Below are 110,372 nucleotides of genomic sequence, written 5' to 3'. Positions count from 1 at the left end.
ACTCACGCACTTAGCGGCAAAATCGCCTTAGTCACCGGCGGCACCAGCGGTATCGGCCTGGCATCAGCACAGCAACTCGCCGCACAGGGCGCGCGCGTTTTTATTACCGGACGCCGTCAGGAAGCGCTGGATGATGCGGTCGCGCTTATTGGTTCTGCCGCGACCGGCATTCGCGCCGACGCCTCGCTTCTCACCGATCTGGATGCGGTCTACGCCGAGATAGCGCGCAGCGCCGGCCACCTGGATATTCTGTTCGCCAATGCAGGCGGGGGCGACATGCTGCCGCTGGGCGCGATTACGGAAGCACATTTCGACCGTATCTTCGCCACCAACGTGCGCGGCGTGCTCTTTACCGTACAAAAGGCCCTGACGCTGCTGGTAGACGGCGCCTCGGTAATTCTGACCTCATCCACGACTTCGGTGCAGGGCACCGCCGGATTCAGCGTTTACAGCGCCAGCAAGGCGGCAGTGCGCAACTTCGCCCGCTCATGGGCGCTGGACCTTAAAGAACGCGCTATCCGCGTTAACGTCGTCAGCCCAGGGCCGGTGCGTACGCCAGGCCTGGGTGAGCTGGTGGATGAAGCCAGCCGCCAGGGCTTGTTCGACGCGCTGGCAGCGCAGGTGCCGCTAGGTCGCTTGGGCGAACCCGAAGAGATTGGCAAGGTGGTCGCCTTCCTCGCCTCTGATGCAGCCAGCTTTATCAATGCGGCTGAACTCTTTGTCGACGGCGGTATGGCGCAGGTCTAAGGCTGATGCCCTGCAGGAAATTGTCTGCAGGGCCTTGCTGTAAACAGAAGTTGTACAGCCTAAGAAGCGTCCTGAAAGCACTTGACGTTTTGCTCGCTTTAACGACAATACAAAGAGTTAACTAAGTTCATGCTCATTTGAGAGCATTTTTTGCAAAAAAGTTATCGCAATTTTTTTGCATATTCTTGTACACTTTTCCAATCGATGTACAGCTTGTCAGTTTTCTTAACTGATCATCGTTTAACTCATTTTGGGGTAAAATTATGCGTCAGAGCAGCAGCCTTCTCTCTTCATCCGAAGATATCGCACGTTATTTTCGTGAAGCCAGCCTGCCTTCCCAACAGGAAACGCTGGGCCAGATCGTTGTTGAGCTTCTCCGTGCGGGCAAAAACGTCAATCGTAAAGGGATTTGCACTAAGCTGGTTAGACGACTGGAAGTAGCCTCGACGGCGGAAGAAGAGCAACACTATCAGCGCCTTATCGGCTTATTATTGGGTCGTTAATACCCGATTATCGTTACGATTTCCGTTTTAACTGGCACGACCTTAGATATAAGCAGGCATTCGCTGGCTTCGGCCAGCACCAGCTGGGTGCGCTGGTTCTTTCTGTAGTCAACCGCACCTCAATCCTGCCCCAATTGCTGGGGCGTGCAGCGGGACACAGAGCAAATGTTATGTATAAAAGTAATGAAGAAAGACTGACCGATATCGTTATCGGCGAGGCGACGCTGGAGCTGCTGTTGTCTGACAAAGCGGTCTCCAGCCGTGCTTTGATGGACGTGCTGCAGCGCATGGCGGCCGAAGAGACGGATGAAGAGCGTCAGCAGGTTATCGCTCGCGCCATTAACGAGGTGCAGCAGAACCTCACCACACAATCTACTCAGTCTCGCGTGACATTACGCGATCGCAACAACAATGAGCATCACTTTAAGGGCGATGCGATACCTGGCGATAAACGCAGGCATTGATCCTCTCTTTTCCGGTTTTCCTTTAAGGAGCACTCGATGAATATTGCCTGTTTAGGTTGGGGCTCGCTGATCTGGAAACCGGGTGATCTTCCCGTTGAAGGCGCGTGGCATCAGGATGGCCCGCGCTTTCCCATCGAGTTCTCCCGCACCAGCGACGGCGGCGAGCTGGCGACCGCGATCTGCATGAACGCTCCGCCGGTGCCGGTGCTCTGGGCCAGGCTGGCGACGCAGGATTTAGGTCAGGCCTGCCTGCGACTGCGCGAGCGCGAAGGGATCCCTGATGAACGCGTCGACGGCATCGGTATTTTTTCCCTAACGGCGCATACGCCCGGCGTACTGGCCGAGTGGGCGCGCGCGCGCGAGCTGGATGCGATCATCTGGACCGGGCTGCCGCCGAAGCTGGGCAGCGTTGAAGGGTTCGTTCCCACGCTGTCGCAGGCGATAGACTATCTGCAGCAGCTGGAAGGCAGAGAGGCAGACCACGCGCGCGCCTATATTTTGCAGGTGCCCGCGCAGATCGATACCCCTTATCGTCGCGCGATTACCGCTCACTTCGGCTGGGATCGATAACCCCTCTGGTCAGCGCATAGTCATAAAGGCGCTGACTGGCGAGATTCTTCATTTTCACCTCGCACATGATATCGAAGGCGCTAAACGACAGCGCCCAGTCGTTAAGCGTCGCATTGAAATAGTAGTCGGAGTGCGCGCGCAGTTTGGTTTTCGCTACGCCCAGGCTGCTCTGATCGGGATAGCCCTGTTCCGGTATCAATCCTTCCTGCGAGATCGAATAGTGCAGCACCGGCTGAACGCCGCGCCATGACGCCAGAATCTGGTCGATACGGCTATCGTCTGGCTGAATAAAGTCGTTCTCTTTCACCCAGTGGTGGTGAATATCCAGCACAATGGGACAGAGCGCCCTCGCCTGCAGCACCTCATCCAGCGAACAGGAAATCTCATCATTTTCCACCGTCAGCATATTGCGCGCTTCAGGCGTAAGCTGACCAAAGGCCTGCTTAAACCCCTCGAAGCCTTTCTTGCCGTTCATATGGATGTTGATTTTAAAATCCTGAAACGTTTTGCCGTAGCCCATTAGTACGGCGCAGAGCGCATGGTACTCCACATCTTCGATCGCCCGCTGCACCACGTCGGGGTTATCCGACGCCAGCACCGAATATTGCCCGGGATGGAAAGAGAGACGGATGCCATGCTGACGCGCCAGCGCGCCACAGCGCTCAAACAGCGGGTAGAGATCGGGCAAAAATTCGCGGTAGAGCGGCATCGCTTCCGGCACGGTAAAGAGCGGCAGCAGATCGCTGCCGATACGCATCATGCGCAGGGTTTCAGGCTGGGTCGCCAGCGTTTCAAGCAGGCCAGCAAGATTCGTCAGGTTCAGGCGGGCAAGGCCGGCGATCAGCGCCATCTGCTCATCGCGCGGCAATCTGAGAAAGCGGGTACGGGTTGTGCTCTTGAACGGGAAATGTTGTTTGCCATCTGCATCCAGATATTTACACGCGAAGCCTAATTTCATATTTCCCCCTGTTAAACACAAACAGTAAGTTTAACAGTTATTTGAAAACCGGCTGGATGCAAGACGCGACAATCAGGAATGCCTGCGCAGAGGGCGCAGGCATCGCGGTCAGGCACTCGCTTTTTTCGGCCTGTTGCTGCTGTAGATAAAGAAGAGCGCAATCGCCAGGCAGACCACCGCCGCCAGCCGACCTGGCGAGAAGGCGATCGCCGGATTGCCTAACCAGCCAAAATTATCGATCAGCATGCTCATGGCGAGCTGGCCGAAGATCACCGCGACGGTGGCGACGGCCGTTCCGATACGCTGCACCGCCAGCACCATAATCACGATATAGGGAACGCCGCACAGCGCGCCCAGCAGCTGCCACTTGGGCACCTCCATCAGGCTCTGCGCCTGCGGCGGCTCAAAAAAGAAGATCAGCAGCGCCGTCACCACCGCGCCCAGCGCGAAGGTAAGAAAGGCGCAGCGGAAGACGCCGACTTTGGCGCCGAGCTGGCCGTTAATCGCCGCCTGAACACTCAGCAGCGCGCCGCCAAGTACCGCTAAACAGATCATAAAAATCGTCATATTAACCTCGGGCGACCAGCGCCAGTGCGATAACAATAAACAGCAGCGCAATGATGCGCTTGCCATCGATTCTGCGATGCGGCGTGCCCAGCAGGCCGAAGTGGTCAATCACCAGGCTTTTGAATACCTGACCGGCAAGAATGCCGATCATCGTCATGGCGATGCCGATCACCGGCGTCGCCAGCGTCAGGACCACCACGTAGCCAGGGCCTAAAATCCCGCCGAGCAGCTGCCAGCCCGGCTGGGCGAAAAACGACGGGCTGTTGCGCGGGCTGAAAAAGAGCATCAGCAAAAAGGTGAGCGCCGCGCCGACGCCAAAAATGCTGAACGTCGCCCAGAGATCGCCAACCTGCTGACCCAGCGGCCCGAGCAGCCCCGCCTCTACCGACAGTCCCATCCCGCCGGCGATAACCAGTAATAGAAAACAGCATAATAGCGTCGATTAAATTAAAAAACGCTATAGTGTGGCAAACACCTTTGCAGGAAATGCATTAATGGACGGCACCGGCTCGATTGATCTGCGCGCGCTGCGCTTTTTTCTTGGCGTCTACGACGCGCAAAATTTTTCCGTGGTGGCGCGGCGCGAAGGGGTCTCCGCCTCGGTGGTGTCGCGGACGATTCTCCAGCTGGAGGATGCGCTGGGGCAGCAGCTCTTCTACCGCAATACGCGCGCGGTGATCCCGACCGAAGCGGGTCGGCTCTTTATCGACTATGCGCGCGCCATCGACAGCCAGTTTAGCGACGCGCGACAGGCCTTGCAGGCGCGCTCGCTTCAACCGTCAGGCCTGGTGCGGCTTAATGCGCCCGTCTTTTTCGGCCAGCGGCATATCGCGCCCTGGCTGGCGGGCCTGTCGGCGCGCTATCCGCTGCTGGAGATTGAGCTGACGTTGACCGACGACTATGTCGACCCCCACCGCACCGCGACCGACCTTATCTTTCGCATCGGCACGCTTACTGACTCCTCGTTTCACGAGCGGGTGCTGGGCAGTCAGCGCTACTATCTGGCCGCCGCGCCAGACTACCTCGCCAGGCATGGCGCGATCGCCAGCCCGGATGCACTGAGCGAGCATCACTGTCTGGTCTACCGCGGCTTCGTGGGGACTAACCGCTGGCTGTTCCGACGCGACGACGCGCCCTGGGTGCACTATCCGGTTAGGCCGCTGCTGTCGTCGAACAACGCCGAGACCTTGCTGACCGCCGCGCTAGGCGGTATGGGAATGGTGCTTTTTCCTGACTGGCTCACGGGCGATCATCTGCGCACGGGCAAACTGGTCAGACTGCTGGAGGAGTATGAAGCGGGGATCTCTCCTGTGCCGCAGCACATTGCCGCCATTTATCCCAATACGCGTCATCCACCGCGCAGCGTGCGTGCGGTGATCGATTATTTTGTCGAGGTGTATGGTTCGCCACTCTACTGGCAACGCGAGGCGTCAAACGAGGCTCAGAAGGCGTAGATTATTACCCGGGCCAGCGCGAGAAAACAGGGGCGGCGGCAGATAACGCGTTTTCCATCCTGTCTGGCTCTATGGCATAAAACATTCTGACTGAGACGCAATAAAAAGCCGGGTCATAGCGTAACGGCCATTTTAAGCGAAGCGGTTAAGGCTGAAAAATTAGTTTCAGCGCGCCGCCAGATTCATGGATAAAATTAAAGCGAACCGGCAGCAGGTTATGACTTTTTTTTAGAAAACAGCCTCCGGCATACTTTTTTTTATTTCTGAAAAAAACCGCTAGACAATTCCTGCGCGACCTCTGTTAATGTGTGCCTCACAAAAGCCAAGACTGGAATTATCCATGCTGACAACAATAATTTATCGCAGCCATCTGGCAGACGACGTGCCTGTAAAAACGCTGGATAATTTAGCTACACGCGCCAACAGCAAGAATGAAACCTATGACGTTACCGGCATTCTGCTGTTTGACGGCACCCATTTTTTCCAGCTTCTGGAGGGTTCCGATGCAGCGGTATGCGCCATATATGAACGCATCTGCGCAGACAAGCGTCATCATAACTTAGTGGAGTTAATGTATGACTACTCGCCGTCGCGCCGCTTCGGCAATGTCGGCATGGAGCTGTTTGACCTGCGCAAATATGACAAAGAGACGGTGCTGCAGGCGGTGCTTGATAAAGGCACCTCAAAATATCAGCTTACCTATGATGACCGCGCCCTGCAGTTTTTGCGTACCTTCGTCGAGGCGAGAGAAAAAGCCAACTATTTTGAAATCCCTTCTACTGACACGCTGCAGTTTGTCGTGGAAGAGAGGCTGGAAAAAGCCATCGCCCCGCCGGACGCCGCCGACTGCAGCTTCGCCTTTCAGCCGATTATCGATCCGCTGAAGCAGCAAATCGTCTCGCTGGAGGCGCTGATCCGCACGCCAGACGGCAGCGCGCCGACTGACTATTTTGCCCAGTACTCCGGCGACGATATTTACGCTGCGGATATTAAAGCGAAAGGCGTCGCCTTCGCGCTGGCGAAAAAGCTCGACATTCAGGGCCAGACGCTATCGGTCAATTTGCTGCCAATGTCACTGGTGGTGGTACCTAACGCTGTAGAGATTCTGCTGGAGCAGATCAAGCAGAACGGGCTGGTGCCGGAGCAGGTGGTAGTGGAGGTGACGGAAAACGAGGTGATTTCACGTCTTGATGAGTTTACCGTCGCCGTTAAGCAACTGCGTGCGGCAGGCATCAGCATTGCGCTGGATGATTTCGGCGCCGGTTTCGCCGGGCTGTCGCTGCTGTCGCGCTTCCAGCCGGACAAAATTAAAATCGACCGCAACCTCATTATCGACGTGCATAAAAGCGGGCCGAAACAGGCGATTGTGCATGCGATTCTTAAATGCTGCTCCTCGCTGGAGATCAGCGTGATCGCCGAAGGGGTTGAGAAGCCGGAAGAGTGGATGTGGCTGGAAGCCGCTGGCATCAGCAATTTCCAGGGTTATCTGTTTGCCCGCCCGCAGCTGAACGGTATTCCGGCGGTCGCCTGGCCAGATATTCAGTAAGCTGACCAGATGGGCCGCCTTTCGCGCGGCCCATCTGTTTTCACTCAGCCAGCGGCTAAATTTCGTCGTTCGGCGGAATAGCGTTTTTTCCCAGCTTCACCAGAAAACTGCCGTCGACGCGTTTAATTTTTGCGCCCCGATCGCCCCAGTACATCGCGATACCAAAAAACTCATCGGCAGAAAGCTCATAGCCGATAACCACTGATTTATGCTCCCCGCTGCTGAGCAGTTCATTCAGCTCATCCAGATTGCTGGCGATAGCGTAATCCATGTTTCCCCCCTGATGATTCACTTTAAATAGTGCGGCCAAAGTTTAACCATACGCCATCCCGGCAAATCCGCCATCTAAACCGCTTCGCCGCCGATCACCTGCCTGATGCGCTGCGCGATATAGCCCGCATGGGTTTCCAGCGCAAAATGGCCCGTATCGAGCAGCTCAACCTGCGCCTGTGGGTTATCCCGCAGATAAGCCTGCGCGCCTGGCGGAATAAAGAAGGGATCGTGTTTGCCCCAGATAACCAGCGTCGGCAGCTGTTTCTCACGGAAGAACTGCTGAAAAGCCGGGTAGCGCGTCAGGTTATTCGCGTAGTCCAGGAAGAGATCCAGCTGAATATCTTTGTTGCCGGGCCGCTCCATCAGCAGCGCATCAAGCATATAGCCTTCTGGTGCCACCAGCGTTTCGTCGCTGACGCCATGCAGGTATTGCCAGCGGGTGCCTGCCAGATTGAGCACGTTGTCATGCACGACCTGGCGATTTTCCGGCGTCGGCTGCGCCCAGTAGCGGCGAATCGGCTCCCATGCGTCGCCCAGGCCTTCCAGATAAGCATTGCCGTTTTGCGACACCAGCCGGTTACCCTGTCGGGATAAGCGAGCGCCAGCCGCAGTCCGCTCGGCGCGCCATAATCGAACACGTAAAGCGCGTAGCGTTCGAGCCGTAGTGCATCGACAAACGCGGCGAGCGTGTCGCCCAGGGCGTCGAAGCTATAGACGTAACGGCGCGCGTCCGGCACTTCGGTAAAACCAAAACCGGGCAGATCGGGCGCCACCAGATGAAAGCTGTCGCTCAATAAGGGAATCAGATCGCTAAACTGATGCGAGGAGCTGGGATAGCCGTGCAGCAGCAGCAGCGTGGGGCGTTCAGGATTGCCTGCCTCGCGGTAGAAGACGCGTACGCCGTCGGCGTCGACATAGCGGTAGTGCACTGGACAGAGCGGATTGCTGATCATTTTGACCTCTCATGTAACCGTTAAATTCGTTTTTTACAGGTTGGTTTATACCCTGGCACAGAACACAAACCTTTAAAAGTTATTTTTAGCGGTTACTTGAGTGCGCCACCGTTGCAGCAAGCAACCCTTTAACCTAATCTTTAATGGTTATCAGGAGAGCAGAATTAGATGAAAGAGAGAAACAGCGAACCCTTTCCCGCCGCGCCGCTGCAGATTGGCGATCATCTGGCGCTCGATTTTCTGAACACCGTGGCGCAGGTTGATGGCGAACCGCATGATTTTTTTCAGCGCGACGAGGATGTGGTGCGCTGGCTTGAGGCGGCGGGATGCGGGTCAGCCGGGAGGGCGCGTGAAGCGCACGCTGGCGGATTGCTCAAGGCGGCGCGTGAACTGCGCACTGTTATTCTGCAGGCGGTAAAGCAAAGAAAAAGAGAGGAAGCCTGGCAGCCGGATGCGCTCAATCGCTTCCTTCGCAGCGCCTCCAGCCACTTTGAGCTGACGCTAAACCAGGATGGCCAGCCTGAGTCTCGCCGCGTCTACGCGACGGCGACGCCAGAGCAGCAGCTTGCCCCGGTGGCGGAGCAGGCTGCCGATTTGCTGGTAAACGGCGATTTCTCGCTGGTGCGCGAGTGCGAGCATCCCGACTGCACGCTCTGGTTTTACGACCGCACCAAAGCGCATCGCCGCCGCTGGTGCAGCATGGCGCTGTGCGGCAACCGCGCCAAGGCGGCGCGCTTTCGCCGGATGACTCAGAGCTAAGACGGCTGCGCGCCAGTCGTGATTCAGGATGAGGGCGTATTCGCTTTATGCAGCGTGCTCATTGCCCGATCCAGCGCCTGCACCTCAAGCTGGCCCGGCGCAGACGCCTCGTCCAGCGTGCCGAAGGTCAGATTGCTGCCGAACACCTCGCCCGACAGGCGCGTCACCGCGCCCAGGCCGCCCATCGCCATGGTCAGCAGCGGCCTGTCGCTGCGCTGGCGCATCTGCCAGGTCACGTCGCTCAGGCGGCTGACGTCGTGCGGCGTTCTCGGCATCACCGCTATCTTCAGAAAGTCCGCGCCGTGCGCCTCCTGCCACGTCAGCCGCTGCAGCATGTCAGCGCTATCCGGCGTCGCCTGGAAGTCATGATAAGAGAGGATCACCGCGATGTGTCGGCGGTGCGCCTGCGCCACCAGCCGATCCACCGCCTGCGCGCCGATGCGCATCTCAATATCGATAACATCGGCGAAGTCTGCCTCGATCCACTGCTGATAAAGGGCGATATAGCTGGCGTCATCCGGCGACAGGCTGCCGCCTTCGTTTTTAGTGCGCAGCGTCAGCAGCAGCGGCTTGCCCTGAAGTTCACGGCGCATCTCTCGCCCGAGCTGCGCGACCCTGTCAACGTGAGTGGCGAAATCGAGCTTATCGACGCGCAGTTCGACCATTCGCACCTGCGGCGTTTGCGCCGCCTGGCGCGCCAGCTGCAGCGCACTCTCGGCATCGTCGCCCGTGGTCGAGACGATAATGGCCGGTTTGCCCTGCTGAATGGTGAGATTGCCCACTTGTAACGGCCGTACATGCGCAGATGGCGGTTCCGCAGCCGCTGCGGAAACCGACATCATCAGTAGCGCTAAAGGTGCTTTGAGCATAAAACCTCTCCCTGTCCTGAATAAAACCCAGGGTTTAAGATCTAGCTCACACTTTTATCACCATCAAGCCTCAACGCGCCGGTCACTGCATTACTGGGCACGCTGCTGCTGGGGCGCCATCAGCGATGCGCCTTTTTTATGGAACAACAGATAGGCGGCGCTGGTCACCACCAGGCTAATCACCCAGAAGATATCGGCGCCAGGGACCAAATGGGCATAGGGTCCGGTAAAGAAAGCGTTCTCGACAAACGGAATCTGCACCATCACGCCGCCGAAATAGATCAGCAGCGCGTTGGCATTCACCAGCCCATAGCGACCGCCGTCGGCGCGGAAAATCGAGGGGATGTCATCGCGCTGCTGCTTCACCACATAAAAGTCGAGCAGGTTGATGACGCTCCAGGGGAGCAGCACGCCGATCAGCGCCCAGATCAGGTTCAGGAAGAAAGAGACGAAGTTGGCCGATGCCGCCAGCGATACCAGCACGCCGCCCACCAGCACCACCGCCGAAAACAGCACGCGCACGCGCGCAGCCGGAAGCCAGGTCGGGCGGAAGGTCTGCACGGCGGTAATCAGCGAGAGCACCGAACCATAAAGGTTCATCGAGTTATGGCAGATGATATTCAGCAGGAACAGCACCATCAGCACCGGCCCGAGCCAGCCGGTCGCCTGCCGCACCGCCGCCATCGCGTCCCCTTCGCCGCCGACTACATTCACCGCCACCACGCCGAACAAAAAGGCCAGTATCGTGCCGCAGCAGGCGCCGAGCCAGGTGCAGATAAAGGGTTTGAACACCCCGATATTGGCGGGCAGATAGCGGGAATAGTCAGAGGTATAGGGTGAGAAGCTAATCTGCCACACCGCGCAGATGCAGAACGTGGCGAACCAGCCGTTGAGACTGAAGCTGCCGCGCTGCCAGAAATCCACCGGCAGCGGACGGCCAAGCATCACAATCAGCCCCACCACCAGCGCAATGCCCATCACCCAGGCGCCGACCTTGTTGATATGGTGGATAAAGCGATAGCCGACGATACCGATCAGCGTTGCCGCGACCGCGCCGAGGATGGTGGCGCTGTGGACCGATAGCGCCGGGATCACGTTATTGATCACCTTGCCGGAGAGCGTCACGTTGGAGATAAAAAAGCCGAGGTAGATCGCCGTGGTAAAGCAGATCACCAGCAGCGAGCCGTAGCGGCCGAACTGCGCGCGGCTCTGCACCATTTGCGGAATACCGACGCGCGGCCCCTGCGCCGAGGTGAGCGCCAGAAACAGCCCGCCGAACAGATGCCCGGCGATAATCGCCGAGATCGCCGAGAGGATATTAAGGTGGTAAGTCTGGGTCGAGATGGCACCGGTCACCACCGCCAGCGGCGCGATATTGGTGCAGAACCACAGCGTGAACAGGCTGCGCGCCTGGCCGTGCCGCTCGTTTTCCGGCACGTAGTCTATCGATTTATTTTCTATCACGTTGTTTTGAGACATTTTATCCTCCGCACTGGGGATTTTTATTTTGTGATGTGTAGGGTTGCGTAGCTGAACGGCGGCAAAGCCTGGCCGGAGGCCGTCGTGGCCCCGACAACAATCGGGCTTCTGAATTCATCCTTTACGTCAGACGCAGCGCCGGTATCCGTGCGGCGCGCGCCTGCGGGTCACCTCATCCGTGAGGTCTTTTCCTGGTGTGGTCACGCAGTTAACGCATGACGAAGGGATCGCCGATGGGCTCGTCGCTGGTGCGCAGCCACACCGTTTTGGTGGTGGTGAACTCCAGCGCCGCCTCCATGCCGCCTTCGCGGCCGTGGCCGGAGAGGCCGTAGCCGCCAAAGGGCGCCAGCGGCGACACCATGCGGTAGGTATTGATACAGACCACGCCGCTGCGCAGCGCCTTCGTCACGCGATGGGCGCGCGCCAAATTCTGCGTAAAGACGCCCGCGGCCAGCCCGTAGGCGGTGTCGTTAGCGAGGCGAATCGCCTCCGCCTCATCGCGAAAGCCCACCACCGACAGCACCGGACCGAACAGCTCGTTCACCAGCGTTTCGGCGCGCGGCGCGGCGGAGCAGTCAAGGATGGTCGGCGGATAGTAGAAGCCGGGCCGGTCGATAGCGTAGTGGCCGGTCAGCAGTCTCGCACCCTGCTCCAGCGAGCGGGCGACCAGCGACTGAATGCGGGTTTTCTGCTGCTGCGTGCAGAGGGGCCCAAACTGCGTCGTCATCTCCTGCGGTGCGCCGATGATGATGCGCTCGACGCGCGCCACCAGCGTCGCCAGAAAGCGCTCTTTGATGCTTTCCGCCACCAGCAGGCGCGAACCGGCGACGCAGCTCTGGCCCGACGCGGCAAAGATCGCCGCCACCTGCGCATTGGCCGCGCTCTCCAGGTCGGCGTCGTCAAAAACGATAAACGGCGACTTGCCGCCCAGCTCCAGCGTGGTTTTGCTGAGGTTCTCCGCGCTGTTGCGCACGATATGGCGCGCGGTGTCCGGACCGCCGGTGAAGGCGATATGCGCCACGTCGGGATGGGTGGTCAGCACCGTGCCGCAGCGCTCGCCGAAGCCGGTGATAACGTTGCAGACGCCCGCCGGGAAACCCGCCTCGGCAATCAGGCGAGCGAAGGCCAGCAGCGGCGTCGGCGCGCTTTCGGCCGCCTTCACCACCAGCGTACAGCCCGCCGCCAGCGCCGGGCCGATCTTCACCGCAGAGAGAAACAGCTGGCTGTTCCAGGGAACGATCGCCGCCACAACGCCTACCGGCTCACGCCGCGTCCAGGTTTCGGTATCGGCCTTGTCGATGCTGAGCACGCGCCCTTCCATCTTGTCGGCCAGCCCGGCGTAATAGCGGTAATAGTCGGCGACGTAAGCGATCTGCGCGCGGGTTTCGCGAATGATTTTGCCGGTGTCGAGCGTCTCCAGCCGCGCCAGCTCGTCAGCGTTCTGTTCGACCAGATCCGCCAGCCGCATCAGCAGCTTGCCACGCATTGATGCGGTCAGGTCGCGCCATGCCGGTGCGTTAAAGGCCTGATGCGCCGCTGCGACGGCACGGTTGACCTCTTCCGCGCGCGCTTCGGCGATGGTCGCCCACGGCTGACCGGTGGCGGGATTCAGCGAGTCGAACGTTGCGGCGCCCGACTCAAACTGGCCGTTAATAAAGAGTTTGAACGATTCCATCTCGCCACCTGTTAATGAAATTCGGGCATCACCTGGTTGATAAAGCGGGTCAGAGACGCCTTTTTACGTTCGAACGTCATGCCGCTGTCGATCCAGAGCGCAAATTCGTCATAGCCCAGCGCTTCGTAGTGCTTGAGGCGCGTAATCACCTCGTTGGCGCTGCCGATAGCCAGGTTCTTGCGCATCGCTGCCGCGGAGTAGTAGGTATTGGCGGCGATGTCGGCGTCGCTCAGTGGCTGGATCAGTCCCTGAGTGACCGGTCGTTCGTTTTTGAACCAGGCGCCAAAGTAGTTGTAGAAGCGGTTAAGCTCCTCCGCCGCCTGCTGCGCGTCCGCTTCGTCCTCCGCCACGTAGCCGTGCTGCAGCAGCATGATCTTCAGCGGCTTCTCCGGCGCGAGGCGCTGACGCGTTTCGTGGAAGCACTGCGCCAGACGCACGATCTCCTCATCGCCCTGATGCAGCGGCGTAACCTGGACGTTGCAGCCGTTGGTCACGGCGAACTCGTGGCTGTTGGGATCGCGCGCGGCGATCCAGATGGGTGGATGGGGCTGCTGTTTCGGCTTCGGCGACGAGGTAGAGAGCGGAAACTGCCAGAACTCACCGTTATGGGCATAATCCCCTTCCCACAGCTTTTTCACCGCGGGCACCAGCTCGCGCATGCGCTGGCCGGCATCCCAGGCGGTCAGGCCCGGCATCATGCGCTCATACTCGTAGCTGTAGGCGCCGCGCGCGATGCCCAGCTCCAGACGCCCGCCGGTAATGATATCGGTCATCGCCGCTTCGCCCGCCAGCCGCAGCGGATGGTTAAAGGGCGCGATCACCGTGCCGGTGCCGAGCCGCACGTTTTTGGTCCGGTTCGCCAGATCGGCCAGATTGATTAACGGGTTAGGCGCGATGGTGAAGTTCATGCCGTGATGCTCGCCGGTCCAGATGGCGTGCATATTGGCCTGATCCGCCATCTCGCACAGCGCCATCATTTCCTGGTAGAGCCTGTCCTGCGGCTCGTCGGGCGAGATGCGTTCCATATGGATAAAGAGTGACAGTTTCATAGGGTACCCCGGTACGAGTTTCAGCTGGCGAATTGTTTTATTGAACCGTTGATTTCATCGCCGTAATAGATGCTGTAATTGCCGACGCTACTCTCTCTGACGAAGCGATTCATCAGCGATTTCAGCGCCGAATCTTTGATGGAAAGCGCAGAAATTTTTTCCAGATCGAGCCATTCGCCCTGGCTGAGCACTCCAGGCGTGCTGTCGGTCGGCAGCGCGCAGAGAAAGACGATATGCTGCTTGTTGCTCTGGCGATCTTCGTAAATCGAATAGACAAAGCCGGGACTGGCGTTGACGCCCAGGTCGGCCATCAGCGCAGTCAGGGTTTCGCTGACGCTGCCGTCAGCGACAGGGCGCGAAGGCAGGCTGGCTGCGCCCGCGTTCTCCACCATGATGGCGTGGCCGTTGCATTCGATCAGCGCGCTGACTTCGACGCGCAGGCGATTGATCAGGGTTTGCGCATTCTGGTACGGCGTGAAATAGGCGCCGCGGTAGTAGCCCAGACCAGCGGTCGCCTGAGAGTCGAAGCCCTCGACCCTGCCAATCAGGAGCGCATGGTCGCCCGCATCCACCACCTGATGCAGCGCACAGTCGAACCAGGCGGAGCTGTGCTCCAGCAAGGGCGTGCCGTTGTCGCTGGCGCGCCATTCCACCAGCGCGAAGCGATCTTCTACCTTCGAGGCGAAGATATTCGACGTCTCTTTTTGCTGCTCCGCCAGGATATTCACCGCAAAGTGCGCGCACTCGGTAAAGTTGGCGAAGTTGGCCGAACGCTTGTCGATGCTGACCAGCAGCAGCGCCGGATCGAGCGACACCGAGGTAAAAGAGTTGGCGGTAAAGCCTATCGGCTGGCCCGCTTTGTCGCGGCTGGTCACCACGGTGACGCCTGTCATAAAGGCGCCGAACGCGTCGCGCAGCTGTCTGCGTTTATCTGTCTGCATGAGAAACTCCTGCCAGTGCGTTGATCTCTTTTTCCGCCGCGAGGGGTGCGGTCAGGAAGGTCATCATCTCCTGACTGACGCGTTCCGCGTCCGTCAGGCTCACCATATGCCGCGCGTTGGCGATCACCACCGCCTGTCCCTGCGGCGCTGCAGCGGCCATGGCGCGCGCCATCTGCGGATTCGAATTGGCGTCCAGCTCGCCGGTCAGCACTAACACCGGACACCGCATCTCGTCCCAGCGGTCGGCGTAGACCGCGTCGCCGCTGGCGAATGCCTGATAGGCGGCAGCATAGCCCTGCAGATTGACCTGCTGCAGCCAGCCGCCGACGCGGTCGCGCAGCGCGGTTTCACGTTCGTCGTCGCCGAACCAGCGCGCCAGCGGCGAATCCAGCTGGGCATCCCCGGCCGCCAGCTCTTTGGCACGCTGCAATACCGCCTGACGCGCCGCGTCGCTGCGGCGGTAGACGCCGCTCATCACGATGGCGTGGCTGACGCGGTCCGGATAGTCGATCGCCAGCCCGGCAGCGATCAGCGCGCCCATTGAGTGCCCTGCCACGGCGAAGCGTGACTCCGGCCGCTGGTCGAGAAACGCTGCCAGCCAGGCGACATAGTCCGGCAGCGAGACCGGTCGACTAAAGGCATCGCTCTCGCCGTGGCCCGGCATATCGACCGCAATCACGCGGAAGCGCGCGCTCAGCGCCTCAATCTGCGGGAACCAGGCCTCGGCATTCATCCCGACGCCGTGGATCAGCACCAGCGGCGCGCCTTGCCCAACTTCGAGATAGCTGACGCGCATCCCGCCGTCAGAGAGCCGCTGGGTTTTTCGCATCATGGCCTAACTCTTTCAGGTCGGAGTAACGGTTGCCGATACGGTGATGCGGACGGCCGCCCAGCGCCGCGCCCAGCGCGATAACGATCTCGTCGTAGCGCGGCGCATCGCCGATATTAAATTGCATGGTCAGGTAGTGTTCGCGGCTGCCTTCGTCGTTTTTATGCATCATCGGGATCAGCACTGGCGTGTTGGCCGGGCCGCGCGTGTTGTTAAATGCCAGATAGCTTTTGCTCTGCACCGCGCTGCGGTAGTGGTTGCCGAAGTGCAGCGTGTGGATCAGTGCGGAGGCGTGTTCCAGTTCGCCATCAAGCCCGACAACCGCGCTTTTGCCGAAGGCTTCGACGTTTTCGCCACTGCCCGCCTCTTTCAGAATCAGCCGGGTAAGCAGTTCGCCCAGCACCGGCGCGAGCTCGCGGATCTGCGGCGTCAGATCCTCAACGTAGCCCCGATCGGCCCAGGGGTTTTTCACTACGGCGGCAGCGGCGATCATCACCAGGGGTTTAGCAGCAGCCTTGCCGCCGTCGACGTACAGCGTTTCGGTGGTCACCAGCGTTTTACGAATGGCGGGATGCATAGTCCTCTCCTGAAAGTTATCAAAATGCTAAATGAATGTTTCGTGAGTGGTATAGCACTGGGAAAATTGCCATGTCAAAATATGGTATACCATCATACGAAATGGCATGCTGAGGGCTGCCGACACCGCTTTCAGCGTGTTAATCAGCTGATTTGAAACAGGATTTTAGACAGGAGTCCTGCTGCGTTATTGAACAGATCGTTACTGACACGTTCAAAATGCCAGAGCGAAAAAGCCGCGTGCATCAAGGCATTGCGCGTCGCCGACTGGCGTAACGCACTATTTTTAAGCAGAGTGCAAAAGTGTGAGGCGGGCCAGATTTAACCTGTTTATGCGCACCCGCCGCCGTAGCCTGGGCATTGCGCGCGCCGATCGTTCGGTGTTAATAGTAAGTTACCACCCGGCGCAGTCGGACCCGCGTCAGGTTAATTTATCTACTTGAATACAGAGGGATTTGATGGTTGATAACCATTCTCTGAGAATTGAAAACGCGCCAGTGACCCTGCGCGAACTGGCGCTGAAGAAAGTGCGCCAGGCGATTATCGCTGGCTATTTTAAGGCGGGCGACCGGCTGGTAGAGCGTCAGCTTACCGAGCAGCTCGGCGTCAGCCGCAGCGTGGTGCGGGAGGTGATCCGCTATCTGGAAGCGGAGGGCTTAATTGAGATCCTGCCGAAAAAAGGGCCGATCGTCGCCCTGCTGACGTGGGAGATTGCCGAGCAGATTTACAATATTCGCCTGCTGCTGGAACAGGAGGCCGCCTGGGACTGCGCGCAGCGCGCCAGCGAGGCCGATAAGGTACGGCTGCGCCAGCAGCTGCAGCAGATTGCGCAGGCATCGCGTGAGCACGACGATATCAGGCGCGTCGAGGCGTCGCAGGCGTTTTACGAAACCCTGTTCAGCGTGGCGCATCACACCATCGCCTGGGAGATTGTGCAGCGTATGAACAGCCGCATCAGCCGCCTGCGCGCGCTGACGCTCGCCTGGCCGGAGCGCGAAGTCGCGGGCTTTGAACGCATGTCGCGTATCTGTCAGGCGATTGAGCAGAACGATGCGCCGCGCGCGAAACAGGCGGTTTATGAGCATCTCACTGAAGCCGCTAGCCTGGCAAAGCAGATCCTTTCTCAACCGGAGTAAACCATGGCCGCATACTGGATTGCGCACGTCACTATTCACGATCCGACGCAGTATCAGCACTATATGGCGCTGGCCCCGGCCGCCTTTCAGGCCTACCACGCGCGCTTCCTCGCGCGCGGCGGCGAAGCGACATCGCTGGAAGGCGCCGCTTTTCAGAAGCATGTATTGATTGAGTTCGACGACTATCAGAGCGCGCTCGACTGCTATCACTCCGAGGCCTATCAGCGCGCCCGCGCCGAACGCGCCGACGTGGCGGAAGCGATGATCACCATTGTGGATGGGCTATAGCGCGCGGCAAGAAATTGCAGGCATAAAAAAACCGGTCAGCGACCGGTTTTAACCTGCATGCGGCACGAGTCAGGCGGCGACGCCTTTGGGCTGCGTAGCGACATGCCCCGCCCACAGGCTGGCGACCCATTTCACCCCTTTGGCGGTAAAGCGCGCCTGCGAAAACGCATGCTGATTTTCGCCCACGCCCGAGCGCAGCGTAAAGTAGCCCGCCTGCAAATGGTGATGCTGCGGGGTCAGCGTACCTTTATCGCGGTACATGATATTACGCTCCAGCAGGAACTGACGAAACTCTGGCTCTTTCACCTTCAGCATTTTGCACAGCTGGCGAAAACCGAGCGAGTCTGTCACCTCAACAAAGCGGTCAAAAAATTCCGCCTTTGGGGCGGAGAGCGCCAGCTGTTCTTCGGCAGCGCGGCGCTGCTCAAACTGCTCTGCCCAGGCGCGCGCCGCTTCAGCGGGGTTGGTAAAGTCGGGCAGATGCGCCACTTTTTCACGCTCCTGCCATTTGTCGAGCAGATCGGCGGTAAAGCCCGGCGACAGGCGCGCAACGGCCAGCAGCGAGTCGCGCTTGTTCAGGCAGAACTCCTGACGCATCTCTCCTTCATGCTCGTAAAGGTTGATCGTCAACGGCTGCGAAAGCCGCTGCGCGGTTTCCAGGCTTTTGATCAAACGTTTTACTTCGCCGTGGGTAATGCCGGTCAGTCGGGCGATTTCACGGCTGCTCATCAGGACAGAAGCGTTGAGAGCAGAAAGATTTTCAGTAGAGAACATCATCAGCGTCACCTCATGCAAACGTACGCAGCCGTCTGGGCTGTTGAATAAGTATACAGGATACTGTTGTTATATCCAGTATTTTTTTAAGCGTTTTACTAAGCGTTCGCCGTCTCGCCTGATTGCGCAACAGCCGCCGCGCTTGCTTTACCTGTATCTGCGGCCAGGCTTAAACCATCTCCGTCTTCCACGCCCGCCATCCCTGAAACGTCCGGGAAGTGCGCCTCCGGCGTGGAATTTCCGTGTTGCGTCATGGCGACCGGCACACTCATCAAGAAAGGATGTTGATATGAGAGCTCTGACCTATCATGGCCCGCACCGGGTTCGCGTTGAAACCGTTCCCGATCCTGTTCTGCAGGAGCCGGACGATATTATTTTGCGCGTGACGGCCACGGCGATTTGCGGCTCTGACCTGCACCTCTATCGCGGCAAGATTCCCGGTACCGAGCATGGCGAAATCTTTGGCCATGAATTTATGGGCGAAGTGGTCGAAGCGGGCTCGGCGGTGACCAGTGTCGCCGTCGGCGATCGCGTGGTGGTGCCCTTTGTCATCGCCTGCGGCGACTGCTTTTACTGCCACCGGCATCAGTATGCCGCCTGCGAAACCACCAACAGCGGCCGCGGCGCCATCCTGAACAAGAAGAACATTACGCCGCCGGCGGCGCTCTTCGGCTTCAGTAATCTTTACGGCGGCGTGCCCGGCGGTCAGGCAGAGTATGTGCGGGTGCCGAAAGCGAATGTCGGCCCGTTTAAAGTGCCGCTGACGCTGCCGGACGATAAGGTGCTGTTCCTGTCCGATATCCTGCCGACCGCCTGGCAGGCGGTGCAGAACGCCGGTCTGGATAAAGGCTCCAGCGTGGCGATTTTCGGTGCGGGTCCGGTAGGTCTGCTTAGCGCCGCCTGCGCCCGCCTGGTCGGCGCAGAAGAGATTTTTATGATCGACCATAACAATTATCGTCTGGAATTTGCCCGTCAGCGTTACGGCGTCACGCCAATTAACTTTGACGATATCGACGACCCGGCGGCATGGATTATCGAGCATACGAAAAATAACCGGGGCGTTGACGCGGTGATCGACGCTGTCGGCTTTGAAGCGAAAGGGAGCCTGACCGAGACGGTGTTAAGCAACCTTAAGCTGGAAGGCAGCAGCGGCAAGGCGCTGCGCCAGTGTATCGCCGCCGTCAGGCGCGGCGGCGTGGTCAGCGTGCCGGGCGTCTATGCCGGCTTTATTCACGGCTTCATGTTCGGCGACGCCTTCGACAAAGGGCTGACGTTCAGGATGGGACAGACCCACGTGCAGGCCTATCTGCCGCGCCTGCTGTCGCTGATTGAGCAAGGACTGCTGACGCCGGAAGAGATCGTTACCCACCATATGCCCCTTGAAGACGCCGCGCACGGCTATGAGATCTTTGAGAAGCGCAAAGATGACTGCCGTAAGGTCATTCTGGTGCCCGGCATGGCGTCGCAGCGCGCCGCCAGCTAACCCGGTTGTCCAGGCTGCCGACGGCAGCCTGGCAGCGGTTAACGCACGATACCTTCATCGCTGTCGTTGAGCTCCGACAGTGAAATTTCGCGCGACGGCGCGTTATCAAGACGGTCGCCATATTCGCCGCGCACGTCCGGCAGGCTGGTGAACTGCCCGTCGATAAATAAAAAGCTCAGGTGCCGGGCAACATCATTCAGCATCTCTTCAGGCTCATTTTCCGTGGTACCTTCCACCTCTTTGCCGTCGAGCTGCCAGCGCAGCTTACCGCCCACCAGCTCGGCCCCGCCGATATCGACCACATGGCCGTCGATATTTTCCACCAGCAGGCGAGACTGGCAGTAATAAAGCAGGTATGGCATCAGGTCACGTTTATTTTCAGACATCTTTTCTCCTGCGGCAGACAATTTCTGCTGTTAAAAATGGAAATAATAACGTAGCGCATAGATCGCCCAGTAAATGGCGTTTGCGACCAGGTAAATCCAGCATCCCCAATAGGCGACGGGCTCACGTTTGGTTCGGAGTTTGGGCAGGAAAGCCAGCAGATAACCGGCAGCAGCGATAAGCGAAACGAAATAGAAAAACTTCATCTTCCCTCCTGAAAGTCATTTATTTAATAGAAGGATAGTCAGTTTTTTGGGTAGAAGCGGAGATGGGGAGTAAATAGGTTTCAGGCTCGGTTTAAGCGCTGCGCTTAATAGCGGAATAATTTTTTCGCACTATCACTCTAAATAGGGGCTCTTACGCGCCCGTCACAGCATTGCCTGGTTTATGCATCAACTAAAACAGATCGCCAGATATAGCTATGCTTACAGCGGAGGTAACAACTATGTGTGGACGCTTTGCGCAGTATCGCAGCCGGAACGACTATTTTGACGCGCTCGGCATCGCCGACGACGAGCTGATTTACGATCCCGAGCCGATTGCACGCTACAACGTCGCGCCCGGCACCCGCGTGCTGTTGCTTAACATGCGCGACGCGCATCTGCATCTCGATCCGGTATTCTGGGGTTACGGCCCCGAGTGGTGGCATAAGCAGCCGCTGATTAACGCGCGCAGCGAGACCGCGCCTACCGGGCGCATGTTCAAGCCGCTGTGGCAGCACGGCCGTGCCGTCGTGCCTGCCGACGGCTGGTTCGAATGGAAAAAAGAGGGGAGCCGCAAGCAGCCCTTTTTTATCTACCACCCGCAGCGCGAGCCGCTCTTTTTCGCCGCCATCGGCAAGGCGCCCTACGATAAGGCGCACGGGCATGAGGGTTTCGTTATCGTCACCGCGGCCAGCAACAAAGGCATGGTAGATATTCACGACCGTCGTCCGCTGGTGCTGCGCGCCGACGCGGTCGGGGAGTGGCTCAGTGAGGAAACCTCGCCCGAACGGGCGCAAGAGATCGCCGGGCAGGCGGCGCTGCCGGAGACGGCATTTCGCTGGCACCCGGTCACGAAGAAGGTCGGTAATATCCGCAATCAGGGCGAAGAGATGATTGAGGAGAGCAGCGAAGCGGAGTAGCTGCCCCGCGTCCGCCATCAAACGATCGCAATGCAGGACGGAAAATGGCGATTGCAGTACACTTCACCTCTCCTTTTCTGCAGCAGTGAATGACAGTGAATAACGAAACGCACTCCTCAGTGAATGTTCCTCAGTCAATCCCGGCACGCAACCGCATGTTCCGGGCGTTGCTTAACCGCGACAAAACCCCTGTCGCGGTGCTTATCTCCGCCGCGCTGGTCGGCGTTATCGTTGGGCTGGTTGGCAGTACATTCGCCAGCGCGGTCCATTGGGTGCAGCAGTGGCGTCTGTCGCTGGCCGATCCGACGCTGCTCAGCGGCTGGAGGCTCTACGCACTGGTGTTTATCCTCTCCGCGTTGCTGGCGATGGTGGGTTATTTTCTCGTGCGGCGTTTTGCGCCGGAGGCCGCAGGCTCCGGCATCCCGGAAATTGAAGGCGCACTGGAAGAGCTGCGTCCCGTGCGCTGGTGGCGCGTTATCCCGGTGAAGTTTTTCGGCGGGATGGGCACGCTGGGCGCGGGCATGGTGCTGGGTCGCGAAGGGCCAACGGTGCAGCTTGGCGGCAACATTGGCCGCATGGTGCTTGATCTGCTGCGTATCCGCAGCGACGAAGCGCGCCACTCGCTGCTGGCGACCGGCGCGGCGGCCGGGCTGGCGGCCGCCTTTAACGCGCCGCTGGCGGGCATACTTTTTATTATCGAAGAGATGCGGCCGCAGTTTCGCTACAACCTGATCTCTATCAAGGCGGTCTTTACCGGCGTCATTATGGCGAGCATTGTCTTTCGCCTGCTCAACGGCGCGCATCCGGTCATCTCCGTCGGCAAACTGGCGGATGCGCCGGTAGAAACGCTGTGGCTCTACCTGGTGCTGGGGATGCTGTTCGGCATGGTGGGCGTGCTGCTCAACCGACTCATTTTTCTCTTTCAGGACGCCTTCGCACGCCTCTATGCCGGGCGGATCTGGCGCGCGGTGGCCATCGGCGGCGCGCTCGGGGGCGGCTGCGGTCTGCTGGCGCTGTGGTTCGCACCGGGCGCAGGCGGCGGGTTTGAGCTGATCCCGCTGGCGACCGGCGGCCACTATACTTTTGGCGTGCTGCTGGTGATCTTTGCGGTGCGGATGTTCACCACCCTGCTCTGCTTCAGCTCTGGCGCGCCAGGCGGTATTTTCGCGCCCATGCTGGCGCTGGGGACGGTGCTGGGCACCGCCTTCGGCGTGCTGATGGCGGACCTTTTCCCGCTCTACCATCTGCAGCCCGCCACCTTCGCCATCGCCGGCATGGGCGCACTGCTGGCCGCGTCGGTGCGTGCGCCGTTGACCGGCATCGTGCTGGTGCTGGAGATGACCGATAACTATCAGCTGATCCTGCCGATGATCGTTACCGGGCTGGGCGCGACGCTGCTGGCGCAGTTCCTTGGCGGCAAGCCGCTCTACTCTTCTATTCTGGCGCGCACCCTGGCGCGTCAGCAGCAAACGGAGAGCGGCAAAGCCTAACGCATTTTGCCGCGGAACACCCAGAACGCCCAGCTGTGATAGATCAGCGTCAGCGGCATCACGATGGCGGCGCCGATCAACACAAAGCGTTGCGTCGCCGCCGGCGCCGCGCTGCGGTGCAGATCCTGCTGCCAGGGGATCAGCCAGGGATAGAAACCGCAGGCGACGCCGGCAAACACCGCCGTAATCAGCCCCAGCGTCAGCGCCAGTTGCCAGGTCGCCCGGCCGCGCCACAGCGCCAGCAGTTGGGCAAGCCAGCAGAGGAAAATCAGCGCGGCGGCGATTTTGCCCGGCCAGCGCTGCCAGGCAGTCATCCAGATGTCTCGGTTGAGCAGCAGCACCGACAAAAACAGCACCAGTGAAAGCACCCAGCAGAGCCAGGCCAGCGCGCTGGCACGCTCCTCAACATCCCCGCCGATGCGCCAGCGGATCCAGCAGCAGCCAAGCAGGAGATAGATCACCACCAGCCCCAGCCCGCACAGCAGCGGCGTCAGAGAGAAGCCAATCTCCAGGCCTCGCTGCGGCTCTGCGCTGAAGACCACGCCTGCGCACCAGCCCTGCAGAAAGGCCGCCACTGCCGAACTGGCGCACATTAGCCTGTCCAACCAGTGGCGAAACGTCTCCTGCGCCTGCGCGCGATATTCCAGCGCCAGGCCGCGCAGAAACAGCGCCAGCACCATGGCGAAAACCGGTCCGCAGAGTGCATTGAACAAAAGGCTGTAGACCGCCGGGAAGAGTGCGAACATGCCGCCCGCCAGCAGCACCAGCCAGGTTTCGTTGGCGTCCCAGATGGGCAGGATGCTGTTCACCATCCGCCTGCGCTGCGACTCCTCGCGGAAGCAGGGAAAGAGCATACCGACGCCGAGATCGGTGCCGTCAAGCAGCACATAGATCAGCATCGACAGCAGCAGCGCCAGCGCGGCAAAATCAGCGAGCGTCATGGCGATGTCCTGATCTCTTGAGTGACAACGTCACGCTCAGGCGGCAGCGGCGCTGAGACCAGCCGCAGCAGATAGCGCAGCCCTAACGCAAAGCTCGCGCCATAAACCACCACGATGGCGGCGAGTACCGCCACGGTGGTAGAGAGCGGCAGCGCGGAGATGCTGTCAGCAGTGCGGAGCATGCCGTAGACCGTCCAGGGCTGACGGCCGATTTCTGTTACCAGCCAGCCTGAGAGCATGGCAATAAAGCCTGCCGGTGAGAGCCATACCAGCATGCGCAGCAGACGGCGCGAGGTTGACAGCCGCCCGCGCCAGTGCTGCACGTTTGCCACCAGGCTGGCGAGCAGCATCACCACGCCCAGCCCCACCATCAGACGAAAAGCGAAAAAAACCGGCGCGACCGGCGGCAGGTTTTGCGCATCAAATTCGCTGAGACTTTTGATGTGGCCGGTCAGATTATGGCGTAAATAGAGCGAGGCGATATCGGGGATCGCCACCTCCAGCCGGTTGCGCTGCGCCTGCTGATCGGGCCAGGCGAACAGCCGCAGCGGTTCACCTCGGTTTGCCGCTGGCGGGTGCCAGCTGCCTTCTATCGCCGCCAGCTTGGCAGGCTGATGCGCCAGCGTATTCTCCCCGTGCAGATCGCCGACGACGATCTGCAGCGGCACCGCCACCAGCGTGAAGCTGAGCGCGGCCGTCAGCATGCGCCGCGCAGCCTGTTCCTGAACGTTGTGCAGCAGACGGCGCGCCGCTACGCCCGCGATCATAAAGGCCACGGCGATCAGCGAGGCCAGCAGCATATGGCTAAAGCGGTAGGGAAAGCTGGGTGCCGACAGCACCATCGCCCAGCTTTCCGGCAGAAAGCGCCCGCTCTCGTCGCGGATAAAGCCGGTGGGTGTCTGTAGCCAGGAGTTGGCGGCGAGGATCCAGAAAGCGCTCAGCAGCGCGCCGAGCGTCACGAAACAGGTGACGATAAAGTGCAGGCCCGGTTTAATTTTGCCCATACCGAACAGCATGACGCCAGTCAGACCCGACTCAAGAAAAAAGGCCACCAGCACTTCATAGAACAGCAGCGGACCAATGACCCCGCCGACCTTTTGCGACAGCCCGGACCAGTGCGTGCCAAACTGGATCTCCATTATGATGCCGGACACCGCACCGATCGCCACCGTCAGCGCAAAGACCTTGAGCCAGAAGTGCAGCGCCTCGCGCGCGCCCGGCTGCTTTCCCCACAGCCAGCGCGCTTCGAACCAGAGCAAAAAAGGCGCCAGACCAAGCGTCAGCGCGGCCAGCGTAATGTGCATCCCCATGGTGAGTGCGAACTGGCCGCGCGACAGCAGCAGCACCCATTCCGCGTCACTCATTGCTCGGCTTTCCGCTGTAGCGGGTGATCGGCTTCTCCTCCTCGCGCTGCATGCCGGCGGAAAAAGCCTCCAGTGCGGCGAACAGCGGCCGCAGTCCCTGCCACAGTTTTTCGTCACTCAGCAGATGCAGCACGCCGCGCAGGCCTGGCGCGGCATGGCCCTCCTGCTGCGTAGCGTCGCTGGCGGGCTTCATTGCCATCGCCGCGTCGCGCAGCGCCAGCAGAATATGGTTGAGCCGCTCGGGCGGAATAGTGCTCAGCGTCATCAGGATTAGCGATATATTCTGCAGGGCGCTCTGCGTGCCTGGCCGGTTCAGGCCAGCCACCAGAATTTTGCCAATATCGTTATTGGCCTTGATGGCGTCATTGGCCAGCCGCAGAAAACCGTGCTCATGCAGGTTTTCCACCAGTTCATCCATCGCTTCCTGCGCGGTTTTCTCGGTGCGCGTTGGCGGCACGGTATAGGAAAGGCGTTCAGCCATTAGAATTTCTCCGGATGTTCAACGTGTTCAGGCGGCTCAACATAGCCCGCCTGCTGCCATTTCTGCTCAATGGGCAGATGATCCAGCGGCGTGCGCTGGCCGTGGCGGAAATTATGGCGTGGGATAGGGCTCGGCTGCGGCGTGCGCGCCAGTTTGGTCATGCTGACGGCAATCTCTTTATAGGCCGGGGTATTGACGTCAGGATCGTGATGCTCGCCCGTGAGGCCGTTGACGCCCGGCTTACCGTGATGAATAGGGATAAAGAGTACGTTGCCCGCTACGCGATCGGTCACCACGACCGGCACCTCTACCGTGCCGCGCCGCGATGTCAGCGTGACCCACTCGCCCTCCTGCAGGCCGCGCGCCTGCGCCAGCTGCGGCGAGATCTCCACAAACCAGTTTGGCGAGAGCGACATCATGCGGCCGCCCTGGCCGGTCTGGTTCGTGGACTGGAAATGCTCCAGCATGCGGCCGTTATCCAGCATCAGATCGTACTGCTCATCCGCCTCTTCCAGGGGCGGCTGCCATTTCAGCGGATAGAGCCGCGCCTTGCCGTCCGGAAACTTGAATTTCTCGGTATAGAGCAGCGGCGTGCTCTCGCCGTCCGGCGTCACCGGCCAGATCTGCGACTGCCAGCCCACCAGCCGCTCGTAGCTGACGCCGGCGAAGATCTCCGCAATGCCGGCCGCTTCCGCCATAATCGCGCCCGGGTTGGGGTAGTTCCAGTGGTGGCCCAGCCGTGCAGCCAGCTCGGTAAAAATCCACCAGTCGGGACGGCTGTCGCCCAGCGGCGCCATTGCGGGTGAGAAGTGCTGGATGCGCCGCTCGGTATTGACGAATGTGCCCTCTTTTTCCACGCTCGGCGCGCCGGGCAGCACCACATCGGCGAACTCGGCGGTGCGGCTCATAAAGATATCCTGCACGACCATGAAGTCGAGACGGCTGAAGGCTTCATGTACTTTGGTGGAATCCGCGTCAGAGAAAGCGGTCTCTTCGCCGGTGATATACATGGCGCGCAGTTTCCCTTCGTGCGCCTGCTGCACCATCATAAAGTTATCTGCGCCGGGCTGGTCAGAGAGCGCCTCCGGCGTCACGCCCCAGGCGCGCGCCCATTTTTCGCGTATCGCTGAATCGGAGACTTTTTCATAACCAGGATAAACGTTGCTGAGGCAGCCGAAATCACTCGCGCCCTGCACGTTGTTATGGCCGCGCATCGGATAGCCGCCGGTGCCTGGGCGCCCGTAGTTGCCGGTCACCAGCAGCAGGTTCGAAAGCGCCGTGCTGGTGTCTGCGCCGTGGCTGTGCTGGGTAATGCCCATCGCCCACAGCAGGCACACGCTGCCCGCCTGGCCGATCATCTCCGCCGCCGAGGTGAGCGCTTCCACGCTCAGGCCGGTGACCTCACTGGCGAACGCCAGGGTAAAAGGCGCCAGCGACGCGCGATACTCCTCGACCTGATTGACGCGCTCCGCCAGGAATGCCTCGTCGGCATAACCGTGATCGAACATATACTTCGCCATCGCCGAGGCCCACACCATATCGGTGCCTGGCTTGATGCGCAGGAACTGGTCGGCGCGCTCGGCCATCTCATGTTTGCGCGGATCCACCACCAGCAGCTTCTGCCCGCGATGCTTGTGGCTCTGCTTGATGTGCGAAGCAATGACCGGATGGTTCTCCGCCAGGTTGCTGCCGACGGTGATGATCAGCTCGGTTTTTTGCAGGTCGCGGATGGTGCCTGCGTCGCCGCCGTAGCCAACAGTGCGAAACAGCCCTTCGGTCGCCGGGTTCTGACAGTAGCGCGACGAGTTATCGACGTTATTGGTGCCGAAAATCAGGCGGGCGATTTTCTGCGTCAGGTAGGCCTCTTCGTTGCTGGCCTTGCTGGAGCCGATAAAGCCGATAGCGTCGCCGCCGTGCTGACGCGCCACGTCGCGCAGTCCCTGCGCCACGCGATCCAGCGCCTCGTCCCAGCTGGCGGGGCGGAAGCGGCCGTTTTCGCGGATCAGCGGCGTGGTCAACCGCTGCGGGCTGTTGACAAAGTCCCAGCCGAACTTGCCTTTTACGCAGGTGGAAATGCCGTTGGCGGGCGCATCCGCGACCGGCTGCACCTTGAGGATATGACGATCGCGCGTCCAGATCTCGAAGCTGCAGCCTACGCCGCAGTAGGTGCAGACCGTTTTGGTGCGCTTAATTTCCGCCTGACGCAGCGCATCATCGATCAGCGAGATGCCGGTGATCGGCTCCATGCCAATGCTGTTCTCCAGCGATTTGACGAAGTCAATCATCGGACGTTTCAGCCCTTCATCCATCGCCGTGAATGGCCCGGCGTCGGGCTGCATGGTCTTCTCCAGCAGCGCGTTACAGGGGCAGACCGTGACGCAGTGGCCGCAGCTGACGCAGCTCGAACCAGCGATCTGCGTGCCGCCGTCCCACAGGACGCGCGGATGCTCCTGGGTGTAGTCGATGCTCAGCGTCTCATTCACTTCGACGTTCTGACACGCCTCGACGCAGCGCCCGCAGAGAATGCACTGGTCAGGATCGTAGGTATAAAAGGGGTTGGAATGATCTTTGCTGGTGGGCTTGCGCTGGTAGGGGTAATACTGAATCGGGATATGCATATCCGCAACGGTGTTATGCAGCGTACAGTCGCCGGTGTTGTGCTCGCAAACCGTGCAGTAAAGCTCGTGGCGATTCAGGATGCGGTCCATGCCTTCCTGCTGCGCGGCGCGCGGCCACTCCCCTTCGCTGTTGATTTCCAGACCCTGGAAGGTGCGCAGCGTGCAGCCGCGCACCTTTTCGCCATTGGCTTCCACCCAGCAGACATCGCAGCTCTCCAGCGGCTGCAGCGCCGGGTGGTAACAGACATGAGGAAGTTTTTTTCCCTGCTCGGTGAGAAAGTCGATCAAGGGCTGATTAACGGCGCCGACCAGGGGCTCGCCATTATAAATAATGGTACAGGTTTTTTCTGACATTTAACGCCTCGTTCTCGACATTGCAATTAGCCTTTGCCAGCGTGCTTCTGTTTGTTATGTAAAGTTATGTTCTCAGCTTAGCGACTATTAAATTGCCTGCCATTTAGCGGCTTCACTTATTAATGTCATCCTGACTAAAATTGCAGCAATCCGCCTGCCCGAATAAAGTGAAACGCATTATTTTTCAACAAAATAAAATTTTTTCTTATCGCGATCCCAAAAAGTGTTAAATATTACTAACCGGTGCGTTTATTTTTTTTCGGCAAGTTTTCTGACGCTTTCTATACTTTTTAGTCCGGCTGGTTTCCAGCAGAGGGTAATTAAGCGGCAGAGGTAAAAAATGAAAGCATTAGTCTGGCACGGGGTGGGCAATATTCAGCTGGATAACGTTCCCGATCCGCAAATCGAACAACCCAGCGATGCGGTCATTCGTATTACCGCCTCGGCGATCTGCGGGACGGATTTGCACTTTATTCGCGGCACCTTTAGCGATATGCAGCCCGGTACTATTCTGGGTCACGAGGCGGTCGGCATCGTTGAACAGGTAGGAGACGAGGTGCGCAACTTCAGTCCGGGCGACCGCGTGGTGGTCTGCTCCACCGTCTCCTGCGGCGTCTGTCCGCCCTGTCGCGCCGGGCATACCGCGCAGTGCGACAACGCCAACCCCAACGGCCCGGAAGCGGGCACCTGCTTTTTCGGCGGTCCGAAGGCCACCGGGCCGGTGAACGGCTTGCAGGCAGAGAAAGCTCGTATTCCTTACGCCGCCAATACGCTGGTAAAAATTCCTGACGGCGTGACCGACGATCAGGCCATTTTAATCAGCGATATTTTTCCGACCGCCTGGTTCGGCGCCGAGCTGGCCGATATCACCCGCGGCGATATCGTGGTGGTGTTCGGCTGCGGGCCGGTCGGGCAGTTCGCCATCGCCAGCGCCTTGCTGATGGGCGCAGCGCGGGTCATTGCGGTAGACTGCCATGCGGATCGGCTGGCGATGGCGCGCCAGCAGGGGGCGTTCCCGGTTAACTTCGAACGCGAAGATCCGGTGGAGGCGATCAAAAATCTGACCGGCGGCACCGGCGCGGACTGCGCCATCGACGCAGTAGGCGTTGACAGCCAGCACGCTCATCACGGCCCGGCCAGCGAGGAAGCCGAAGAGAAGGCGGAGAAATTCGCTCAGGAAGTGGAGCAGGTAGCGCCGGAAACCCATCCGCAGGATGGCAACTGGGTGCCGGGCGATGCGCCGACCCAGGCGCTGGAGTGGGCGATCGCGGGCGTGAAAAAGGCGGGCCGCATCAGCATCATCGGCGTGTATCCTCCCACGGCGGAGATCTTTCCCATCGGCAAAGCGATGAACAAGAACCTGACGCTCAAAATGGGCAACTGCAACCACCATACCCATATCCCCTCTCTGCTGGAGCTGACGCGCAGCGGCGTTATCGATCCAACCAAAGTGCTGACCAAAGCCGAGCCGATTGAAGAGGTCATTAAGGCTTATGAGGCGTTTGATAAGCGTGAGCCGGGCTGGATTAAAGTAGAGCTGGAGACCTGAGCAACTGATAGCTCGTGTTTTGTAGTCAATCTCTGACAACGTCCCGTTCGGGGCGTTTTTCGTTTAACGGGCAGAGCTTATACGCGGCGCGACGGATATCTGTGTGAACAGGCATCGATACACCGCAGACGTTAGAACGGACGTGCCGGGTATCGGCTACGACGAGTTTAGCGTCAAGGCGCGCGAGGCGTTGGTAAGCCAGCATCCGCGCAGCGCCGCTTTTAACGTCAACCAGCCAGGGACAATTTCGCTGTTTACATATTAACCATAAAAACCTTATATTTAGCATAGCTTTCTGGGTGCCTGTCCTTGTTTTGCCATGAAGCCCAGAGCTAAGAGAGAGTAAACCCAGTGATTCTACAGCCAAAAGGAGAGGGCTATGTATTACAAAGAGGAAATTATCCGTTATTTGCAATCCAATAACATACTGGCCTTAAAACTCGACCATGCTTTAGCAGGCGTAGGCGATTTCGTTTCGAATCAGATAGACTCGATTGGTGCAGGCGCAAAGCGCGCGCTTTATTACAGTTCATGTTTTACTGAAGAATATCAGGAGGTTTGTAAGCAGCAAAAGAATGAAGATGTCAGATTTATCAAAGGCCTCAACCATCTTTTTCAAAACAGAGATGTCATACATGAAATCTTGATGATATATTTTGATGAAGTGCTCAGAAATAAAGAAAAAGAGCAATTAGAGCACATTAAAAATATTCTAATGACCGCTAATATTCATATTGCTGTAAACTCTCTAACCAAATCTGGATTCGTTTTAGCTACGGCTACCTGTGTTTCTATAGGGATGAATCTTAACCTTGACATGAGAGCAATAGCTGGGCGTACAGTAGGGGTCGCAGTAACTGTATCTGGATTATATGGCATTGTTCAAAAGGCGGCTGATAGCGCTGAGCGTCTTCGCATTTGCTATCCTGCATTCTATTCAACTCTCTATGCTAATGAACTTGAAATGCTTTATTTCCTGGTGGAGCCATTATTTGTTCGTGCACACGCGCTTAATGCTGAAAGAACATCAGATACAGACATTGCCAACATCATCAAAAGAATGATTGGGTAGCAAAAATGTTATTTATTAAGAAGGCTTTTTTATGGCTGTTTCAACAGCTATTATCGCTTTATGGGCCACCACTTTGCATTATCATTTTTGCAGTTATTTTTTTTCAAGTCTTTCCAGAGGGGCCTCTATGGCCTGTTGGTATATTCACTATATTAATTATTTTCATATTTGGCCGATATATAAAATGGTGATAGTTTTGTAAGATCACATCTTTATAAGGAAATACTATGTCTACTCCCGCACACCTGTGGCTTGAAGATGAAAACGGATCACCTGTTATTGGTGGTTGCACAATGCCACAGCGCTTAGGCTCTATCGAGTTAAAGTCTTTCTCTCACGGCGTAACTATTCCAGGAGATCCGAACTGGGGAAAGTTAACGAGCACCCGTATTCATAGCCCAGTCACAATAGTAAAAGAGTTTGACAGAACTACCCCGATTCTTTATCGCGCTGTATGTGAAGGGCGCCCAATGAAGAAAGCGACGATGAAAATGTATCGTATTCTGGAAGCGGGTATAGAAGTCGAATATTTCAATATCATTTTGGAAAATGTAAAAATCACTACCGTTTCACCCTACCTTGCACCTAACGCCATAAGCAGTACCCATCTGGAAACGCTGGAGATGCGCTATGAAGCTATTACATGGAAATATGTCGACGGGAATGTTATCTACCGCGACACATGGAATGAGCGCGCGATGGCCTGAAGATGATTTCTAAACCGCGCCTGCCCTCCTGGCGTGCTGCGGCGGTTGAACGCCATCCTCCTGCTGAAGTTGTCGCTATCAGCAAAGGCCTGAGCCGGTTGAGGTACCAATACAAAAAAGCAACCCTCAGGCTGCTTTTTTGCAGGGTGTTACGCAGGCTGCCCCTCCAGCCTGAACTGTTCGACCGACTGCGCCAGCAGCGAGGAGTGATCCTCCATCGCGCTGGCGGCGGCGGAAATCTCCTGCACCAGCGCGGCGTTCTGCTGCGTCACGCTGTCCATCTCGTTAACCGCCACGGAGACCTGGCTGATGCCGCGGCTCTGCTCGTCGGATGCGGTGGCGATCTCGTCGATAATCGCCTGCACCGAGGTGACCGCCTGGGTAATCTCCAGCATGGTGTCGCCCGCATGGCGCACCAGGCTAACGCCGCTGTCAACGCGCTGCGTCGACTCTTCAATCAGCGAAGCGATATCTTTTACCGCTGCGGCGCTGCGCTGCGCCAGGTTGCGCACCTCGGACGCGACGACAGCGAAACCGCGGCCCTGCTCGCCGGCGCGCGCCGCTTCCACCGCCGCGTTAAGCGCCAGGATATTGGTCTGAAACGCGATGCTGTTGATGATGGCGGTGATATCGCCAATCTTGCGCGCGCTGTCGTTGATTTGCGCCATGGTCTGCACCACCTCGCCCACCAGCGCCTCGCCTTTGCGCGCGGTCTGCGACGCGTTTTCCGTCAGCGACGTCGCCTGATGCGCATTGGCGGCGTTATGTTTCACCGTTGCCGTCAGCTGCTCCATGCTGGCGGCGGTCTCCTCCAGCGCGGCAGCCTGCTGCTCGGTGCGCGACGCCAGGTTGATATTGCCTCTGGCGATCTCCTCCGCGCCGTCGCGCACCGAGGCGCTGGTCTCTTTAATATGGCCGACCATCGCGATCAGCCGCGCCTGCATGGTATGCAGCGCATAGAACAGGCTGCTCTGATCGCCCGCCTTCAGCGGAATGCGGGTATTGAGCTGTCCATCCGCTACCGCCAGCGCAAAGGCGGCCGCATCGGCGGGTTCACCGCCGAGCGGACGCAGCACGATGCGGCTGAAGACCACGCCCAGCAGCAGGCTCACCAGCACAATACTTGCCAGCATCATCCACAGGGCATTGTGCAGTTGCTGACGCGCGGCGCTCATCACCAAGTCCAGCGGCGCGGCAACGCCCAGATACCAGACGTTGCTGCTGTTGCCGATAGCAATCGGCTGCCAGGTCATCAGCGATTTTTCGCCGAGCAGCGCATCCTCCTGCTCTGTCACCGCAGTGGTCAGGTGGCTTTTGTCGCCCTTCCACTGCTGGTTATTTTGCGCTTTATCGGGCGAAGAGACGATCTTACCGCCGCTGGAGAGCAGCATGGCGTAGCCCGCGCCCTGCCAGGGTTTGATCTCATTTACCCGCTGCTGCAGCTTCGCCAGCGAAATGTCGGAAGTCACCACGCCCCAGAGTTTGCCACGATCGATAATCGGCGTGGTAATTGAGGTCAGCAGCGTCGGCACGCCGTTATAGGCATAGCTGTAGGGTTCGGTCGGAAAATCTTTGCGGGTACGCTGCGGCACCAGATAGTAATCTCCCTGGCCGGGCGTCAGATAGGACGTCAGGGGATGCATTTTATAATTGCCTGCCTGATCGACATCGACAAACCAGGCGTAGCGCCCTTCCGGCGGCTGGCCGCTCTGCGCGGCGAACTCGGCGTCGCGTCCGTCGAAAACGTCTTTTTCCAGGATGACCGAAATGGACAGGTAATCGGGGTTGTTGCGCAGCGCATACTCAGTCAGCTTGTCGGCGACGTGGCGATCCTGCACGCCGGCATTCGGCAGCGCGATGATACTTTGTCCCAGACTCTGCGCCACATCGCGCGCGTGGTTAAGGCTTTGCGCGACTTCCAGCGCCTTGCTGCGCGCAATCTGTTGCAGGTACTCTTCCGCCAGCGTGCGCTGCGCCTGGCCCGACTGCCAGCTCAGCACGCCGATGGTGACGGCGAAGCCGGTGGCGATGGTCAACGCGCCGGTCAGCAGCATCATGGCGCGGGTACTTAATCTCTTTTTCGGAACGCGATCCGCTTTCATTATTGGTTTCCCCACTGTTCGGATACAGGCGAATAAAACAGCAGCGCTGTTAAAAACCTTATCGGCGTGGGCGATTGAAACTTAAGCAGCTGAACGTGGAAATGTGGGATGAGCGGGCAAACCCACAGGGGTTTGCCCCGGATAACAAAAGAATCAGGCGAGCTTGTTCAGGGCGTAAACCGCCAGCTGCGCCAGATACTGTGCGGTCGGGAAAAGCGCCTTATCGTCAACGCGGAATTTCGGGTGATGCAGCGCCCAGGGCCCGCCGGAGCCGACCATCATAAAGGTGCCGGGGATCTTCTGCTGATAGAAGGCGAAGTCCTCGCCAATCGGGCTGGCCTCGATGCGGCGCGCCTCGAACCCGACCTCACTCGCCTGTTCCAGCGCAAAATCGACCCACTCCGCGGTATTCACCACCGAAGGCGGGCCGGCGTGCCATAACAACTCGATTTGCGCGCCGAACGCGGCGGCGAGACCGTCCAGCAGCGCCCGGAAGCGTTGTTCGATCAACGCGCGCGCCTCGCTGCTGAAGGTACGCACCGTACCTTCCAGGTAAGCGGTATCGGGGATGACGTTCCAGGTGCTGCCGCTGTGGATCTGGGTAATCGAGACCACGGCGTTCTGATCGGACGGCACGTTGCGGCTGATCAGCGTCTGCACTGCGCTGATAATTTGTCCCACGATAATAATGGGATCGTTGCCCTCATGCGGTTTCGCCGCGTGCGCGCCCTTGGCCGCCACCTTGATTTCAAAGCGATCGACTCCCGCCGTCAGCGCGCCCTCTTTGCCGCCCACGACGCCCACCGGCAAGGTCGGATCGTTATGGATGCCAAAAATCACCGCCGCGTCGTCCAGCGCGCCGGTGGCGATCAGGTCGGGCGCGCCCAGGCCGGTCTCTTCGGCTGCCTGGAACAGGATGCGCACGCGTCCTTTCAGCGACGCCGCCTGCTGCTGCAGCAGAATGGCAGCGCCCAGCGCGGCAGAGGTGTGGAAGTCGTGACCACAGGCGTGCATCACGCCCGCGTTCTCGGAGGTGAAGTCGACGCCTGACTCCTCTTCGATCGGCAGCGCGTCGATATCGGATCGCACCACCACCAGCGGCCCCGTCCCTTCGCCCACCTCCGCCACCAGACCGGTTTTCAGCGGCAGATCGAGGATGCGGATGCCCGCCGCGGTCAGGGCCGCGCGGATTTTTTTAGTGGTTTCGAACTCCTGGTTCGACAGCTCGGGAAAACGGTGCATGTCGTGGCGAAACGCCTGGATCTGGCTGGCAAGCGCCCGATCCTGCTCGCGAATCTCTTTCATATTATCTCCTTCCAGTGCGGCGGCCTGCGGCAACGTATGCGGCGGCACGCTTAAATATTGAAATCATCATTCGTTTCGATGTTAGTCATCTGGCGCAAAAAGCGGCGCGTCACCGGGTTGTCGGAGAAACTGATCACCTGCTCCGCCGGGCCCTGCTCAACGATATGGCCATCCGCCATAAAAATGACGCGGTCGGCCACCTCTTTGGCGAACTGCATCTCGTGCGTGACGATGACCATGGTGGTTTTCTGCTGCGCCAGGCTCTTCATCACCTGCAGCACCTCGTGCACGCGCTCGGGATCGAGCGCGGAGGTCGGCTCGTCGAACAGAATGGCGCGCGGCTTCACCGCCAGCGCGCGCGCAATGCTGACGCGCTGCTGCTGACCGCCAGAAAGGGTGATCGGATACTGATGCGCCTGCGGCGCCATGCCGACCAGCTCCAGCAGCTGCATGCCGATCTCGCTGGCCTGCGCTTTCGGCATCTTCTTCACCATGATCAACCCTTCGGTGATGTTCTCCAGCGCGGTTTTATTGCGGAACAGGCTGTAGTTCTGGAACACCATGGCGGTCTGTCCACGCAGCGCATGCTCCTCTTTCGCGCTGTAGTTCGCGGTATCCAGCGCCACATCGCCAATCTGGATCACGCCGGACTCCGGCTTTTCCAGTAGATTGAGGCAGCGCAGCAGGGTCGACTTGCCGGAGCCGGACGGGCCGATAATCGCCACCACTTCGCCTTCGCCGATGGTCAGGCTGATATCGTTCAGCACCACTTTGTCGCCGAAACGTTTATTGAGCTGTTTTACACTGATCATAAGAGCCTTAGCGTTGCAGTGAGTGACTGAGTTTTTTCTCCAGCAGCGCCTGCAGGCGGGCGTAACCGATAATCACCAGCCAGTAAATCAGACCTACTACGAGGAAGGTTTCAAAGTAGCGCAGCGACTCCGCCGCGATCATTTTGCCTTCGGCGAACATCTCCGAGACGCCCAGCGCAAAGGCGACCGAGGTATCTTTGATCAGCGAGATAAAGGTGTTGCCGGTAGCGGGCAGCGCGTTGAGCAGCGCCTGCGGCAGAATGATGCGGCGATAGATCTGCGCCCGACGCATGCCAATCGAGAGCCCCGCTTCCATCTGCGTGGGATCCACCGACGCCAGACCCGCGCGGTAGATCTCCGCCATATAGGCTGAGGTCTTCAGGCTGAAGCCGATAATCGCGGCGGTGGTGGCGGACATGCCGGTCAGCGCCGGGAAGAGCTGCGGCAGGCCAAAGTAGATAATAAACAGCTGCACCAGCGACGGCATGCCGCGAAACAGCGAGATATAGAGCTCGACCAGCTTGCTCACCAGCGTGGATTTGCTGTTGCGCAGCAGCGACAGCCCCAGGCCGATCACCATAGCGCACGCCATCGACACCACCGCCAGCATCAGGGTGACCGGCAGATAGCTGAGGATTTGCGGCGAGATTTTCAGCAGGTAATTAAAATCGAAATTCATAAAAAGCCCTTAACGACGTTTGCCACCCGGCGGTGGCAAACGTTGACAAGTAAACGCCAGGTTTAGTGAGACGGCTGCGCGGTGATATCTTCGCCGAAGTATTTTTCCGAGATCGCTTTCAGGCGGCCATCTTTACGCATCGCATCGACCTCTTTGTCGAACGCGGCGCGCAGCTTGTCGCCCTTCTCATCTTTGTGGAACGGAAAGCCGACCGACTCGACCACCAGCGGCTGGCCGACAAACTTCAGCGGCAGCCCTTTCTGGTTGATCTCCGCCAGCAGAATCGGCCCGGAGTTAACGTAGCCCTGTACGCGGTTGTTGATGACATCGCTCATCGCGCCGTCGCGGCTCTCGTAGGTGCGGATGGTAACGCCGTTATCGCCGAACGCTTTTTTCAGGTTGACCAGGTGGTTAGATCCCAGCACGCCGGCGATGGTTTTGCCGCGCAGGTCGTCCAGCGTATTGATACTGGCGTTGCTTTTATTGGTGACGATCTGGCTGCCGTAATAGCTGTAAGGGGTAGAGAAGTTATATTTCGCCTGGCGTGCCGGGGTGATCGCCACCACGTTGGCCACCGTATCGAGCTTGCCCCCCTCCAGCTGGCCCATCAGGCCGCTGAAGTCAGAGGTGACCCACTCGATTTTGTAGTTCAAATCTTTAGCGATCGCTTCGGTGACCTCAACGTCAAATCCGATCAGCTTGCCATCTTTTTTGAACGCGCCGGGAAAGCTCAGGCCGGTCGCGCCGACGCGGATAGTGGAGGCATCGGACCCGCCCTGGGCCGTTTTGTCGCTGTTGTCGCAGGCGCTAAGCAGTGAGGCCGCCATAACGACGGACAGTGTGATTAACCCTTTTTTCATGGTGATCTCCCTGGTTTTTTATCTGCAGCCGCGCTTAGCGGGCGTGCGGTAAATGAAGATTTTTTTGCATGTACACGGTGATATGGCCTTTGCCGAGGTCTTTTTTGCTGACCTTCTCAAACCCCATCGCCTCATATAGCTGAATCAGCCACGGATGGCTCTCGGCAGTGCCGAGGGAATAGGCCGGTGCGCGCAGCTGATCGCGCAGCACCGCCTGCTCCAGCCAGTCGAGCATCTTCACGCCCAGCCGCTGACCGCGATAGTGCGGCGCGGTGGCGAACCAGCCGATATGCGGCAGCCCGAACGGGCCAGGCAGCGGCCCCCAGGGATAGCGCAGCGTGACCGACGCGACCAGTTCATCGTCACGGAACATGCCGTAGACGCCGTGGGTAGCGATATGGCGCTGCATCTGCGCCGCATCGGCCGTGGCGGCATCGAATTTAATGCCCAGGTCGCGCGCGGACGCGTAGGCCGCGTGCACCAGCGCGTAATAGGCCGCGGTATCCACCTCGGTCAGCTGGCGGAAGCTGTCGCTCATGCCCGCATCTCCAGCAGACCCGACGCCTGCGCGGCAGCGAGCACCTCATCCACTTTGCGCGGCGCCGAACCGAGATAGTTCACCGGATCGAGCCAGCGGTTCAGTTCGTCATCGCTGATGCTGTTGTCCATCTGCGGATGGGCGCGCAGCGTCTCTTTGAAGTCGCGCTGCTGTTCCCAGGCGTGCATGGCGCACTCGTACACCAGGTGGTGCGCGGTCTGCTTGCCCATCTTTTTACCCAGTTCGAACATCACTTTTTCCGACAGCAGCAGACCGCCCTGCATATCGAGGTTGCGACGCATGCGCGCTTCGTTCACCGTCATGCCGCGCAGAATGCCGATGGCGTTTTGCAGCTGCGCCGAGAGGTAAATGCAGATTTCCGGCAGCGCGATCCACTCGGCGCGCCAGCTCATGGCGTCGCGCTCGTGCTCGACATGCATCGATTCATAAATCAGCGCGGCGCTTTTCAGCACCGGCGCGGTCAGGCTGGCCAGCCCTTCCAGCGCGGCGGGGTTGCGCTTGTGCGGCATGGTGGTCGAGCCGATCTTGCCGGCGGAGAAGGGCTCCTCAATCTCGTTGATCTCGGTGCGCATCAGGTTGTAAAGCTCGTTGCCGATTTTGCCCAGCGTGCCGCTGATCAGCACTGCCACGGAGGCGAACTCCGAGAAGCGGTCGCGCGCCGATTGCCAGCCGATAGTCGGCGTCGCCAGCCCGAGAATATCAAGAGTGCGCTTTTCTACTTCCGGGCCTGACGGGCCGAAGGAGGCGTAGGTAGAGATGGCGCCGTTGATGTTGCCGGTCAGCGCGCGCGGTTTGATCTCGCTAAGGCGGGTCAGATGGCGCAGGAACTCATCCAGCCAGACGGCTACTTTAAAGCCAAAGGTCGTCGGGAGCGCCTGCATGCCGTGGGTGCGGCCCACCATCGGCGTATGTTGATAGCGCCTGGCAACGACCGCGAGCTCGTTCGCCAGCTGAGTCGCGTCGCGCTGAATAATGGTGAACGCGTCGCGCAGCTGCAGTACCGTTGCGGTGTCGACGATATCCTGGGTAGTGGCGCCGTAGTGGATAAACTCGCCCGCCTCGCCGCACTGTTTTTGCAGCGCAATCAGCGTCGGCATCAGAGAGTGTTTCATCTGCGCGCCCTGCTGCGCGATGTCGTCAATGTTCAGTTTCGACGGGTCGGCACGCTCGACAATGGTTTTTGCCGCCTGCGCTGGAATGACGTCAAGCTCGCCTTCTGCCTGCGCCAGCGCAACTTCAACCCGCACCTGCTGCCTGAGTCGGTTTTGCTCCGACCAGACGTCGCGCATTTCTGGTGTACCAAAATTGTTGCCAATTAAAAGAAAATCAATAATATGTGACGCCATCGCTTTGTCACTTATGTTGTTTTTACAGAGCTTTAAAATAACACCTCTAAATGGGCCTGACCGATAATGGAAAGGCATATGTTATAGCGCGAAGTTATAATGCTCTGGCAAAAGCTTTCCTCCTCACTGTGTTGTTCATCGCTCCAAAAGCGCGTCGCAACCCTTGCCAGGCAAGGAAAGTCAGTTGCGCCAGTCGCGACGATGTAAAAATTTCTCAATGCCCTTATTGCAAATTTGTTATAAAGCGCCACGCGTGTCCGATTTTTTCAGAAAAGTTGCACCACTTTTCATAACCATCTGAAAATAAAGGTTAATACTTGTTTTAACAAGAGTTACCTGGTATTACAGGAACGCTAATCACTCCTTGCTTATGCCCCAAAGCATGTTCCATGTTTGAAAGCTATGCCCCCCGCTATGCCCCATTTTAACTTATTGTTTTATCAATCAAAGTGAGCAGTAATCCCGTTAGACGATCACGATCTTGTAATTGACTTTTGCCAGTACGGTCAATCACCTCAAGCCATCGTCGCGCTCAACGATTAGCGTTGACGCAGGATTATGTACGACGAGATCACTAACAGTGAGCCGACACTCGATATAGTCCTGCGCTGGAGACTGGAAGCCCATGATCAGATTGCTCCGTTCCGGTTGAATACCTGGAATGTTCTCTCTTCACCCTCTTTTGTTGAGACATCTCTAAAGGTTGATGTGTAAATCTCAACCTGGCGGTTCGCCTCCTTAAGCGTGAAGTGCCAGCTCAGCTTCGCCAGTTCTTTGACGAAATTCACCGTAGTCACGGTATAGCGGCCCTGCTGGTTTCGTTTGATCGCGTTTCTAAGCGCAGTTTCTTTTTCGTATTCACGTAGCATGTTTCCCCCCAAAGAAAATACTGCATATAAACACAGTAAAAACTGACCAGGATTTTTTCATGTTACATCAGTTATCGAATGGGGCTTAAAGCGTAGACGTCAACTGTTTACTTGATAAGCAGTTTGCATGATATTGAAAATCGGTTAGCTGGCCGCTATCTGTCAAGGACATATCATCACTATCCGTCCTGCTGCCAGCTAACCACTCCCTTCTCCTTCTAATTGCTTAAGGATCAAGCATGGCACTACATGGGAAATTTCTTCTCAACGGCGCTGATTACGCACCGTTTAATCTATACGGTGTTGGCGTCTTTATGGCGTTTTCAGGTAATGGTATTTACCGTAATCATGGTGGATGTAGGGCAGTCCCGTTTAATGGGCCAATTCCTCCAGGTAAATACTGGATTGTTGAGCGTGGCGAAGGCGGTTTTATTTCTCGTAAAATTGCCGGCGCTAAAGATTTACTTAATAAAATTAAAGACGCCGCCCAATTCGGCCATTCGGACTGGTTTGCTTTATATCGTGACGACTTAGGAATCGACGACGGAACTTGGGTTGATGGCGTTCATCGGGGATTATTTCGACTCCATCCCGGTACCATCTCAAAAGGATGTATGACTATTGCGCATGATTCTGACTATGCAATGATAAGGAATGCGTTATTAAGAACCGCTCCAATACAAGTTCCCTGTATGCGTTCTTTAATGGCAAGAGGCTGGATTGAGGTAGTGGCCGATGCATCTACTACGTGTCCGTAATATTATTAACCGGATTGCAATGTGCATTTTAAAGTGCATCCTGTTTTTATTATTATTCTGTATATCCGCAATAGCTATTAACTCTTCCAACTTCATAAGCTATGAAACTTCCTCAAGGTTTTCTGAGTGGCTTTACGGCTATTCAAGTCAGGATAATTTTGATGACTTAATTTTCTTCTGTGATATCGGCCTATCGATATTATCCGCAATTATAATGTTTATTATCATATTGAAATTAATTAAAAAATCAGGAGTAACTAAAATGCCAATTCCTCCATACATGTGGCTTAAAGATGACGGCGGCGCAGACATTAAAGGCTCTGTAGACGTGCAGGATCGGGACGGTAGCATAGAGATTATCGGGCTAAGTCATGGGATAAATCTGCCCGTTAATAATGCTACTGGTAAAATCACTGCCACGCGGCAGCATTCGGCAATGATGATTGAAAAAGAGGTTGATAGTTCAACGCCCTGTTTATATAAGGCCGCCGCTACGGGCCAGACGTTAAAAAGCGCAGAGATAAAATTCTATCACGTAAATCATGCAGGACAGGAGGTTTGTTACTACAGCGTGCTAATGGAAAACGTTAAAGTCACTGGCGTTAATTGTAGTGTACCTAACGTTAAACTGGCGGGAAATGACAAACTGAACCATATAGAAAGCGTCAGTTTGCAATATGAAAAAATCACATGGAAAATTGTTGATGGCAACATCCAATACACTGACGCATGGAATGAAAGGCCGACTGCCTGAGAAATGAAAAAAGCCCGGCATAAGCCAGGCGCCCTGGTATCAGCCAATTAAAAAAGCTCTCAATGGAGATAGTTTGTTATTTCTATATAAAGGAGGGGGAGCGCTATCGCCCAGAAAATTAGACATGCCATGAATATAAATATCCAAACATTCCTTCGATTCATAATCATCTCCTTGATTACGGATAAAATATACCTTATCCAATACTGGCTCTAATCGTTTCTATCGATCAATTACACCTCATTGATCAGTATCATCGATCAATTGAGATAACATAATGATAATAAAAGATAAATTCCGCTATTCGCCATTATTGCCGTTTGTGGCCGTGCAATGCATCCAGTCCAGATAGGTCTTTAAAGCCGCTTCTGCGGCCTCCGGGGTAGCATTGCTGCCGTTATAGGCACAGGAGTATTGAAGCGATAATTAAGTATTACATCTCCTAACTGCAACGTATAACTACATACAACTTGCTGAGGCTCCTTCTCAAGTATTTCCTGTACAGAAGAAAACGAGAATAAAATATCGTAATATCCGAGGCCATCTGAAGCACCCATATCATCGGTTATCATCATCGGATCCGGAATAAATTTAGTAATAAAGGACATTATTCCCCCTTAAACTGGTCGCCATGCGTCAGTAGGATTATGAACGGGATACCATAATCCATCGTTGCTGGCATAAAGCAGTTACATAGCCGGTTTGCGAGTAGTGTCTGTACAAAATACAAGGCTATATGTATGAGTAGAAGGCGCTGGGAGTTCTGCATATTTAAATCTTGGTATACGTACTGCGTCAGCATAATCCTGATACTGAATGAACTTTAGTTCACCGTTAACATATATTGGTATCCAAGTCGATGCGGAAACTGAGCGAATATTATTGCTCATCAGTAGAAGATTGCCAGAATCCAGATCCATACCAAATCCGTTACCATCGTATGAACCAGAATTTATCGACCACTTCTTCGGCACAACAACATTATTAGCAATGCTATCGATGTTTGATAACTACGAATTAGCCGGAGTAAAGTAAAATGGCGAACCTGAATATATTCGCGGCGTGCTATTTGCCTCAAGAAAAACTCCGGTATAACGAGCATATTGCCCCACTTTCACATAAATAAAATTTGCTGCCAACTGTGGACTATTCGAATCTCTTTAACAGGCGTTCCGCCTTCACCATACCAGTGTGCCTCGATCGTCGCGGTGGTCGCAGCAGCCAGCTGCTTCATTTCGACAAAGAGTTCGCTTCTCCACCGCCAAAATTCGTTGCGCCAGGACGCGTAATAGCCCCGGCTGCGTTATCCCATCCAGCAGCACCTGTAAAACGCATTATCGCCGTATGGCCTAAAGTAGGCAGAACGAGACGCCCGACATAGAACCATTTATCCAGGTTGTTCGAATTTTGTAGTAAAATTGCACGCTATTTTCTGCTGGCTTAAACCACCGTTAGTCAAACGCTCAGACTCTATTGCCCGCTCTTTTTAGCCGCGGTGTTTTTATCAGCGTTGGCCGCTTTTCTTAACGCGTTTTGCCACGCCTGAGCCACCAGCACGAAGGCGGCTGTACAGGCAGGCTGCGCGTGAGTGCCTCTTCAGACATGACTGATTATCCTCTTGCACCTTTCCCGTTATTATTCGAGCTTTCCACCGGCAACGGTTGCTATTGCGCAAATGCCGACTCTGCCGCACTGATGTGATTTGGACTTCGAGGAGCGTGAATGAATATTGTTACCTTACAGGCAATGGATGAAATCAATTTAGCGATTGGACGCGCGGTTTCGTCTTTGATTTCGTCAGGAAAAGAGGTTGGAAAAGAGAGCATCCTGGAGCAACTGCGAAAATCGGAAAAAGAAGCCCTTGATGGTATGAACGCGGTCTATGCCAGCGCTATTGATCTGATTATGGGGTGAGCGCCCGTTCGCATTGACTTACCTGCTCTCAGTCATTTCATGAAATTGTGTCGAGCGGGTCAATCAGAGGCTGTCGCCTGACCCGTAACAAGCGCCCCTGCTGCAGGTAAACAGGCCGCGCCGCTTTGCCCTGCGCCCTCCCTCCATTACACTGTGCCCTTCGCGTCACACCTGGATGGATAAAAGCAATGATAATTGAAAAAGCGGATGAGCCATTTCTGCACACGTTTTTTGGCGAGCCGGTAGAGACGATCGCGCCCGGCTCCGCGCAGGCGGAATCAATACGCCAGGCGCTGCAAAGCGCGCGGGCGCAGCGAACCGTTGAAGTGGAGAGCGACTGGAAGCGCAACGCGCTGTTCCTGGCGCTGTTCGTCTTTCTCTATGCTGCGCTCGGCGCGTCGCTGACGCTGGATCTCTCGCGCACCACCGGTCATAAGAGCCTCGACTACGCACTGCAGGCGGTGCCGGTGCTGGTCGCCTTCTCCGGCTTTTTTCTGTCGCTGCTGTTTCTGTTCGTTACCCGCAGCAGCGCCCGTCGGCAGCAAAACTGGGAGCGTTCCATCGTGCTGCTGGAGAAGTATGCTGGCGGCAATCTCTATAAGCAGATCATGGATCTCGGCCCGCGCACCACGCACTACTCCTTTTCCGCGATTAACGTTGCGCTGGCGCTGTTTATCTGCGTGACCTGGGTGGTGATGTACAACTTCTTTACCTTCACCACCAGCGGCGTGATCGGCAGCGTGATCTCGCTGTTTATTACCACCATGACCTATGTGATTCTCGATATTCAGCTGCTGAAGCCGCACAGGCTGGATCATGAGGTGCCGCTTGGGCTGGAGAAAGAGGAAGAGCGGGACGATAAATAGGTGAAAGCAGCACGTCGCCCGTGCGACGTGCTGCTTTGATTGACAGGATACTCGCTTTTAACCGCCGTCAGCGGCTCGGATGATTCACCTCGATGGGACGCAGATCGAACAGCAGCACTTCAGCCTTATCGCCTTCGCTAAAGGTCAGGCTCGCCTCGTGACGCACGCGCGCCCCGTCGCCCGCATTAAACCGCACGCCGTTCACCTTCACGCTGCCGCGCGCCACATGGATATAGGCGTAGCGCGTCTCATCCAGCGGGAAGGTCTGCTGCTCATCGCCATCGAACAGACCGGCGTAAAGGCGCATATCCTGACGCACCGACAGCGCATCCTCCTCACCTTCAGGCGAAACAATCAGGCGCAGCTGACCCCGCTTTTCGCTTTCCGGCACCGAAATCTGCTGATAACCGGGCGGCGTGCCTTTCTCCGCCGGCACAATCCAGATCTGCAGAAAGTGCACGCCTTCGCTTTTCGAATGGTTGAACTCGCTGTGGGTGACGCCGCTGCCCGCACTCATCAGCTGCACGTCGCCGGGGACGATAACCGAACCGGTGCCCATGGAATCTTTGTGCTCCAGCGCCCCTTCCAGCACGTAGGAGAGGATCTCCATGTTGGAGTGCGGATGCGCGCCGAAACCGCGCGAAGCCGCCACCCGGTCGTCGTTGATGACCAGCAGATCGGAGAAGCCGCTCTGTTTCGGATCCCAGTAGTTCGCAAATGAAAAGGTGTGGCGTGAGTTCAACCAGCCGTGGTCGCCATGGCCGCGTTGCTCTGACAGTCGTTGCTCAATCATGGTCTGCTCCTGTGATGTAAGGGGGAAGCGCCTGTGCCCTTCCGATGGAACAGACAATACCGTAAACTAAAACCCTCAAAAACTGGCTGAAACAGCAATCACTGTCACAAATAAGTGGACAATATGCAGACGGAAGATCTTCGTATTTACGTTGCCGTGATCCATGCCGGCAATTTCACCGCCGCTGCGGAACAGCTGATGCTCTCCAAGCAGTACGTCAGCCGCCGTATGGCCGCGCTGGAGGCGTCGCTTGATGCGCAGCTGCTGATCCGCAACACGCGCAAGCTTTCGGTGACCGAAGCGGGCATGCTGTTCCTGACCCATGCGCAGCGCATTCTCGACGACATCCATGAAGCAGAGCAGGCGATGTCGACCCGACGCCAGGCGCTGCACGGCACCTTCCGCATCAGCATGCCGATGTCGTTCGGCATGAGCCACCTCTCGCCGCTTATCGCCCAGTTTCTGGCGCAGCATCCCGCCCTGCAGTTTCACATTGAGCTGGCGGATCGCTACGTCGATATGATCGGCGAAGGATTCGATATGGCGATTCGCATCGGCGCGCTGGCGGATTCGACCCTGATTGCGCGCCGCCTCGGCGAGCAGCGTCGTCTGATCTGCGCCAGCCCCGCTTACCTCGCGCGCGCGAGCACGCCCGCTACGCCGGACGACCTCGCTCAGCACGCCTGCCTGCGCTACGGCCGGGAAGCCCTGAGCGGCTGGGAGCTCCAGCAGGCGGGCAAAAGCAAGAGCGTGACGGTGCAGGGCCCAATGCTGAGCAATAACGGCGAGGTGCTGCGCGATGCAGCAATCGCCGGGCTGGGGCTGGTGCTGCTGCCGGGATTTATCGTCGAGCCAGCGCTAAAGCGCGGCGAACTGGTGAGCGTGCTGGAGGCGTATCAGCCCGCGCCGCTCTGCCTGAATGCGGTCTATCCGCAGCATCGCCAGCGCAGCGAGGTGAACCGCGTGCTGCTGAACTTTTTGCAGGCGCAGCTGGGAAATAAGGCGGGCTGAGCAGCCCGCCGGAGATTACAGCGCGACATAAAGGTGCAGCACGCGCACCAGCTGGGTCACGAAGCCATATTCGTTGTCGTACCAGGAGACGGTTTTCACCAGCTGCAGGTCGCCCGCTTCGCTGATTTCCGTCTGGGTCGCATCGAAAATGGAGCCGTAAGGCACGCCGATCACGTCGGTAGAGACAATCTGATCTTCCGTATATTTAAAAGATTCGTTGTTCTCGCAGGCGCGCTTCAGCGCCGCGTTGATCTCATCGACCGTGACCTTCTTGTCCAGAATCGACACCAGCTCGGTGACCGAACCGGTTTTGGTCGGCACGCGCTGCGCATGCCCTTTCAGCTTGCCGGTCAACGCTGGGATCACCAGCCCAATCGCCTTCGCCGCGCCGGTGGTGTGCGGGATAATATTTTCCGCTGCGGCGCGCGAGGCGCGGAAATCTTTGCCGCGCGGTCCATCCACCAGCGCCTGAGTGCCGGTGTAGGCGTGGATAGTGGTCATTGTGCCGACCTTGATGCCGAAATTGTCGTGCAGGGCTTTCGCCATCGGCGCCAAACAGTTGGTGGTGCAGGAGGCGACGGAGATGATGTTGTCTTCCGCGCTGATGGTGTCGTGGTTGACGTTATAGACGATGGTTTTCATCTCGCCAGCCGGCGCAGAGATCAGCACCTTGCCCGCCCCCGCATCCAGGTGCGCCCGCGCTTTTTCCGCCGAGGTGTAGAAACCGGTGCATTCGATAACCACATCAACGCCCAGCGATCCCCACGGAATGTTCTTCGCCTCTTTCTCAGCGAAAACGGTGATGCTCTTGCCGTTGACCCGCAGCGCGTTGCCATCCACGCTGACATCGCCGTGGAATGCGCCGTAGTTGGAGTCATACTTCAGCAGATAGGCGAGCATCTCGGGCGAGGTGAGATCGTTGATCGCCACCACCTCCACCGCTTCCTGCTGCTCAAGAATACGTCTTAAAACCAGACGGCCAATCCGTCCAAAACCGTTGATGCCAATCTTCTTCATAATGATCTCCCGATGCCGGTAACACGGCGTGTTGAGGGTAAATAGCGGGTGAATCTGCGCATCAAACCATTACTGCATAACAACATTGCACTGCGGTGAAGCAGGAGAGTATAGCCCGAGCAAGATTGCGGAATTTGTCAGCAAGAGGCGCGAAGAGAAAGGCGGCAGGCAGAAAAAAACCGCCGCTGGCGGTTTAATCCTTGAAGCGTTTACGTCTGAACATGGCGTTCTGTTTACTGCGGTTCACCTTTCGTCTGGCGTAGGCCATGATGGTCGTCCAGTTGGGATCGGCGGTGTTTTTCATATAGTAGCTCAAGGCATCCGCCAGCTCGCTCCAGGCTTGCACCTGCTGCTGCGCGTCGCTGGTCAGCGCGGTTTTAAGCGTATCGATCAGCCCGTCAACCTTCTTTTTCACATCCGGCAATTTTTCGCCTGTCTGGTACCCTGCTGCAATGCGTCTTAATTCAAGCGCATAACGATCGACATCGACCTCTGTTATATACAAACCTACCTCTGCTCTTTCTGGCATGGTCCATAAGCATAGCGGTTACAGCCGGTTGCGTTACGCAAAAACGGCAGAAATCTTTCTGCCGTTTTGCTGACGCGCTGCTGCAGCTTCAGATCGTACGGAATACCGCGACCATGTGACGCAGTTGCCCGGCGCGTTCAGCCAAATCGTCCGCCGAAACCGCCGACTGCTCCACCAGCACCGCATTCTGCTGGGTCACCTGATCCATCTGATTAACCGCGATATTCACCTGCGAAACGCCGCTGCTCTGCTCTGCCGACGACGCGGAGATATCACGGATCAGCTGCGAGGTCTGTTCGATGGCGCTCAGGCTCTGCTTCACTTTTTCGCCCGCGCTTTGCGCCATGTTCATCCCTTCCTGCGCCTGGCCGACCGACTGCTCAATCAGGCTTTTGATCTCCTTCGCCGCGCTGGCCGAACGCTGCGCCAGCGCGCGCACCTCCGTGGCGACCACCGCGAAGCCCTTGCCCGACTCGCCGGCACGGGCGGCTTCTACCGCGGCGTTGAGCGCCAGGATATTGGTCTGAAAGGCGATGCTGTCGATAACTGAGGTAATCTCTTCAATCTGACCGGAGCTGCCGCGGATCTTGCGCATCGATGCCATAACTGAATCCATCGCCTCGCCGCTCATCAGGGCCGCCTGGGTGGCGGAAACCGCTTTATCCGACGCGTAGCGGGTATTGTCAGCGTTCTGCTGAATAATTGAAGCCAGCTGTTCCATGCTGGCTGCCGTTTGCGCCAGCGACGCGGCCTGCTCTTCAGTGCGGGAAGAGAGATCGCCATTGCCCTGAGCTATCTCTTTGGAAGAGGTCGCGATGGTGGCCGCATGGCTTTTGATATCGGAAACCAGACGGGCAAGGTGCTGCTGCATCTTCATCAGAGCGTGCAGCAGCTCAGCCATTTCGTTGCTGCCGCCAATGTGCAGCGTCGAGGTCAGATCGCCAGCCGCCACCTGGCTGGCGAGGCGAACGGCCGCCTGCAGAGGACGCGTCACCGAACGGCTGATCAGCAGCGCCATGAGAATCGCCACCAGCGCAACCGCCAGCAGACCAGCCAGCAGCATAAATTGCGCATGGCGACGCGTATCGATCTGCTTTTGTAGCATCTGCGTCAGGCGGTCGCTGTTCTGCTCGCCGAGCGCACTGAACTGGTTGATGGCTTGGGTAAGGGTCTGGACATATTCGACCGGCGCGACGCTAGCGCTTCTGCTGACAAAAATGCGCTCGGCCAGCTGCAGGGCGTCGAGCGCCTGGCGCTCCGCCTCCTGCGCGACGGCGCTGAAATCTGCAGTCAGCGCCGGTTCAATAGCGTAGGCCTTTTGCAGGTTGCCATTAAACTGTTCCAGCGCCGTTTTCCCCGTCTCTACCTGAAAAGACATGCGGCTGTAATCGCTTTCAGAGAGGGTGCCAGAACCCAGCAGGGAAGCGCCGGCCGCCCGGATCTGCCCCAGCGTCTCGGTGAGCTGCGGCAGTCGGTTAAAAATGCTGGTGATCAGCTGATAGGTATTCAAATCGCTATCAAGCGACATGCCGTAATAGTCCAGCACGTCAAGATTGGCGCTCAGCATGATCTGGATAAGTTGCGCATGCGCGGTCAGGCTGTCGGCGAACGAGAGCGAGCCGCTGTTGATGCTGCTCTGCAGCTGCGTCCACGCCTGTGTCATCTTATCAAGACGCTGCAGCGGCTGCGCGCTGGCATCCTGCTGGCGTAGCGCCGACTGAATTGTCTCAGACAGGCTGTTGATCTCGGCCACCAGCGCCATGCGCGGCGGGTTATCAGGCTTTTTCTGCGCAATAGCGATGGCGGTTTCCGCGCGATGCCGCTGGAGCAGATTCAGCAGCTTCAGCATCTGTTTTTCCACCGGGACGCCGATCAGCTCGCGCTGCTTGGCGTCGATAAGCTGATTTCCGCTCTGAATAAAGAGCGTTGTCGGTAAAACAAACAAAATCAGGGCGAATAAGCCGAGGATAAGAAATTTAACGGGCAGGTTAATTTTATCGAGCAGGTTTTTCATCATTTCCATCCGGGTAAGTCTGACTGTGGACACGGGTAATAAGTAAAAAATAGCCGGGCTAATTTTTTAATCGGTAATCAGGCTGAACTACTAATACTTTGCGACGCCTTTTTTTAGAAACGCACGGCAAAACAAGTGGCGAAAAGGGAGTATAGATTGCTAACGGTGATTTACCACTGAATATACAGACGATATTTATTGCATGATGCAACTAAGCCAAACCAGGTAGTGACCATAAAAAACAATGGTTTATGATTTTTTTCCTGCCCACCACTTGTGCCTCATTAAGCCAGGCTGGAGGATAAGTTTTTATTAGTGTTTAAAACTAAAGTTTAACGCGCGCATGCCGATACTCCGGCGCCAGCGTTTATTTTCAGCTAAAAATGATAAAAAGAAACATCACAAAATTGTGGCCGCCGGGCTCAATTAATAAAACTTTACTTTGCCATAATATTTTTTTTTGCAGGGCGGCGTTTATGTTTTAAACATACTGCTTAGCAGAGCTGCCGTTTTTACAGAAATAAAAAGGGTGAAAACAGGTGGCGCTTTCGGCTGAAAACCTGTTTGACCTGCCGGAGCCGCTTCGCGGCAAGAAATTACGGGCTCAGTTTGCTGCGCGCGAGCCACGCCTTCCAGCGATTTTCCACAAGGTGGTAGCGATAGCCTCTGAAGCTGTCTCGTCTGAGCCAGCGCTCCTCAAAAAACGCATCGCTGCGGATCCAGCGCTCAAACAGCTGGCGTTCGGCCTCTTCGTTCATTGTCACCTCATCTTGCTTGCTGTTTCTCGCTTCGGTTATATCAAGTATAGACGACTGGCACCTCCCGCTGCGCTTATTGCACACCTGCCGCCATCGTTGTGTAGAGCACCCTGCTTTTCTCAGCGGTTTGTCTGCCAGACGCACCAGGGGTTAACGCCAACTCAGGCGCAAACCCCCGGAAAAGCGGTAATTATTCTGTGATTCCCTTCACGAAGTAACGTTTCAGAAATCCTGTACAGCCGATCGATAAGCGTACAGAAGTGCCATTCAATCTAATTATTATGAACAGATTAGACGCGCTATATTTCTCCCGACTATTAATCCTTTCCATGAATTAAATCCCGCCTCCGCTGCGCATTGTTGAAATATTGCGCTACTGATTTCATAATTTATTCGTCTCTGAAGAGTTTTCACTGGGCGGGGTGCAATATGTTTCAACGACGCGGTGGTCCAGGCAACGTTACGGAAACCCCGAAAAGAGCGCGCGGGGCGGGGCGAAAAGGGGCTCAGCCGGGCAGTGGCAACGTGACAAGCTGCCGTGAACGTGTGGTTGAAGCGGGTCGAACAGGCGGCAAAATTAGTCGTCGGCCCTCATCAGAAAAAACTGCGCAATAAATGATTGAGATCTTTTTAACCTTAGTAAAAGCGATTTTTTACTTTGCCCTCAACATTAAGAAAATTACTGATTGATGATCGACTATTAAGGGTGATTTTTTGACGCTTATTCAACGTAATCTTTTTTCCTCACCATGATACCTTTCATGTAAGCCTCTCAAATATTATCGGCGACTGAAAATAAGCGAATAAACACATCTCTGTTATCAGTTATCTTTTTTAAACTCCAGCCTCTCCTGGTACGGGCTTTTCTTTGTCTTTTGTCGTATCGTCTCGCACCGCCCAATCCAGTCGCTGCCTGCACTTTCGTGAGCGCTCTCGCAAAACACACTTTTGTTCCGCCGCCCCTCTTGTATAAAAAAATCGCAGGCGTATAAAAATACCACTTCACGAAATTTTGTAAAAAAAGAAAGTACTTCACAAATGGTTAAGGACCTCACATGTCGGAATTAAAATTCGCAACACGCCTGAACTCCTTTGCCTCTGGCGCACATCGCTACTGGCCGAATTTACAGGGCAAGCCCTCGGTGCTGCAGATGATTGCTCGTGCCGGAACCGTTAATGGCCTGACGCACCTTGACCTGAACTACCCGCAGCATATCACGCAGGACATTCCGTCGATGCGTCGGGCAATCGCTGACGCCGGGTTAGCGGTCAACGGCATGCAAATGCGCTGGGATGCGCCGCAGTTCAAAATCGGCGCCTTTACCCATCCTGACGCCGCAGTGCGCCGCGAGGCGATTGAATTAACCAAGCGCGGCATCGACGCTGGGCGCGAATTCGGCGCCAGCCTGATGACGCTGTGGATGGGGCAGGATGGTTTCGACTACTGCTTTCAGGCCGATTACAAAAAAATGTGGGAAGACGCGGTAAGCGCGGTGCGCGAAGTCGCCGACTATGCGCCGGATATCGACGTCAGCATTGAATATAAGCCTAACGAGCCGCGCGCCTTCAGCATCTTTCCTAACGTCACGACCTGTCTTCTGGCGGTAGAGGAAGCCGGAAGCCCTAATCTCGGCATTACGCTGGATTTCGCTCACGTGCTGTTCGCCAACGAGATTCCTGCCTATGCGGCTGCGATGGTCGCGCGTCGCTCTCGCCTTTTGGGACTGGATCTCAATGACGGCTGGGGCAAGCGTGACGACGGTCTGATGGCGGGCTCGGTGAATCCGCGCGCCACGCTGGAATTTCTCTGGCAGATGCAGCGTGACGGCTATCAGGGCGCCTACTATTTCGACACCTTCCCGGACGCCAGCGGACTCGATCCAGTGCGTGAAGCCGAAACCAATATCACCACGGTCACCCGTCTGCTGAAACTGTGTGAGCAGCTCAACGACAACGCCGCGCTGTTCGACGCTATCGGCCGTCAGGATGCGGTCACCTCTCAGCAGATCGTCAACGACATTATGCTCGCCAGATAACCGCTGACGCACGCTTGCACCAGGACCTCCCTACCACGAGAACGCAGGATAATAACATGAAAAAACTCTTACTCTCTGTACTCGCCTCTTCGCTGTTCTGCAGCAGCCTGTATGCCGCCGAACTGGCGCCGCTGCAGTCAGACACCGAACCCGATCGCACCGACTGGACCCAGCTCGACAGCAAATATGGCGCGCTGCCTAAAGTGGACAGTAAGCTGAAAATTGGCGGCGTGTCGAAAACCCTGACCAATGAGTACTGGCGTTCTCTCGGCGAGGGCTACCAGAACGCGGCAAAAAAATATGGCTTTACCGTCGCCTATCAGGCCGCCGCTAACGAAGACGATCAGCTTGGCCAGCTCTCTATTGCAGAAACGCTAATCTCGCAGGGGTTTAACGGTCTGCTGGTGTCGCCGCAGACCGATATCAACCTTGAGCCAGCGCTGGAAAGCGCCAACGGCAAGAATATTCCGGTAGTTAACGTTAACGACGCGGTGATGCCGAACGCGCGCTATTACGTTGGCAACGTGCAGAAAGATAACGGCGTACGCGTCGCCAAATGGTTCATTCAACACTATCCGCAGGGCGGCAAAGTGGCGGTGATCGAAGGTCAGCCTGGCGTTTATGCCGCAGGCCAGCGCACGCGCGGTTTTAAAGAGACGCTGCAGGCGAACGGTAAATTTAATATCGTCGCCAGCGTGCCTGCCAACTGGAGCCGCGAACAGGCGTTTAACGCCGCATCGACCATTTTGCAGCAGCATCCCGATCTCATCGGTTTCTATGCCAACAACGACACCATGGCGCTCGGCGTGGTAGAGGCGGTGCGCTCACTGAACAAGGCCGATCAGACCAAAATCTTTGGTACCGATGGTATCTCCGACGCCTACGCCTCAATTAAGCGCGGCGAGCTGACCGGCACGGTTGACAGCTTCCCGGTGCTGACCGGCGAGGTGGCGATGGACGTAATGCTGCGGCTTGTCAACGGGCAGAAGCTATCGCGCGTAATTTCAACGCCGCAGGCGCTGATCACCAAAGAAAACGTCGAGGCATTTTCCACCAAAGACAACGACAAGTTGCGTCAGCTGTTAACCCAGCAGTAATGCAGGCGGAGGGGATATGGAAGAGTATCGCTTAACGATGCGTGGCATCAGCAAAACCTACGGCAGCGCTGCCGCTTTACAAAATGTCGACTTTTCCGTGAAGCCGGGTGAAGTGCATGCGCTGATTGGTGAGAACGGCGCGGGCAAGTCGACGCTGCTGAATATCCTCTCCGGCGTGCGGCCGGCGGACAGTGGCGAGATCAGCGTCAATGGCGCGGCGGTGCAGATGAAAAATCCGCTCAGCGCGCGTCAGGCCGGTATCGCCATGATTCATCAGGAGCTACAGCACGTGCCGGAGCTCTCCGTGGCGCAGAATATGTTCCTCGGGCAGCCGCTAACCCGGGCGGGTGGCCTGTGGGTCGATAAGAAGTCGCAGCTGGCGCGCGCGGCGCTGCTGCTTAAACAGCTCGATCCCACTATCGATCCCGCCGCGCCGATCAAAAGCCTTAAGGTGTCTCAGCAGCAGATTGTTGAAATCGCGCGCGCGCTGCTGGATGACGCGAAAATCATCGCGATGGATGAGCCGACTTCAAGCCTGACGCCGCGTGAGTTCGATCGCCTCGCCGAGCTGATCGCCGACCTGAAAGCCATGGGCGTCTCGCTGATTTACGTCTCTCACAAGATGAATGAGATTTTTCGCGTCTGCGATCGCGCCACTATTATGCGGGACGGTCGCCAGGTTGGCGTAGTGAATATCTGCGACGAGAACGAAGAGAGCATCGTTGCGCGCATGGTTGGACGCAAAATCGAAAAGCTCGCCCACAACGCCTGGGTAACTGAGCGAGAAGTATTAAGGGTAGAGAATCTGGCGCGCGGCAGCGAAATATCGCCTGCCAGCTTTAGCGTTCGGGCTGGCGAAGTGCTGGGCATCGCCGGGCTGGTCGGCGCGGGACGCACCGAGCTGCTGAAGCTAATTGCCGGCCTCGACAAACGCAGCAGCGGTAGCGTGTTTGTCAACGGACAGCCGGTGCGCAACCACAACGTCAGCGCGGCGATCCGCGCCGGGATCGGCCTGGTGCCAGAAGATCGCAAAAAAGAGGGCATCATTAAAGCGCGTGCGGTGAAGATGAATATGGCGCTGCCTTCACTGCGCCAGTTCACCCGCGCCTGGATTGTCAGTAGGCAGAAACTGAACCAGGCGGCGCAAGAGGTAATGAGCGATCTGAAACTGCGTCCGCTTGATATAGAAAAAACCATCGGCACCCTGAGTGGCGGCAATCAGCAAAAAGTCATTATCGGTCGCTGGGTCGCGGCAGACGCCAACGTCTTTTTATTTGATGAGCCGACGCGCGGCATCGATATCGGCGCCAAATCGGAAATTTATAACCTGATTGAAAAACTGGCACAGGCTGGTAAAGCGATCGTCGTGGTGTCCTCGGAAATGACGGAAATTATCCGTATCTCAGACCGCGTGCTGGTGATGCGCGAAGGTAAAATTACGAAGGAATTGACCGACGACGCTATCACAGAAGAGAACATCGCCCGCTACGCCATTAACGATTTGGAATCCGTTTAACCTTTTCACCTGCTGAGTTAAAAAAAGGCCCTGACTATGATGACGCAAACCACCCAACGCGCGACGACGCCCGTGTCGTCGCTGTTAAAGTTTAATCTACGCGACGCAGGCACCTTAATTGGACTGCTGATAATAATTATCACCTTCTCCTTTTTGTCCCCGGTATTTTTTACCCTGCCGAACCTGCTGAATATTCTGCAGCAGTCTTCAATTAATGCCTTAATTGCACTGGGCATGACGCTGGTGATTATTTCCGGCGGTATTGATCTCTCGGTCGGGCCAACGGCGGCGCTCTCAGCGGTGCTGGGTGCCACCCTCATGATCTCAGGCGTGCCGGTGCCAATGGCGATTCTCGCTACGCTGGGCATCGGCGCGCTGTGCGGCCTGTTCAGCGGATCGCTTATCGCTTACGCGGGTCTTCAGCCTTTTATCGTCACGCTCGGCGGCCTGTCGCTGTTCCGCGCCATCGCACTGATTTACACCGGCGGCAGCCCGGTATTCGGTATCCCGCTGTCGTTTCGCAGCCTGATTAACAGCACGCTGTTCGGCATTCCTGTACCTATTGTCATCGTCGCGCTTATCGCGCTCACGCTGTGGGTAGTCATGAATAAAACGCCGCTGGGTGAATATATTCTCGCTATCGGCGGTAATGAAGAGGCAGCACGCGTTGCGGGCGTGCCGGTCAAGCGCACCAAGGTCACGGTCTACGTGATTTCCGGCGTGCTGGCATCGCTGGCCGCGCTGATTCTGATTGGGCGTCTGGGCGCAGCAGAGCCTACCATCGGCAACCTGTGGGAGCTGGACGCTATCGCGGCGGCGGCTATTGGCGGCGCTTCACTGATGGGCGGAAAAGGCAGCATTTTTGGCACGCTCATCGGCGTCATTATTCTCGGCGCGCTACGTAACGGTCTGACGCTGCTTAATATTCAGGCTTTTTATCAATTGCTTGCAACCGGTCTGATTATTATCATAGCGATGTTGATCGACAGAGCGACCCGAGGCAATTAATGAAGCTAGATCCGCGAGCCATTGGCGCTCAAATCCGGATGCGCATTCCACAGCTGACGCCGCTTGAGCGGCGCGTGGTAGAGGCGATCCTTGCACGCACGGACATTAGCGAGCGCACCTCATTGAAAGAGATTGCGCTGGAGAATAATGTTTCCGAGGCGATGGTAGTCAAGATCGCTAAAAAGCTTAACTTCTCCGGATTCCGGGATTTCAGAAGCGGTTTAATTTATTACAACGAATCTGAAGTGGCCGGTCTGCACGCGGAAATCGAACCAGACGACTCGTCGGAACAATTACTCGCGAAGGTATTCAGAACCTCTATTCAGGCGATAGAAGAGACGATGTCGATTCTGGATATTTCTGAATTCAATCGCGCGGCGGATATTATTTTTAAGGCGCGCCATATCGATTTATATGCGGTGGGCGGATCGGCGACGGTGGCGCGCGATCTCTCGCACAAGATGCTGAAGATCGGCATCAAGTCCACCGCCTATGACGACGCCCATATCATGCTGATGTCCGCAGCGGTATTGTCCGACGACGACGTTGTTATCGCTATCAGCCATTCCGGCTCCACGCGCGCCGTGAACGACCCGGTAAAACTGGCAGCGCGCAACGGCGCTAAGGTCATTGCCATCACCAACTACGCCGAGTCGCCAGTGGCGCGCAACGCGCATGTGGTGCTCAATTCAACCTCTCAGGGATCGCATCTGCTTGGGGAAAACGCTGCTTCGCGTATTGCGCAGCTTAATATTCTTGATGCCTTGTTTGTGGCAATTGCCAAAAAAGACCTCAAGCGCGCGGAGCGGAATTTAATGAAGACTCAGCATGCGGTTCAGGATCTTCGGGAATTCTAACCATGAGTAAAATTGTCGTCGTCGGCAGTCTGCATTACGACATCATGCTGGACGCGCCCCATCGCCCGGAAAAGGGCGAGACGGTTATGGGCACCGCCTGTCGCTATAAGTTCGGTGGCAAAGGCGGTAATCAGGCGCTGGCGGCCTCACGCGCTGGCGCAGAGACGCATTTTGTCGGCGCGGTAGGCGCGGACGAGTCGGGCCGGTTTCTGCTCTCCGCTCTGCAGGCGGGCGGCGTCGACATCGCCTGCGTGCAGGTGGCGGACGGCATCGCATCTGGTATGAGCGTGGCGATCAGCGATGCGGAAGGCGACTATGGCGCGGTGGTGGTGTCGGGTGCCAACCAGCATATCGCGCCGGACGCGTTGCGCAGCGAGCCGCTGTGGCGCAACGCCGCGATGCTGATCCTACAGAATGAAATCGCCGCCGAAACCAATCTTTTGGCGGCAGCGGCGGCGAAGGCGCGCGGCATTCCCGTTTGCATCAACGCGGCGCCCGCACGGCCGCTGGAACCCGCGCTGGAGGCCTGTATCGATCTGTTGGTGATCAACGCAGTAGAGGCACGCGACATGTGCGGCGTCGTGGTAGGCGATCTCGCTTCAGCAATGGTAGCCGCCGAGACGCTTGCCCGACGTTTTCGTCAGGTGGTGGTGACCGCTGGCGAACACGGCGTCGCGTTTTGCCAGCAGGGCGCGTCGGCGCTCAGCCAGCCCGCAGAAAAGATTCGGCTGATCAGCACTCATGGCGCTGGCGACTGCTTTACCGGCGTGCTCTGTCGCGCGCTGGCGGCACAGCAGAGCCTCGCTGACGCCGTGCGCATGGCGAACATGGCGGCGGCAAAGCACGTCTCGGCCAGTTAATCCGCCCAGGCGACGCAGGCCGTTACCGGCCTGCGCCCTTCTCTTCTACTCTTGCGGATCGTTGCTGAACCTCCCCACCAGCGAGGCGGCGCCGAGCGCATGGCCTTTTAGCTGCTTCACCAGCTCTTCATGCGTCAGACCCGCCTTGAGCTGTTCAGGCGGCAAATCAGTCGCGATGACAACAAAGTTATAGTGATGCATCCCGCTGCCGACCGGCGGGCATGGCCCATACCACGCGTTGGTGCCAGGCGTATTTTTGCCGCCGGTATAACCTTTGCCTTTGGTGAGATCGCCCTGGGCGAAGGCGGTGGTGGCGGCGGGGATGTTGTAGGCCACCATGTGGGTGACGCCGAGGCCTTTGGCCCCGACGGGATCGGTGACCAGCAGCGCGAAGCTTTTCGTGCCCTGCGGCGCATTCGACCAGTTCAGCGCAGGCGAGACGTTCTCGCCGGTACAGGCGGGGCTGCTTTTGTTATTGCCAGCGAAGGATTTCGATAAAAAGGCGTTATCCGTAAAATCCTGCGATTGCAGCGTAAACAGCGGGACGGCAGCGAAACTCGCCGCCGGCAGTGTTGCCAGCAGAAAGGCGCTTGCTAATCTCATGAACTCTCTCCGTTTAAGTGGCTGAACCCTCAGTATGGAAGCCACAGCGGGAACCGGCATAAAAATGAGAACAGAACATAGAGGAAAACCTGAGGGCTCTTTTCACCGCGCAGCGCTTAGCGCCAGGGTCTACGCTTAGGCATTCCCTGCTAACACGGTGATTTCAATCTGATATGTCTGCTAAGGCTGCTGCGCTTTCACGCTTTTCTCCCGCGACTCAAGGCTGGTTCCAGCACGCCTTCGCCGCGCCTACGCCGGTGCAGTCGGCGGCCTGGGAGGCCATCGCCAGCGGCCAGCATGCGCTGGTGATCGCGCCGACCGGCTCGGGTAAAACCCTCGCGGCGTTTTTGCACGCCATCGACGCGCTGTTCCGCGAGCGCGACGCGCAGGCGATGCCGGAGAAAGCCACGCGCACGCGCATTCTCTATATCTCGCCGGTTAAAGCGCTGGCGGCGGACGTGCAGCGCAATCTGCAGCTGCCGCTGGAGGGCGTTTATCAGCAGCGTCTCGCGCGCGGTGAAGAGGCGATTACGCTAACGGTGGGCATGCGCTCAGGCGATACCCCCGCGAGTGAACGGGCAAAACTTCAGCGCACGCCGCCCGATATCCTGATCACCACGCCGGAATCGCTGTTTTTGATGCTGACGTCGCGCGCCCGCGAAGCGCTGCGCGGCGTGACGACGCTGATCCTGGATGAGGTGCACGCGGTGGCGGGCGGCAAACGCGGCGCGCAGCTGGCGCTGAGCCTGGAGCGGCTGGATGCGCTGCTGCCTGAGCCGGCGCAGCGCATCGGTCTCTCAGCCACGGTGCGTCCTGTCGAGCGCATCGCGCAGTTTCTCGGCGGCGTGCAGGAAACCCTGATCGTCAACCCGCCCGCTTCGCGCGCGCTGGAGATGCGCATTGCGGTACCGGTCGAGGATATGACCGATATACCAGGACGCCCCGATAGCAGCGGCGCGCCCGACGCCAGCAGCGCGTCAGGCTCCATCTGGCCCCATATCGAACAGCGCATCCTTGAGCTGGTGCTGGCGCGCCGCGCCACCATCGTATTCGCCAACTCTCGCGGCCTGGCGGAGAAGCTGACGGCGCGGCTAAATGAACGCTACGCCGCCAGCCTCAGCGATGCCGAGGCGCTGGCGCAGCCCGCCCACGCCTGGGACTCGTTTAACGGCGGCACCGGGCAACGCAGCGACGGCGCGTCAGCCACCCTCGCCCGCTCGCATCACGGCTCGGTCTCGAAAGAGCAGCGACGAGACATCGAAGACGCCCTTAAAGCTGGCGAGCTGCGCTGCGTCGTTGCCACCTCAAGTCTGGAGCTGGGTATCGATATGGGAACGGTCGACCTGGTGATCCAGGTCGGCGCGCCGCCGTCGGTCGCCAGCGCGCTACAGCGCGTCGGCCGCGCCAGCCATCAGGTTGGGGGCACCTCCAGCGGCATCGTCTTTCCGCGCACGCGGCGCGATCTGCTCGACGCCGCCGTGATTGTGCAGTGTATGCTGAGCGGCGAACTGGAGCCGGTTGCGCCGCCGCAGAATCCGCTCGACGTGCTGGCGCAGCAGACGGTCGCCGCTGTAGCGATGGATACTCTCTCAGTGGATGCGTGGTTCGCCGTTGTGCGCCGCGCCGATCCGTTTCGCAACCTGCCGCGCAGCCTGTTTGACGCCACGCTGGATATGCTGGCGGGCAAATATCCCTCCGATGAATTCGCCCAGTTTCGTCCGCGCCTGATATGGGATCGCGACGCGAATCTGCTGACGCCTCGTCCCGGCGCGCAACACCTTGCCGTCACCAGCGGCGGCACCATTCCCGATCGAGGATCCTTCAGCGTCATGCTGCCTGAGGGCGAAGAGCAGGCGGGCTCGCGCCGGGTCGGCGAGCTGGATGAAGAGATGGTGTACGAATCGCGGGTAAACGACATTATCACGCTCGGCGCCACCTCCTGGCGCATTCAGCAGATCACCCACGATCAGGTGGTGGTGGTGCCCGCGCCCGGCCGCTCGGCGCGTCTTCCCTTCTGGCGCGGCGACGGGCTGGGGCGATCGGCGCTGCTGGGCGAAAGTATCGGCCGCTTTTTACGCAGGCTGGACTGGGAGCAGCAGTCCGGCGAGGTTAGCCAGATGCCGGGGCTCGACGCCAGCGCGCAGCACAATCTTCACGCGTTGATAGCGGAACAGCGCGAGGCGACAGGTTTGCTGCCGACCGACGCCACGCTGCTGATCGAGCGCTGCCGCGATGAGACCGGCGACTGGCGCGTTATTCTCCATTCGCCGTGGGGCCAGCGCGTGCACGCGCCCTGGGCGCTGGCGGTCGCGGCGCGCATTCGCCGCAGGATGGGCCTGGATCCCTCTGTCGTGGCGAGCGATGACGGCATTGTGGCGCGCTTTCCCGATATGGAGGGGCACGTGCCGGGCGCCGAGCTGTTTCAGTTCGACGCCGACGCCCTGCCGCGCGAAGTGGCCGACGCCATCGCGCATTCAGCGCTGTTTGCCGCGCGTTTCCGCGAATGCGCGGCCCGCGCCCTGCTGCTGCCGCGCCGAAATCCTGGCAAACGATCGCCGCTCTGGCAGCAGCGGCTGCGTGCCGGTGAGCTGCTGGCGGTAGCGCGCGACTACGCCGACTTTCCCATTCTGATCGAGACGGCGCGCGAGTGTCTGCAGGATGTGTACGACCTGCCCGCGCTGCATGCGCTGATGGTGCGCATTCAGAACGGCAGCGTACAGTTTGCCGAGGTGACCACCGAAGCGCCGTCGCCTTTTGCCGCGCCCTTGCTGTTCGGTTACGTGGCAGAGTTTATTTATGCCAGCGATGCGCCGCTGGCGGAGCGGCGCGCCTCGCTGCTGGCGCTCGACAGCGGCCTGCTGAGCGAGCTGCTTGGCCAGGCGGATATACGCGAACTGCTGGACGCCGGGGTCACGGCTCAGGTGGCAAAAGAGCTACAGCGCCTCGCCGCGCGTTACAGGGTGAGCGACAAAGAGGGGGTCGCCGACCTGCTGCGCGAGCTGGGGCCGCTGAGCGCAGCGGCGCTGGCCGCCCGCTTCGACGGCGACGCACCCGAGCACGCCATCGCTGAGCTGGTGGCGGCGCATCGCGCCATCGCCGTCACCATTGCTGGCGAACAGCGCTGGGCGGCGATTGAAGACGCCGCGCGCCTGCGCGACGCGCTGGGCGTCACGCTACCGGCAGATATTCCCGCCGCCTTTTTACAGCCAGCCGCCGATCCGCTGCGCGATTTGTTCGGCCGATATGCCCGCACCCATCCCCCCTTTACCACCGATGCGCTGGCGCGTCATTTTGGGCTGGGCCCGGCGGTGGTCAGCGAAACGCTGGAGCGCCTGCGCGCGCAGGGCAAACTGCTGAAGGGCGATTTTGGCGATCCCGCAGAAGAGCGCGCGACCGGCTGGGGCGATGGGTGGGTGGCCGAAGAGGTTTTCAGACGCCTGCGCGTTCGCTCTTTGCAGGCCGCGCGCGAGGCGACGCGCCCGGTGCCGCCAGAAGCCTGGGTATCGCTGCTGCTGGAGCGACAGGGGTTAAGCGGCGAGGCAGCGCGTTCGCCTGTCGCGCAGGGGAGTTACGAAGGGGTGAACGGCGTGGCGCGCGTGGTGGAGCAGCTTGCCGGGCTGGCGCTACCTGCGTCGATCTGGCAGTCGCAAATCCTGCCGTCGCGCGTGCACGACTATCAGCCCGCGATGCTGGACGAGCTGCTGTCGGCGGGCGAGGTTATCTGGGCAGGCGAGCGCTCGCTGGGCCACAACGACGGCCTGGTGTCGCTGCACCTGCGCGAGTTTGCGGCGGAAACGCTGCTGCCGCTGCCGCAGAACAGTGACGCGCTGCGTCTGACGCCGCTGCACGAGGCTATTCTGGGGCGGCTCGATGATGGCGGCGCATGGTTCGCGCACCAGATCGCCGCCGCGGTCGCCGCCGAACAGCCCGTCGATGAGGCGCAGATCCAGAGCGCGCTGTGGGATTTAGCGTGGGCTGGCTATGTCACATCGGATACCTGGGCGGCACTGCGCCAGCTGACCGGCATGGCGAACAGCGCGCGGTCAAAACCGACCCGTTCACTGCGCACGCGACGCGGCCGCCTCAGCCTGCCGCTGGGACGCCCCGCCACGCTCGCCCTGCCCGGCCGCTGGTCGCGCCTTTATCGTTCGGTCGCGCCGCCAGCCCAGCTGGCGCTGGCAATGGCCGAGAATATGCTGGACCGCTGGGGCGTGGTGACGCGCGGCGCGGCAATGGCGGAGCAGGTACCGGGCGGCTTTCCGACGCTGCAGCCGGTGATGCGCGGGCTGGAGGATGCCGGGCGCGTGCTGCGCGGCCGCTTCGTTGCCGGGCTAGGCGGCGCGCAGTTCGCGGAGAACGCCACCATTGAGCGCCTGCGCGTTATTGCTGAACGCGCCGCGCGCGATCCGCTGGCGGTGGCACTCTCCGCTGTCGATCCCGCCTCTCCCTTCGGCGTAACGCTGCGCTGGCCCACGCATAGCGCCGCCACGCGTCCGGTTCGCCGCAGCGGCGCGCTGGTAGTGCTCTGTCACGGTCAGCTGGCGCTCTACCTGGCGCAGGGCGGCAAAGAGCTGCTGAGCTATGGCGAAGCGAGCTGGCACGCCGCCGCAATTGCCGCGCTGGCCGTCGCGCTGCGTCGGGAGAGAGCGTCTGGCTTTACGCTGGAAACGATCGACGGCAAACCCGCAGGGCAGTCACCGCTGATCGACGCGCTGCGCCGCGCGGGCTTTTCACGCGAGCCGAAAGGGTATGGCTGGTATGGGTAAAGGGTGACAGCCACCCCGTCTCGCGCTGAGCTTACCCGCCAATCCCGGTCTACACTCTTCTGTTGTCTTGTTGTCAAACCCCAGGGAAAAAGCATGTCAAAGAAAGCACTTATCGCCGGGATCAGCGGCGTGATCGGCACCGCAACGGCGGAGCGCCTGCTGGCGGATGGCTGGGAAGTCTACGGACTGTCGCGCGGACGCACGCCGGTGCCGCAGGGCTGCCACGCACTGACCGCTGATTTAACGTCGGCGGACTCGGTAAAAGACGCGCTGAAAGATCTCCAGCCTGACGCGCTTTTCTTCAGCGTCTGGGCGCGCCAGGAAACGGAAAAAGAGAACATCCGCGTGAACGGCAGAATGGTGCGCAACGTAATCGAGGCGCTGGGCGAGCGTCTTAACGGCAGCCATGTTGCGCTGGTGACCGGCCTTAAGCACTATCTCGGCCCGTTCGACGCCTACGGCAAAGGCGCGGTGCCGATGACGCCGTTTCGTGAAGAACAGGGACGCCAGCCGGTCGATAATTTCTATTACGCGCAGGAAGATGAACTGTTCGCCGGCGCGGAGAAATATGGCTATCGCTGGAGCGTGCATCGCCCGCACACCGTGATCGGGTTTGCGCTGGGCAACGCGATGAATATGGGACAGACGCTGGCGGTCTACGCCTCGCTGTGCAAATTCCATAACCTGCCGTTTATCTTCCCCGGCTCGGCGGCGCAGTGGCACGGCGTCACCGACATGAGCAGCGCGACGCTGGTGGCCGAGCAGCTGGAATGGGCGACCCAGACGCCAGGCGCGCAAAACGAAGATTTCAACACCGTAAACGGCGATGTGTTCCGCTGGAAATGGATGTGGGGCGAGATTGCCCGTTACTTTGGCATTGAGGCGCAGCCGATGCCAGATGAAACCCAGCCGCTGGAACAGCGTATGACAGAGGCCGAGGCGCAGTGGAAAGCCGTGGCGCAGCACTACTCGCTACGCGAAGCGGATATCAACCGTCTGGTTTCCTGGTGGCACACCGATGCCGATCTGGGTCGTCCGATGGAGGTTTTCACCGATATGAGCAAGAGCCGCAAAGCGGGCTTTACCGGCTATCACTCCACGCGCGACGATCTTTTCGCGCTGTTTGATCGCCTGAAGCAGGAAAAGCTGATCCCGGCATAAGAAAAAGTCCCGCCTGCGGGCGGGACCTCTCTATTACTCTTCGTCCTGCGCCACGCGCACCACGGTTTTGCCGAAGTTTTTCCCCTCCAGCATGTCAAAAAACGCCGTAGGCGCATTCTGCAATCCGTCGATGATATGCTCGCGATAGCGAATCTCACCCTGCTCTACCCAGGGCTCCATCGCCTCCAGGAACTCGCCGTAGCGATGGCCATAGTCGTCGAAAATGATAAAGCCCTGCACGCGCAGGCGTTTCTTGAGAATGTCGCCCATCAGCAGCGACAGGCGATCCGGGCCGTCCGGCAGCCCGGTCGCGCTGTAGCCGGAGACCAGCCCGCACACCGGAATACGCGCTTTGGTATTCAGCAGCGGCAGCACCGCGTCAAACACCTTGCCGCCGACGTTTTCATAATAGATGTCGATGCCGTCCGGGCAGGCTTTTTCCAGCTGTGCCGCCAGATCGTCCTGATGATGATCCAGACAGAGATCGAACCCCAGCACCTCAACCGCATGGCGACACTTCTCTTCGCCGCCGGCGATGCCAACGACGCGACAGCCCTTCTTCTTGCCGATCTGCCCCACCGTTGCGCCCACCGGCCCGGTCGCCGCCGCCACCACCAGCGTTTCGCCAGGCTGCGGTTCGCCGATATCCAGCAGGCCCATATAGGCGGTAAAGCCCGGCATCCCCAGCACGCCCAGCGCCCAGGAAGGATTAGCGAGGTCGTTACCCAGCTTTTTCACCGCAGAGGCGGGAGTGACCGAATAGGCCTGCCAGCCGCCGCTCGACAATACCCAGTCGCCCGGCTGGAAATCGCCATGGCGCGATTCCACTACGCGGCTCACCGTGCCGCCGACCATCACGTCGCCCAGCTTCACCGGTTCGGCATAGGATTTAGCGTCGCTCATCCGGCCGCGCATATAGGGATCGAGCGACAGGTAGATGGTGCGCAGCAGCAGATCGCCCTCTTCCAGCGCGGGCAGGGGGATTTCGCCGAATTCGAAGTTCTCCTGAACCGGTTTACCGTGCGGGCGCGAGGCCAGTTTCCAGCCGTGATTTTGCGGTTTCGCCATCATTTCCTCCGTTGGTTAAAGCTTTAATGCTCCCATTGAGGCTAACAGAGGATGAGAAACTTGCCTGGCAGGAATGGCTCTGGCTGGGCTGGAAACGACTTATCTGGCGGCAAACAACCGCTAATTTGTTGATTTTCATCAATTGTGCTTCACAGGGAATGTGACGAAGTTGGCAGAAACGAGGAGCGGTTAAGCGAGAAGGTAATGGGAATTTTGTTAAGCAAGGATGTGAAAATGACACAGCGAATGATTTTGAATGAGACCGCTTTTTTTGGCGCAGGCGCCATCCGCAACCTGCCGGATGAGGTTCGACGGCGCGGCCTGACAAAGGCGCTCATCGTCACCGATAAAGCGCTGGTCGCCGCTGGCGCCGTTAAGCGCGTTACCGACCTGATGGAGGCAAATCAGCTTCCCTGGGCGCTCTACGACGAGGTGGTGCCGAACCCCACCATCGCCGTGGTGCAGCGCGGCGTTGAGGTATTTAAGCGGGCTGAGGCGGACTATCTTATCGCCATCGGCGGCGGCTCGCCGCAGGATACCAGCAAAGCGATCGGCATTATCATCAACAACCCCGAGTTCGCGGACGTGCGCAGCCTGGAGGGCTTCGCACCGACGCGTCATCCCTGCGTGACGCTGATCGCCATCCCCACTACCTCAGGCACCGCGGCGGAAGTCACTATTAACTATGTGATTACCGACGAAGAGAAACGCCGTAAATTCGTCTGCATCGATCCGCACGATATTCCAAAGGTGGCGATCATCGACGCAGAGATGATGGCCAGCATGCCGCCGGCGCTGAAAGCCGCAACCGGGATCGATGCGCTGACGCACGCCATTGAAGGCTATATTACGCGCGGCGCCTGGCAGCTGACCGATATGCTGCATCTCAACGCCATTGAGATCATCAGCCAGTCGCTGCGCGGTTCCGTGAAAGGCGATATGCAGGCGGTCGAGCAGATGGCGCTGGGTCAATATGTGGCTGGTATGGGCTTCTCCAACGTCGGGCTTGGCCTGGTGCACGGTATGGCGCACCCGCTGGGCGCGTTTTATAACGTGCCGCACGGCGTCGCCAATGCGATCCTGCTGCCTGGGGTAATGGCGTGGAATGCGGACTACACCGGCGAGAAATATCGCCATATCGCGCGCGCGATGGGGGTAAAAGGGGTGGATACGCTGCCGCTGGCGCAGGCGCGTCAGGCGGCCGTCGAAGCGGTCAAACAGCTCTGCCGCGACGTGGGCATCCCGGCTTCGCTGCGCGACGTCGGTCTGAATCCAGATGATGTGCCGGCGCTGGCCCAGGCCGCGCTGGACGATGTCTGCACCGGCGGCAATCCGCGCGAAGCCACGCTGGAAGATATCAAAACGCTCTATCTGCAAAGTTAAGCCTTTGTGCCGCCTTTCGGGGCGGCCTTCCCCTCTCTTTTTCCTGCTTCCAGCGCACCTCACAGTAATCCGCCAAATAACCCGCTTCAATTGTTTATTTAGTGACCTGTTTGCGTGGTGTTTATTCAGAGACTACAAGCGGAGCCGCGCGACTGCTATTCTAGCCGCCCTGGCATGATGATTGACGAGGGGAAAACATGAAACGTATCGCCATTGAGATGGATGAAGTCATTATCGACTTGAACCACAAATTTAGCCCTGACGCCGCCTCTTCTGAGGCTCAAACAGGTTCACTGGACGCAGCAAAACCACAACAGTCGCGCCCGGCGCTGTTTCAGGAGATTGAAGAGCTGATCGGCGAGGAGAGTTTTTACGCTGGACTGCCAGCTTTAGCGGATGCGCAGCGCGTCATTGAGCGCCTGGCACAGGAATATGAAATCTTTATCACTACGGCGGCGGTAGAGTTTCCACGCTCGCAGACGGCAAAACTGGAATGGCTGAAAGCCAATTTTCCGTTTATCAGCCCGATGAATATTATCTGCTGCAGCAGCAAGGGCATTCTCAATGCAGACTATTTGATCGACGCCAATCCACAGAACTTCGCGCAGTTTACTGGCGAAGGCATATTATTCAGCACGGCGCAAAACCAGCAGGAAACCGGTTACGATCGCGTCGAAAGCTGGCGCGACATTGAACAGCGCTTCCTCTGATTACAACAGGCTTCGCCACGCGTCTCTGCGCGTGCAGCCCTCGCGCCAGAAGGATCCGGCGCGTTTTCCCTGCCCAATTTCAGCCTGAAATCGCTGTCAACCACCCCATAGCCGCAGCCAAATCAATTTCTTTAATTTCCGCTGCTGCTTTTCACTTGATCTGGATCACGATTTTCCGCATAGTGCGCAGCAAAACCACTATAACGATGCGGAGTATTAATGAGCCTCTATCAACATATGCTGGTGTTCTATGCGGTGATGGCTTCAATCGCCACGTTAATCACCTTTTTTATCGCAAAGGATAAGCTGACGATTCGCGCGTTAAGCGCCTTTCTGGTCGGCGCCACCTGGCCAATGAGCTTTCCCGTCGCCCTGATGTTTGCCCTGTTCTGATCCTGAATGCCCTGCAAGCCGCCTGGCGGCTTCAGCCTGATTTTTCGACCTTTTCCTGCCGCCCGCTACACTTAGCAGTACGCCTCTGGTCACGCTGCTGACCAACGACGTTTGTTTGCTTACTTCATCTCATCACAAGGAGCGGATATGCGTTTTGTTGCCTTTGCCCTGTTTATTACTCTGCTTAGCGCCTGTCAGTCAGGCCCCGTGGCGCCGGAAAAGCCCGTACCTTCCGCTGAAACGCGACAGCAAACCTGCCAGCCAGGCACCACCGCCAGCCAGAACGACTGCGGACATTTTCCTGAACCAGAATTTCATTAAGCAGAGAAAGCGGATGCGGCGCTGAGCCTGTACTGAAAGATTATCTGAGAAGAGGGATATCGCGTCAGTCAGCGCAGTGACTGACGCGAGTGGTGCTTACGAGCGAGGTTTATCCGAGCTGAGTTGATTCGCTTCGCCCAGCGTTGAGCCAAGCTCTGCGCCGGTGGTCGGGTTCAGGTTGGGATCGGAGGCGGTGCGGCTGGCCATATTAGCGAGATCGGTCGCCTGATCGGACGGCAGGGTCACTGAAGCGCTACCGTCGCCGCCGTCAACGGCCGGCGCCGGATCGGCTACGAACTCGAAGTTCTCATCAGCGTTCCAGCTACCGCGCATATCACCTTCGCCCGCTGACATGTTGTAGTAGACGTTGGCATACTGCTCAATCGGCGGCAGCTTACCCGGTGGAAAATTGTTGCGAATCGAGTAGAGCGCTTTTTCAAACGAGATCTGGTGCGCGACTTCACGCGTCATCAAAAAGCCCAGCGCATCTTTTACGCCGACGTCATCGGTCATATTGATCAGACGCTCATAAAGGATTTTTGCCCGCGCTTCGGCGGCGATATTGGAGCGCAGGTCAGCGGTTACTTCGCCGATGGTATCGACATAGGCCGCCGTCCAGGGTACGCCAGCAGAGTTAGTCAGCGGCGGACCCCCGCCATAAAGCAGCGAGGTCAAATGGCTGTCGTTACCGGCACCGGTAATATTGCGATAAATCTCGCCCTCTTCCTCAGTGCCTTCCGCCAGCTGACCTTTCGCGCCCTTGTTGAGCATGCCCACCAGCGAGCCGATGATTTCCAGGTGACTCAACTCTTCCGTAGCGATATCCATCAGCATATCTTTACGGCCCGGGTCATCATCGCCCAGACCCTGGGTGAAGTAGCGACATGCCGCAGCGAGTTCGCCCTGCGGACCGCCAAACTGCTCAAGCAACAGGTTAGCCAGTCCCGGATTGGGCTTTTCAACACGGACCGTATACTGTAGTTTCTTAACGTGTCTGAACATTGCTCATTCCTTTCCAGTGGGATGATTGGCCCTCTGAGAAGAGGGCCTGGCTGTGGCGTTATTATTTTTTTGCTTCAACGCCTTCAGCTGCGTCACGCGTCATGAACTGCTGGGTCACATCCGGCAGATGCGTCAGGCACCATTCCGCCATCGCGATCTCTTGCTCACGAATTTGTTCGAAAATACGCGCGCCTTCGTGGTCGCCCACCAACTCTGCCGCCGCAATTAGCGAGGTGTAGTTGGCGATTTCAAACTGCTCAAAGACATAACCGCTGATCGCCCCTTTCACCACTTCGTCGTCGGCCAGCATGCCGCCCATGGCCTGCCCCATCGCGGAGAGTTTGCCCATCGCGTCTTTGAAGGCGGAGTTCGACGTATCGTTACGGTCGATAACGGACTGTAATAACGTCTGCTGCTGGCGCGTTTCTTCAATATGCTGCTGAATACGCGCTTTTAAATCAGGATAGTGTTCGAGACGAGACGCCATTTTTTCCAGCATGCTTTCCGCCTGCTTTTCCATAGCATGCGCATCTTTCAGCCAGGCCAGATAATTCTCTTCATGTGACATGATTCACCTCTTTGAAATGTGAGTACGGCAAATACAGATTTCATCGCATCGGATAATTAGCTGGTTTTCTCAGCAATCACATTTAGTTTTTCATCCGTGGCTTTTTCTTCCTGCAGGGTTTCGGCCAGTAATTTTGCCGCCTCGTCAAATCCCAGGCGTTTCGCCATTGCCGTCAGCGTGCCGTAGGTAGCAATTTCATAGTGTTCGACTTTCTGGGCAGCGCCAATCAGGCCTGCGTCGCGCACCGGGCCCGCTTCAACAGAGTCGATAATCTCCTGGGCCTCTTCCACTAAGCCTTCCAGCGCATGGCATTTCATACGGCGGATGCGCAGTTCTTCTGTTTTTTCAACAATTTGGTCCAGACGTTCAATTTGTCCGCGCGTCTCTTCAAGGTGCGCTTCAAACGCCGCTTTTAGCGAGGCGTCTGTTGTGGCGCGCGCCATTTTCGGCAGTGCGCGCGTAATTTGCTTTTCTGCGCTGTAGACATCAGAAAGGTCATGAATAAAGAGATCCACCAGTGTTTTAATCGCCATTACAGGTTCCTCTTATCAAATCAGATGATTGCTTTCCTGGCCAGGACGCTACAGAAATTAATAATAGTTGCTAAGCACAATTGCGCAAATTTAATAAAAGCGAAGCGCTGGAGGAAATTAGTTTGTTTATTAAGGAATAATCTTATTTCTGCTGGCCCTGCCGCTTCAGTTAAATGGCGCAGAAAAGCGCAATGCTATTTAAATAGCACATCTGAATTATCGTCTCGCTTATTTACCACGCCTGTCATCTTTCCGACAAAAATAAGTTTGTGCTTTTATTGCCGCCAGTCTGTTATCGCAGGGTGTTATATATCGCGCCCCTGGCGGGTCGGCTTTACAGCGGCGGCGGTAGCCTTTAGAGTAGCGTGCAGACACCGGGCTCTCTTCTTCCTGGTGCGTAAGCGTTAACGTCAACCAACGCACCACAGCGGCTTTGCCGCACTTTGTGATGCGGATCTTATGACCTTTCGACAGGCTTATGCGCAACGCGCTTCTCGCGTTACCCACTCTGGTTTTTTCCTGCTGGTGTTGCTGTTGACCGCCGCGAACCTGCGCGCGCCCATCACCGCCGTCGGTCCGGTGCTGGAAAACATACGGCACGCGTTCGGCCTGAGCGCCGCCGCTGCAGGCTTCTTTAATTTTATTCCGCTGATGCTGTTCGCCGCGCTGGCACCGATTGCCGCCGTGCTGGGTAATCGCTTTGGGCTGGAGCGCAGCCTCTGGGCGGCGCTGCTGCTGATAACGCTGGGATCGATGGTTCGCTGGCTGCCGCTGGAGGCGGCGCTCTGGAGCGGGACGGTGCTGCTGAGCGCCGGCATCGCCGCCGCCAACGTGCTGCTGCCGCCGCTTATCAAACGCGACTTTACACAGCACACGGCGAAATATATCGGGCTTTATGCCGCCACCATGTCGCTGACCGCCAGCCTGGCGTCAGGCATCGCCGTGCCGCTCGCCGCGCTCTCCGACGCGGACTGGCGCCTGTCGCTCGGCGTCTGGGCGGTGCCCGGCCTTGTGGCGCTGCTCGTTTGGCTGCCGCTGCTGGCACCGCGCTCAGCAGGATCGTCAGGCGCCACCTCCTATCCCGCCCCATACGGCGCTACGCCGTGGCGGTCGGCAATCGGCTGGCAGGTTTCGCTGTTTATGGCGCTGCAGTCGCTGGCGTTTTACACCCTGATCGACTGGTTTACGCCTTATGCGCAGAGTAAAGGCTACAGCCAGGCGGAAGCGGGCTGGCTGCTTTTTCTCTACCAGGCGATCGCGATTATCGCCAACCTCGGCTGTATGGTGGCGTTAAAGCGGCTGCGCGACGCGCGCCTTACGGCTTTTACCGCCTCTGCCGCCATTTTCTGCGGCGTGTTGGGGTTACTGCTGCTGCCGCGTATGGCGGCGCTGTGGTTAATCATCGCTGGGCTGGGTGCGGGGGCCTCAATGGTGCTTTGCCTGTCGCTTTTTAACCTGCGCGCGCGCGATCATCGTCAGGCGTCGCAGCTTTCCGGCATGGCGCAGTGCGTAGGCTATGCGCTGGCGGCGCTCGGCCCGCTCTTTTTCGGCATGTTACACCAGCGGAGCGGCGACTGGACGCTGCCGCTGGCCCTGCTGGCGCTGCTGAGCTTTGCGCAAATGCTGCTCGCACCGCTGGCCGGTAGCGCCAGGCAGATGAGGTGAGCGTTTACCCTTCCTCCTCTGGCGGCAGTTCATAATGCACCGCCAGCCAGAGGGTCGGTTCGTCGCTGCTGGTCCAGTTCACCCGGTGGCGCGTCCGCGCAGGCAGATTGATAAAATCGCCCGCGCGCAGCACCCGCTCTTGCGCTTCATCCTCCAGCTGCAATCCCGCTGCGCCCTGCACCACCAGTACCCACTCTCCCTGTGGCTGGCTGTACCAAAAGCCTGGCGGGCTCGCCTGGCCGGTAGAGACAATGCGCTCGATGCGCAGACCGGGTCGGCGTAATAACGCCTCAAACGTCTCTTGCTCGCCACGCTCGGCGGCTTGCGGTATAGCGTCAAACAGGCTGGTTATCATGATGTCCTCGGGGTTGCGGTGCGGCGTTCACATAATTTGCACAGGCTGCATTGATTCAGCGGCGACTCGCGTTCATTATCCGGCGCCAGACGCCTCAGAAAAGGAGATTCACGCATGACCGAACTCAGCAATACGCTACTGGAAGAGATTCTGGAGCAGGTGCGCCCCCTTACCTCGCGCGGCAGCGTCGCCAGCTATATTCCCGCGCTGGCCGAAGCGCCTGCGCACGCGCTCGGCATCGCCGTGGCTACGCCTGACGGTCAGTGCTGGCAGGCGGGCGACGCGCTGGAGCGCTTTTCGATCCAGTCCATCTCTAAAGTATTGTCGTTAACCGTCGCGCTCACCCGCTATTCCGACGATGAAATCTGGCAGCGCGTCGGCAAAGAGCCTTCCGGCCAGCCGTTTAACTCGCTGGTGCAGCTGGAGCTGGAGCACGGCAAGCCGCGCAACCCCTTTATCAACGCCGGAGCGCTGGTGATTTGCGATATGCTGGAATCGCGCCTGACCGCGCCGCGCCAGCGTATGCTGGAGGTTGTGCGCCAGCTAAGCGGCCAGCCCGATATCAACTACGATCGTCACGTCGCGCGCTCAGAGTATGAGCACTCGGCGCGCAACGCCGCCATCGCCTGGCTGATGAAGTCGTTCGGCAATTTTCATAACGACGTCAGCAAGGTTATGCAGACCTATTTCCACTACTGCTCGCTGTCGATGAACTGTGTTGAGCTGGCGCGCAGCTTCGTCTATCTGGCCAACCAGGGCAAAACGGCCGATGGCGCGCAAATCATCACGCCGCGTCAGGCGAGACAGATTAACGCGCTGATGATCACCAGCGGCATGTATGACGGCGCGGGCGAGTTCGCATGGCGCGTCGGTATGCCGGCGAAGTCGGGCGTCGGCGGCGGCATTATCGCTGTCATTCCCAATAAAATGAGCATTGCGGTCTGGTCGCCAGGTCTGGACGCCATCGGCAACTCGCTTGCAGGCACCGCCGCGCTGGAGCTGCTTAGCGATCGTCTTGGCAGCTCGGTTCTCTAGCGCATGCGAGGCGGACGTCAGGCTGTACACGTATACCCTAAGAATTTTTACAGAATTAACCCCGTTGAGAACCGTAACGCGTTAAAATAGCGCCTGACGTTTACCAGCCAGTGATGTTTTCATGACCTTTTTCACCCCGTTGCAACAGCGAATCAGCGCCTGCCTGGCTATCCTGGCGGTGCTGCTGCTGTTCGTCGCGCCCGTGGTGTCTAAGGATCTGATGGCGCGCCATAACGGCGCGATGCCCGCCACGGTGATGATGCCGCACAGTGCCGACGCCATGCCGATGATGCACCCTATGGACGACGCCATGATGCCTTCCGGCCATATGATGTCGGGCGAAGAGGGCGTCGCCTGCGGCTACTGCGAACTGCTGGTGCATGTGCCGCTGATGATCTGGGCGGCGGTTCCCCTTCTCTGGCTGATGATGCTAATCTCGCGCGCGCCGCCCTCGATGCTGCGCGCGGACCCGCCGCTGTGCCGACGCGAACGCCGCGTCTACCGGCCTCGCGCCCCGCCTTCCCGCTGCGTTTTTTAATCAGCATGCCTGCCATTCCGCCGCGTAAAGCGACGGAAGCGGGTTCGTCTTTAACTGAATAAAAATGGATGTGCTATGTCATCACTTCGGGAAACGGCGCCGCCGCGCGGCTCGTTATTCACTTTGCTGCGCCGCCTGCACTTTTACATCGGGCTGTTTATCGCGCCTTTTATTTTTATCGCGGCGCTCACCGGCACGCTGTACGTGCTGACGCCGCAGATTGAGCATGTTCTTTATGCCTCTGCGCTGACCGCCGAGCCGCAGGGAACGGCGCAGCCGCTGTCGGCACAGGTCGCCGCGGCGCGACACCATGCTGGTGAAGCGGCGCCTGTTTATGCGGTGCGCCCGGCGCCTGGCGCAGAGGAAACCACGCGCGTGCAGTTCAGCCAGAGCGACCTTGGGCCGTCAGAATCGCGCTCGGTGTTTGTCGATCCCTACACCTTGCAGGTTAAGGGTGATATGACGGTTTACGGCACCAGCGGCGTATTGCCGCTGCGCATGTGGCTGGATCAGCTGCATCGCGGCCTGCTGCTGGGCGACGTTGGCCGCCTCTACAGCGAGCTGGCCGCCTCCTGGCTGTGGGTCGCCGCGCTCGGCGGTCTGGTGCTGTGGCTCGGCACGCGCCCGCGCAGAAAGATGAAAAAGCCCGCGTCGGGCTTCGCCTTCGCCCGCCACTGGCATGTAACGCTTGGCCTGGTGCTGTCGCTGGGTCTGATCTTCTTCTCGGTCACTGGCCTCACCTGGTCGCAGTGGGCGGGCGGCAATATTGATAAAATGCGCAGCGAACTGGGCTGGATGACGCCGCAGGTGCGCACCGCCCTGGACGCCAGCGCGCCTGCCGCCAGCGCCGATCCTCATGCCGACCATCACGCTATGCCGCAGATGGACGGCATGGATATGAGCGGCATGGCGATGCCAGCGACGCCAGCCAGAGCGGTCAACGCGCCGGACGCCGACTGGGACAGCGTGCTCAACGCCGCGCGCCGCGGCGGCATCCGCGCTGCGAAACTGGAGCTGCGCCAGCCGAAAGCAGCGGGCCAGGCCTGGACGGTAAGCGAGATCGACCGCAGCTGGCCAAGCCAGGTTGACGCCGTTTCGGTAGATCCCGCCACGTTCGCCATCGTTGACCGCGTGGAATTCGCGCATTTTCCGCTGGTGGCGAAGCTGACGCGCTGGGGCGTCGACGCCCATATGGGCGTGCTCTTCGGCTGGCCAAATCAGCTGCTGCTGGCCCTGTTCGGCTTTGGCCTGTGCGCCAGCATCGTGCTCGGCTACCGCATGTGGTGGATCCGTCGCCCGGCGCTGCCCGCACAAAATCCGGCACAGACGCTTCTTGTCGCCTGGCTGGCGATGCCGCGCTACGCCCAGGCCACCTCGCTGATTGTCGCCCTGGCGCTGGGCTGGGCGCTGCCGGTCATGGGAGGCAGCCTGCTCCTGTTTGTCGCGATCGATCTGCTGCGCTGGCGAAAGGCGCAGCGCGCCGCGATGCCGCAGCCGGAGACGCCGCTTGAGCAGCAGTCGCCGCTGGGCATCGTGCGCGGCCGTTTTGCTACAAAGCAGAAAGAGATGCGTTATTTCCTGCGCAGCGTGGTGATCCTGTGGCTGATTGTCGGCACGGTGATGGGCAAAGCCATTATCAGCGGCGTTATCGAACAGTATCAGATCGCCTTTAGCGACTGGTCGCTGATGATGTACGTGACCCAGGCGTTGATGGTGCTGCTCTATACCTCAGTTTTCACCGGCCTGATGTCGATTCCCCTGTGGTATTTCTTCCTGGGCGAGAGTAGCGAAGAGGAACATAAAAACCGTTAAGAAGAAAAACATCACGACAGTTTCTGGTGATAAAGCTCGCCGCGCTTAACTGCAAACCAGAGAGCGCACTGTCGATCCAGCCTCGTGAAGGGTGAAAAGCGCCTTTACCCTGCTGAACTCACTTTCTGGCCCGCCATCAGGCGGGCTTTTTTTGTCCTGACGGGCGTCACCAGGGTCCGTTAACCTGTCACCATGTTTTCCTCATCCCTGCTAATCCGGGAGGCCATATTAGCGATGCGAGCAGCAGGCTGATAAAAATTAGGTCTAATATCGCTGGCTAAAAAACCGTGCTAAACGATGAGAATAAAAAAATTGACCTGTATCAACAGGCTTGCCCGACAATCGAACGCTGTTGATTCTCCGTTTTACCTCTACTCAGCATAATTCCTGTGTGAGTTATGCCTCGTCATAACAAGTGAAGATATTTAATCGGGATTCGATTACGCCCTACGCTTAGGGCGCTTTTTCATTTGTTCAAACAGGTAGCCAAACCCAACCGGGCATAATGTAACTATTTAAAGGGATATTTTATAATTCTGTTTTTAGCAAAGCTAAATATAGAATAACCGTCATTAATTATCGGGCAGGGCCTTCCATTCAGGCGCGCAAACCTGAAAACCCCGGCACCCACTTCGTACAAACAGGGCTTCCGTCAAAATAACTCCACCCATTATCCTCAGCGATGAGTGCGCTTCACTATGCGTAAGGCGTTTCCAGGATGTGAATAAAGGCGCTCAGCTGTCTCGTCGATGCGACCGCAGGCTTATTCAAAAAAGTTGAACACTTTCAGCAAATCCCCCTCCTTTTCATCTTTCCTTGTCGGTTTATCATCGCTGCATAAGCTCATAGCGGGAGAAGATAATGAATGTTGTGCGTGCCCATCGCGGCCAGCTCTTCGAATATGGTCCCTTTACCATTCGCCGTCTGCGCCCGGGCGAACGCTTTGGGCCGCTGGCGATTGTCGATATGACGACGCTGAAACTCGGCGCGCGCATTCCGATGCATGAGCATGTGAACGACGACATCCTCAGCTACGTCTGGCGCGGCTTGGTGCAGCATACCGACCCGCAGGGCGAACGCACGCCGCTGTCGGCGAAGCGCGTGATGGTGGTGAATGCGGGCGAGGGGCTGCGGCACGAAGAGTCCGCGCCGCTGATTGAAGCCGAAGTGCTACAGGCGTTTATCCGTCCGGCACGCGCCGGGGGCGAAGCGAAAACCCAGCTGCTGGAGCGCGCTGACGGCGTCGCCCACAACGCCTGGACCTGGCTGGCGGGACCGGAAGGCAGCGGCGCGCCGTTGACGCTGCGTCAGGCGGTGCATATTTATGACGTGCGGCTGGAGCGCGGCAACAGGCTGGAGGTGCCCGCTATTCCAGGCTTCGCGCCCTGGCTGGCAGTGCTGGATGGCGTGGTGAATCTGGAGGGGCAGCGCCTGCATAAAGGCGATGTGGCTGGGGATACCGAAGCGTTGCCAGCCGTCACCGCCGAGCGCGACGCCACCCTGATCTGCTTTCTGGTGGATGCGGATGCCACCGGCGTGATGAGCGGAACCATCAGCGGCAGTTAGAACAAGGGAAGGTGAAAACCTTCCCTTCTCTTTACCCGTGGTGACGCGCACGCTGGAGCGTATGCCGGAACTGGCGTACCTGTTCACGTGACCAGCAGCGTTCTTTGAAAGCGACGTTTTCTACCGGCTCGGGCAGCGGCACCCCGTCCAGCGATCCGCGATTGCAGTAGGCGCGCACCAGTCTCAGCGGGGAGACGCCCAGGTAGCGCGCGAATTCAGACAGGGTCATTAACTCACTTTTCATATACGTCTCCTTTTGCGAATGGTTATCTGCATCTTCCAATCGTTTCACCGCACGTTGTTTGATCTTACGCATTGAAGAAGTGATTAAGTTTTGAGCTAAGCGTAAAATTCACCTTTTATTGACTGGCGAAGCGGCAGATTTTCACCCAGGCTTGAGGCTCTCTCTTCTGCATGCGAGGCTGCGTGAAACCCTACTCCCTGCTGCTTATCTGCCTGCTTGTTCCCGGCCTGGCCGCCGCGCACAGCCTGGAAACGGGCAAAGCCCTTCCGCCCGTCTTTATCGCCAATGAGGGCGAACTGGTGATGCAGCATGAGATGCTGGGCTATCAGCGCTGGAGCAGCCAGTCGCTGACCGGCAAAGTTCGACTGGTGCTCCACGTTGCCGGACGGCTTTCAGCCAAAGAGCAAAATGCGCCGCTCATTGCCGCCATTCAGCAGGCGAACTTTCCGCGCGGCCGCTTTCAGACCACCACCATCGTCAATACGGACGACGCGATCCCCGGCAGCGCGATTTTCGTTGAGCGCAGCATTAAATCGAGCAAGCGCGACGCGCCCTGGCAGCATTTTGTTATCGACAGCAGCGGCGTGGCGCGGAACAGCTGGCAGCTGACGCCGCACGGCTCTACGGTTATTCTGCTGGACGCGCAGGGTGTGGTTCGCTTTGCGAAAGATGGGGCGCTAAGCCCGCAGGAGGTGAAGCAGGCTGTCGCTCTGCTTAATCAGATGCTTTCCGGGTCGCCTGCGCTATCTGACGCCGCACTGAGTTCGTGAATAAAAATTTTTATTTTATTGCTACTTATCTCTCTTCCCCCGTCAGAGCGGCAATTCTCGTCTACGCTTAATTGCACCGCCGCGTCAAAACAAAACAATAACGTTCAGTTTACAGCGGCATGAAAAACAACAGGCTTCGCCTTTTTAAGATGGCTTCTTCTGTGCCACTTAGTTCATTTGCAATTACGACAGGCCGACGCTCACCTGCAAGTAAGGACTGCCATCATGACCATTTTTGCTGAAAGAGATCCTACCCTCGTTTACAGCGATCCCCTGATGTTACTCGCGCATATTGAACAGCGCCTTGATCGACTGCTGCCGGTAGAAAGCGAACGCGACTGCGTGGGGCTTGCGATGCGCGAAGGGGCGCTGGCGCCGGGCAAACGCATCCGACCGGTGCTGCTGATGCTGGCCGCGCACGACCTGGGCTATCGCGACGAACTCAGCGGCCTGCTCGATTTCGCCTGCGCCGTGGAGATGGTGCATGCCGCCTCGCTAATACTCGACGATATTCCCTGCATGGACGATGCCGAACTGCGGCGCGGCCGCCCCACTATCCATCGCCAGTTTGGCGAGCCGGTGGCGATTCTGGCGGCGGTCGCCTTGCTGAGCCGCGCCTTTGGCGTTATCGCGATGGCGGACGGCATCAGCAGTCAGGCAAAAACCCAGGCGGTGGCGGAGCTTTCCCACTCCGTCGGCATTCAGGGGCTGGTGCAGGGACAATTTCTCGATCTGACCGAAGGCGGCCAGCCGCGCAGCGCCGACGCGATTCAGCTCACGAATCATTTTAAAACCAGCGCGCTGTTCAGCGCGGCGATGCAGATGGCCTCGATCGTCGCTGGCGCGCCGCTGGCGTCGCGTGAAAAACTGCACCATTTTGCGCGCGATCTCGGTCAGGCTTTCCAGCTGCTGGACGACCTCACGGACGGTCAGAGCGACACCGGAAAAGATGCCAATCAGGACGTGGGGAAATCGACGCTGGTTAATATGCTGGGCAGCAAAGTGGTAGAGAAGCGGCTGCGCGATCATCTGCGCCGCGCCGATCGCCACCTGGCTTCAGCCTGCGACAGCGGCTATGCCACCCGACATTTCGTGCAGGCCTGGTTCGATAAAAAACTCGCTATGGTCGGCTGACCGCGCGTTTCCCGTCTGAGTATATGGAGCAGCAATGAAGGACACGGACCTGACGAAACGCAAAAACGATCACCTGGACATTGTTCTGCGTACCACCACGCCTGCGTCGGGCAGCTTTGCCCGCTGGCAATTCACGCACTGCGCGCTGCCGGAGCTGCACCTGGATCAGATCGATATGCGCACGCGGCTGTTTAATCGCCCTATGCGGGCGCCTTTTCTGATCAGCTCAATGACCGGCGGCGCGGCACGCGCCCGCTCGATTAATCACCATCTCGCCGAAGCGGCGCAGGCGCTTGGCCTGGCGCTGGGCGTCGGTTCACAGCGCGTGGCGCTGGAAAGCGACAGCAATTTCGGCCTCACGCGCGACCTGCGCCGTATCGCCCCGGATATTCCGCTGCTGGCAAACCTGGGCGCCGCGCAGATCATGGGCGAGCAGGGTCGCAGGCTGGCGCAGCGCGCGGTAAGCATGATTGAGGCGGATGCGCTGATCGTCCATCTTAATCCCCTGCAGGAAGCGCTGCAGCGCGGCGGCGATCGCGACTGGCGAGGCGTGCTGCAGGCGATTGCGCAGCTGGTGACAACGCTGGAAGTGCCCGTCATCGTGAAAGAGGTCGGCGCTGGCATCTCACCCGAGGTTGCACAGCGGCTTGCCGAGGCGGGCGTCAGCATGATCGACATCGCAGGCGCAGGCGGCACCAGCTGGGCGGCGGTAGAAGGCGAGCGCGCCAGCACGCCGCAGCAGCGCGCGGTGGCGATGGCCTTCGCCGACTGGGGCATTCCCACTGATGAAGCGTTGCGCGCCGTGCGCCGCAGGCTACCCGCCATGCCGCTTATCGCCTCCGGCGGCATTCGTGACGGCATCGATGCGGCGAAAGCGCTGCGGCTGGGTGCCGACGTGGTCGGCCAGGCAGCAGCGGTGCTGAGCAGCGCCCTGCACTCCGCCGACGCGGTTGTGGCGCACTTTGAGACGCTGATTGAACAGCTGCGCGTTGCCTGCTTCTGCACCGGCAGCGCCAGTCTGCGTCAGCTGCGCCTTGCGCCGCTGACGCGCGTGGGAGAGCCAGAATGAGCCATTTCGCGGTTATTGCCCCGCCCTTTTACAGCCACGTACGCGCGCTTCAGGCGCTGGCGCAAAACTTAATTGCGCGCGGCCATCGCATTACCTTTATTCAGCAGGCGGAGGTGGCCGCGCTGCTCAGCGATGCGGCCGTCGGCTTTCACGCCGTCGGTCTGGAGACACACCCTGTCGGCACGCTCGATCGTACCCTGCAGCTGGCAGCCCATCCTGGCGGATTAGGCATTCTGCGCCTGATCCGCGATATGGCCAGCAGCACCGATATGCTGTGCCGGGAGCTGCCGGCTGCGCTGCGGGCCCTGGCGGTAGACGGCGTTATTGTCGATCAGATGGCGCCAGCGGGCGGGCTGGTGGCGGAGGCGTTGCAGTTGCCTTTCGTTTCGGTCGCCTGCGCCCTACCCGTGAACCGCGAAGCGCATTTCCCTTTGCCGGTCATGCCCTTTTTGTGGGGCACCAGCAGCGCCGCGCGCGAGCGCTTCGCCTCCAGCGAAAAAATCTACGACTGGCTGATGCGCAGCCACGACCGCGTGCTGGCGCAACATGCCGGCGCCTTTGGCCTCCCGGACCGCCATCAGCCGCATCAGTGCCTGTCGCCGCTGGCGCAAATCAGCCAGCTGCCGCACGCCCTGGACTTTCCGCGCTGCGCCCTGCCCGCGCATTTCCACGCTACCGGCCCGCTGCGCGAACCGGCGACTTCCACAGCCGCGCGGCTGTTCAGCGATGGCGACCAGCCGCGCGTTTTCGCCTCACTCGGCACCTTGCAGGGCGGCCGCTATGGGCTGTTCAAAACCCTGGCGAAAGCCTGTCGTGAACTGCAGGCGGAGTTACTGATCGCCCACTGCGGCGGCCTGAGCGATTTCCAGGCGCGAAAACTGCTGCGCGCCGGCGCCGCTCAGGTCACCGATTTTGTCGACCAGCGCGCCGCGCTGGCGCAGGCGGACGTAGCCATTACCCACGGCGGGCTGAACACGGTGCTGGACGCCGTTGCGCAAAGCACGCCGCTGCTGGTGATCCCCCTGGCATTCGACCAGCCCGGCATCGCCGCGCGGCTGGCCTACCACGGCCTGGGGAGTCGCGCGTCACGCTTCTCCACCAGCCATCAGATTGCGCGCCGCCTGCGTCGCCTGCTGGACGATCGGGCGATTAAACAGCGCATGGCGCGCCTGCAGCCCCAGCTGGAGACCTGCGGCGGCGTCGAGCGTGCGGCCGATATTACCGAGCGCGCGCTGCTGACGCGCCAGCCGGTGCGAGCGGAGAAGTGCTATGACATCGCAGTATGATCTACTGCTGCTCGGCGCTGGTCTGGCGAACGGACTGCTGGCGCTACGGCTCAAACAGCAGCAGCCTGGCCTGCGCGTGCGGGTGCTTGAAGCCAACGCTCGCGCGGGCGGCAACCACACCTGGTGCTTCCACGAAGAGGATCTCAGCGCCTCGCAGCATCAGTGGATTGCCCCGCTGGTGGCGCACCGCTGGCCGCACTACGAAGTGCGCTTTCCTCAGCTGACGCGTCAGCTCAACAGCGGCTATTTCTGCGTCACCTCCGCGCGTTTTGACGAGGTGCTGCGCGCGACGCTCGGCGACGCGCTGCGGCTCAACCAGACCATTGCCTGCAGCGGGACTGACCACGTTCAGCTCGCCAGTGGCGAAGTGCTACGCGCCCGCGCCGTGATCGACGGCCGCGGCTATCAGCCCGACGCCGCTCTGCAGATCGGCTTTCAGGCCTTTCTCGGTCAGGAGTGGACCCTGAGCCAGCCGCATCGGCTTGAGGGCCCAATTCTGATGGATGCCGCCGTCGACCAGCAGGGCGGCTATCGTTTCGTCTATACCCTGCCGCTTTCGCCGACGCGTCTGCTGATTGAGGATACTCATTATATCGACGACGCCTCGCTGGGGGCGGCGCAGGCGCGCCAGAATATATGCGACTACGCCGCTCGTCAGGGATGGCGCCTGGAGACGCTGTTGCGCGAAGAGCGCGGCGCGCTGCCGATTACCCTGGCGGGCGACTTCGAACGCTTCTGGCATCAGCGGCCGCCTAGCGTTGGCCTGCGCGCCGGGCTATTTCACCCCACCACCGGCTATTCGCTGCCGCTGGCGGTGGCGCTGGCGGATGCGCTCGCCGCGGAGGGCAATTTCTCCCCGGAAACGCTCGCGCCGCATATCCACCGCTTTGCGCAGGCGGCATGGCGGAAGCAGGGCTTCTTTCGCATGCTCAACCGCATGCTGTTTCTGGCGGCCGACGGGGATCAGCGCTGGCGCGTGATGCAGCGCTTTTACGGGCTGCCCGAGGGGCTAATCGCCCGGTTTTACGCCGGACGGCTGACGCTGGCCGACCGCGCGCGCATTCTTAGCGGCAAGCCGCCCGTTCCGGTACTGGCGGCGCTGCAGGCTATTCTCACTCACCCTTCTGGACGAAGAACATCACGATGAAGCACACCACGGTAATTGGCGCAGGATTTGGCGGACTGGCGCTGGCGATTCGCCTGCAGGCGGCGGGCGTACCTACGCGGCTGCTGGAGCAGCGCGACAAGCCGGGCGGCCGCGCTTATGTTTATCAGGACCAGGGCTTTACCTTTGATGCAGGCCCAACGGTGATTACCGATCCCTCCGCCATCGAAGAGCTGTTTGCCCTGGCGGGCAAATCAATGAGCGACTATGTCGAGCTGCTGCCGGTGGCGCCCTTCTACCGCCTCTGCTGGGAGTCGGGCGAGGTATTTAACTACGACAACGATCAGGCGCGGCTGGAAGCGGAGATCCGCAAATTTAATCCCGCCGATGTGGCGGGCTATCAGCGCTTCCTCGACTATTCGCGCGCCGTGTTCGCTGAAGGTTACCTCAAGCTCGGCACCGTGCCCTTTCTCTCGTTCCGCGATATGCTGCGCGCCGCGCCACAGCTGGCGCGTCTGCAGGCATGGCGCAGCGTCTACAGCAAGGTCGCGAGCTTTATCGAGGATGATAAGCTGCGTCAGGCGTTCTCTTTTCATTCGCTGCTGGTCGGCGGCAATCCCTTCGCCACCTCATCGATCTATACCCTGATCCATGCGCTGGAGCGCGAATGGGGCGTCTGGTTTCCGCGCGGCGGTACCGGCGCGCTGGTGCAGGGCATGCTGAAGCTGTTTCAGGATTTAGGCGGCACGCTGGAGCTGAATGCGCGCGTGAGCCATATCGAGGCGAAAGACGCCGCGATTTCCGCGGTGCATCTGGAGGATGGCCGGGTCTTTGAAACCCGCGCGGTCGCCTCCAACGCCGATGTGGTGCATACCTACAGTGACCTGCTCGGCAGCCATCCTGCCGCCGCCGCGCAGGGCAAAAAGCTGAAAGGCAAGCGCATGAGCAATTCGCTGTTCGTGCTCTATTTCGGCCTGAACCACCATCACGATCAGCTGGCGCACCACACCGTCTGCTTTGGCCCACGCTATCGCGAGCTGATTGATGAGATCTTCAACCGCGACGGGCTGGCGGAAGATTTTTCTCTCTATCTCCATGCGCCCTGCGTCACCGATCCTTCGCTGGCGCCGCCGGGCTGCGGCAGCTACTACGTGCTGGCGCCGGTGCCTCACCTCGGCACCGCCGATCTGGACTGGAATATTGAAGGGCCGCGCCTGCGCGACCGCATTTTCGCCTACCTGGAAGCGCACTATATGCCCGGCTTGCGCAGCCAACTGGTGACCCACCGCATCTTTACGCCGTTCGATTTTCGCGACGAGCTTAACGCGTATCAGGGCTCCGCCTTTTCCGTCGAGCCGATTTTGCGTCAGAGCGCCTGGTTCCGGCCGCATAACCGCGACAGCCATATTCGCAATCTCTATCTGGTCGGCGCGGGCACGCACCCTGGCGCGGGCATTCCCGGCGTGATCGGTTCCGCCAAGGCCACCGCAAGCCTGATGCTGGAGGACCTGCATGAATAATCCAACGCTGTTGCACCATGCAGTGGAGACAATGGAGGTGGGATCGAAGAGTTTCGCTACCGCCTCTAAGCTGTTTGACGCTAAAACGCGCCGCAGCGTATTGATGCTCTACGCCTGGTGCCGCCACTGTGATGACGTGATCGACGATCAGCAGCTTGGCTTTCCCGGCGACGTTCCCTCGGCGCAGACGCCTCAGCAGCGCCTGGCAAATCTGGAGTGCAAAACCCGCCAGGCCTACGCGGGCGTGCAAATGCACGAACCGGCGTTCGCTGCCTTTCAGGAGGTGGCGCTCGGCCATGATATTTCCTCCGCTTACGCCTTCGACCATCTGGAAGGGTTCGCCATGGACGTGCGCGGCGCGCGTTATGAAACGCTACAGGATACGCTGCGCTACTGCTATCACGTTGCGGGTGTGGTTGGGCTGATGATGGCGCAAATTATGGGGGTGCGCGACCAGGGGGTGCTGGATCGCGCCTGCGATCTTGGCATCGCTTTTCAGCTGACCAATATCGCGCGCGATATTGTCGAAGATGCGCGGGTTGGCCGCTGCTATTTGCCGGAGAGCTGGCTGGAAGAAGCCGGTCTCGACCGGCTCCATTTTGCCGATCGCACGCATCGAGCGGCGCTGGCGGGCCTGGCGCGGCGGCTGGTGAGCGAAGCGGAGCCCTATTACGCTTCCGCATCGGCGGGCCTGGCTGGACTGCCGCTGCGCTCCGCGTGGGCAATCGCCACGGCGAAAGAGGTCTATCGCCGTATTGGGATTAAAGTTTACGGCGCGGGCGAAACCGCCTGGGATCGCCGCCAGTCCACCAGCAAACAGGAGAAGCTCCTGCTGCTGGCGGCGGGTGCAGCCCAGGCGATCAGGTCTCGGGCGGCCGCTTCGCCGGCGCGTCCGGCCGAGCTCTGGCAGCGTCCGCGTTAGGTTGACGACCGTGGCGCTGGCGCAGCGTCGCCTGCAGTTTCGCCAGCGGCGGCGCATAGAGAAAGCCAAAGGAGACGCAGTCTTCCCGGCCGCGCACCGCATGGTGTAGTCGATGCGCCATATAAAGTCGTTTGAAGTAGCCGCGACGCGGTATGTATTTAAAAGGCCAGCGCTGATGCACCAGACCGTCATGCACGATAAAATAGAGCAGGCCATAGAGCGTCATACCTGCGCCTATCCACTGTAGCGGCCAGACGCCGCGACTGCCCAGGTAGATCAAAAGAATCGCCAGCATGGCAAACACCACGGCGTACAGGTCGTTGACCTCAAACCAGCCGCTATGCGGTTCATGATGCGACCGGTGCCAGCCCCATCCCCAGCCGTGCATAATATATTTGTGCGACAGCGCGGCGGTAATCTCCATCGCCACGACGGTCAGTAATACGATTCCAGCGTTCCACAACCACAGCATATTTTCTCCCGTCAATGCATCCTGCCAGCCAGCACAGGCTGGCTATCATCTGCTGCGGCACCCCGCAGGCGAACAGTAAGTTTAGGCTATGCTCTGTAATTAGCCGCAGGGTTTACGCTTACCCAACCATTTTTGTTGGGTGGATATTTAATCAGGTCGTGATTCAATTAAAGGCTTGTTTATGCAAGGGGATACCATCATGAGAAAAGCATTTATTTTTTTATCTCTTCTCTCTATCACAGCCACAGCGAGTGCCGCCAGTTTTGACTGCAGCAAGGCATCTCTGCCAGATGAAAAAACAATTTGCGCAGACAGAAGACTAAACGATCTCGATGTTGAAATAGCAACCAAATATAGATTCCTGGCAGGGCTATTCGGTATGGGGGCGCGCGATAGCATGAGGGATGCTCAGGCGGAGTGGCTGAAAAGCAGACAGGCATGTAAAAGCGATAAGCAATGCCTTATCAAATCGTACACAAAGAAAAATAACGACCTTAACGCGATTTACGACAACATAAATAAACCGCTGTGATCGTTCAGACAGGGCGTTTCCCTGTGGATGCTGCTGGCGAGAAAAGCGCGCCCCGAGGCGCGCCTGTTCATCAGAAGTCCGCTTTTAGCACGATGCGGTAGTGCGCCTTACCGGCGCGCAGGTGATCGAGCGCGTCATTGATTTTCGACATGGGGAAATACTCCACCGTCGGCGCAACATCCGTGCGCGACGCCAGACGAAGCAGCGAGCGCAGCTGGCCCGGCGAACCGGTAGAGGAGCCGGTGACGCCGCGGTCGCCGAGGATCAGGTTGAACGCCTGCACCTCGAACGGCTTCATCACCGCACCAACGGTATGGAAACGACCGTTGGCCGCCAGCGCCTGAAAATAGGGCTGCCAGTCAAGGTCGACCGCCACGGTGCTGATAATCAGATCAAACTGACCGGCCAGCTTGTTCAGGGCCTCAGGATCGCGACTGTTGACGACGTAATCTGCGCCCATCTGTTTAATGGTTTCAGTTTTAGCAGGCGACGAGCTGAACGCCGTGACTTCCGCACCCAGCGCGCGCAGCAGTTTGATCGCCATATGGCCAAGGCCGCCAATGCCAATCACGCCGACGCGGCTGGTCGCGGTAATGTTATGCATCAACAGCGGCTTAAAGACGGTAATACCGCCGCACAGCAGCGGACCTGCGGTCGCGGGATCAAGATTTTCTGGCAGCGGGATCACCCATTGCCAGTTAGCGCGCAGGTGGCTGGCGAAGCCGCCATGGTTGCTGATGGTGGGAACGTTGTTGTTGACGCAGTTTACCTGCTGGCCGTTGATGCAGGCGTCACAATACTCACAGCTTTTAGCTGTCCAGCCGATACCGACACGCTGCCCCAGGCTCAGGCCTTTATTTTTCGCGCTGTCACCCAGCGCGGTAACGCGGCCAATAACTTCATGACCGGCAATGAGCGGATAGGCTGAGATACCCCACTCATTGTCAATCATCGAGAGATCGGAGTGGCACACGCCACAGTAATCGACTTCAACTTCCACATCCTCTGCAGCCAGCTGGCCAGGATCGTACTCATAGGGTTGAAGCGCTTCCCCGGCCGCCATGGCCGCGTAACTTTTATATTTCATGCTTTTCCTCGCTAAGGTGTAAAGGCGCTCAAGACAGGTTGGCGCTAAAGCTGTTCGCAACGGTCACGAACTGCCCGCCGCCAAGATGGTGCAACGTGTGAAGCGCGCGGTTTTCGGCGCTGAAATGCCAGCGTCCGTCATAAAACACTCGACTGTCAGCCGCTGCCGCCACCACTTCGCCGAACAAGGTGTCGTAGTTTTGCTGCGCCTCTGTTGCCGGCAGCAGCCGACACTCCAGCCAGGCGACGCAGCTCGCCTCCAGCAGCGGCACGCCAAGCTCCGGCCCCTCAATGGCCTGGATATTATAGGTGGCGAATTTATCTTTCTCGCGCCCCGAGCTGTTGCCAACGGCACAGGTGAGATCGGCGAAAGCCGCCGCCGGCACGCAGACGCCAAAAGCGCCGCTCGACTCGATCAGCTCCCGCGACCAGGTCGCCTTATCTACCACGATCGCCAGGCGCGGCGGCGTGAACTCTACCGGCGTCGACCAGGCGGCTGCCATCACGTTGCGGCGCTGAGTTTGTGGATGCTGGCTGGTAATCAGAATGGTGGGACCGTGATTGAGCAGGCGGCTGGCGTGCTGGAGCGCCACTGGACGGAAATGCGACATAGCGGTTCCTTACTGAATTGACGCACGCTGCTTTGTACATCATAAATGGCTGTAAACGTTTTACTTTACCTTTTTCCGCCAGCGGCAGTTTACCGCTGCGTGCCGAGCCGCTTTTATAATAGATCGTGATTGAGCGGAGTGCGAAAAGCGTGGCGGGCGGCGGTCATCAGCTGGTCGGCGGTGACGGTAGGCGGCAGTCGCGTCAGCACTTTGCTCGCCTGCCAGTAGCATAACACCATCACCTCATCGGTTTCGCTTTCGGCCAGCTCTTTAAGTCGCGCGCGCAGCGTCGGCACATTAAGCGTTTGCTGCTCGTCCAGCATCTCTTCAATAGTTTTTATAATGACGTCGTGTATCGTCTTCCAGGAAAGATTAGTAAGCAAAATCAACCTCTTCTAGCGCTTTCCGGCTCCGGAACAGTGATAACTTTTACCACACAGGCGACACCTGCGCAGGCGAGATAATGTTAACATGGCATTAACTATAGCTGTATCGCTGGGCTTTCGGCGACTTTTACAGAGTGGGATTATCATTGTGGAAGCGCTTTCAAAAGATCTGCAGTTTTGGACATAAAAGCGCGCTTTGTGAGCCCGGTAAGAGCGTGTTGCGACGCTACTGTAACGTGCTGAGGCAGGGCAATTTTTTCAAAAGCAGAAAGTTGAGACCAAACAGGAGAGAGAAAATGAGCAGAGACAAATTTGCCGCTGATGCGCTGGAATGGGGTCAGGGATCACGCGTGCTGGAAATTTTTCTGGAACCAACCTGCCCTTTTTCCGTACGCGCCTTCAATAAGCTTGATGCGCTGCTGGAATATGTCGGCGAAAAAGAGATGACGCTGAAAATCCGCCTGCAGTCGCAGCCGTGGCATCTCTATTCAGGCCTGATTGTGCGCTATATTCTGGCGGCTTCGACCCTGCCTGGCGGTAAGGATGCAGCCAAAGCAGTAATGCAGGCGGTCGCCGATCATCGCGAGGAGTTTGAGTTTACCGATCACTGTCGCGGCCCCAATATGCAAACCACACCTGAAGAGATTATCGAGCGCCTGATGCGCTACAGCGGCGTAGATGCTCGCGCCCCCTTCGACCGCGCAGAGCTGCAAAACGAAATAAAGTGGCACTGCAAGTACGCGCGTCAAAATGGCGTGCACGTTTCGCCAACCTTTATGATCAACGGGCTGATTCAGCCAGATATGGGCAGTGGCGATGAAATAAGCGACTGGGCGGAGCGTCTGAGGGGATAACAATGTTTCGCCTGCGCAGTGCGCAGGCGAGGTGAATTACTGGTCGGTGTCATCATCTTCGTAAGCAGGTATTTCCGCATCATCCGGCAGCGGTTCGGTATCGGGACGTTCAGACATGGTTTAGCTCCTTCTGGCGGCAATGAAAACTGCACTATATCGCTACAACCTTCGCCTTTTCAGGCGCCCCTACCCAAAAAAGCCGGGGCTAATAAATCGCTGTTAAACCCGTTAGGTTCACCTCAGGCAAGGCCTGTTCAATCATACGCTTAGCGATACCGACTAGTTATCGAAGCTGACAATAAACTTTCGGTAACATCTGGCAATATAATAAACGTCTTAAAAAGGCGGCGATATCGATAGATTGATGTGTGCAGACGGGGAGGTTGGCAGCGAGCCAACACCAGGGCAACCGCGCTGACTTCCCCGCTGCAGCTGTTCTGATCCAGACCTGACGACGCCTCGTCAGGCTGTTCAGAACCTTAAGGGCGTTTCAGCAGAGGATCAGCTTTGTCCTTTTCCTCAACGCCTGACACGCCGCTTCTCTCAACGATGTCGTCATCAACGCCAGTGGTTCCCCTGGTGTTGAAAGCGCCTGCAGGTTTTGCCGCCGCGCTGCCCGCACCCGTCAGAGGGGCATCCTTAGCGAGATGGCTGTCTGCGCGATCGATGTCCACTTCCTGGCGACGAACGGAATCGGTGATGTTTTCAACGTGTTCGCTCTGATCTGTGCGTACCACCACTTCTTCTTTGATGTGCGCGGTTTTATTAATGACCGGCTGCTCATGCGTTTCGGCGACTTCGATTGTTTTATCTTCCCAGTCGACATTATCCGCTGCGGCCAAATCGCTGGTCGAACGGCGGAAGATGTCTGCATGCTGCTCCTGCAGTGAAATGTTTTCTGACACCTGATCGGTCACCGTATAGCGGCGGACGCGCGTGGTCCCTTCACTGACCAGACGTTTGCCGACCTCCAGGCGCTCTTCAGCCAGGCGCAGCACTTCCTCTTCGCTTTCATCACCAGTCAGCGATGTGCGAACCGGCTGTGTCAGCCCGCTGTCGGCCACGCTGTTTACGCCAGTTGTGCTCTGCGCCGTTGAAACGGTATAGCCGTCATCCTGGGCCAGGCCATTGCCAGCGGGCAGTTCGCCAGTGTCATGCGCATCCAGAATACTGTAGGCACGCGGCAGCTTCTCTTCTTCGGCACGCAACGTCAGCACGACGCTGCCTGAGTTAATCGCATCTTCATACACGCCGCTCTGCTCTTCATCCAGCGTGTTGCCGAAGAGTCGCTGCCAGAAGCCGGGATGACGGGCTTCGTGTCCTTCCGATTTCAGACGCTCGCCAGAAATCACATCAATATCATGCTCGGCAAAACCTGCCTTGATCAGGCTACGCTTAGCCCCTTCGGCCTGCGCCAGGGTACTGAACATTGTTACGATTTTTTCGTGTGCCATGATTTCCTCCTGCGTGATGATGGCTTAGGTATCGTCTTTTTTCCGGTTAATCTCGACATGCTGTTTACGTAGTGGAACGCTCTCTTCCCAGGGAACCTCTTCATGCGTTCGCCGGATATGCAGCTCCTCTTTCAAAACCAGCCTGCGGATGATTTCAACCTCTTCTTCAACAACCGGCACGATAAGGACGCCTTCCTCTTCCCTGACATCCGGCATAGACGCGATGCGCTCATTTTTTGGCACATGCGTAACCTCAACGTGTTCGCGGCGCAACAGTAGACTCACTGGCTCACTATGAGTTGAAGTCTGGCGTTTGACAGTGACATATCCATCCAGAACTTCTTCCCGCGATACGCTCAGCTTTTCTTCAGCCAGATGCAGTATTTCCTCTTCTGCATTCGGATGTTCGTCATTGTTTGAAGAAGAAGCCATATTTCACCCTTAATGAAATGCCCGGTTGAAATAAACACCCTGATATAATCGAATCAAAAGCGTTTACAACTAATGAGATTTAAGTCTGAATCAAAACCCAGCCGTTGCAAGCCAGACGGTAAAAAAAGAAAATAAAAACAAGGTCGGAACTTTATTTAAAAAACCCAGTCTGGAGCCTGCACGGAAATTACCCTTTCTGACCAAAGGCTTAACTCAAATGAGTTTATTATTTTCGCGAAAATCAAATTCAGGATAATTCCTACCTGCAAAAGGAAGAAAATTAACTACGCCAGATAGATTTTATTATTAACGCGCTGATATGCAGTGCATTTATATTTGCTCTTAATAAAAAGGCACTCAAATATGTAAAAATATGTCAGGGGAAAATAATGTCAACATCAGGAGAATAGAAGCGTAACTAAGGGCGTTAAACCCTCTTCACGACCAGATCAATTCAGTTGATATGTTTTTTTACGTCAGGGCAAAGGCTTGTGGGGAAATGTGTACGCGCTGTCGCGATGCACCGCGGCAGCGCAAGGTCATTATTTCCCTTCAAAGAAATTTTCAGGCAGCTGTCCCGGCGCGCGGTCGATCACGCTGTCGTTATCTGGTCCTTCATTTTTCATGTAGGTGACTTCGGCAAACTCAGGGATGATGACGTAGGGATAGGCAGGGCCTTCATCTCTGAAACGATGCATATCTTCGATAAATTCATTCTGATAGCAGATGGTTTTTTCAGGGTGCTGCCCTTCTCCGGCAATCCACTGGGGGAAAAAGATGGTGCCGTGCAGCAATTTGCGGTTCAAATCGAACAGCAGGCTGACGCAGGTGCCGGTCGGTTCGTGCCAGTCTACCTTAAAGATGCCGGGCGCAAACTGCACGGCATTCATCTTCTGATTGGTCACCCAACGCCCGCCGACCAGGCCCTGATGAATTCGGTAGTCACAGGTAGTTTCGTTACGTGCATACCACTCATACTTCCAGCCGTTATCGTAGGTATAGACAAAATGCGTACCGACAAACTGCGAAAGATCGCGAGATGACTCGTTAAGCGAAGCGATAGTCATGGTTAACCTCATGTATCAGTAAGGAGGGCTCCGGTCTGCTGCATAGAGCCGCATTCACTTTTGACGCCGGACATTACATTTTTGCCGGCTCACTTATTATTGATGAGGATCGCTTATTCACCACGTCAACTGCGGTGATAGATGCGCTGCGCGACAATATCAGGCATGTCCTGGCTCTCTTTTATCCGGCCTGAGGATGAGATAAAAGCGTTTTTGTCTACCGGCCTGCCAAAGCAGCATCGCAAAAAATAGCTGCTGCCTCAGGCCGGCACGGGTAAGCGCAGCCTAAACATTTCCTCAACGCGGTGCGACTTTTCGCCTCGTGCTGCCGCCTCTTGTCTTTTTACCGCACGGCTGGCCCTTGTCTGACTGACCCGAGCTCACGATAATCGCTATTTACTTTACTTTATAACGAGAGTGCAAATGAAAAAGCTTAAGCTTGTCGTGTTTATAAGCGCCGCTCTGTGTAGCGCTTCTGCCATGGCAACCGATATTCGCGTCGCCTACGCCGGTTCAATGGGCAAGGTAATGGATGAGAGCTTAGGCCCGGCGTTTGCCAAAGCGAACAACGGCAGCTATCAGGGACAGGGTCAGGGCGCCTACGGCATGGCACGACTGCTGGCGAGCAAAAAAATCACGGCCGACGTTTTTGTCTCTGTTACGCCTGGCCCAATGCAGATCCTGAAAGCAGCAGGCCTGATCGACAGTGCCGTCCCGGTCGCCAGCACCAGCATGGTGATCGCCTATAGCCCAAAAGGCGCCTATGCGCAGCAATTTGCCGCCGCCGCAAAAGCGGGCGATGCCAGCTGGCTTAAGGTGCTGGCGACGCCGGGCCTGAAATTTGGCCGCACCGATCCGGTTAACGATCCAAAAGGGCAAAATATTGTCTTCTCGCTGCTGCTGGCGGAGAAGTATTACGACAGGCCAGGCGTGGCCGACAAGATTATGGACGGCGTGCAGAACCCGGCGCAGACTCATCTGGAGGGCGGTTTGCTGGCACGGCTGGAGAGCGGCCAGGTGGACGCCGCGGCAGGTTATGAAAGCGAAGTCATCTCCGCGCATCTGCCCTATGTCGCGCTGCCGGACGAGATTAATTTGAGCAACCCGGCGCAGGCTAAAAAGTGGTATGACACCGTCAGCTTTACGATAAAGGACAGCAATGGCGAGGAGAAAACCCTGCACACCCAGCCGCTGGTCTACTACGCGGCGGTGCTGAAAAATGCGCCACACGGCGAAAAAGCAGGACAGCGCTTCGTTGATTTTATGCTGAGCAAAGCGGGTCAGGCGCTCTACCAGCAGAATGGCTACGCCGCGCCCAAAGGCAGTACGCTCTCCCTGTGATTAAGCGTCGCCCCTCGTCCGCGCTCTGGTTATCGTTGCCTGCGCTTGCTCTGCTGGCCGTGCCTTTTGCCACGCTGATCGCCCTGACGCGCTGGCACCATTTTCATCTTGCCTGGGGCGACGGCAACGCTATCGCCATCTCGACCGGTCTGGGGATGATTTCGCTGCTGCTGATCATTGTCACCGGTCTGCCTGTCGCCTGGTGGCTGTCGCAGGCGCGCGGCAAGACACGGACGGTGGTGGAGATACTGGTGCTGATCCCGTTGCTGACGCCGCCGCTGGCGATGGGCATTCTGCTAGTCAGCGCCTATGGTCCCTACGGGCCGGCTGGCTCGCTGCTGGCGCGCATGGGCGTGGAACTGGTCAACAACCCGGCCGCCTTTGTGCTGGCGCAATGGTACGGCGCGCTGCCCTGGTTTATTACGGCGGCGCGCTCAGCCTTCGCCGCGGTGCCCGTGGCTATCCTGGAGGCGGGCCGCACGCTGGGCGCGTCACCCTGGCAGCGATTCCGCCGGCTGTCGCTGCCGCTCGCCGCACCGGGCCTGGCGACAGCCGTGGCGCTCGCCTGGGTGCGCGCTATCGGCGAGTTCGGCATCGTGATGATCTTTGCCTATTTTCCGCAGGGCATTCCGGTTAAGCTCTACAATAATTTGCAGAATGACGGCGTCGACGCGGTGTATGTGCTGCTGTGGCTGCTGCTGTTGTTTACCTTACCTTTGCCGCTGGCCTGTTTTGCATTTGCGCGTTGTTACACTCGCGAAAAAGGGCCGCGGCGCACCCGATCGGGAGTGATCTGATGTCCGTTTCGCTGGAGCAGTTAACTGAGAAATACCCTAAGGCGCAGGCATGGGCGTTTGGCGACTCGGCCGAGCTGGCCGACCGTCTTGTTACGCTGGTGATCGCCGGTAAAAAGATGGCGAGCTGCGGCTCGCTGCACGCATGGCAGGATGACGCATCGAAGCCTGAGCCTGGCGGCTACAGCATTATCCTCGACGGCGCGGGGCAGCCGCGCTGCGTAATCCGCACTACCGGCCTTTTTTTGACCCGCTTTGACCGCGTGACCCCGGAGATGGCGATGCTGGAGGGCGAAGATGACCTGAGTCTGGAGAGCTGGCGCCGTGAGCATCAGCGCTTTTTCCAGAACGAAGGCACCTTTCACCCTGAGATGGAGCTGGTGTTTGAAACCTTCCAGCTGGTTGAGGTGGTGTCGTTCTGACTGCGGCTAGCTCGCATTGCGCTGGAAGTGGCTGCTCACAAACGCACGGCAGCGCGGCGAAACAGGGTCGAGAAACAGCTGTTCCGGCGCGCCCTCCTCTTCCACCCTGCCCTGATGCAGAAACACTGCCTTATTTGATACGTCACGCGCGAAGCCCATCTCGTGCGTCACAATAATCATCGTGCGCCCCTCTTCCGCCAGGCCGCGGATCACGCGCAGCACCTCGCCTACCAGTTCGGGATCGAGCGCCGAGGTCGGTTCATCGAACAGAATCGCCTTCGGCTGCTGCGCCAGCGCGCGCGCAATCGCCACGCGCTGCTGCTGGCCGCCCGACAGCTGCGATGGCCAGGCGTCGCGCTTCGCGTAGAGCCCCACCTTATGCAGCAGCGCCTCGGCCTCTTCCATCGCCTCTTTAGCGTTGCGCTTCTGTACGTGCACCGGCGCTTCGATGATGTTCTGCATCACCGTCTTGTGCGGCCAAAGATTAAAGCTCTGAAACACAAAGCCGAGCTGCATCCGCATCTGCTTAATGCGCTGGCGCTGCGCGCGACTCAGCTTTTCATCGGCGTTATCCAGCGTCACGCTGTTCTCGCCCACGGCGATCGTACCCGCCTGCGGCACTTCGAGAAAGGGAATACAGCGCAGCAGCGTGCTTTTGCCCGATCCGCTGGCGCCGATCAGCGAGATGACATCGCCGTCCTGCGCCGTGAGGCTGATGTCGTGCAGCACTTCATGTCCCGCGTAACTTTTTCTGAGGTGGCTCAGCATGATAGTGGGTTGGGTCATGAACGCGCTCCAAAGTAGTAGGGGGAGAGGCGCCGCTCCAGCAGGGAGACGCCTTTGCTCACCAGTATGCTGAGCAGCAGATAGATCGCCGCCGCGCTGAGGAAAACTTCCAGCGCGCGGAAGGTAGAGGAGACGATAGAGTCGGCAATGCCGGTCATCTCCATCAGGCTAATGGTACTGACCAGCGAAGTGGACTTGAGCATGGAGATAATTTCGTTGCCGTAGGCGGGCAGCGCCTGTCGGATGGCGACAGGTAGGGTAATGCGGGTGAAAATTTTATGCGACGACATGCCGCAGACCCTGGCCGCCTCCAGCGACTGCGGGCTGACCGCGTTGAAACCGCCGCGCAAAATTTCCGAGGTATAGGCCACGTCGTTGAGGATCAGCGCCAGCAGACCGCACCAGTAAGGATCGCGCAGCAGCGGCCAGAGCACGCTTTCACGCACCGCTGGCAAACTGCCCAGGCCGTAGTAGATCATAAAAATCTGAATCAGCAGCGGCGTGCCGCGAAACAGCCAGACGTAAAAACGGGCGAAATAGCCGCCAGCGCGCGTCTGACGCAGCAGGTTCAGCCCCAGCGCCAGCAGGCCGCCGCCCAGCAGCGACAATACCGCCAGATTAATGGTCAGCGGCAGGCCTTTCAGCAGCGCCAGCAGGGTTTCCTGCAAAAAAGGGAGGTCCATCGGCTTTCCTTAAACGTTAGCGCGCTGCTGGCCGCGCATCGCGAACTTCTCTACCGCGCGGAAGACCCAGTCGGAGCAGGTGGTGATAATCAGATAGATCACGGCGCCGACGCTGTAGAAGAAAAATGACATCTGCGTGGAGTTGGCGGCAGTGGTGATCTGATTCATGGTTTCCACCAGTCCGGTCACCGAAACCAGCGCCGACTCTTTGATCACCGACTGCCACTGATTGCCCATGCCCGGCAGCGCGGTACGCAGCGCCTGGGGCACAATCATGCGGCGGAACAGCATCAGCCGCCCCATGCCCGTGACCGTCGCCGCCTCCAGCGTGCCGCGCGGAATGGCGTAGAACGCGCCGCGAAACACCCCGCTCTGGTAGGCGCCGGAGATCAGCCCGATGGCGATCGCGCCGGCGATAAAACCGTTGATATCGAACGGCCCCTGCATGCCCAGCGCGGTCCCGACCGAAGAGAGCACCTGACGGCCGCCGAAGTAAAACAGGTAGATCACCAGCAGTTCCGGCACGCCGCGAAACAGCGTGATATAGCCCGCCGCCAGACGCCGCTGCCAGCGCGATCCGGCAATCTGCATCCAGCACAGCAGGCTGCCCAGCGCCGCGCCCAGCAGCCACGCGCAGAGTGAAACGGTTACCGTGACCGTGGCGGCGCTCAGCAGCACGCCGCCCCAGCCTTCGTCGCCGAAGCCAATGAGCTGCCAGTCGATTTGCGTCAACATCGGCTATCAGGCTTTCGGCGCGACGTCTTCGCCGAACCATTTGATGGAAAGTTTGCTCAGCGTGCCGTCTTTAATCATTGCAGCAAGCGCGTCGTCAAGCGCCGCCTTCAGCTCTGCGTTGCCTTTGCGCAGGCCGATCGCCGATCCCGCGCCCAGCACGCCGCCGCTAAATCCATAGCCGCTGCTGCTGATGGCGTCTGCATGCTTTTTCACAAAGGCGTTAAGATTGGTGCGCGACGCCATCACCGCATCTACGCGGCCGTTCATCAGATCGGCAAAGGTTTCCGGGCCAGCCTGATAGGTACGGACCGTGGCGACGTCGCCCAGATATTTTTGCAGGAAGTCCGCCTGAATGGTCGCGACCTGCACCGCGATGGTTTTGCCCTTGAAGCGGGTTTTCAGTTCATCGATCGCTTTCTGCATGCCGGTGGCGTCATCGGCCGTCACCACGCTGCCGGTGCCAGGCAGCGTCGCCAGCGGCGAGTTTTTGGCCGTCACGAAGCTGGAGACGCTGACGGTGTACTGCTGGGTAAAGTCGATCGCTTCAGCGCGCTTCGGCGTGACCGTCACCGCGTCGATAACCGCATCATATTTGCCGTCGATCAGGCCGGGGATCATGCCTGACCACTTCTGGGCGCTGATCTCATATTTGAAGCCGACGCGCTTCGCCAGCTCCGCCACGATATCGGGCTCATAACCGACGATCTTACCGTTTGGCGTGGTCTGATTAAATGGAGGATAGCTGCCTTCGGTGGCGAATTTCAGCGTGCCAAAATCTTTTGCCAGGCTGAGCGCCGGTACGGCTGCCAGACCCAGGGCGAGAGTGGCCGCGAACAGCCCTTTGCGCATCATCATAGTGATATCCTCAGTTGTTATTGTCAGAAAGCAGATCGATGGCCAGACGCACCATCGCCTGCGCGCCGGCGGCAATGCTGCGTTCATCCGGCTGATAGTCGGAGTTATGCAGATGGTCGTCGCGGCCCGGCGTGCCGGAGCCGATATGGATCTGGCAGCCCGGCGCGCGCTCGGTAAACAGGGAAAAGTCTTCCGCGCCGAAGCTGTCGCTCGGTTTCGCGACGATGGGCCTGGCGAACTGATGCGAAAGAATCTCTTCCAGCGCGTCAATCAGCCGGTCGTCATTCATTAGCGGCGGCACGCCGCGCAGATACTCCACCTCGATGCGCACGTTCATCGCCAGCGCGACGCCTGCGCAGATGCGACGAAACGCGGCTTCCATATCGGCGCGTACCTGCGGCGATTTCGTGCGGACAGTGCCCTGAAGCAGGCAGCTGTCAGGAATAATATTGTGCGTAGTGCCGCCCTGGATATGGCCAATGGTCACCACAGCGGAATGGGCAGGATCGCGCTCGCGCGAGATAAGCGTTTGCAGCTGGCCAATCAGAGAAGCCGCGGCAACAATGGGATCAACCCCCATATGGGGCCGCGCGGCGTGCGTCGACATGCCATGCACCCGCACGTCAAACTCGTCGCTTGAGGCGGTGCTGCCGCCTCGGGTCAGCGCCACGTCGCCAGCCGCCAGCTCTGGTTTGTTGTGCAGCGTGACGGCCCAGTCTACGCCTTCCGCGGCGCCATCGGCGATCATCGCCTCCGCGCCGCTTTCCGGCGTTTCTTCCGCAGGCTGGAAGATAAGCCGCACGCGGCCTTTCAGCTGCTGACGGTAGTGCGGCAGGATCGCCGCGACGCCAAGCAGCGTGGCCGTATGGAGGTCGTGTCCGCAGGCGTGCATTTTGCCTGGCAGCGTGCTGCTGAAAGAGAGACCGGTCTGCTCCTGGATGGGCAGCGCGTCCATATCCGCGCGCAGCAGCAGCGTTTTACCCGGCTGCGCGCCGACAATGTCTACCAGCACGCCGGTGCGGCCGACGCCTGTTTGGGGGGTAAGGCCCTGCGCGCGCAGCCAGCGGGCAACAATCTCCGCGGTACGCACGGTATCGAAGCCGAGTTCGGGATGCGCATGAATATCGCGCCGGATGGCGATCAGTTGCGGCTCAAGATCGGCCACTCTGGCCCTTATTTCCCTGGCCAGGCGTGCTTTTTCGTCAGTCATATTTTCCCTGCAGAATACCCTACATGCGGCGTCAGGCGCAGCGGATCGAGCCGCTGGCGATATTGTTGTGTTTGCAGGCTTTATTTATTCACAGAGAAAAGCAGAAAGCAACGCGGAGGAAATTGAAGAAAAATGTTTATAATCAGCGAATTAGGAAGCATTGCTATCAATACGCCTGAGAATGCAGCGAATAAGCAAGATTATTAATAATCTCCGATCGCTCATCACATCGCCTAATTATGTTATTGCACAAAGTAAGCTGCCGCCGATAAAAAAACGCCCTGCGAACAGGGCGTTTTCACCGGTAATCAGGCGCGGCGCCAGCGGCGCGTCAGCTGTTTTTCCAGCTCGACGACGACAAAGATCGCTGCGCCGACGATAAAGGCGATGACCCAGTATTTAAACGGCAGCGGACGCGTGCCGAACAGAGTATTCATCAGCGGCAAATAGATAATCAGCGCCTGCAGCAGCATCAGCACGCCGCTCACCAGCCAGATGCCGCGATTTTTCAGTATGCCCCTGTCGAGCGAGAAGCTGTTGGTGCTGCGGCAGTTCAGCATATAGACCCACTGCGCGGTGACCATCATCTGCAACAGCACGGTGCGGATGAATTCCGGCTCGTAGCCGCGCGTCTGCAGCCAGGCCTCAAGAACGAAGGCGCTGACGGAGATCAGCAAACCGACAAAAACCATGCGCCAGACGGCGTAACCGTCCATCACTGAGGCGCTGACGTCGCGCGGCGGACGGCGCATCACATTCGCCTCGGCCGCTTCAAATGCCAGACCGAATGAGAGCGTGGCGGAGGTCGCCATATTCATCCAGAGGATTTGAACCGGTGTCAGCGGCAGCAGGTTGCCCATCAGGATGGCGATAATAATCAGCAGCCCCTGCGCCAGGCAGGTCGGCATAATAAACAGAATGGTTTTGATCAGGTTATCGTAGACCCGCCGCCCCTCTTTCACTGCGGCGGCGATGGTAGCGAAGTTGTCATCGGCAAGGATCATATCGGCGGCCTCTTTGGTCACCTCCGTGCCTTTGATGCCCATGGCAATGCCTACGCTCGCCTGCTTCAGCGCCGGCGCGTCGTTGACGCCATCGCCGGTCATGCCGACCACTTCGCCGCTGGCGGCCAGCGCTTTCACCAGACGCAGCTTATGCTCCGGGCTGGTGCGCGCGAAGATATCATACTGCCGCGCCGCTTCAGCAAGCTCGCTGTCGCTCATATGTTCCAGATCGCGCCCGGTCAGCGCCTTATCGCTGTTGCTGATGCCCAGCATCTTGCCAATTGCCATGGCCGTTTCCTGATGATCGCCGGTGATCATCTTGACGCGGATGCCAGCCTGCTGGCAGTCGTCGATAGCCGCGACCGCTTCCGGACGCGGCGGATCCATCATACAGGCGAGGCCGAGCAGCACCATCTCCTCGCGCAGATCCGCATGATCCAGCGTGGCGATCGCGCTCGGCACGCGTTTCCACGCCGCCGCGACGGTGCGTAATCCTTCGCTGGCGTAGCGGGTAATTGCCGCCTCCCAGTAGGCGCGATCCAGCGGCTGTGCGCCATCGGCGCGCTGCTGATGCGTGCAGAGCGACAGCAGCACGTCTGGCGCGCCGGTCATCAACACCCAGGCCTCGCCGTCCGCTTCACCGCTGACCGCCATATATTTATAGAGCGAGTCGAACGGCAGCTTGCTTGTCAGCTGCGGCTGACCTGTCTTAACGCCGCCTTTCGCCGCCAGCACTTTCAGCGCACCCTCGGTGGGTCCGCCCACGATGCGCCAGCGCCCTGCCGCATCCTGCTGGATCTGGCTTTCGTTACAGATATTGATGGCGGTAAGAAAGCGCGACATGACCGGATCCTGCGCCGCGATAAGCCCGCTGTCGGGCGTTTCCGGCACGATTTCGCCCACCGGCTCATAGCTGTCGCCGCTGACGCGCCACTGGCTTTCCGCCAGCACGACCGCTTTCACCGTCATCTCGTTCATGGTGAGGGTGCCGGTTTTGTCAGAACAGATCACCGACATGGCGCCCAAAGTTTCGACCGTCGGCAGCTTGCGAATGATCGCGTTTTTGCGCGCCATCGACTGCACGCCCAGCGAAAGAATAATCGAGATAATCGCTGGCAGACCTTCAGGCACCGCCGCCACGGCCAGACTGATCACCGACAGCGCCAGCGAGGGCAGCGGAATGTCGCGCAACAGGTAGCCAAAAACAAAGAGCCCGGCCATCATCAACAGGATCGCCGCGAAAATCGCTTTGCCGAGCTTATCGATTTGCAGCAGCAGCGGCGTTTTGGCGCTTTTAATGTCGCTCATCATATCGTTGATATGGCCCAGCTCGGTGTTGCGGCCGGTAGCGATCGCCACGCCTGAGGCGGTGCCGGAACTGACGGTGGTGCCGGAGAAGGCGAGATTGAGCCGGTCGCCCAGCGATTTATCCCCTTCGAGCGCCTCACTGCGCTTCGACACGACGGTTGATTCGCCGGTCAGGATAGCTTCTTCCACGCGCAGGTTATGCACGTCGAACAGCCGTAGATCCGCCGGAATGCGATCGCCAGGCCGCAGCATCACCACGTCGCCAGGCACGAGGGTTTCGCCTGGCACCGTCATTATCTCGCCGCCGCGCACCACCACCGCTTCACTGGATAGCATATTTTGTATGCCCTTCAATGACTTCTCGGCGTTGCTCTCCTGTATAAAACCGATGAAGGCGTTGATTACCGCCACGCCGAGAATGACAAAGGTATCGACCCAGTGGCCCATGATCGCCGTAATCACCGCCGCCGCCAGCAGGATATAGATCAGCATATCGTTGAAGTGGGCCAGAAATCTCAGCCAGGCCGGCTGAGATTTCTTTTGCGGCAGCGTGTTGGGGCCATTTTTCGCCAGCCGCGCCTGCGCTTCGTCAACAGACAGCCCCTGCGGGGAGCTATCCAGTTCGGCAAAAACGGCTTCGCTTCGATGCTGATACCACGGCCGCGCTTTTAAAGCGGCATTTTGCAATGTCTTGCGGTCGTTATTCATTTCTTACTCCGTGCGGGCAACCGGCGACGGGATCGCAGTTAAATTAAACGGGCCAGCATAGTGCGACAGCTTAAATAAGCCGATACTGATTCAGGTCATATTTTTGTTGTTTTGATTCGGTAAGACTATTGCCGGAATAATTACCCTTTTGCATCAATTTCAATCTGGACAGAAGAAGCGGGAAACGTGGAGAGATCTCTAAGAATCAATGTGTTGGCATGTGTTATATTTGCTGTCGCCGCCACCAGCGCGGTGGGGTGGCTAACCTATTATGTGGTCGCTAACATCCTGTAGGCTATGTAATTTATCGCACCATGCCGACTATTTCACAGACGCAATGAATGACCGGAAAAATAACACTCTTTCTACCGTGCATTTAAGTGCGTCGGTGAAAACGATCCTCAACAAATTAAACAGCGGATAAACGATAACGTCATCACTATTATATTATGTCGTTGCCGGGCCACGCCTGCTGAAGGCCCCGGCTTATTATGCATTACTTTGCGCAAGCTTCTGTGCCGCCAGCTCTGTTGCCCGGCGTCTGACGGCGATAAAAGCCGCCATCTGCGCGCGAGCGGCCTCGACCTGCTCAGGCAAGGCGGAATGCGGCGACCCGGCATGAAACGGCGGTTCAGGATCGTACTCCATCTGCAGCTGAATCGCCTGCGCAGCAGCCTGACCCCGTATCTCCGCCACCAGCGTCAGCGCAAAATCTATCCCTGAGGTGACGCCCGCGCCGGTTAGCCGGTTGCGGTCGCGCACCACGCGCGCGTCGACCGGCTCCGCACCTAACAGCGTCAGCTGATCGCGCGAGCTCCAGTGCGAGGTTGCGCGATAGCCGCGCAATAACCCGGCGGCGCCCAGCACCAGCGATCCGGTGCATACGGAAGTGATGAACTGCGCCTGCTCCGCCTGACGGCGCAAAAAGCACAGCGTTTCGCTATCGGACATTAGCGCAACCTGGCCGGGCCCGCCCGGCACGCAAATCACATCCAGCGGCGGGCAGTCGCTAAAATCGCAGCTCGGCAGCAGCATCAAGCCACGATCCGAGCGCACCGGCTGTTTCTCTTTCCAGATCAGATGACACATCACATCCGGCGTGCGGGCGAACACCTCAAAAGGCCCCGTGAGATCAAGCTGGGTGACATCCGGGAAAAGCAGTATGCCGATATGCAGAGGCGTTTTCATGGCGGTGATCCTTTATGGGCGATGGATAAGCGCGACGCGTGCGTTACTTTGCACCTGATACGACGTTCAGCGTCGCCTCAAGCGAAGAGGGCAGCAGCTCGCCGTGTGTCTGACCAGGATAACGTATTTCATGCAGGCTGACGCCTTTATCGCGCAGCGTAGCAATCAGCGCACGATCGGCGTCGTTAAGCTGCGCGGCGTTCTTCCCTTCATGACGATCGCTGCGCCCGTCCCCTTCGATCAAATAGAGGGTTTTACCGCTCAGCGCCTGCGGCACGGCCTGTCGCGCCAGCTCAACGATGCGCTGATGGCGCCAGCCCAGCGACGGGGCCGCGCTGAAATAGTGAGTGAAAGGGGCGTTGCTATAGAGGGTATCCAGCACGAAGAGTCCGCCGTAGGAGTGGCCCCACAGCGCTCGCCGCTGCGGATCGCTTTTCGCCTGTTTCTCCGCCCAGGGCATAATCTGCTCCAGCAGCAGCGCGCGAAAGGCGTGACTTCCGCCGCCTGGATAGCGTTCATGCCGCGCATCGCCCCGCTGCCCGCCAGGCGGGGTATAGTCGAGCGCGCGCGCCTCGACGTCGAACGGCAATCGGGTGTCATACCCCACCGCCACCAGCGCCGGCGGCTGGTGTCCCGCCATCTGCTTCAGGCGATCTTCGCTGAGACGCGCCATTGCCGCGTTGCCATCCAGCAGGTAGAGCACGGGAAAGCCCGCTGTCGGCGCCGCCTGCTTCGGCACGCCAAGCCAGACTTTATAGCGGCGCAGGCCGTCGGCAGAGGTGAAGGTCTGGCTGGTAAAGCGATAAAACGCCGAGCCGCGATCGGCAACGTTGTCGCCCAGCGGCGCCATGTGCGGCCTGGCGTTCGCCTGCATCGCGGGCGTCAAACCCACGCTGAGCGCCAGCAGCGCCGTGGAGAAAATGTTCAGCGGGTGTTGCATGAAAAACCTTCCTGACCTGACGAAAAGAGTCGCCATCCTAACAAACCAACTGTGATAATGAGAAGCTTTCTCAACAAAACAGGTAATATTGGTTTATGTCTGCTTATCAGAGCCGCTAGCTAAACTCTGATTTAGCGACAGAGGGATTGCGAACCGACATCACAGATCGTTAAATTTCAGCATTCGACCACCGTTTTTTTATTTTTGATGCCGGCCGTTTGTCACGGCAAACGGGCCTATGCCTCTTTCAACCGACACCAGCAAAGCCATTAATCAGAGGTTGTTCAATGGATCGCCTTAAATACCAGATAAGGGTTGTACGCTTTTTATGTCTGTACGCCCTGTTTCGACTGAAATTATTCACATTCAGCGATATCACCTATTCGGATAGCCATGAAAATGAGGCATTAGATATTCTCACCAGACATGACAGCGAAAAAAAAGCTATCCCAAAAGTGATCTGGATGTACTGGGACAGTCCCAACCCGCCTGACCATATCATGGCCTTCCATAAAAAAATGAAGACGATCAATCAGGCGCATGAAATTATACTGCTCGACCGCAACAGCCTGAGAAAATATCTTCCTGCGCTGAATTTTGATTTTCAGGGGATTGGACTGGCGCATAAAAGCGACGTCATTCGCCTCGCCCTCCTCAAGCGCTACGGCGGGATCTGGGTCGACTGCTCGACGCTGGTTTATCAGGATTTCAGCTGGGTGCATGAACGCAGCGGCTATGACATGGTGGGCTATTACAGCGAAGCCAATACGCAGGACGCGCGTTTTCCGGTGATCGAAACCTGGTTTATGTGCGCGCCGCCTGAAAACCCTTTTGTCAGCCGCTGGCTGGAGCTGATCATGCCGTTGACCAAGATCAGCGTCGATGACTACTACAACCGCATCAAAGATCGTCCTGATTTTGAACGCATTAAACAGGGCATTCCGCGCGGCAGCTATTTAACCACTAATTACCTCTGCCAGATTGCCATGCGCGAAGCGGATAGCGTTAACCTTTATCTGAAAAAATGCGAAACCTCGGCCTTTTATTATCAGAACGTTTTTAAGTGGAATTGTCTGAAGATGTCGCTGTTTTTACTCTGTACGCGCCAGCCCACAACCCATCCGAAATTGATTAAGCTGACCAACAGCGACCGCCAGTTTTTACCGCTGGCCCGTAAGTTGCGCATTCTCGACGCAGAAAGCATTCTCGGGAAGTTAATGCTGGAACAACAGCATCCTTAATCAACAAGCGGATAAAAAAATGGAACAGCTGAAACGACATCTCAGAACGGCAAAATTTCTCCTGCTTTATGTTTTATATAAGCTGCGTCTTTTTCGCTTCCCCGATCTGGCCTATTCAGAGGCGCACGATAACGACGTAAAAGATATCGGTCGGCGAGCCGCTGCGCCGGCGCCCGCCATTCCAAAAGTGATCTGGATGTACTGGGACGACCTGACGCCGCCCGACTTTATCCAGGCGTTCTACGTCAAAATGAAGCAGATGAACCCGGACCATCAGATTCATCTGCTCAATCGCGAGTCGGTCAGGGAATTTCTGCCGTGGCTGCGCTTTGACTACGCGCAGATCGGCATGTCCCATAAAGGCGACGTGATCCGCCTCGCGCTGCTGAAAAGCTACGGCGGCATCTGGGTCGACAGCTCAACGCTGGTTTATCAGGACTTCTCCTGGGTGCATCAGCGTAGCGGCTACGATATCGTCGGCTACTACAGCGACGGCACCACGGTGGACAAGGCTTTTCCCGTGGTGGAAGCCTGGTTCCTTGCCTCGCCGCCGGGCAACGCGTTTATCGCCCGCTGGCTGGAGCTGATTATGCCGCTGACGCAGATCGGCATCGACGACTACTATGCGCAGATTACCCAGCGCAGCGATTTTGCCGAGATCCGTCAGGGCATCAACCGCGGCAGCTATATCATCATCAACTTTCTTTGCCAGATTGTGATGCGGGAGCAGCCCGGCTTTAGCTGCTATCTGAAAAAGTGCGAAAGCTCCGCCTTCTTCTATCAGGACGTATTCCAGTGGGACAGCCTGAAGATGTCGCTGTTTTTGCTCTGCGCGCGCGAGCCGGCGACGCATCCCAAACTGATTAAACTCACCAACGACGATCGCCGCTTTCTGCCGCTGGCGCGCAGGCTGAATATCCTTGAGCGCGACAGCGTAATGGGCAAGCTGCTGACGCCACAGCGCGCGTCTTGACGCCGCACGTTATTCAGGGCGTAAAACAGGCTATGCTGGTGGACGGATGACCGCCGGTCATTGTCACCACAGGGATCTGAACATGCAGTTGATTTCCGAACGGTTAGTGATGCGCCCCGTTGTCGCGCAGGACAGAGAAATGCTGATGCGTATTTATGGCGATCCCGCCACCAATGCCTTCAACCCCGCCGGGCCGCTGGAGAATCTGGACGAAGCGCAGCAGCTGCTGGATCGCTGGATTGCGCACTGGCAGCAGCACGGCTTAGGCAATATGGCGCTGATTCAGCGCGAGGCCCCCGGTGAGATTCTGGGCTTCGGTGGTTTCACCCTGCGCGAATTTGGCGGCAGACCGGTAAATAACCTGGGTTATCGCCTGGCGACCCATGCCTGGGGCCAGGGCCTGGCAACCGAGTTTACCCGCACGATGGTGCGCTATGGCTTTGAGGAGTGCGGGCTGCAGGTTATCGACGCCGCGGTGCGGCCAGACCATCTCGCCTCCCAGCGCGTGCTGGAGAAGGCGGGCTTTACGGTGAACGGGCACGTTTACGATGTGCCCGACGCGCCCGCCACTCTGACTTTTGAGATAACGCTGGCGCAGTGGCGCGACGCTCAGGGCACGCCGCAGTAGCGCAGCGCGGCGGTCATCATGGCGGCACCGATAATCACCGCGATCAGCGGCGCCTTGCGCCAGGCGAGGAAGATGGCGAAGGCGACGCCCAGCACCCGCGCCATGCCGGCAAACTGCTGGCCTTCGAACAGCGTGCTGGTCGAGGCAACTGCCAGCAGCAAAATCGTCGCCGCGTCCGACAGCATGGTTTGGGTTCGTTCGGCAATCGGCAGCCGGTTGCCGAGCTTAACGCCCGCCAGCCGTATCAGATAGGTGCCGGACGCCAGCAGCGCGATACCCGCAATTATCAGGGCCTGATGGCTCATTTACGCATCCTCCACGACAGTAATCCCAGCAGTGAAAACAGCACCGGCATGCCCGCCGGAACGAAAGGCGTCGCCAGAATCGACAGCAGCGCGCCGCCTGACGCCGGGATCAGCGTGCGGCGCTGGCGCAGTGCCGGGAATATCAGCGCGATGAGAATGGCCGGAAACACGGCGTCCAGCCCGATGGCAGAGACGTCGGGAATAAACTGGCCGATGGCGGCGCCGGTGATTACCGTCAGCGGCCAGATCAGGCCGATGCCGAGGCCACACAGCCAGAATGCGGCCCGGCGCTGCGCCAGCGTCGACTGGGAAATACCGAACACCACGCTTTCATCATTCATGATGTGGCAGCCGACCAGGCCGCGCGCGCCCTTCCCCACCAGATCCTTCACCGCGATGCCAAACGGCAGGTGGCGCGCATTGACCAGCAGACCAGCCAGCGCCGCAGTAAGCGGACTGCCGCCGCCCGCCACAATGCCGATAAAAAGAAATTCTGAGGCACCAGCCAGCACCAGCGTCGACAGCGCCACAGGCACCCAGAGCGGAAAGCCGTCAGCGCTGGCCAGCGAGCCGTAGGATAATCCGACGATGCCGTCGGCCAGACAGACCAGAATAATGGCTTTGACCACTTCCCGGTTTAGGGGAAAGCGAGACCTCTTCATCACAAATCCTTCTTATAACGAACGAATTTTCCATTATAATGAACACCGCAGGATTGTTTTACAATACGAACGATCCGTTCGGTTTAGAAAACAGGAGTGAACGTGACCCCGATCACGATTATTGCCCATAGCCTGGTGCGCGAGCGTCAGCGCGCCGGTCTTTCGCTGGCTGAAGTTGCGCGCCGCGCCGGTATCGCCAAGTCTACCCTGTCGCAGCTTGAAGCTGGCAATGGCAATCCCGGTATTGAAACGCTTTGGGCGCTGTGTGTCGCGCTGAACATTCCCTTCGCGCGCCTGATGGAGCCGGAAGAGAAACGGATGCAGATAATCCGACGCGGCGAAGGGCCGACTGTCACCGCCGAGCTGGCGGACTATCAGGCGGTGCTGCTGGCGACCTGTCCGCCCGGCGCGCGGCGCGACATCTATCTGCTGAATACGCAGCCCGGCAGCGAACGCGGCTCGCTGCCCCACTCGCCCGGTACTATCGAGCATATTATTCTCACTCAGGGCCGCGCGCTGGTAGGTCCGAAGGCATCGCCCGTTGAACTGCATCCCGGCGACTACATCTGTTACGCGGGCGATGAGGAGCACGTTTTTCGCGCGCTGGAGCCGGATACCCTGGCGGTGCTGGTCATGGAGCAGAGTTGAGCCATCACTTTTTCCTATGGCGCGCGCTGCTGCTAACAGGCGATCGCAGGTGTAGGATGGCGTTATCAAGGTCGCCAACGAGGACGTTATGCGCATTCTTCCCGCTACAGCCTGTCATATACCGGCAATACAGCACATCTATGCCTGGCATGTGCTGCACGGCAGTGCCACTTTTGAAACCGATCCCCCTGGCGTTGAGGAGATGCAGAACCGGCTTAACGCGCTGCTGGAGAAAGGCGGGATCTGGCTGGTGGCTATGGAGGAAGAGATCCTGATTGGCTACTGCTAACTTGCGCCCTATCGCCCCCGTTACGGCTATCGCTTCACGCTGGAAGATTCGATCTATCTCGACCCTGAGCATACCGGCCGTGGCGCAGGCCGCGCACTGCTGACGGAGGCTATTCGTCTCGCCGAAGCGCGCGGTTTCCGACAGATCGTCGCCGTGATTGCAGGCAACAGCAATCAGGCGTCGATTGGCCTGCACCGCGCGCTGGGCTTTCAAGCCACCGGCGTGCTGAAAGCCGTTGGCTTTAAGCACGGCAGCTGGCTGGATACCCATCTTATGCAGCGTGAGCTAGGCGAGGGCGACGCCACTTCGCCGGAATAAACGCGAGCTTAGCGCTTCTGGCAGCAGAGCAGACCGGCTGCCGCCAGAGGCTTTCACCTTGACGTCATGAAATAGCACTGATCAATCTTTTGCACTGCTTTCATCTTTTCATATTGTTATTTTCGCTAATCCCTACGGCACGGTTTTACGCCAGACGGCCGGATAAAGGCGTTAATGTCTCACACAGCCCCCCTGGAAATATCGCGCCATTTACCCCCATTCACCGCTTTATGAACCAACTGGTCCGGTATTATTTTTAAGACTCATTACCCGTTTAATCATTAGCTTAAGTAAGCGACGCCTTAACCAGCGTTTTATTAGCTAAGGAGTAAGCCAGCAAAGCCGATATACCGGCTAATCTTAGTAAACTGGAAATTTGAAATGTCGCTGAAAAAATCTTCGCTGCTCGTATTTTCACTGATGATGATTCTCTTTCTGACCAGCGTTGCGGTTAGCATCTGGCTGCTGGTGCGCAGCAATGACTCTCTTAACGCCGTGAATAAAGAGATCCGCGTGGTGCTCTCCGTTATTGACCCCATAAACCACAGCCGCACCCTGCGCGTGCGGTTAATGGAATATATGAAAGAGATTGAGGTTAATGACGGCCAGTCCGCC

At 58.3% G+C, this 110,372-nt stretch carries 110 protein-coding genes and 3 pseudogenes (1 of these 113 running past the window's edge); 56 read left to right on the top strand and 57 right to left on the bottom strand.

Annotated features, from left to right (window positions below; all coding sequences use genetic code 11):
- The 4 genes from Q9R34_RS17160 to Q9R34_RS17145 form a co-directional block, all read left to right on the top strand.
- A protein-coding gene (locus Q9R34_RS17160; RefSeq protein WP_485895269.1) for an SDR family oxidoreductase crosses the window boundary here: on the top strand, positions 1–747 show its 3' portion. It extends 3 nt beyond the left edge of the window; 747 of the gene's 750 nt are visible here — the last part of the coding sequence; its start codon lies off the left edge, out of view; its stop codon occupies positions 745–747.
- A 263-nt stretch (positions 748–1,010) separates the two neighbouring features.
- Positions 1,011–1,250 carry a regulatory protein YcgZ gene (gene ycgZ / locus Q9R34_RS17155; RefSeq protein ID WP_434123363.1) on the top strand — a complete coding sequence of 80 codons (240 nt, stop codon included), beginning with the start codon at positions 1,011–1,013 and terminating at the stop codon, positions 1,248–1,250.
- Positions 1,251–1,420: 170 nt separating this feature from the next.
- Positions 1,421–1,714 carry a hypothetical protein gene (locus Q9R34_RS17150; RefSeq protein WP_434123364.1) on the top strand — a complete coding sequence of 98 codons (294 nt, stop codon included), beginning with the start codon at positions 1,421–1,423 and terminating at the stop codon, positions 1,712–1,714.
- Between the two features lie 36 nt (positions 1,715–1,750).
- Positions 1,751–2,284 (top strand): hypothetical protein, encoded by a 534-nt coding sequence (locus tag Q9R34_RS17145; RefSeq protein WP_485895266.1) that lies wholly within the window; start codon positions 1,751–1,753, stop codon positions 2,282–2,284.
- Here the strand turns inward: Q9R34_RS17145 and Q9R34_RS17140 are convergent.
- The 3 genes from Q9R34_RS17140 to Q9R34_RS17130 all read right to left on the bottom strand — a co-directional run bounded on the left by Q9R34_RS17140 (position 2,256) and on the right by Q9R34_RS17130 (position 4,224).
- On the bottom strand, positions 2,256–3,242 hold the full coding sequence (locus tag Q9R34_RS17140; protein ID WP_485895264.1) for a UV damage endonuclease UvsE: 987 nt from the start codon (positions 3,240–3,242) through the stop codon (positions 2,256–2,258). The two genes, Q9R34_RS17145 and Q9R34_RS17140, sit on opposite strands and share 29 nt — an antisense overlap.
- A gap of 108 nt (positions 3,243–3,350) precedes the next feature.
- Positions 3,351–3,809, bottom strand: coding sequence for a DMT family transporter (locus tag Q9R34_RS17135; RefSeq protein ID WP_434123369.1), 459 nt, complete (start codon positions 3,807–3,809; stop codon positions 3,351–3,353).
- Position 3,810: 1 nt separating this feature from the next.
- Positions 3,811–4,224 (bottom strand): DMT family transporter, encoded by a 414-nt coding sequence (locus Q9R34_RS17130; RefSeq protein WP_485895302.1) that lies wholly within the window; start codon positions 4,222–4,224, stop codon positions 3,811–3,813.
- A gap of 79 nt (positions 4,225–4,303) precedes the next feature.
- Here Q9R34_RS17130 and Q9R34_RS17125 point away from each other — a divergent pair, with 79 nt between their 5' ends.
- Both Q9R34_RS17125 and Q9R34_RS17120 read left to right on the top strand, forming a co-directional pair.
- A complete protein-coding gene (locus Q9R34_RS17125; RefSeq protein WP_485895262.1) occupies positions 4,304–5,263 on the top strand; it encodes a LysR family transcriptional regulator in 960 nt (319 codons plus the stop codon).
- A gap of 340 nt (positions 5,264–5,603) precedes the next feature.
- A complete protein-coding gene (locus Q9R34_RS17120; protein WP_485895260.1) occupies positions 5,604–6,809 on the top strand; it encodes a diguanylate phosphodiesterase in 1,206 nt (401 codons plus the stop codon).
- Between the two features lie 55 nt (positions 6,810–6,864).
- Here Q9R34_RS17120 and Q9R34_RS17115 read toward each other — a convergent pair whose 3' ends face one another.
- Positions 6,865–7,080 (bottom strand): hypothetical protein, encoded by a 216-nt coding sequence (locus tag Q9R34_RS17115; protein WP_033748899.1) that lies wholly within the window; start codon positions 7,078–7,080, stop codon positions 6,865–6,867.
- A 74-nt stretch (positions 7,081–7,154) separates the two neighbouring features.
- A pseudogene (locus tag Q9R34_RS17110) lies at positions 7,155–8,035 on the bottom strand (alpha/beta fold hydrolase).
- A 168-nt stretch (positions 8,036–8,203) separates the two neighbouring features.
- Here Q9R34_RS17110 and Q9R34_RS17105 point away from each other — a divergent pair.
- Entirely contained in the window at positions 8,204–8,794 is a 591-nt protein-coding gene (locus Q9R34_RS17105) for a CGNR zinc finger domain-containing protein (RefSeq protein ID WP_485895258.1), read from the top strand.
- A gap of 23 nt (positions 8,795–8,817) precedes the next feature.
- Here Q9R34_RS17105 and aroD read toward each other — a convergent pair whose 3' ends face one another.
- The 7 genes from aroD to Q9R34_RS17070 form a co-directional block, all read right to left on the bottom strand.
- On the bottom strand, positions 8,818–9,663 hold the full coding sequence (gene aroD, locus Q9R34_RS17100) for a type I 3-dehydroquinate dehydratase (protein WP_485895256.1): 846 nt from the start codon (positions 9,661–9,663) through the stop codon (positions 8,818–8,820).
- 90 nt (positions 9,664–9,753) lie between these two features.
- Positions 9,754–11,142, bottom strand: coding sequence for a purine-cytosine permease family protein (locus tag Q9R34_RS17095; RefSeq protein ID WP_485895254.1), 1,389 nt, complete (start codon positions 11,140–11,142; stop codon positions 9,754–9,756).
- A gap of 208 nt (positions 11,143–11,350) precedes the next feature.
- Entirely contained in the window at positions 11,351–12,817 is a 1,467-nt protein-coding gene (locus Q9R34_RS17090) for an aldehyde dehydrogenase (protein ID WP_485895252.1), read from the bottom strand.
- A gap of 11 nt (positions 12,818–12,828) precedes the next feature.
- Positions 12,829–13,866 carry an LLM class flavin-dependent oxidoreductase gene (locus tag Q9R34_RS17085; protein ID WP_434123379.1) on the bottom strand — a complete coding sequence of 346 codons (1,038 nt, stop codon included), beginning with the start codon at positions 13,864–13,866 and terminating at the stop codon, positions 12,829–12,831.
- A gap of 20 nt (positions 13,867–13,886) precedes the next feature.
- Entirely contained in the window at positions 13,887–14,807 is a 921-nt protein-coding gene (locus Q9R34_RS17080) for a flavin reductase family protein (protein WP_485895250.1), read from the bottom strand.
- On the bottom strand, positions 14,794–15,639 hold the full coding sequence (locus Q9R34_RS17075; RefSeq protein WP_485895248.1) for an alpha/beta fold hydrolase: 846 nt from the start codon (positions 15,637–15,639) through the stop codon (positions 14,794–14,796). Before Q9R34_RS17075 ends, Q9R34_RS17080 begins: the two co-directional genes overlap by 14 nt.
- Positions 15,611–16,213 (bottom strand): amino acid synthesis family protein, encoded by a 603-nt coding sequence (locus Q9R34_RS17070; RefSeq protein ID WP_485895246.1) that lies wholly within the window; start codon positions 16,211–16,213, stop codon positions 15,611–15,613. Before Q9R34_RS17070 ends, Q9R34_RS17075 begins: the two co-directional genes overlap by 29 nt.
- Positions 16,214–16,670: 457 nt before the next feature.
- Here Q9R34_RS17070 and Q9R34_RS17065 point away from each other — a divergent pair, with 457 nt between their 5' ends.
- Both Q9R34_RS17065 and Q9R34_RS17060 read left to right on the top strand, forming a co-directional pair.
- Positions 16,671–17,348, top strand: coding sequence for a GntR family transcriptional regulator (locus Q9R34_RS17065; RefSeq protein WP_485895245.1), 678 nt, complete (start codon positions 16,671–16,673; stop codon positions 17,346–17,348).
- Positions 17,349–17,351: 3 nt separating this feature from the next.
- Positions 17,352–17,636, top strand: coding sequence for a DUF1330 domain-containing protein (locus Q9R34_RS17060; RefSeq protein WP_485895243.1), 285 nt, complete (start codon positions 17,352–17,354; stop codon positions 17,634–17,636).
- Positions 17,637–17,705: 69 nt separating this feature from the next.
- On the opposite strand, the gene Q9R34_RS17055 is transcribed toward Q9R34_RS17060, so the two are convergent.
- Positions 17,706–18,413: a phage antirepressor KilAC domain-containing protein gene (locus Q9R34_RS17055; protein WP_434123385.1), complete on the bottom strand. Its 708-nt coding sequence runs from the start codon at positions 18,411–18,413 to the stop codon at positions 17,706–17,708.
- A 286-nt stretch (positions 18,414–18,699) separates the two neighbouring features.
- Between Q9R34_RS17055 and Q9R34_RS17050 the strand changes: the two genes are divergently transcribed.
- Positions 18,700–19,893: a zinc-dependent alcohol dehydrogenase gene (locus Q9R34_RS17050; protein WP_485895241.1), complete on the top strand. Its 1,194-nt coding sequence runs from the start codon at positions 18,700–18,702 to the stop codon at positions 19,891–19,893.
- Between the two features lie 38 nt (positions 19,894–19,931).
- Here the strand turns inward: Q9R34_RS17050 and Q9R34_RS17045 are convergent, their stop codons facing one another.
- Both Q9R34_RS17045 and Q9R34_RS17040 read right to left on the bottom strand, forming a co-directional pair.
- Positions 19,932–20,279 carry a hypothetical protein gene (locus Q9R34_RS17045; RefSeq protein WP_485895239.1) on the bottom strand — a complete coding sequence of 116 codons (348 nt, stop codon included), beginning with the start codon at positions 20,277–20,279 and terminating at the stop codon, positions 19,932–19,934.
- A gap of 30 nt (positions 20,280–20,309) precedes the next feature.
- Positions 20,310–20,483: a hypothetical protein gene (locus Q9R34_RS17040; RefSeq protein ID WP_485895237.1), complete on the bottom strand. Its 174-nt coding sequence runs from the start codon at positions 20,481–20,483 to the stop codon at positions 20,310–20,312.
- Between the two features lie 239 nt (positions 20,484–20,722).
- Between Q9R34_RS17040 and Q9R34_RS17035 the strand changes: the two genes are divergently transcribed.
- On the top strand, positions 20,723–21,400 hold the full coding sequence (locus tag Q9R34_RS17035) for an SOS response-associated peptidase family protein (protein WP_434123388.1): 678 nt from the start codon (positions 20,723–20,725) through the stop codon (positions 21,398–21,400).
- 89 nt (positions 21,401–21,489) lie between these two features.
- Complete coding sequence (clcA, locus tag Q9R34_RS17030) at positions 21,490–22,890, top strand: H(+)/Cl(-) exchange transporter ClcA (RefSeq protein WP_485895235.1); 1,401 nt, start codon at positions 21,490–21,492, stop codon at positions 22,888–22,890.
- On the opposite strand, the gene Q9R34_RS17025 is transcribed toward clcA, so the two are convergent.
- The 4 genes from Q9R34_RS17025 to fdhF are packed head-to-tail and all read right to left on the bottom strand — an operon-like array spanning position 22,887 to position 28,648.
- Positions 22,887–23,831 (bottom strand): cytochrome d ubiquinol oxidase subunit II, encoded by a 945-nt coding sequence (locus tag Q9R34_RS17025; protein ID WP_485895233.1) that lies wholly within the window; start codon positions 23,829–23,831, stop codon positions 22,887–22,889. The two genes, clcA and Q9R34_RS17025, sit on opposite strands and share 4 nt — an antisense overlap.
- Positions 23,828–25,195, bottom strand: coding sequence for a cytochrome ubiquinol oxidase subunit I (locus Q9R34_RS17020; protein WP_485895231.1), 1,368 nt, complete (start codon positions 25,193–25,195; stop codon positions 23,828–23,830). Before Q9R34_RS17020 ends, Q9R34_RS17025 begins: the two co-directional genes overlap by 4 nt.
- Entirely contained in the window at positions 25,188–25,676 is a 489-nt protein-coding gene (locus Q9R34_RS17015; protein WP_033748956.1) for a DUF1641 domain-containing protein, read from the bottom strand. The genes Q9R34_RS17020 and Q9R34_RS17015 overlap by 8 nt, the downstream gene beginning before the upstream one ends.
- Positions 25,676–28,648: a formate dehydrogenase subunit alpha gene (gene fdhF / locus Q9R34_RS17010; RefSeq protein ID WP_485895229.1), complete on the bottom strand. Its 2,973-nt coding sequence runs from the start codon at positions 28,646–28,648 to the stop codon at positions 25,676–25,678. The genes Q9R34_RS17015 and fdhF overlap by 1 nt, the downstream gene beginning before the upstream one ends.
- Positions 28,649–28,988: 340 nt before the next feature.
- On the opposite strand from fdhF, the gene Q9R34_RS17005 reads away from it, so the two are divergent.
- From Q9R34_RS17005 to Q9R34_RS16990, 4 genes are all read left to right on the top strand, one after another.
- Complete coding sequence (locus Q9R34_RS17005) at positions 28,989–30,197, top strand: zinc-dependent alcohol dehydrogenase (protein ID WP_434123394.1); 1,209 nt, start codon at positions 28,989–28,991, stop codon at positions 30,195–30,197.
- A gap of 103 nt (positions 30,198–30,300) precedes the next feature.
- Positions 30,301–30,462: a hypothetical protein gene (locus tag Q9R34_RS17000; RefSeq protein ID WP_485895227.1), complete on the top strand. Its 162-nt coding sequence runs from the start codon at positions 30,301–30,303 to the stop codon at positions 30,460–30,462.
- A gap of 114 nt (positions 30,463–30,576) precedes the next feature.
- Positions 30,577–31,269, top strand: coding sequence for a hypothetical protein (locus tag Q9R34_RS16995; RefSeq protein ID WP_485895225.1), 693 nt, complete (start codon positions 30,577–30,579; stop codon positions 31,267–31,269).
- Between the two features lie 227 nt (positions 31,270–31,496).
- Positions 31,497–31,976 (top strand): Hcp family type VI secretion system effector, encoded by a 480-nt coding sequence (locus Q9R34_RS16990; protein ID WP_485895223.1) that lies wholly within the window; start codon positions 31,497–31,499, stop codon positions 31,974–31,976.
- A gap of 149 nt (positions 31,977–32,125) precedes the next feature.
- Here Q9R34_RS16990 and Q9R34_RS16985 read toward each other — a convergent pair whose 3' ends face one another.
- The 8 genes from Q9R34_RS16985 to Q9R34_RS16950 all read right to left on the bottom strand — a co-directional run bounded on the left by Q9R34_RS16985 (position 32,126) and on the right by Q9R34_RS16950 (position 40,508).
- Positions 32,126–34,078 carry a methyl-accepting chemotaxis protein gene (locus Q9R34_RS16985; protein WP_485895221.1) on the bottom strand — a complete coding sequence of 651 codons (1,953 nt, stop codon included), beginning with the start codon at positions 34,076–34,078 and terminating at the stop codon, positions 32,126–32,128.
- Between the two features lie 153 nt (positions 34,079–34,231).
- A complete protein-coding gene (locus tag Q9R34_RS16980) occupies positions 34,232–35,383 on the bottom strand; it encodes an amidohydrolase (protein WP_485895219.1) in 1,152 nt (383 codons plus the stop codon).
- 50 nt (positions 35,384–35,433) lie between these two features.
- Entirely contained in the window at positions 35,434–36,195 is a 762-nt protein-coding gene (locus Q9R34_RS16975) for an amino acid ABC transporter ATP-binding protein (protein WP_485895218.1), read from the bottom strand.
- Positions 36,196–36,202: 7 nt separating this feature from the next.
- A complete protein-coding gene (locus Q9R34_RS16970; RefSeq protein ID WP_033748973.1) occupies positions 36,203–36,874 on the bottom strand; it encodes an amino acid ABC transporter permease in 672 nt (223 codons plus the stop codon).
- Between the two features lie 62 nt (positions 36,875–36,936).
- Positions 36,937–37,740 (bottom strand): amino acid ABC transporter substrate-binding protein, encoded by an 804-nt coding sequence (locus Q9R34_RS16965; protein ID WP_485895300.1) that lies wholly within the window; start codon positions 37,738–37,740, stop codon positions 36,937–36,939.
- A 28-nt stretch (positions 37,741–37,768) separates the two neighbouring features.
- Positions 37,769–38,272 (bottom strand): GNAT family N-acetyltransferase, encoded by a 504-nt coding sequence (locus Q9R34_RS16960; RefSeq protein WP_485895215.1) that lies wholly within the window; start codon positions 38,270–38,272, stop codon positions 37,769–37,771.
- On the bottom strand, positions 38,269–39,639 hold the full coding sequence (purB, locus tag Q9R34_RS16955; RefSeq protein ID WP_485895213.1) for an adenylosuccinate lyase: 1,371 nt from the start codon (positions 39,637–39,639) through the stop codon (positions 38,269–38,271). The genes Q9R34_RS16960 and purB overlap by 4 nt, the downstream gene beginning before the upstream one ends.
- Positions 39,640–40,268: 629 nt before the next feature.
- A complete protein-coding gene (locus tag Q9R34_RS16950; protein WP_485895211.1) occupies positions 40,269–40,508 on the bottom strand; it encodes a DNA polymerase V in 240 nt (79 codons plus the stop codon).
- Between the two features lie 239 nt (positions 40,509–40,747).
- Between Q9R34_RS16950 and Q9R34_RS16945 the strand changes: the two genes are divergently transcribed.
- Complete coding sequence (locus tag Q9R34_RS16945; RefSeq protein ID WP_485895209.1) at positions 40,748–41,266, top strand: DUF2778 domain-containing protein; 519 nt, start codon at positions 40,748–40,750, stop codon at positions 41,264–41,266.
- Positions 41,267–41,528: 262 nt separating this feature from the next.
- On the top strand, positions 41,529–42,020 hold the full coding sequence (locus tag Q9R34_RS16940) for an Hcp family type VI secretion system effector (protein WP_485895298.1): 492 nt from the start codon (positions 41,529–41,531) through the stop codon (positions 42,018–42,020).
- 356 nt (positions 42,021–42,376) lie between these two features.
- On the opposite strand, the gene Q9R34_RS16935 is transcribed toward Q9R34_RS16940, so the two are convergent.
- On the bottom strand, positions 42,377–42,628 hold the full coding sequence (locus Q9R34_RS16935; protein ID WP_485895207.1) for a hypothetical protein: 252 nt from the start codon (positions 42,626–42,628) through the stop codon (positions 42,377–42,379).
- A gap of 1,114 nt (positions 42,629–43,742) precedes the next feature.
- Between Q9R34_RS16935 and Q9R34_RS16930 the strand changes: the two genes are divergently transcribed.
- Together Q9R34_RS16930 and Q9R34_RS16925 are read left to right on the top strand one after the other, a co-directional pair.
- A complete protein-coding gene (locus Q9R34_RS16930) occupies positions 43,743–43,934 on the top strand; it encodes a hypothetical protein (protein WP_485895205.1) in 192 nt (63 codons plus the stop codon).
- Positions 43,935–44,122: 188 nt separating this feature from the next.
- A complete protein-coding gene (locus Q9R34_RS16925; protein WP_485895203.1) occupies positions 44,123–44,800 on the top strand; it encodes a RipA family octameric membrane protein in 678 nt (225 codons plus the stop codon).
- 67 nt (positions 44,801–44,867) lie between these two features.
- Here Q9R34_RS16925 and Q9R34_RS16920 read toward each other — a convergent pair whose 3' ends face one another.
- The gene (locus Q9R34_RS16920) at positions 44,868–45,593 is read right to left on the bottom strand and encodes a pirin family protein (protein ID WP_485895201.1); all 726 of its coding nucleotides are present in this window, start codon (positions 45,591–45,593) and stop codon (positions 44,868–44,870) included.
- Positions 45,594–45,716: 123 nt separating this feature from the next.
- On the opposite strand from Q9R34_RS16920, the gene Q9R34_RS16915 reads away from it, so the two are divergent.
- Positions 45,717–46,604 (top strand): LysR family transcriptional regulator, encoded by an 888-nt coding sequence (locus Q9R34_RS16915; protein WP_485895199.1) that lies wholly within the window; start codon positions 45,717–45,719, stop codon positions 46,602–46,604.
- Between the two features lie 15 nt (positions 46,605–46,619).
- Here the strand turns inward: Q9R34_RS16915 and gap are convergent, their stop codons facing one another.
- The 4 genes from gap to Q9R34_RS16895 form a co-directional block, all read right to left on the bottom strand.
- Complete coding sequence (gap, locus tag Q9R34_RS16910; protein WP_434123413.1) at positions 46,620–47,621, bottom strand: type I glyceraldehyde-3-phosphate dehydrogenase; 1,002 nt, start codon at positions 47,619–47,621, stop codon at positions 46,620–46,622.
- Positions 47,622–47,814: 193 nt separating this feature from the next.
- Positions 47,815–48,150 (bottom strand): hypothetical protein, encoded by a 336-nt coding sequence (locus Q9R34_RS16905; protein WP_434123414.1) that lies wholly within the window; start codon positions 48,148–48,150, stop codon positions 47,815–47,817.
- Positions 48,151–48,238: 88 nt separating this feature from the next.
- On the bottom strand, positions 48,239–50,164 hold the full coding sequence (locus Q9R34_RS16900) for a methyl-accepting chemotaxis protein (RefSeq protein ID WP_485895296.1): 1,926 nt from the start codon (positions 50,162–50,164) through the stop codon (positions 48,239–48,241).
- A gap of 596 nt (positions 50,165–50,760) precedes the next feature.
- Positions 50,761–50,922 (bottom strand): hypothetical protein, encoded by a 162-nt coding sequence (locus Q9R34_RS16895; RefSeq protein ID WP_434123415.1) that lies wholly within the window; start codon positions 50,920–50,922, stop codon positions 50,761–50,763.
- 1,055 nt (positions 50,923–51,977) lie between these two features.
- Between Q9R34_RS16895 and Q9R34_RS16890 the strand changes: the two genes are divergently transcribed.
- From Q9R34_RS16890 to Q9R34_RS16865, 6 genes are read left to right on the top strand one after another with little or no spacing between them, the layout of a single operon-like run.
- Positions 51,978–52,958: a TIM barrel protein gene (locus Q9R34_RS16890; protein ID WP_485895196.1), complete on the top strand. Its 981-nt coding sequence runs from the start codon at positions 51,978–51,980 to the stop codon at positions 52,956–52,958.
- A gap of 56 nt (positions 52,959–53,014) precedes the next feature.
- Positions 53,015–54,055, top strand: a complete 1,041-nt coding sequence (locus Q9R34_RS16885; protein ID WP_286868116.1) for a sugar ABC transporter substrate-binding protein — start codon at positions 53,015–53,017, stop codon at positions 54,053–54,055.
- A gap of 16 nt (positions 54,056–54,071) precedes the next feature.
- Positions 54,072–55,571, top strand: a complete 1,500-nt coding sequence (locus Q9R34_RS16880; RefSeq protein WP_485895194.1) for a sugar ABC transporter ATP-binding protein — start codon at positions 54,072–54,074, stop codon at positions 55,569–55,571.
- Positions 55,572–55,607: 36 nt separating this feature from the next.
- Complete coding sequence (locus tag Q9R34_RS16875) at positions 55,608–56,579, top strand: ABC transporter permease (RefSeq protein ID WP_485895192.1); 972 nt, start codon at positions 55,608–55,610, stop codon at positions 56,577–56,579.
- Complete coding sequence (locus Q9R34_RS16870; protein WP_434123419.1) at positions 56,579–57,436, top strand: MurR/RpiR family transcriptional regulator; 858 nt, start codon at positions 56,579–56,581, stop codon at positions 57,434–57,436. The genes Q9R34_RS16875 and Q9R34_RS16870 overlap by 1 nt, the downstream gene beginning before the upstream one ends.
- A gap of 2 nt (positions 57,437–57,438) precedes the next feature.
- Positions 57,439–58,296 carry a PfkB family carbohydrate kinase gene (locus Q9R34_RS16865; RefSeq protein WP_485895190.1) on the top strand — a complete coding sequence of 286 codons (858 nt, stop codon included), beginning with the start codon at positions 57,439–57,441 and terminating at the stop codon, positions 58,294–58,296.
- Positions 58,297–58,341: 45 nt separating this feature from the next.
- Here the strand turns inward: Q9R34_RS16865 and Q9R34_RS16860 are convergent, their stop codons facing one another.
- A complete protein-coding gene (locus Q9R34_RS16860) occupies positions 58,342–58,899 on the bottom strand; it encodes a YbhB/YbcL family Raf kinase inhibitor-like protein (RefSeq protein ID WP_485895188.1) in 558 nt (185 codons plus the stop codon).
- Between the two features lie 173 nt (positions 58,900–59,072).
- On the opposite strand from Q9R34_RS16860, the gene Q9R34_RS16855 reads away from it, so the two are divergent.
- The gene (locus Q9R34_RS16855; RefSeq protein ID WP_485895186.1) at positions 59,073–63,665 is read left to right on the top strand and encodes an ATP-dependent helicase; all 4,593 of its coding nucleotides are present in this window, start codon (positions 59,073–59,075) and stop codon (positions 63,663–63,665) included.
- A 93-nt stretch (positions 63,666–63,758) separates the two neighbouring features.
- Positions 63,759–64,826 carry an SDR family oxidoreductase gene (locus Q9R34_RS16850; protein WP_485895184.1) on the top strand — a complete coding sequence of 356 codons (1,068 nt, stop codon included), beginning with the start codon at positions 63,759–63,761 and terminating at the stop codon, positions 64,824–64,826.
- Between the two features lie 33 nt (positions 64,827–64,859).
- On the opposite strand, the gene Q9R34_RS16845 is transcribed toward Q9R34_RS16850, so the two are convergent.
- Positions 64,860–65,894: an NADP-dependent oxidoreductase gene (locus Q9R34_RS16845; protein ID WP_485895182.1), complete on the bottom strand. Its 1,035-nt coding sequence runs from the start codon at positions 65,892–65,894 to the stop codon at positions 64,860–64,862.
- 234 nt (positions 65,895–66,128) lie between these two features.
- Here Q9R34_RS16845 and fucO point away from each other — a divergent pair, with 234 nt between their 5' ends.
- The 4 genes from fucO (at position 66,129) to Q9R34_RS16825 (ending at position 68,701) form a co-directional block, all read left to right on the top strand.
- Positions 66,129–67,277: a lactaldehyde reductase gene (gene fucO, locus Q9R34_RS16840; protein ID WP_485895180.1), complete on the top strand. Its 1,149-nt coding sequence runs from the start codon at positions 66,129–66,131 to the stop codon at positions 67,275–67,277.
- A 197-nt stretch (positions 67,278–67,474) separates the two neighbouring features.
- Positions 67,475–67,987, top strand: a complete 513-nt coding sequence (locus tag Q9R34_RS16835) for a 5' nucleotidase, NT5C type (protein ID WP_485895178.1) — start codon at positions 67,475–67,477, stop codon at positions 67,985–67,987.
- Between the two features lie 219 nt (positions 67,988–68,206).
- On the top strand, positions 68,207–68,380 hold the full coding sequence (locus Q9R34_RS16830; RefSeq protein WP_065426280.1) for a GhoT/OrtT family toxin: 174 nt from the start codon (positions 68,207–68,209) through the stop codon (positions 68,378–68,380).
- A gap of 147 nt (positions 68,381–68,527) precedes the next feature.
- Positions 68,528–68,701, top strand: coding sequence for a hypothetical protein (locus Q9R34_RS16825; protein ID WP_434123428.1), 174 nt, complete (start codon positions 68,528–68,530; stop codon positions 68,699–68,701).
- Positions 68,702–68,797: 96 nt separating this feature from the next.
- On the opposite strand, the gene Q9R34_RS16820 is transcribed toward Q9R34_RS16825, so the two are convergent.
- The 3 genes from Q9R34_RS16820 to Q9R34_RS16810 all read right to left on the bottom strand — a co-directional run bounded on the left by Q9R34_RS16820 (position 68,798) and on the right by Q9R34_RS16810 (position 70,804).
- Positions 68,798–69,703, bottom strand: coding sequence for a manganese catalase family protein (locus Q9R34_RS16820; RefSeq protein WP_485895176.1), 906 nt, complete (start codon positions 69,701–69,703; stop codon positions 68,798–68,800).
- A gap of 61 nt (positions 69,704–69,764) precedes the next feature.
- Positions 69,765–70,271, bottom strand: a complete 507-nt coding sequence (locus tag Q9R34_RS16815) for a ferritin-like domain-containing protein (protein WP_434123430.1) — start codon at positions 70,269–70,271, stop codon at positions 69,765–69,767.
- Between the two features lie 56 nt (positions 70,272–70,327).
- Positions 70,328–70,804: a YciE/YciF ferroxidase family protein gene (locus tag Q9R34_RS16810; RefSeq protein ID WP_485895174.1), complete on the bottom strand. Its 477-nt coding sequence runs from the start codon at positions 70,802–70,804 to the stop codon at positions 70,328–70,330.
- 459 nt (positions 70,805–71,263) lie between these two features.
- Between Q9R34_RS16810 and Q9R34_RS16805 the strand changes: the two genes are divergently transcribed.
- Positions 71,264–72,469, top strand: coding sequence for a CynX/NimT family MFS transporter (locus Q9R34_RS16805; RefSeq protein ID WP_485895172.1), 1,206 nt, complete (start codon positions 71,264–71,266; stop codon positions 72,467–72,469).
- Between the two features lie 4 nt (positions 72,470–72,473).
- Here the strand turns inward: Q9R34_RS16805 and Q9R34_RS16800 are convergent, their stop codons facing one another.
- Positions 72,474–72,824, bottom strand: coding sequence for a cupin domain-containing protein (locus Q9R34_RS16800; RefSeq protein WP_485895170.1), 351 nt, complete (start codon positions 72,822–72,824; stop codon positions 72,474–72,476).
- 114 nt (positions 72,825–72,938) lie between these two features.
- On the opposite strand from Q9R34_RS16800, the gene glsB reads away from it, so the two are divergent.
- The 4 genes from glsB (at position 72,939) to Q9R34_RS16780 (ending at position 77,775) form a co-directional block, all read left to right on the top strand.
- Positions 72,939–73,859, top strand: coding sequence for a glutaminase B (glsB, locus tag Q9R34_RS16795; protein WP_485895168.1), 921 nt, complete (start codon positions 72,939–72,941; stop codon positions 73,857–73,859).
- Positions 73,860–73,980: 121 nt separating this feature from the next.
- Positions 73,981–74,397, top strand: a complete 417-nt coding sequence (locus tag Q9R34_RS16790) for a DUF2946 domain-containing protein (protein WP_485895166.1) — start codon at positions 73,981–73,983, stop codon at positions 74,395–74,397.
- Between the two features lie 75 nt (positions 74,398–74,472).
- Positions 74,473–76,209, top strand: coding sequence for a DUF2534 family protein (locus Q9R34_RS16785; protein ID WP_485895164.1), 1,737 nt, complete (start codon positions 74,473–74,475; stop codon positions 76,207–76,209).
- A gap of 861 nt (positions 76,210–77,070) precedes the next feature.
- Complete coding sequence (locus Q9R34_RS16780; protein ID WP_485895162.1) at positions 77,071–77,775, top strand: pirin family protein; 705 nt, start codon at positions 77,071–77,073, stop codon at positions 77,773–77,775.
- Positions 77,776–77,806: 31 nt separating this feature from the next.
- On the opposite strand, the gene Q9R34_RS16775 is transcribed toward Q9R34_RS16780, so the two are convergent.
- Entirely contained in the window at positions 77,807–78,019 is a 213-nt protein-coding gene (locus tag Q9R34_RS16775; RefSeq protein ID WP_434123438.1) for a hypothetical protein, read from the bottom strand.
- Positions 78,020–78,201: 182 nt separating this feature from the next.
- Between Q9R34_RS16775 and Q9R34_RS16770 the strand changes: the two genes are divergently transcribed.
- The 7 genes from Q9R34_RS16770 to crtB all read left to right on the top strand — a co-directional run bounded on the left by Q9R34_RS16770 (position 78,202) and on the right by crtB (position 85,825).
- Positions 78,202–78,789, top strand: a complete 588-nt coding sequence (locus Q9R34_RS16770; protein ID WP_485895160.1) for a YtfJ family protein — start codon at positions 78,202–78,204, stop codon at positions 78,787–78,789.
- Between the two features lie 276 nt (positions 78,790–79,065).
- Entirely contained in the window at positions 79,066–79,923 is an 858-nt protein-coding gene (locus Q9R34_RS16765; protein ID WP_434123800.1) for a polyprenyl synthetase family protein, read from the top strand.
- A gap of 34 nt (positions 79,924–79,957) precedes the next feature.
- Positions 79,958–80,992, top strand: coding sequence for a type 2 isopentenyl-diphosphate Delta-isomerase (fni, locus tag Q9R34_RS16760; RefSeq protein ID WP_485895158.1), 1,035 nt, complete (start codon positions 79,958–79,960; stop codon positions 80,990–80,992).
- The gene (locus Q9R34_RS16755) at positions 80,989–82,278 is read left to right on the top strand and encodes a glycosyltransferase (protein WP_485895156.1); all 1,290 of its coding nucleotides are present in this window, start codon (positions 80,989–80,991) and stop codon (positions 82,276–82,278) included. The genes fni and Q9R34_RS16755 overlap by 4 nt, the downstream gene beginning before the upstream one ends.
- Positions 82,262–83,425, top strand: coding sequence for a lycopene beta-cyclase CrtY (gene crtY, locus Q9R34_RS16750; protein ID WP_485895154.1), 1,164 nt, complete (start codon positions 82,262–82,264; stop codon positions 83,423–83,425). Before Q9R34_RS16755 ends, crtY begins: the two co-directional genes overlap by 17 nt.
- Positions 83,422–84,903, top strand: a complete 1,482-nt coding sequence (locus Q9R34_RS16745; RefSeq protein WP_434123444.1) for a phytoene desaturase — start codon at positions 83,422–83,424, stop codon at positions 84,901–84,903. Before crtY ends, Q9R34_RS16745 begins: the two co-directional genes overlap by 4 nt.
- Complete coding sequence (crtB, locus tag Q9R34_RS16740; protein WP_485895152.1) at positions 84,896–85,825, top strand: 15-cis-phytoene synthase CrtB; 930 nt, start codon at positions 84,896–84,898, stop codon at positions 85,823–85,825. The genes Q9R34_RS16745 and crtB overlap by 8 nt, the downstream gene beginning before the upstream one ends.
- Here the strand turns inward: crtB and Q9R34_RS16735 are convergent.
- On the bottom strand, positions 85,764–86,297 hold the full coding sequence (locus Q9R34_RS16735) for a sterol desaturase family protein (RefSeq protein WP_434123446.1): 534 nt from the start codon (positions 86,295–86,297) through the stop codon (positions 85,764–85,766). The genes crtB and Q9R34_RS16735 overlap by 62 nt on opposite strands.
- Positions 86,298–86,496: 199 nt before the next feature.
- Between Q9R34_RS16735 and Q9R34_RS16730 the strand changes: the two genes are divergently transcribed.
- Positions 86,497–86,829, top strand: coding sequence for a lysozyme inhibitor LprI family protein (locus Q9R34_RS16730; protein WP_485895150.1), 333 nt, complete (start codon positions 86,497–86,499; stop codon positions 86,827–86,829).
- A gap of 70 nt (positions 86,830–86,899) precedes the next feature.
- Here the strand turns inward: Q9R34_RS16730 and ahr are convergent, their stop codons facing one another.
- From ahr to Q9R34_RS16715, 3 genes are all read right to left on the bottom strand, one after another.
- Complete coding sequence (gene ahr / locus Q9R34_RS16725; protein ID WP_434123450.1) at positions 86,900–87,916, bottom strand: NADPH-dependent aldehyde reductase Ahr; 1,017 nt, start codon at positions 87,914–87,916, stop codon at positions 86,900–86,902.
- 28 nt (positions 87,917–87,944) lie between these two features.
- Positions 87,945–88,526: a flavin reductase family protein gene (locus tag Q9R34_RS16720; protein ID WP_485895147.1), complete on the bottom strand. Its 582-nt coding sequence runs from the start codon at positions 88,524–88,526 to the stop codon at positions 87,945–87,947.
- Between the two features lie 113 nt (positions 88,527–88,639).
- Entirely contained in the window at positions 88,640–88,909 is a 270-nt protein-coding gene (locus Q9R34_RS16715; RefSeq protein WP_434123452.1) for a hypothetical protein, read from the bottom strand.
- A 299-nt stretch (positions 88,910–89,208) separates the two neighbouring features.
- Between Q9R34_RS16715 and Q9R34_RS16710 the strand changes: the two genes are divergently transcribed.
- The gene (locus tag Q9R34_RS16710) at positions 89,209–89,766 is read left to right on the top strand and encodes a DsbA family protein (RefSeq protein WP_434123453.1); all 558 of its coding nucleotides are present in this window, start codon (positions 89,209–89,211) and stop codon (positions 89,764–89,766) included.
- A 479-nt stretch (positions 89,767–90,245) separates the two neighbouring features.
- Here Q9R34_RS16710 and Q9R34_RS16705 read toward each other — a convergent pair whose 3' ends face one another.
- From Q9R34_RS16705 to Q9R34_RS16695, 3 genes are all read right to left on the bottom strand, one after another.
- Entirely contained in the window at positions 90,246–91,220 is a 975-nt protein-coding gene (locus tag Q9R34_RS16705; protein WP_485895145.1) for a YsnF/AvaK domain-containing protein, read from the bottom strand.
- A 24-nt stretch (positions 91,221–91,244) separates the two neighbouring features.
- A complete protein-coding gene (locus Q9R34_RS16700) occupies positions 91,245–91,652 on the bottom strand; it encodes a DUF2382 domain-containing protein (protein WP_485895143.1) in 408 nt (135 codons plus the stop codon).
- 542 nt (positions 91,653–92,194) lie between these two features.
- Positions 92,195–92,719: a phenolic acid decarboxylase gene (locus Q9R34_RS16695; RefSeq protein ID WP_033748190.1), complete on the bottom strand. Its 525-nt coding sequence runs from the start codon at positions 92,717–92,719 to the stop codon at positions 92,195–92,197.
- A 423-nt stretch (positions 92,720–93,142) separates the two neighbouring features.
- Here Q9R34_RS16695 and Q9R34_RS16690 point away from each other — a divergent pair, with 423 nt between their 5' ends.
- From Q9R34_RS16690 to Q9R34_RS16680, 3 genes are read left to right on the top strand one after another with little or no spacing between them, the layout of a single operon-like run.
- On the top strand, positions 93,143–94,060 hold the full coding sequence (locus Q9R34_RS16690) for an extracellular solute-binding protein (protein ID WP_485895141.1): 918 nt from the start codon (positions 93,143–93,145) through the stop codon (positions 94,058–94,060).
- Positions 94,060–94,857 carry a molybdate ABC transporter permease subunit gene (locus Q9R34_RS16685; RefSeq protein ID WP_485895294.1) on the top strand — a complete coding sequence of 266 codons (798 nt, stop codon included), beginning with the start codon at positions 94,060–94,062 and terminating at the stop codon, positions 94,855–94,857. Before Q9R34_RS16690 ends, Q9R34_RS16685 begins: the two co-directional genes overlap by 1 nt.
- Positions 94,857–95,276, top strand: a complete 420-nt coding sequence (locus tag Q9R34_RS16680) for an ASCH domain-containing protein (RefSeq protein WP_485895139.1) — start codon at positions 94,857–94,859, stop codon at positions 95,274–95,276. Before Q9R34_RS16685 ends, Q9R34_RS16680 begins: the two co-directional genes overlap by 1 nt.
- A gap of 6 nt (positions 95,277–95,282) precedes the next feature.
- On the opposite strand, the gene Q9R34_RS16675 is transcribed toward Q9R34_RS16680, so the two are convergent.
- From Q9R34_RS16675 to Q9R34_RS16640, 8 genes are all read right to left on the bottom strand, one after another.
- Entirely contained in the window at positions 95,283–96,062 is a 780-nt protein-coding gene (locus tag Q9R34_RS16675) for an ABC transporter ATP-binding protein (RefSeq protein WP_434123459.1), read from the bottom strand.
- A complete protein-coding gene (locus tag Q9R34_RS16670) occupies positions 96,059–96,745 on the bottom strand; it encodes an ABC transporter permease (RefSeq protein WP_485895137.1) in 687 nt (228 codons plus the stop codon). The genes Q9R34_RS16675 and Q9R34_RS16670 overlap by 4 nt, the downstream gene beginning before the upstream one ends.
- Before the next feature lie 9 nt (positions 96,746–96,754).
- A complete protein-coding gene (locus Q9R34_RS16665) occupies positions 96,755–97,480 on the bottom strand; it encodes an ABC transporter permease (protein WP_485895135.1) in 726 nt (241 codons plus the stop codon).
- Positions 97,481–97,486: 6 nt separating this feature from the next.
- Positions 97,487–98,335, bottom strand: coding sequence for a transporter substrate-binding domain-containing protein (locus Q9R34_RS16660; protein WP_485895133.1), 849 nt, complete (start codon positions 98,333–98,335; stop codon positions 97,487–97,489).
- 10 nt (positions 98,336–98,345) lie between these two features.
- Positions 98,346–99,545 (bottom strand): M20 metallopeptidase family protein, encoded by a 1,200-nt coding sequence (locus Q9R34_RS16655; RefSeq protein ID WP_485895132.1) that lies wholly within the window; start codon positions 99,543–99,545, stop codon positions 98,346–98,348.
- 308 nt (positions 99,546–99,853) lie between these two features.
- On the bottom strand, positions 99,854–102,565 hold the full coding sequence (locus Q9R34_RS16650) for a cation-transporting P-type ATPase (RefSeq protein WP_485895130.1): 2,712 nt from the start codon (positions 102,563–102,565) through the stop codon (positions 99,854–99,856).
- Between the two features lie 489 nt (positions 102,566–103,054).
- Positions 103,055–103,753 (bottom strand): DJ-1/PfpI family protein, encoded by a 699-nt coding sequence (locus Q9R34_RS16645; RefSeq protein WP_485895128.1) that lies wholly within the window; start codon positions 103,751–103,753, stop codon positions 103,055–103,057.
- Positions 103,754–103,796: 43 nt separating this feature from the next.
- The gene (locus Q9R34_RS16640) at positions 103,797–104,693 is read right to left on the bottom strand and encodes an alpha/beta hydrolase (protein ID WP_485895126.1); all 897 of its coding nucleotides are present in this window, start codon (positions 104,691–104,693) and stop codon (positions 103,797–103,799) included.
- Positions 104,694–104,980: 287 nt separating this feature from the next.
- Here Q9R34_RS16640 and Q9R34_RS16635 point away from each other — a divergent pair, with 287 nt between their 5' ends.
- The 3 genes from Q9R34_RS16635 (at position 104,981) to Q9R34_RS16625 (ending at position 107,535) form a co-directional block, all read left to right on the top strand.
- Positions 104,981–105,934 (top strand): glycosyltransferase family 32 protein, encoded by a 954-nt coding sequence (locus Q9R34_RS16635; RefSeq protein ID WP_485895124.1) that lies wholly within the window; start codon positions 104,981–104,983, stop codon positions 105,932–105,934.
- Between the two features lie 19 nt (positions 105,935–105,953).
- Positions 105,954–106,907 carry a glycosyltransferase family 32 protein gene (locus Q9R34_RS16630; protein WP_485895122.1) on the top strand — a complete coding sequence of 318 codons (954 nt, stop codon included), beginning with the start codon at positions 105,954–105,956 and terminating at the stop codon, positions 106,905–106,907.
- An 82-nt stretch (positions 106,908–106,989) separates the two neighbouring features.
- Complete coding sequence (locus tag Q9R34_RS16625; protein ID WP_485895120.1) at positions 106,990–107,535, top strand: GNAT family N-acetyltransferase; 546 nt, start codon at positions 106,990–106,992, stop codon at positions 107,533–107,535.
- Here Q9R34_RS16625 and Q9R34_RS16620 read toward each other — a convergent pair.
- Together Q9R34_RS16620 and Q9R34_RS16615 are read right to left on the bottom strand one after the other, a co-directional pair.
- A complete protein-coding gene (locus Q9R34_RS16620) occupies positions 107,517–107,840 on the bottom strand; it encodes an AzlD domain-containing protein (RefSeq protein WP_434123472.1) in 324 nt (107 codons plus the stop codon). The two genes, Q9R34_RS16625 and Q9R34_RS16620, sit on opposite strands and share 19 nt — an antisense overlap.
- Positions 107,837–108,502: an AzlC family ABC transporter permease gene (locus Q9R34_RS16615; RefSeq protein ID WP_485895118.1), complete on the bottom strand. Its 666-nt coding sequence runs from the start codon at positions 108,500–108,502 to the stop codon at positions 107,837–107,839. The genes Q9R34_RS16620 and Q9R34_RS16615 overlap by 4 nt, the downstream gene beginning before the upstream one ends.
- 102 nt (positions 108,503–108,604) lie before the next feature.
- Between Q9R34_RS16615 and Q9R34_RS16610 the strand changes: the two genes are divergently transcribed.
- The 3 genes and pseudogenes from Q9R34_RS16610 to Q9R34_RS16600 all read left to right on the top strand — a co-directional run.
- Positions 108,605–109,150 carry a helix-turn-helix domain-containing protein gene (locus tag Q9R34_RS16610; RefSeq protein ID WP_485895116.1) on the top strand — a complete coding sequence of 182 codons (546 nt, stop codon included), beginning with the start codon at positions 108,605–108,607 and terminating at the stop codon, positions 109,148–109,150.
- Positions 109,151–109,238: 88 nt separating this feature from the next.
- Positions 109,239–109,757 (top strand): annotated as a pseudogene (locus tag Q9R34_RS16605) (GNAT family N-acetyltransferase).
- A 381-nt stretch (positions 109,758–110,138) separates the two neighbouring features.
- Positions 110,139–110,372 (top strand): annotated as a pseudogene (locus tag Q9R34_RS16600) (methyl-accepting chemotaxis protein); the annotation flags it as partial.

This window comes from Enterobacter sp. BRE11 (genome assembly GCF_031844285.1).
Classification (GTDB): Bacteria; Pseudomonadota; Gammaproteobacteria; order Enterobacterales; family Enterobacteriaceae; genus Pantoea.
The sequence above is the reverse complement of the archived record's forward strand: the minus strand, read 5'-3'. Positions and strand labels throughout refer to the sequence as shown.

What these genes read in the sequence shown, in the direction of transcription:
- ycgZ (WP_434123363.1), top strand. Translation starts at nt 1,011, where the DNA reads ATGCGTCAGAGCAGCAGCCTTCTCTCTTCATCCGAAGATATCGCACGT.
- Q9R34_RS17150 (WP_434123364.1), top strand. Translation starts at nt 1,421, where the DNA reads ATGTATAAAAGTAATGAAGAAAGACTGACCGATATCGTTATCGGCGAG.
- Q9R34_RS17145 (WP_485895266.1), top strand. Translation starts at nt 1,751, where the DNA reads ATGAATATTGCCTGTTTAGGTTGGGGCTCGCTGATCTGGAAACCGGGT.
- Q9R34_RS17140 (WP_485895264.1), bottom strand. Translation starts at nt 3,242, where the DNA reads ATGAAATTAGGCTTCGCGTGTAAATATCTGGATGCAGATGGCAAACAA.
- Q9R34_RS17135 (WP_434123369.1), bottom strand. Translation starts at nt 3,809, where the DNA reads ATGACGATTTTTATGATCTGTTTAGCGGTACTTGGCGGCGCGCTGCTG.
- Q9R34_RS17125 (WP_485895262.1), top strand. Translation starts at nt 4,304, where the DNA reads ATGGACGGCACCGGCTCGATTGATCTGCGCGCGCTGCGCTTTTTTCTT.
- Q9R34_RS17120 (WP_485895260.1), top strand. Translation starts at nt 5,604, where the DNA reads ATGCTGACAACAATAATTTATCGCAGCCATCTGGCAGACGACGTGCCT.
- Q9R34_RS17115 (WP_033748899.1), bottom strand. Translation starts at nt 7,080, where the DNA reads ATGGATTACGCTATCGCCAGCAATCTGGATGAGCTGAATGAACTGCTC.
- Q9R34_RS17105 (WP_485895258.1), top strand. Translation starts at nt 8,204, where the DNA reads ATGAAAGAGAGAAACAGCGAACCCTTTCCCGCCGCGCCGCTGCAGATT.
- aroD (WP_485895256.1), bottom strand. Translation starts at nt 9,663, where the DNA reads ATGCTCAAAGCACCTTTAGCGCTACTGATGATGTCGGTTTCCGCAGCG.
- Q9R34_RS17095 (WP_485895254.1), bottom strand. Translation starts at nt 11,142, where the DNA reads ATGTCTCAAAACAACGTGATAGAAAATAAATCGATAGACTACGTGCCG.
- Q9R34_RS17090 (WP_485895252.1), bottom strand. Translation starts at nt 12,817, where the DNA reads ATGGAATCGTTCAAACTCTTTATTAACGGCCAGTTTGAGTCGGGCGCC.
- Q9R34_RS17085 (WP_434123379.1), bottom strand. Translation starts at nt 13,866, where the DNA reads ATGAAACTGTCACTCTTTATCCATATGGAACGCATCTCGCCCGACGAG.
- Q9R34_RS17080 (WP_485895250.1), bottom strand. Translation starts at nt 14,807, where the DNA reads ATGCAGACAGATAAACGCAGACAGCTGCGCGACGCGTTCGGCGCCTTT.
- Q9R34_RS17075 (WP_485895248.1), bottom strand. Translation starts at nt 15,639, where the DNA reads ATGATGCGAAAAACCCAGCGGCTCTCTGACGGCGGGATGCGCGTCAGC.
- Q9R34_RS17070 (WP_485895246.1), bottom strand. Translation starts at nt 16,213, where the DNA reads ATGCATCCCGCCATTCGTAAAACGCTGGTGACCACCGAAACGCTGTAC.
- Q9R34_RS17065 (WP_485895245.1), top strand. Translation starts at nt 16,671, where the DNA reads ATGGTTGATAACCATTCTCTGAGAATTGAAAACGCGCCAGTGACCCTG.
- Q9R34_RS17060 (WP_485895243.1), top strand. Translation starts at nt 17,352, where the DNA reads ATGGCCGCATACTGGATTGCGCACGTCACTATTCACGATCCGACGCAG.
- Q9R34_RS17055 (WP_434123385.1), bottom strand. Translation starts at nt 18,413, where the DNA reads ATGATGTTCTCTACTGAAAATCTTTCTGCTCTCAACGCTTCTGTCCTG.
- Q9R34_RS17050 (WP_485895241.1), top strand. Translation starts at nt 18,700, where the DNA reads ATGAGAGCTCTGACCTATCATGGCCCGCACCGGGTTCGCGTTGAAACC.
- Q9R34_RS17045 (WP_485895239.1), bottom strand. Translation starts at nt 20,279, where the DNA reads ATGTCTGAAAATAAACGTGACCTGATGCCATACCTGCTTTATTACTGC.
- Q9R34_RS17040 (WP_485895237.1), bottom strand. Translation starts at nt 20,483, where the DNA reads ATGAAGTTTTTCTATTTCGTTTCGCTTATCGCTGCTGCCGGTTATCTG.
- Q9R34_RS17035 (WP_434123388.1), top strand. Translation starts at nt 20,723, where the DNA reads ATGTGTGGACGCTTTGCGCAGTATCGCAGCCGGAACGACTATTTTGAC.
- clcA (WP_485895235.1), top strand. Translation starts at nt 21,490, where the DNA reads ATGACAGTGAATAACGAAACGCACTCCTCAGTGAATGTTCCTCAGTCA.
- Q9R34_RS17025 (WP_485895233.1), bottom strand. Translation starts at nt 23,831, where the DNA reads ATGACGCTCGCTGATTTTGCCGCGCTGGCGCTGCTGCTGTCGATGCTG.
- Q9R34_RS17020 (WP_485895231.1), bottom strand. Translation starts at nt 25,195, where the DNA reads ATGAGTGACGCGGAATGGGTGCTGCTGCTGTCGCGCGGCCAGTTCGCA.
- Q9R34_RS17015 (WP_033748956.1), bottom strand. Translation starts at nt 25,676, where the DNA reads ATGGCTGAACGCCTTTCCTATACCGTGCCGCCAACGCGCACCGAGAAA.
- fdhF (WP_485895229.1), bottom strand. Translation starts at nt 28,648, where the DNA reads ATGTCAGAAAAAACCTGTACCATTATTTATAATGGCGAGCCCCTGGTC.
- Q9R34_RS17005 (WP_434123394.1), top strand. Translation starts at nt 28,989, where the DNA reads ATGAAAGCATTAGTCTGGCACGGGGTGGGCAATATTCAGCTGGATAAC.
- Q9R34_RS16995 (WP_485895225.1), top strand. Translation starts at nt 30,577, where the DNA reads ATGTATTACAAAGAGGAAATTATCCGTTATTTGCAATCCAATAACATA.
- Q9R34_RS16990 (WP_485895223.1), top strand. Translation starts at nt 31,497, where the DNA reads ATGTCTACTCCCGCACACCTGTGGCTTGAAGATGAAAACGGATCACCT.
- Q9R34_RS16985 (WP_485895221.1), bottom strand. Translation starts at nt 34,078, where the DNA reads ATGAAAGCGGATCGCGTTCCGAAAAAGAGATTAAGTACCCGCGCCATG.
- Q9R34_RS16980 (WP_485895219.1), bottom strand. Translation starts at nt 35,383, where the DNA reads ATGAAAGAGATTCGCGAGCAGGATCGGGCGCTTGCCAGCCAGATCCAG.
- Q9R34_RS16975 (WP_485895218.1), bottom strand. Translation starts at nt 36,195, where the DNA reads ATGATCAGTGTAAAACAGCTCAATAAACGTTTCGGCGACAAAGTGGTG.
- Q9R34_RS16970 (WP_033748973.1), bottom strand. Translation starts at nt 36,874, where the DNA reads ATGAATTTCGATTTTAATTACCTGCTGAAAATCTCGCCGCAAATCCTC.
- Q9R34_RS16960 (WP_485895215.1), bottom strand. Translation starts at nt 38,272, where the DNA reads ATGAGCGACAGCTTCCGCCAGCTGACCGAGGTGGATACCGCGGCCTAT.
- purB (WP_485895213.1), bottom strand. Translation starts at nt 39,639, where the DNA reads ATGGCGTCACATATTATTGATTTTCTTTTAATTGGCAACAATTTTGGT.
- Q9R34_RS16950 (WP_485895211.1), bottom strand. Translation starts at nt 40,508, where the DNA reads ATGCTACGTGAATACGAAAAAGAAACTGCGCTTAGAAACGCGATCAAA.
- Q9R34_RS16945 (WP_485895209.1), top strand. Translation starts at nt 40,748, where the DNA reads ATGGCACTACATGGGAAATTTCTTCTCAACGGCGCTGATTACGCACCG.
- Q9R34_RS16940 (WP_485895298.1), top strand. Translation starts at nt 41,529, where the DNA reads ATGCCAATTCCTCCATACATGTGGCTTAAAGATGACGGCGGCGCAGAC.
- Q9R34_RS16935 (WP_485895207.1), bottom strand. Translation starts at nt 42,628, where the DNA reads ATGTCCTTTATTACTAAATTTATTCCGGATCCGATGATGATAACCGAT.
- Q9R34_RS16930 (WP_485895205.1), top strand. Translation starts at nt 43,743, where the DNA reads ATGAATATTGTTACCTTACAGGCAATGGATGAAATCAATTTAGCGATT.
- Q9R34_RS16925 (WP_485895203.1), top strand. Translation starts at nt 44,123, where the DNA reads ATGATAATTGAAAAAGCGGATGAGCCATTTCTGCACACGTTTTTTGGC.
- Q9R34_RS16920 (WP_485895201.1), bottom strand. Translation starts at nt 45,593, where the DNA reads ATGATTGAGCAACGACTGTCAGAGCAACGCGGCCATGGCGACCACGGC.
- Q9R34_RS16915 (WP_485895199.1), top strand. Translation starts at nt 45,717, where the DNA reads ATGCAGACGGAAGATCTTCGTATTTACGTTGCCGTGATCCATGCCGGC.
- gap (WP_434123413.1), bottom strand. Translation starts at nt 47,621, where the DNA reads ATGAAGAAGATTGGCATCAACGGTTTTGGACGGATTGGCCGTCTGGTT.
- Q9R34_RS16905 (WP_434123414.1), bottom strand. Translation starts at nt 48,150, where the DNA reads ATGCCAGAAAGAGCAGAGGTAGGTTTGTATATAACAGAGGTCGATGTC.
- Q9R34_RS16900 (WP_485895296.1), bottom strand. Translation starts at nt 50,164, where the DNA reads ATGAAAAACCTGCTCGATAAAATTAACCTGCCCGTTAAATTTCTTATC.
- Q9R34_RS16895 (WP_434123415.1), bottom strand. Translation starts at nt 50,922, where the DNA reads ATGAACGAAGAGGCCGAACGCCAGCTGTTTGAGCGCTGGATCCGCAGC.
- Q9R34_RS16890 (WP_485895196.1), top strand. Translation starts at nt 51,978, where the DNA reads ATGTCGGAATTAAAATTCGCAACACGCCTGAACTCCTTTGCCTCTGGC.
- Q9R34_RS16885 (WP_286868116.1), top strand. Translation starts at nt 53,015, where the DNA reads ATGAAAAAACTCTTACTCTCTGTACTCGCCTCTTCGCTGTTCTGCAGC.
- Q9R34_RS16880 (WP_485895194.1), top strand. Translation starts at nt 54,072, where the DNA reads ATGGAAGAGTATCGCTTAACGATGCGTGGCATCAGCAAAACCTACGGC.
- Q9R34_RS16875 (WP_485895192.1), top strand. Translation starts at nt 55,608, where the DNA reads ATGATGACGCAAACCACCCAACGCGCGACGACGCCCGTGTCGTCGCTG.
- Q9R34_RS16870 (WP_434123419.1), top strand. Translation starts at nt 56,579, where the DNA reads ATGAAGCTAGATCCGCGAGCCATTGGCGCTCAAATCCGGATGCGCATT.
- Q9R34_RS16865 (WP_485895190.1), top strand. Translation starts at nt 57,439, where the DNA reads ATGAGTAAAATTGTCGTCGTCGGCAGTCTGCATTACGACATCATGCTG.
- Q9R34_RS16860 (WP_485895188.1), bottom strand. Translation starts at nt 58,899, where the DNA reads ATGAGATTAGCAAGCGCCTTTCTGCTGGCAACACTGCCGGCGGCGAGT.
- Q9R34_RS16855 (WP_485895186.1), top strand. Translation starts at nt 59,073, where the DNA reads ATGTCTGCTAAGGCTGCTGCGCTTTCACGCTTTTCTCCCGCGACTCAA.
- Q9R34_RS16850 (WP_485895184.1), top strand. Translation starts at nt 63,759, where the DNA reads ATGTCAAAGAAAGCACTTATCGCCGGGATCAGCGGCGTGATCGGCACC.
- Q9R34_RS16845 (WP_485895182.1), bottom strand. Translation starts at nt 65,894, where the DNA reads ATGGCGAAACCGCAAAATCACGGCTGGAAACTGGCCTCGCGCCCGCAC.
- fucO (WP_485895180.1), top strand. Translation starts at nt 66,129, where the DNA reads ATGACACAGCGAATGATTTTGAATGAGACCGCTTTTTTTGGCGCAGGC.
- Q9R34_RS16835 (WP_485895178.1), top strand. Translation starts at nt 67,475, where the DNA reads ATGAAACGTATCGCCATTGAGATGGATGAAGTCATTATCGACTTGAAC.
- Q9R34_RS16830 (WP_065426280.1), top strand. Translation starts at nt 68,207, where the DNA reads ATGAGCCTCTATCAACATATGCTGGTGTTCTATGCGGTGATGGCTTCA.
- Q9R34_RS16825 (WP_434123428.1), top strand. Translation starts at nt 68,528, where the DNA reads ATGCGTTTTGTTGCCTTTGCCCTGTTTATTACTCTGCTTAGCGCCTGT.
- Q9R34_RS16820 (WP_485895176.1), bottom strand. Translation starts at nt 69,703, where the DNA reads ATGTTCAGACACGTTAAGAAACTACAGTATACGGTCCGTGTTGAAAAG.
- Q9R34_RS16815 (WP_434123430.1), bottom strand. Translation starts at nt 70,271, where the DNA reads ATGTCACATGAAGAGAATTATCTGGCCTGGCTGAAAGATGCGCATGCT.
- Q9R34_RS16810 (WP_485895174.1), bottom strand. Translation starts at nt 70,804, where the DNA reads ATGGCGATTAAAACACTGGTGGATCTCTTTATTCATGACCTTTCTGAT.
- Q9R34_RS16805 (WP_485895172.1), top strand. Translation starts at nt 71,264, where the DNA reads ATGACCTTTCGACAGGCTTATGCGCAACGCGCTTCTCGCGTTACCCAC.
- Q9R34_RS16800 (WP_485895170.1), bottom strand. Translation starts at nt 72,824, where the DNA reads ATGATAACCAGCCTGTTTGACGCTATACCGCAAGCCGCCGAGCGTGGC.
- glsB (WP_485895168.1), top strand. Translation starts at nt 72,939, where the DNA reads ATGACCGAACTCAGCAATACGCTACTGGAAGAGATTCTGGAGCAGGTG.
- Q9R34_RS16790 (WP_485895166.1), top strand. Translation starts at nt 73,981, where the DNA reads ATGACCTTTTTCACCCCGTTGCAACAGCGAATCAGCGCCTGCCTGGCT.
- Q9R34_RS16785 (WP_485895164.1), top strand. Translation starts at nt 74,473, where the DNA reads ATGTCATCACTTCGGGAAACGGCGCCGCCGCGCGGCTCGTTATTCACT.
- Q9R34_RS16780 (WP_485895162.1), top strand. Translation starts at nt 77,071, where the DNA reads ATGAATGTTGTGCGTGCCCATCGCGGCCAGCTCTTCGAATATGGTCCC.
- Q9R34_RS16775 (WP_434123438.1), bottom strand. Translation starts at nt 78,019, where the DNA reads ATGAAAAGTGAGTTAATGACCCTGTCTGAATTCGCGCGCTACCTGGGC.
- Q9R34_RS16765 (WP_434123800.1), top strand. Translation starts at nt 79,066, where the DNA reads ATGTTACTCGCGCATATTGAACAGCGCCTTGATCGACTGCTGCCGGTA.
- fni (WP_485895158.1), top strand. Translation starts at nt 79,958, where the DNA reads ATGAAGGACACGGACCTGACGAAACGCAAAAACGATCACCTGGACATT.
- Q9R34_RS16755 (WP_485895156.1), top strand. Translation starts at nt 80,989, where the DNA reads ATGAGCCATTTCGCGGTTATTGCCCCGCCCTTTTACAGCCACGTACGC.
- crtY (WP_485895154.1), top strand. Translation starts at nt 82,262, where the DNA reads ATGACATCGCAGTATGATCTACTGCTGCTCGGCGCTGGTCTGGCGAAC.
- Q9R34_RS16745 (WP_434123444.1), top strand. Translation starts at nt 83,422, where the DNA reads ATGAAGCACACCACGGTAATTGGCGCAGGATTTGGCGGACTGGCGCTG.
- crtB (WP_485895152.1), top strand. Translation starts at nt 84,896, where the DNA reads ATGAATAATCCAACGCTGTTGCACCATGCAGTGGAGACAATGGAGGTG.
- Q9R34_RS16735 (WP_434123446.1), bottom strand. Translation starts at nt 86,297, where the DNA reads ATGCTGTGGTTGTGGAACGCTGGAATCGTATTACTGACCGTCGTGGCG.
- Q9R34_RS16730 (WP_485895150.1), top strand. Translation starts at nt 86,497, where the DNA reads ATGAGAAAAGCATTTATTTTTTTATCTCTTCTCTCTATCACAGCCACA.
- ahr (WP_434123450.1), bottom strand. Translation starts at nt 87,916, where the DNA reads ATGAAATATAAAAGTTACGCGGCCATGGCGGCCGGGGAAGCGCTTCAA.
- Q9R34_RS16720 (WP_485895147.1), bottom strand. Translation starts at nt 88,526, where the DNA reads ATGTCGCATTTCCGTCCAGTGGCGCTCCAGCACGCCAGCCGCCTGCTC.
- Q9R34_RS16710 (WP_434123453.1), top strand. Translation starts at nt 89,209, where the DNA reads ATGAGCAGAGACAAATTTGCCGCTGATGCGCTGGAATGGGGTCAGGGA.
- Q9R34_RS16705 (WP_485895145.1), bottom strand. Translation starts at nt 91,220, where the DNA reads ATGGCACACGAAAAAATCGTAACAATGTTCAGTACCCTGGCGCAGGCC.
- Q9R34_RS16700 (WP_485895143.1), bottom strand. Translation starts at nt 91,652, where the DNA reads ATGGCTTCTTCTTCAAACAATGACGAACATCCGAATGCAGAAGAGGAA.
- Q9R34_RS16695 (WP_033748190.1), bottom strand. Translation starts at nt 92,719, where the DNA reads ATGACTATCGCTTCGCTTAACGAGTCATCTCGCGATCTTTCGCAGTTT.
- Q9R34_RS16690 (WP_485895141.1), top strand. Translation starts at nt 93,143, where the DNA reads ATGAAAAAGCTTAAGCTTGTCGTGTTTATAAGCGCCGCTCTGTGTAGC.
- Q9R34_RS16680 (WP_485895139.1), top strand. Translation starts at nt 94,857, where the DNA reads ATGTCCGTTTCGCTGGAGCAGTTAACTGAGAAATACCCTAAGGCGCAG.
- Q9R34_RS16675 (WP_434123459.1), bottom strand. Translation starts at nt 96,062, where the DNA reads ATGACCCAACCCACTATCATGCTGAGCCACCTCAGAAAAAGTTACGCG.
- Q9R34_RS16670 (WP_485895137.1), bottom strand. Translation starts at nt 96,745, where the DNA reads ATGGACCTCCCTTTTTTGCAGGAAACCCTGCTGGCGCTGCTGAAAGGC.
- Q9R34_RS16665 (WP_485895135.1), bottom strand. Translation starts at nt 97,480, where the DNA reads ATGTTGACGCAAATCGACTGGCAGCTCATTGGCTTCGGCGACGAAGGC.
- Q9R34_RS16660 (WP_485895133.1), bottom strand. Translation starts at nt 98,335, where the DNA reads ATGATGATGCGCAAAGGGCTGTTCGCGGCCACTCTCGCCCTGGGTCTG.
- Q9R34_RS16655 (WP_485895132.1), bottom strand. Translation starts at nt 99,545, where the DNA reads ATGACTGACGAAAAAGCACGCCTGGCCAGGGAAATAAGGGCCAGAGTG.
- Q9R34_RS16650 (WP_485895130.1), bottom strand. Translation starts at nt 102,565, where the DNA reads ATGAATAACGACCGCAAGACATTGCAAAATGCCGCTTTAAAAGCGCGG.
- Q9R34_RS16645 (WP_485895128.1), bottom strand. Translation starts at nt 103,753, where the DNA reads ATGAAAACGCCTCTGCATATCGGCATACTGCTTTTCCCGGATGTCACC.
- Q9R34_RS16640 (WP_485895126.1), bottom strand. Translation starts at nt 104,693, where the DNA reads ATGCAACACCCGCTGAACATTTTCTCCACGGCGCTGCTGGCGCTCAGC.
- Q9R34_RS16635 (WP_485895124.1), top strand. Translation starts at nt 104,981, where the DNA reads ATGGATCGCCTTAAATACCAGATAAGGGTTGTACGCTTTTTATGTCTG.
- Q9R34_RS16630 (WP_485895122.1), top strand. Translation starts at nt 105,954, where the DNA reads ATGGAACAGCTGAAACGACATCTCAGAACGGCAAAATTTCTCCTGCTT.
- Q9R34_RS16625 (WP_485895120.1), top strand. Translation starts at nt 106,990, where the DNA reads ATGCAGTTGATTTCCGAACGGTTAGTGATGCGCCCCGTTGTCGCGCAG.
- Q9R34_RS16620 (WP_434123472.1), bottom strand. Translation starts at nt 107,840, where the DNA reads ATGAGCCATCAGGCCCTGATAATTGCGGGTATCGCGCTGCTGGCGTCC.
- Q9R34_RS16615 (WP_485895118.1), bottom strand. Translation starts at nt 108,502, where the DNA reads ATGAAGAGGTCTCGCTTTCCCCTAAACCGGGAAGTGGTCAAAGCCATT.